Source organism: Marinoscillum sp. HNIBRBA16962 (genome assembly GCF_057801515.1).
The window spans coordinates 2502195-2617537 of record NZ_CM173603.1 but is presented as its reverse complement, the minus strand read 5'-3'; the positions used below and the strand labels follow the sequence as shown (position 1 = coordinate 2617537).

Annotated in this window: 93 protein-coding genes (1 of these 93 only partly in view); 51 read left to right on the top strand and 42 right to left on the bottom strand. The window is 43.7% G+C overall.

What is annotated here, in order from left to right; genetic code table 11:
* Positions 1-28: 28 nt before the first annotated feature.
* The 4 genes from AC3E9V_RS11120 to holA form a co-directional block, all read right to left on the bottom strand.
* Positions 29-1141 carry an SPOR domain-containing protein gene (locus AC3E9V_RS11120; protein ID WP_488753268.1) on the bottom strand — a complete coding sequence of 371 codons (1113 nt, stop codon included), beginning with the start codon at positions 1139-1141 and terminating at the stop codon, positions 29-31.
* An 86-nt stretch (positions 1142-1227) separates the two neighbouring features.
* The gene (locus AC3E9V_RS11115) at positions 1228-2901 is read right to left on the bottom strand and encodes a hypothetical protein (RefSeq protein ID WP_488753267.1); all 1674 of its coding nucleotides are present in this window, start codon (positions 2899-2901) and stop codon (positions 1228-1230) included.
* Positions 2898-5921 (bottom strand): tetratricopeptide repeat protein, encoded by a 3024-nt coding sequence (locus tag AC3E9V_RS11110; protein ID WP_488753266.1) that lies wholly within the window; start codon positions 5919-5921, stop codon positions 2898-2900. The genes AC3E9V_RS11115 and AC3E9V_RS11110 overlap by 4 nt, the downstream gene beginning before the upstream one ends.
* A 50-nt stretch (positions 5922-5971) precedes the next feature.
* Positions 5972-6991: a DNA polymerase III subunit delta gene (holA, locus tag AC3E9V_RS11105; protein ID WP_488753265.1), complete on the bottom strand. Its 1020-nt coding sequence runs from the start codon at positions 6989-6991 to the stop codon at positions 5972-5974.
* A gap of 223 nt (positions 6992-7214) precedes the next feature.
* On the opposite strand from holA, the gene AC3E9V_RS11100 reads away from it, so the two are divergent.
* Complete coding sequence (locus AC3E9V_RS11100; RefSeq protein WP_488753264.1) at positions 7215-7661, top strand: hypothetical protein; 447 nt, start codon at positions 7215-7217, stop codon at positions 7659-7661.
* Between the two features lie 248 nt (positions 7662-7909).
* Here AC3E9V_RS11100 and AC3E9V_RS11095 read toward each other — a convergent pair whose 3' ends face one another.
* The 3 genes from AC3E9V_RS11095 to AC3E9V_RS11085 form a co-directional block, all read right to left on the bottom strand.
* Positions 7910-9253 carry a sensor histidine kinase gene (locus AC3E9V_RS11095; RefSeq protein WP_488753263.1) on the bottom strand — a complete coding sequence of 448 codons (1344 nt, stop codon included), beginning with the start codon at positions 9251-9253 and terminating at the stop codon, positions 7910-7912.
* A 94-nt stretch (positions 9254-9347) separates the two neighbouring features.
* Positions 9348-10037: a DUF6989 domain-containing protein gene (locus AC3E9V_RS11090; RefSeq protein ID WP_488753262.1), complete on the bottom strand. Its 690-nt coding sequence runs from the start codon at positions 10035-10037 to the stop codon at positions 9348-9350.
* A gap of 4 nt (positions 10038-10041) precedes the next feature.
* Entirely contained in the window at positions 10042-11346 is a 1305-nt protein-coding gene (locus AC3E9V_RS11085; RefSeq protein WP_488753261.1) for an oxygenase MpaB family protein, read from the bottom strand.
* Between the two features lie 208 nt (positions 11347-11554).
* Between AC3E9V_RS11085 and AC3E9V_RS11080 the strand changes: the two genes are divergently transcribed.
* The 4 genes from AC3E9V_RS11080 (at position 11555) to AC3E9V_RS11065 (ending at position 16328) form a co-directional block, all read left to right on the top strand.
* Positions 11555-12379, top strand: coding sequence for a transglutaminase family protein (locus tag AC3E9V_RS11080; protein ID WP_488753260.1), 825 nt, complete (start codon positions 11555-11557; stop codon positions 12377-12379).
* A gap of 94 nt (positions 12380-12473) precedes the next feature.
* On the top strand, positions 12474-14330 hold the full coding sequence (locus tag AC3E9V_RS11075; protein WP_488753259.1) for a 2-oxoacid:acceptor oxidoreductase subunit alpha: 1857 nt from the start codon (positions 12474-12476) through the stop codon (positions 14328-14330).
* On the top strand, positions 14327-15364 hold the full coding sequence (locus tag AC3E9V_RS11070; protein ID WP_488753258.1) for a 2-oxoacid:ferredoxin oxidoreductase subunit beta: 1038 nt from the start codon (positions 14327-14329) through the stop codon (positions 15362-15364). The genes AC3E9V_RS11075 and AC3E9V_RS11070 overlap by 4 nt, the downstream gene beginning before the upstream one ends.
* Before the next feature lie 58 nt (positions 15365-15422).
* Entirely contained in the window at positions 15423-16328 is a 906-nt protein-coding gene (locus AC3E9V_RS11065; protein WP_488753257.1) for an oxidoreductase, read from the top strand.
* Here AC3E9V_RS11065 and AC3E9V_RS11060 read toward each other — a convergent pair whose 3' ends face one another.
* Together AC3E9V_RS11060 and AC3E9V_RS11055 are read right to left on the bottom strand one after the other, a co-directional pair.
* Positions 16329-17231, bottom strand: coding sequence for a hypothetical protein (locus AC3E9V_RS11060; protein WP_488753256.1), 903 nt, complete (start codon positions 17229-17231; stop codon positions 16329-16331).
* Between the two features lie 24 nt (positions 17232-17255).
* Complete coding sequence (locus tag AC3E9V_RS11055; RefSeq protein ID WP_488753255.1) at positions 17256-19178, bottom strand: CBS domain-containing protein; 1923 nt, start codon at positions 19176-19178, stop codon at positions 17256-17258.
* Between the two features lie 201 nt (positions 19179-19379).
* Between AC3E9V_RS11055 and tyrS the strand changes: the two genes are divergently transcribed.
* Positions 19380-20660 carry a tyrosine--tRNA ligase gene (gene tyrS / locus AC3E9V_RS11050; RefSeq protein ID WP_488753254.1) on the top strand — a complete coding sequence of 427 codons (1281 nt, stop codon included), beginning with the start codon at positions 19380-19382 and terminating at the stop codon, positions 20658-20660.
* 25 nt (positions 20661-20685) lie between these two features.
* On the opposite strand, the gene AC3E9V_RS11045 is transcribed toward tyrS, so the two are convergent.
* Both AC3E9V_RS11045 and AC3E9V_RS11040 read right to left on the bottom strand, forming a co-directional pair.
* The gene (locus AC3E9V_RS11045) at positions 20686-21033 is read right to left on the bottom strand and encodes an iron chaperone (protein ID WP_488753253.1); all 348 of its coding nucleotides are present in this window, start codon (positions 21031-21033) and stop codon (positions 20686-20688) included.
* 18 nt (positions 21034-21051) lie between these two features.
* Complete coding sequence (locus tag AC3E9V_RS11040) at positions 21052-21441, bottom strand: nuclear transport factor 2 family protein (RefSeq protein WP_488753252.1); 390 nt, start codon at positions 21439-21441, stop codon at positions 21052-21054.
* A 245-nt stretch (positions 21442-21686) separates the two neighbouring features.
* Between AC3E9V_RS11040 and AC3E9V_RS11035 the strand changes: the two genes are divergently transcribed.
* Positions 21687-22067, top strand: coding sequence for a DoxX family protein (locus tag AC3E9V_RS11035; protein ID WP_488753251.1), 381 nt, complete (start codon positions 21687-21689; stop codon positions 22065-22067).
* 4 nt (positions 22068-22071) lie between these two features.
* Here AC3E9V_RS11035 and AC3E9V_RS11030 read toward each other — a convergent pair whose 3' ends face one another.
* Entirely contained in the window at positions 22072-22602 is a 531-nt protein-coding gene (locus AC3E9V_RS11030) for a hypothetical protein (protein WP_488753250.1), read from the bottom strand.
* Positions 22603-22812: 210 nt separating this feature from the next.
* On the opposite strand from AC3E9V_RS11030, the gene AC3E9V_RS11025 reads away from it, so the two are divergent.
* Positions 22813-23163, top strand: coding sequence for a hypothetical protein (locus tag AC3E9V_RS11025; protein WP_488753249.1), 351 nt, complete (start codon positions 22813-22815; stop codon positions 23161-23163).
* Here AC3E9V_RS11025 and AC3E9V_RS11020 read toward each other — a convergent pair.
* Positions 23070-23984 (bottom strand): pirin family protein, encoded by a 915-nt coding sequence (locus AC3E9V_RS11020; protein WP_488753248.1) that lies wholly within the window; start codon positions 23982-23984, stop codon positions 23070-23072. The genes AC3E9V_RS11025 and AC3E9V_RS11020 overlap by 94 nt on opposite strands.
* A 346-nt stretch (positions 23985-24330) precedes the next feature.
* Between AC3E9V_RS11020 and AC3E9V_RS11015 the strand changes: the two genes are divergently transcribed.
* A complete protein-coding gene (locus AC3E9V_RS11015; RefSeq protein WP_488753247.1) occupies positions 24331-26109 on the top strand; it encodes a hypothetical protein in 1779 nt (592 codons plus the stop codon).
* Positions 26110-26125: 16 nt separating this feature from the next.
* Here the strand turns inward: AC3E9V_RS11015 and AC3E9V_RS11010 are convergent, their stop codons facing one another.
* Positions 26126-26980: a hypothetical protein gene (locus AC3E9V_RS11010; RefSeq protein ID WP_488753246.1), complete on the bottom strand. Its 855-nt coding sequence runs from the start codon at positions 26978-26980 to the stop codon at positions 26126-26128.
* Positions 26981-26987: 7 nt separating this feature from the next.
* Entirely contained in the window at positions 26988-27920 is a 933-nt protein-coding gene (locus AC3E9V_RS11005; protein ID WP_488753245.1) for an Ig-like domain-containing protein, read from the bottom strand.
* 380 nt (positions 27921-28300) lie between these two features.
* Between AC3E9V_RS11005 and AC3E9V_RS11000 the strand changes: the two genes are divergently transcribed.
* Both AC3E9V_RS11000 and AC3E9V_RS10995 read left to right on the top strand, forming a co-directional pair.
* On the top strand, positions 28301-29017 hold the full coding sequence (locus tag AC3E9V_RS11000) for a response regulator transcription factor (RefSeq protein ID WP_488753244.1): 717 nt from the start codon (positions 28301-28303) through the stop codon (positions 29015-29017).
* Positions 29018-29207: 190 nt separating this feature from the next.
* A complete protein-coding gene (locus tag AC3E9V_RS10995; RefSeq protein WP_488753243.1) occupies positions 29208-30704 on the top strand; it encodes a sensor histidine kinase in 1497 nt (498 codons plus the stop codon).
* Here the strand turns inward: AC3E9V_RS10995 and AC3E9V_RS10990 are convergent, their stop codons facing one another.
* Entirely contained in the window at positions 30705-31112 is a 408-nt protein-coding gene (locus AC3E9V_RS10990; protein ID WP_488753242.1) for an OmpA family protein, read from the bottom strand.
* A 149-nt stretch (positions 31113-31261) separates the two neighbouring features.
* On the opposite strand from AC3E9V_RS10990, the gene AC3E9V_RS10985 reads away from it, so the two are divergent.
* Positions 31262-33550, top strand: coding sequence for a TonB-dependent receptor (locus tag AC3E9V_RS10985; RefSeq protein WP_488753241.1), 2289 nt, complete (start codon positions 31262-31264; stop codon positions 33548-33550).
* Between the two features lie 180 nt (positions 33551-33730).
* On the opposite strand, the gene AC3E9V_RS10980 is transcribed toward AC3E9V_RS10985, so the two are convergent.
* Complete coding sequence (locus AC3E9V_RS10980) at positions 33731-35140, bottom strand: TlpA family protein disulfide reductase (protein ID WP_488753240.1); 1410 nt, start codon at positions 35138-35140, stop codon at positions 33731-33733.
* A 140-nt stretch (positions 35141-35280) separates the two neighbouring features.
* On the opposite strand from AC3E9V_RS10980, the gene AC3E9V_RS10975 reads away from it, so the two are divergent.
* The 4 genes from AC3E9V_RS10975 to AC3E9V_RS10960 all read left to right on the top strand — a co-directional run bounded on the left by AC3E9V_RS10975 (position 35281) and on the right by AC3E9V_RS10960 (position 39990).
* On the top strand, positions 35281-35922 hold the full coding sequence (locus AC3E9V_RS10975) for an SDR family oxidoreductase (RefSeq protein WP_488753239.1): 642 nt from the start codon (positions 35281-35283) through the stop codon (positions 35920-35922).
* Positions 35923-36156: 234 nt separating this feature from the next.
* Positions 36157-39333: a WD40/YVTN/BNR-like repeat-containing protein gene (locus AC3E9V_RS10970; protein WP_488753238.1), complete on the top strand. Its 3177-nt coding sequence runs from the start codon at positions 36157-36159 to the stop codon at positions 39331-39333.
* A 66-nt stretch (positions 39334-39399) separates the two neighbouring features.
* Entirely contained in the window at positions 39400-39609 is a 210-nt protein-coding gene (locus tag AC3E9V_RS10965; RefSeq protein ID WP_488753237.1) for a DUF2191 domain-containing protein, read from the top strand.
* Between the two features lie 3 nt (positions 39610-39612).
* A complete protein-coding gene (locus AC3E9V_RS10960; protein WP_488753236.1) occupies positions 39613-39990 on the top strand; it encodes a PIN domain-containing protein in 378 nt (125 codons plus the stop codon).
* Between the two features lie 20 nt (positions 39991-40010).
* On the opposite strand, the gene AC3E9V_RS10955 is transcribed toward AC3E9V_RS10960, so the two are convergent.
* Positions 40011-42776: a phosphoenolpyruvate carboxylase gene (locus AC3E9V_RS10955; RefSeq protein WP_488753235.1), complete on the bottom strand. Its 2766-nt coding sequence runs from the start codon at positions 42774-42776 to the stop codon at positions 40011-40013.
* A 276-nt stretch (positions 42777-43052) separates the two neighbouring features.
* Here AC3E9V_RS10955 and AC3E9V_RS10950 point away from each other — a divergent pair, with 276 nt between their 5' ends.
* Together AC3E9V_RS10950 and AC3E9V_RS10945 are read left to right on the top strand one after the other, a co-directional pair.
* Positions 43053-43877, top strand: coding sequence for a prohibitin family protein (locus AC3E9V_RS10950; protein WP_488753234.1), 825 nt, complete (start codon positions 43053-43055; stop codon positions 43875-43877).
* Between the two features lie 95 nt (positions 43878-43972).
* A complete protein-coding gene (locus AC3E9V_RS10945) occupies positions 43973-45259 on the top strand; it encodes a citrate synthase (protein WP_488753233.1) in 1287 nt (428 codons plus the stop codon).
* 155 nt (positions 45260-45414) lie between these two features.
* On the opposite strand, the gene AC3E9V_RS10940 is transcribed toward AC3E9V_RS10945, so the two are convergent.
* Positions 45415-45948 (bottom strand): hypothetical protein, encoded by a 534-nt coding sequence (locus AC3E9V_RS10940; RefSeq protein ID WP_488753232.1) that lies wholly within the window; start codon positions 45946-45948, stop codon positions 45415-45417.
* A gap of 241 nt (positions 45949-46189) precedes the next feature.
* Between AC3E9V_RS10940 and smc the strand changes: the two genes are divergently transcribed.
* The 3 genes from smc (at position 46190) to AC3E9V_RS10925 (ending at position 52735) form a co-directional block, all read left to right on the top strand.
* Positions 46190-49714, top strand: coding sequence for a chromosome segregation protein SMC (gene smc / locus AC3E9V_RS10935; protein ID WP_488753231.1), 3525 nt, complete (start codon positions 46190-46192; stop codon positions 49712-49714).
* Between the two features lie 55 nt (positions 49715-49769).
* Positions 49770-50252 (top strand): hypothetical protein, encoded by a 483-nt coding sequence (locus AC3E9V_RS10930; protein ID WP_488753230.1) that lies wholly within the window; start codon positions 49770-49772, stop codon positions 50250-50252.
* A gap of 71 nt (positions 50253-50323) precedes the next feature.
* Positions 50324-52735: a TonB-dependent receptor gene (locus AC3E9V_RS10925; RefSeq protein ID WP_488753229.1), complete on the top strand. Its 2412-nt coding sequence runs from the start codon at positions 50324-50326 to the stop codon at positions 52733-52735.
* 38 nt (positions 52736-52773) lie between these two features.
* On the opposite strand, the gene AC3E9V_RS10920 is transcribed toward AC3E9V_RS10925, so the two are convergent.
* From AC3E9V_RS10920 to AC3E9V_RS10875, 10 genes are all read right to left on the bottom strand, one after another.
* Positions 52774-54648 carry a DUF4139 domain-containing protein gene (locus AC3E9V_RS10920; protein ID WP_488753228.1) on the bottom strand — a complete coding sequence of 625 codons (1875 nt, stop codon included), beginning with the start codon at positions 54646-54648 and terminating at the stop codon, positions 52774-52776.
* A gap of 70 nt (positions 54649-54718) precedes the next feature.
* Positions 54719-55462 (bottom strand): LytR/AlgR family response regulator transcription factor, encoded by a 744-nt coding sequence (locus tag AC3E9V_RS10915; protein WP_488753227.1) that lies wholly within the window; start codon positions 55460-55462, stop codon positions 54719-54721.
* 32 nt (positions 55463-55494) lie between these two features.
* The gene (locus tag AC3E9V_RS10910) at positions 55495-55992 is read right to left on the bottom strand and encodes an ankyrin repeat domain-containing protein (protein ID WP_488753226.1); all 498 of its coding nucleotides are present in this window, start codon (positions 55990-55992) and stop codon (positions 55495-55497) included.
* Positions 55993-56175: 183 nt separating this feature from the next.
* Positions 56176-56964 (bottom strand): sterol desaturase family protein, encoded by a 789-nt coding sequence (locus AC3E9V_RS10905; RefSeq protein ID WP_488753225.1) that lies wholly within the window; start codon positions 56962-56964, stop codon positions 56176-56178.
* Between the two features lie 135 nt (positions 56965-57099).
* A complete protein-coding gene (locus AC3E9V_RS10900) occupies positions 57100-58071 on the bottom strand; it encodes a fatty acid desaturase family protein (RefSeq protein ID WP_488753224.1) in 972 nt (323 codons plus the stop codon).
* A gap of 281 nt (positions 58072-58352) precedes the next feature.
* Positions 58353-59093: a LytR/AlgR family response regulator transcription factor gene (locus tag AC3E9V_RS10895; RefSeq protein ID WP_488753223.1), complete on the bottom strand. Its 741-nt coding sequence runs from the start codon at positions 59091-59093 to the stop codon at positions 58353-58355.
* Positions 59090-60100 (bottom strand): sensor histidine kinase, encoded by a 1011-nt coding sequence (locus tag AC3E9V_RS10890; RefSeq protein WP_488753222.1) that lies wholly within the window; start codon positions 60098-60100, stop codon positions 59090-59092. The genes AC3E9V_RS10895 and AC3E9V_RS10890 overlap by 4 nt, the downstream gene beginning before the upstream one ends.
* A gap of 10 nt (positions 60101-60110) precedes the next feature.
* Positions 60111-60746 (bottom strand): hypothetical protein, encoded by a 636-nt coding sequence (locus AC3E9V_RS10885; protein ID WP_488753221.1) that lies wholly within the window; start codon positions 60744-60746, stop codon positions 60111-60113.
* A gap of 6 nt (positions 60747-60752) precedes the next feature.
* Entirely contained in the window at positions 60753-61172 is a 420-nt protein-coding gene (locus AC3E9V_RS10880; RefSeq protein ID WP_488753220.1) for a DUF2141 domain-containing protein, read from the bottom strand.
* Between the two features lie 23 nt (positions 61173-61195).
* A complete protein-coding gene (locus AC3E9V_RS10875) occupies positions 61196-63343 on the bottom strand; it encodes a TonB-dependent receptor (protein WP_488753219.1) in 2148 nt (715 codons plus the stop codon).
* 266 nt (positions 63344-63609) lie between these two features.
* Between AC3E9V_RS10875 and AC3E9V_RS10870 the strand changes: the two genes are divergently transcribed.
* The 3 genes from AC3E9V_RS10870 to AC3E9V_RS10860 all read left to right on the top strand — a co-directional run bounded on the left by AC3E9V_RS10870 (position 63610) and on the right by AC3E9V_RS10860 (position 68569).
* Positions 63610-65418, top strand: a complete 1809-nt coding sequence (locus AC3E9V_RS10870; RefSeq protein WP_488753218.1) for an acyl-CoA dehydrogenase FadE — start codon at positions 63610-63612, stop codon at positions 65416-65418.
* A gap of 195 nt (positions 65419-65613) precedes the next feature.
* Positions 65614-67053, top strand: a complete 1440-nt coding sequence (locus AC3E9V_RS10865) for a TonB-dependent receptor (protein ID WP_488753217.1) — start codon at positions 65614-65616, stop codon at positions 67051-67053.
* Positions 67054-67180: 127 nt separating this feature from the next.
* A complete protein-coding gene (locus AC3E9V_RS10860) occupies positions 67181-68569 on the top strand; it encodes a sodium-dependent transporter (protein WP_488753216.1) in 1389 nt (462 codons plus the stop codon).
* A 2-nt stretch (positions 68570-68571) separates the two neighbouring features.
* Here AC3E9V_RS10860 and AC3E9V_RS10855 read toward each other — a convergent pair whose 3' ends face one another.
* Positions 68572-69432 (bottom strand): hypothetical protein, encoded by an 861-nt coding sequence (locus AC3E9V_RS10855; protein ID WP_488753215.1) that lies wholly within the window; start codon positions 69430-69432, stop codon positions 68572-68574.
* A gap of 78 nt (positions 69433-69510) precedes the next feature.
* Between AC3E9V_RS10855 and AC3E9V_RS10850 the strand changes: the two genes are divergently transcribed.
* From AC3E9V_RS10850 to AC3E9V_RS10835, 4 genes are all read left to right on the top strand, one after another.
* On the top strand, positions 69511-70422 hold the full coding sequence (locus AC3E9V_RS10850) for a hypothetical protein (protein ID WP_488753214.1): 912 nt from the start codon (positions 69511-69513) through the stop codon (positions 70420-70422).
* A 121-nt stretch (positions 70423-70543) separates the two neighbouring features.
* A complete protein-coding gene (locus tag AC3E9V_RS10845) occupies positions 70544-70744 on the top strand; it encodes a hypothetical protein (protein ID WP_488753213.1) in 201 nt (66 codons plus the stop codon).
* Between the two features lie 126 nt (positions 70745-70870).
* Complete coding sequence (locus tag AC3E9V_RS10840) at positions 70871-71428, top strand: DUF4136 domain-containing protein (protein WP_488753212.1); 558 nt, start codon at positions 70871-70873, stop codon at positions 71426-71428.
* 3 nt (positions 71429-71431) lie between these two features.
* The gene (locus AC3E9V_RS10835; protein WP_488753211.1) at positions 71432-72859 is read left to right on the top strand and encodes a Na+/H+ antiporter NhaC family protein; all 1428 of its coding nucleotides are present in this window, start codon (positions 71432-71434) and stop codon (positions 72857-72859) included.
* On the opposite strand, the gene lysA is transcribed toward AC3E9V_RS10835, so the two are convergent.
* Genes lysA through AC3E9V_RS10815 form a run of 4 tightly spaced genes read right to left on the bottom strand, consistent with a single transcriptional unit; the run spans position 72848 to position 76321 of the window.
* On the bottom strand, positions 72848-74005 hold the full coding sequence (gene lysA / locus AC3E9V_RS10830) for a diaminopimelate decarboxylase (RefSeq protein ID WP_488753210.1): 1158 nt from the start codon (positions 74003-74005) through the stop codon (positions 72848-72850). The genes AC3E9V_RS10835 and lysA overlap by 12 nt on opposite strands.
* 15 nt (positions 74006-74020) lie before the next feature.
* Positions 74021-74608, bottom strand: coding sequence for a tetratricopeptide repeat protein (locus AC3E9V_RS10825; protein ID WP_488753209.1), 588 nt, complete (start codon positions 74606-74608; stop codon positions 74021-74023).
* A 34-nt stretch (positions 74609-74642) separates the two neighbouring features.
* A complete protein-coding gene (locus AC3E9V_RS10820) occupies positions 74643-75449 on the bottom strand; it encodes a DUF3108 domain-containing protein (protein ID WP_488753208.1) in 807 nt (268 codons plus the stop codon).
* Between the two features lie 59 nt (positions 75450-75508).
* Entirely contained in the window at positions 75509-76321 is an 813-nt protein-coding gene (locus AC3E9V_RS10815; protein ID WP_488753207.1) for a 2,3,4,5-tetrahydropyridine-2,6-dicarboxylate N-succinyltransferase, read from the bottom strand.
* Between the two features lie 331 nt (positions 76322-76652).
* Between AC3E9V_RS10815 and AC3E9V_RS10810 the strand changes: the two genes are divergently transcribed.
* The 5 genes from AC3E9V_RS10810 to AC3E9V_RS10790 all read left to right on the top strand — a co-directional run bounded on the left by AC3E9V_RS10810 (position 76653) and on the right by AC3E9V_RS10790 (position 81278).
* A complete protein-coding gene (locus AC3E9V_RS10810; protein WP_488753206.1) occupies positions 76653-77315 on the top strand; it encodes a metal-dependent transcriptional regulator in 663 nt (220 codons plus the stop codon).
* Positions 77312-78223 (top strand): metal ABC transporter solute-binding protein, Zn/Mn family, encoded by a 912-nt coding sequence (locus AC3E9V_RS10805; RefSeq protein WP_488753205.1) that lies wholly within the window; start codon positions 77312-77314, stop codon positions 78221-78223. The genes AC3E9V_RS10810 and AC3E9V_RS10805 overlap by 4 nt, the downstream gene beginning before the upstream one ends.
* Positions 78224-78229: 6 nt before the next feature.
* Positions 78230-79024, top strand: coding sequence for a metal ABC transporter ATP-binding protein (locus AC3E9V_RS10800; protein ID WP_488753204.1), 795 nt, complete (start codon positions 78230-78232; stop codon positions 79022-79024).
* Entirely contained in the window at positions 79024-80313 is a 1290-nt protein-coding gene (locus AC3E9V_RS10795) for a metal ABC transporter permease (protein ID WP_488753203.1), read from the top strand. Before AC3E9V_RS10800 ends, AC3E9V_RS10795 begins: the two co-directional genes overlap by 1 nt.
* Positions 80314-80393: 80 nt before the next feature.
* Complete coding sequence (locus tag AC3E9V_RS10790) at positions 80394-81278, top strand: metal ABC transporter permease (protein ID WP_488753202.1); 885 nt, start codon at positions 80394-80396, stop codon at positions 81276-81278.
* Here the strand turns inward: AC3E9V_RS10790 and AC3E9V_RS10785 are convergent.
* A complete protein-coding gene (locus tag AC3E9V_RS10785; protein ID WP_488753201.1) occupies positions 81270-92321 on the bottom strand; it encodes an Ig-like domain-containing protein in 11052 nt (3683 codons plus the stop codon). The two genes, AC3E9V_RS10790 and AC3E9V_RS10785, sit on opposite strands and share 9 nt — an antisense overlap.
* A gap of 197 nt (positions 92322-92518) precedes the next feature.
* Entirely contained in the window at positions 92519-92968 is a 450-nt protein-coding gene (locus tag AC3E9V_RS10780) for an outer membrane insertion C- signal (protein WP_488753200.1), read from the bottom strand.
* 128 nt (positions 92969-93096) lie between these two features.
* Between AC3E9V_RS10780 and mnmE the strand changes: the two genes are divergently transcribed.
* The 12 genes from mnmE to AC3E9V_RS10720 all read left to right on the top strand — a co-directional run bounded on the left by mnmE (position 93097) and on the right by AC3E9V_RS10720 (position 102384).
* Entirely contained in the window at positions 93097-94455 is a 1359-nt protein-coding gene (gene mnmE / locus AC3E9V_RS10775) for a tRNA uridine-5-carboxymethylaminomethyl(34) synthesis GTPase MnmE (protein ID WP_488753199.1), read from the top strand.
* Between the two features lie 220 nt (positions 94456-94675).
* Positions 94676-95038: a helix-turn-helix domain-containing protein gene (locus tag AC3E9V_RS10770; protein WP_488753198.1), complete on the top strand. Its 363-nt coding sequence runs from the start codon at positions 94676-94678 to the stop codon at positions 95036-95038.
* Between the two features lie 7 nt (positions 95039-95045).
* Positions 95046-96155, top strand: a complete 1110-nt coding sequence (locus AC3E9V_RS10765) for a tyrosine-type recombinase/integrase (RefSeq protein WP_488753197.1) — start codon at positions 95046-95048, stop codon at positions 96153-96155.
* A gap of 43 nt (positions 96156-96198) precedes the next feature.
* Positions 96199-96495 carry a type II toxin-antitoxin system HigB family toxin gene (locus tag AC3E9V_RS10760; RefSeq protein WP_488753196.1) on the top strand — a complete coding sequence of 99 codons (297 nt, stop codon included), beginning with the start codon at positions 96199-96201 and terminating at the stop codon, positions 96493-96495.
* 13 nt (positions 96496-96508) lie between these two features.
* Positions 96509-96862, top strand: a complete 354-nt coding sequence (locus tag AC3E9V_RS10755) for a helix-turn-helix domain-containing protein (protein WP_488753195.1) — start codon at positions 96509-96511, stop codon at positions 96860-96862.
* Between the two features lie 31 nt (positions 96863-96893).
* The gene (locus AC3E9V_RS10750; protein WP_488753194.1) at positions 96894-97526 is read left to right on the top strand and encodes a hypothetical protein; all 633 of its coding nucleotides are present in this window, start codon (positions 96894-96896) and stop codon (positions 97524-97526) included.
* A 295-nt stretch (positions 97527-97821) separates the two neighbouring features.
* Positions 97822-98106, top strand: coding sequence for a helix-turn-helix domain-containing protein (locus AC3E9V_RS10745; protein WP_488753193.1), 285 nt, complete (start codon positions 97822-97824; stop codon positions 98104-98106).
* 233 nt (positions 98107-98339) lie between these two features.
* A complete protein-coding gene (locus AC3E9V_RS10740) occupies positions 98340-98681 on the top strand; it encodes a hypothetical protein (RefSeq protein ID WP_488753192.1) in 342 nt (113 codons plus the stop codon).
* Positions 98678-99895, top strand: a complete 1218-nt coding sequence (locus AC3E9V_RS10735; RefSeq protein ID WP_488753191.1) for a VapE domain-containing protein — start codon at positions 98678-98680, stop codon at positions 99893-99895. Before AC3E9V_RS10740 ends, AC3E9V_RS10735 begins: the two co-directional genes overlap by 4 nt.
* Before the next feature lie 211 nt (positions 99896-100106).
* A complete protein-coding gene (locus tag AC3E9V_RS10730; protein ID WP_488753190.1) occupies positions 100107-100325 on the top strand; it encodes a hypothetical protein in 219 nt (72 codons plus the stop codon).
* Between the two features lie 278 nt (positions 100326-100603).
* Positions 100604-101551 (top strand): helix-turn-helix domain-containing protein, encoded by a 948-nt coding sequence (locus AC3E9V_RS10725; protein WP_488753189.1) that lies wholly within the window; start codon positions 100604-100606, stop codon positions 101549-101551.
* Positions 101548-102384 carry a hypothetical protein gene (locus AC3E9V_RS10720; protein WP_488753188.1) on the top strand — a complete coding sequence of 279 codons (837 nt, stop codon included), beginning with the start codon at positions 101548-101550 and terminating at the stop codon, positions 102382-102384. Before AC3E9V_RS10725 ends, AC3E9V_RS10720 begins: the two co-directional genes overlap by 4 nt.
* Positions 102385-102492: 108 nt before the next feature.
* On the opposite strand, the gene AC3E9V_RS10715 is transcribed toward AC3E9V_RS10720, so the two are convergent.
* Both AC3E9V_RS10715 and AC3E9V_RS10710 read right to left on the bottom strand, forming a co-directional pair.
* Entirely contained in the window at positions 102493-102723 is a 231-nt protein-coding gene (locus AC3E9V_RS10715) for a hypothetical protein (protein WP_488753187.1), read from the bottom strand.
* Between the two features lie 6 nt (positions 102724-102729).
* A complete protein-coding gene (locus tag AC3E9V_RS10710; protein WP_488753186.1) occupies positions 102730-103218 on the bottom strand; it encodes a hypothetical protein in 489 nt (162 codons plus the stop codon).
* A 332-nt stretch (positions 103219-103550) separates the two neighbouring features.
* Between AC3E9V_RS10710 and AC3E9V_RS10705 the strand changes: the two genes are divergently transcribed.
* Complete coding sequence (locus AC3E9V_RS10705; RefSeq protein ID WP_488753185.1) at positions 103551-103784, top strand: ribbon-helix-helix domain-containing protein; 234 nt, start codon at positions 103551-103553, stop codon at positions 103782-103784.
* Between the two features lies 1 nt (position 103785).
* Positions 103786-104184, top strand: a complete 399-nt coding sequence (locus AC3E9V_RS10700) for a PIN domain-containing protein (protein WP_488753184.1) — start codon at positions 103786-103788, stop codon at positions 104182-104184.
* A 99-nt stretch (positions 104185-104283) separates the two neighbouring features.
* On the opposite strand, the gene AC3E9V_RS10695 is transcribed toward AC3E9V_RS10700, so the two are convergent.
* The 4 genes from AC3E9V_RS10695 to AC3E9V_RS10680 form a co-directional block, all read right to left on the bottom strand.
* Entirely contained in the window at positions 104284-105753 is a 1470-nt protein-coding gene (locus AC3E9V_RS10695; RefSeq protein ID WP_488753183.1) for a hypothetical protein, read from the bottom strand.
* Between the two features lie 85 nt (positions 105754-105838).
* Positions 105839-107143, bottom strand: a complete 1305-nt coding sequence (locus tag AC3E9V_RS10690) for a hypothetical protein (RefSeq protein ID WP_488753182.1) — start codon at positions 107141-107143, stop codon at positions 105839-105841.
* 314 nt (positions 107144-107457) lie between these two features.
* The gene (locus AC3E9V_RS10685; protein WP_488753181.1) at positions 107458-108324 is read right to left on the bottom strand and encodes an SDR family oxidoreductase; all 867 of its coding nucleotides are present in this window, start codon (positions 108322-108324) and stop codon (positions 107458-107460) included.
* A 149-nt stretch (positions 108325-108473) separates the two neighbouring features.
* Positions 108474-109151: a DsbA family oxidoreductase gene (locus AC3E9V_RS10680; protein ID WP_488753180.1), complete on the bottom strand. Its 678-nt coding sequence runs from the start codon at positions 109149-109151 to the stop codon at positions 108474-108476.
* Positions 109152-109469: 318 nt separating this feature from the next.
* Here AC3E9V_RS10680 and AC3E9V_RS10675 point away from each other — a divergent pair, with 318 nt between their 5' ends.
* From AC3E9V_RS10675 to AC3E9V_RS10660, 4 genes are all read left to right on the top strand, one after another.
* The gene (locus tag AC3E9V_RS10675; RefSeq protein ID WP_488753179.1) at positions 109470-109829 is read left to right on the top strand and encodes a winged helix-turn-helix transcriptional regulator; all 360 of its coding nucleotides are present in this window, start codon (positions 109470-109472) and stop codon (positions 109827-109829) included.
* 288 nt (positions 109830-110117) lie between these two features.
* Positions 110118-111560 carry an alpha-L-fucosidase gene (locus tag AC3E9V_RS10670; RefSeq protein ID WP_488753178.1) on the top strand — a complete coding sequence of 481 codons (1443 nt, stop codon included), beginning with the start codon at positions 110118-110120 and terminating at the stop codon, positions 111558-111560.
* Between the two features lie 372 nt (positions 111561-111932).
* Entirely contained in the window at positions 111933-112139 is a 207-nt protein-coding gene (locus tag AC3E9V_RS10665) for a DNA alkylation repair protein (protein WP_488753177.1), read from the top strand.
* Between the two features lie 347 nt (positions 112140-112486).
* Positions 112487-115343: the 5' portion of a discoidin domain-containing protein gene (locus AC3E9V_RS10660; protein WP_488753176.1), read on the top strand. 659 nt of this gene lie beyond the right edge of the window; 2857 of the gene's 3516 nt are visible here — the first part of the coding sequence; it begins with the start codon at positions 112487-112489; the stop codon falls past the right edge of the window.

Here is a 115343-nt window from a genome sequence, read left to right as displayed (position 1 = left end):
ATACGATAGATTGCAATTCTAAGTTAGTTTAATATCTAAGTGGCCATATCTCCTGACCATACTCAGCTTTATAGCTCTCTACACTGGCTTCAGCATCCCTGAAGGAGTTAAATTCAGCAATCGCCACCCTGTAGAACCGATAATCCTTAAATGGAGGTATGATCATCGGGCTCTTGCCACTGGCAGCCAGTTTACTTGCATGATCCTTGGCCATGTCATCATCAAAGAAACTAGCTACCACGATGTAAGATTTGCCTGTACGCTGCTCCAAAACAGTAATTTGCCCCGGAGTAGTACTATTTGGCTGAGGTTTCTTAGCCACAGGCTTTTGTGTAGGCTTAGGTTCTTCTTTCTTAACAGGCTCCTTCTCCTCGGGAGTAGTATCAGTAGTCTCTGCCGGTGGTGTAGTTTCCTCTTTCTTAGGCGGCTGTTTCTCTTCATTCTGTGCCACTTGTTTTTCTGGCTCATCACCACCCCCACCAATGTCTCCGGACACTAGCCAGAAAACTATTGCTATCACAGCAAAGAGTAAAGTTCCAATGACAACTACCCTGGCAAATTTGCCTTTAGATCCCGAATCACCGGTATCATAAGTAGGTGCATATCCAGCACCAAATCCACCTGTTTGCTGTGTCTTTGGAGCTTCGGAAGCTGCCGGAGCAGTGGTTTCTTCTTCAGGGCTATCAGAGCTAAAGACAGAATCGCTGGATTCTCCTGCATCCTCTTCAGCTGCTGCAGCCGGTGCTGGAGTATCCTCAAACTCATCGTAGGACTCTTCCTCATAAAAAAGGTCATCCTCGTCACCAAAGTCATCTCCGGACTGCAACTCTTCATCCAGCTCCTTTTCCAGCTCTTTTTCCCAATCTTCGGTCTCCGCATCATCTACATCCTCCACATCTCCGATATCGAGATCCTCGCCAAGATCTTCCTCTCCCACAGGCTCTTCTACAGACTCCTCTGATTCACTTTCTTCAGATTCATCCGAATCATCTGAGTCCTCTAGCTCAGCCTCATCGTCAAAATCATCATCATCCTCATCAAGCTCCTCATAATCGAGATCTGGCAGACCGAAATCTTCATCATCATCAAACTGGTCTTTTTTATCCTCTTCCGGATCTTCGTCTTTGTTCTTTTTAGCCATTAGATTAGATTTAGTTAAAGCCAAGATAGCAAAAACTTCATTATTCCAAAACAATGAGTTTTTAATTTACTTGGCGAATATCTTATTTAAAATCGATATATAAAACCCCCTTTAGCCATGAATCCACGAACAGGATAATTAAGATACCGTTCGTAATTCCGTGACAGCAGGTTATCAAACTCCAAAAAGCTCCCGATATGATCGGTGAAAGCATACTGGCCTCCGATCCCAAGATCAGCTATGGGGTCCAGCTTCACTACGTCATCTACCAGAGGGGCTGGCGCTTTGATTCCCGCTAAAACAAATATACTGATATCCATTGTAAATTTATCCCCAAACTTCTGACTACCAGTTAGATCCATATCAAAGGAAGGCAAATACCAGGCCTCCTCCAGCTCTCCGGGATTATAAGCCGTATAGGCTGCCATCAAGCTGAGTGAGGTGCTTTTAGCTGCGATATACTGACCTTCCACACCAATGGAAAATTCATTGAAATTGCCAGCATCATAACGGACAGCAAACCTGGAGGAATCCTGCTCCGAATGCACAAATACAGCTTTATTTTTAGTCAACTTATAACGGATATAAGGCCTGAACAGCAATTTTTCTGAAAAGCCCAGCTCCAGCCCTCCTTTAAAATGTACCGGGATCTCCAGGTTCAGGAAAACAAGACTATCCTCAAGGTAGCGATTTTGGATCCTCAGGTTATTAAGTGTTACGGGTTCCAGGTCTCCTCTAAACTCCGCAAACAGACCAAACCCACTACTTAACTGATAACTTGCTGCTGCATCCAGGTACAAGTAGTTCCCTGATACTGAATCAGGACTGCTGTTGGCTTTGAAAAAACGAAGACCTCCTCTGAAGTTGAAGTCTTCGCCTTTAAAATCCATGTAAGGATTGGCCTTAAAAATGCCTCTGCTTTGATCCGGACCAGTGTACTCCAGCGAAGTAAATGCTGAATTTACGCCTATCACAAAATCCTCGTCAAAAGCAAATGAAACATCTCCCATGATCCTAAACAAATGCTCCTGATTAAAAGGATCTTCATCCTGAAATTTCATAGTTGTCAATTGGTATTCCGGGCTAAGCTTTATTCTCCACTCATCGGAAGGTGTAAAGCTGACAGGCACACCTGCTCTCAAAACACTTGCCCCGACTTTACGATCCTGATAATCAAAATCAACATCCGTAATGCTTTCAGGGTCATAACCATATGGGAAATATCCCTCTCGCTGGTAATACACATCCGGGTTCACCTCCAGGTCATATCCCTGCCAGTTTCCGTTCAGCAAAACCTCGGTAAAGCCAAATGCACTTTCTTTATCCCTTATGGGCCCTTTCCCGAAAGATTCATGGTTCACCCAAAGCCCGGCCTGACTGTCATCACTTTTGTACCCCAGGTACCCCTGAAGCAACGGTGAGTTATAGTTGCCGTATCCCGCTTTTATAAAATTATCATAACCCTCAGCACTGCTTCTCCCCTTTGCTGCAAAGCTTTCAAACCTAAACCCCGGTACATATTGCTGAAAGCGATAAGTTGGTTGAGTAATTTGGTATTCCAGCTCCTGAGTCTCGGTAGTAATGGATCTCACATTGGTTCTCTTGTAGATTCGGTTAGCTTTAGGAAGTGTAAGCTCCTTATCTTTCTCAATGATGATCTGGGCATCTTCTATTTCTCCACCCGGAGGACTATCCTGAGCAATTACGCTATTCCAGCAGCCTATTACAAAGAATAATATGAATAGTACGTCTCTTCTCATTTGATAGAATCTTCTTTAACAGAATCCTGAACCAAAATTTTCTCCTCTGCAGCTTTCACTTTGGCGAGCTTAGCCCTGGCCGATTTTACAAATTCCTCATTGCTGGCATTCTCTATAATTGAGTTGAGGGTGGCCTCTGCCTGGAGGAGCTCATCCATAGCAAAATAATTATCCGAAATGAGCAAAAAGGACTGGCCGATCCAGTAGGAGTATGATCCGTAATTTTTATTCAGATCAAACAGAGTCTCAAGAGAACGCTTATAATTTCCCTGCTCATGATAGACCTTACCCATCAGGTACTTTGCTTCAGCGCCCTGCTCATTTTTTGACTCATTCACTACCTTCACAAACTCATCCAAAGCTGCGGAATAGTTCTTTTGTTTTAGAAAAACCTTTCCTTTGGTGATCCAGACCATAGTTTGCGCTACAGCTGGCTTCCAGTCATTCTGCAAGATCTGATCAGCATAATACAAGGTGCTGTCTGACATGTTTTTAATATCATACGCCTTCATTAATCCTTCCTGAGCCAGGTATATGTCTTTTGGTGTGGTACCCAACCGCTCGAGCCTCCTGTAGTTTGCTATGGCCTGATCTTCTCTGCCCATATTCATCAGTGCTTTTCCTCGCTTATCCAGTGCCCGGCTCAGATAGGCAGTGTTATCAAATGTTGTTATCTGCTGAAAATACTCAGCAGCCTGTGACCAGTCCTGGTTTCGGTAATAGGAATCCGCCAGGAAGTAATAAGCATCTTCCTTAAACCCACTGGACGGATATTTTTCAATAAAGCTCTTTAGTGAGGATATGGCCTCCGCATAGCGCTGATTATAGTATTTACCCTTAGCCGATTCAAAAGCTACCACTTCCAGGCTGCCATCATCCGGATTGGCCTGCTGATACTTTTCCATGTACTGATCAAATCCGGCTACATTCTCTCCTTTTTTTACCACCTCCTGTAACCCCAGTAAGGCAGCATTGGCGGCCGGGTGATTGATATTGTTATCTAAAATGTACTCATAATCCCTTTTAGCCCTATCAAATTGGCCAAGGTTGAAAAAGCACAGGGCGCGTCTGGAGCGGGCATAAGGGGCGATATTGCTATTCGGATATTCACTGATCAGTTGGTTAAGGTAGCTGGCAGCATCCTCAAAATTCCCTTCCTCTACAAAGGTCTGGGCCAGCTGAAACAATGCATTATCCGCATAGGCCGAGCTTCCCTGATTGAGCACATTTCTGAAAGCAATTCTTGATTGTGTATTATCCCCCCTCAGGTTGTAGGCGAGTCCCAACTGGTAAAAGATATAATCCCGCTGGTAACCTGTCTGTGATTTTACTTCGTCATACAATTCGATTGCTCTGCGATAATCCTTTTGGACGTATTTACAATCAGCCAGACGAAGTTTGCCATCCAGGTAATAGTCGCTGGCCTTACTGACACGGTCTATGAACCGGTTAAAATAATCTTCCGCTCGTTTATAGTTCTTTTGATTGTAATACAAATAGCCCAGTCCGTAATCGGCATACAGCGCCCAGGTAGACGCACCGTAGCGTTTCACACGTTCATAAGCAGAGGTAGCCCCTGAAACGTTGCCCAGCTGTGAATAGCATTCTCCCAGCAAATAATAAGCCTCACCTGCCACCTCTTCGTCAACCGGAAATGAAACAGATTTCTCAAAAGTTCTGGCAGCTTCCCGGAAACGAGCATCATTAAACTGCAACTGCCCTTTCTGAAAGGTAACCTTCTGATAAGCCTTTTTCAGCAGAGTGGATTTATTACTGATGGTTTCCAGGTGCTCTATAGCCTGGTCGTAGTTGGAGGTGTTAAGGTAAGCCTGTGCCAACAACTCGTTAGCTTCTCTTTTCCAAAGACTATTGGGGTTTCCCTTGACAAAACTGTTGAGATCTGTAATTGCGTCTGCATACTGCTGGCGGTCAAAATTGATCTTACCAACTAAAAAAGCGGCTTCCTCACCCATTTTTCGATCCTCCCCACTTTGTATAACCTGCCTGAAAGCACTGTAGGCATAGTTAAGGTTATTCGTTCTCAGATACAGCTGACCAAGATAGAAACTGCTCGCCTGTCCCAGATTTCCTTTTTCAAGTCCGGCCAGCTTAAAATAATCAATGGCCTTTTGGTTATCGCCATTCTTGAAGTAAGCAAAAGCTAACTTAAAGTAAACCTGCGCCTCTGCCTTGTTCCCGGAAAAGTCAACATGACGCTGAAGGTTTCTGGCCGCCTGGGAATACTTTTCCTGATCAAAATAAGCTTCACCGACTAACCTGCTCAGCGTCTTGTTTGCCTCGTTTACCGAATTAGTCATCCGCTCATCAGCATACTTATAAAGACGATTGTAATTGCGCTGCTGATAATAGCTGCTGGCAATCAACCCTACTATTTGATTTGAGTACGGAGAGGAAGGCTGATCAATTGGCTCCAGTACTGTAAGTGTAGTCGAATAATTTTTTTGTTGATAATAAAGTTGTCCCAGGTAGTACGATGCATCTTCATAAAAATCGCCCCGATAATCCACTGTCCGTTCAAAAGCCTGCTGAGCTCCCCGCTGATCTTCCGTTATCAGATAGATATATCCTTTTTTAAAGTACCATTCTTCCTGCTCCGCAATGGACAGCTGATTCTCAGTGACTTTTGTAAAATACTTCAAAGCTTCGTCAAACTCCTTTTGATCAAAAAAATGGTTTCCGAGCACAAAATAACCTGTGAGTGCCAGGGGGTGATTTTTTTCGGTCTTGATGAAGTATTCAAGCTGCTCTATTCCGGTTTTGTTTCCGGACTTTAGCTGACTGTAAGCCAGGTAATACGAGGCCTCTGATTGATGAGAAGAAAAGCCTGCGTCAAGGTATTGATCAAACAGTCCGGCAGCTGAAGCGTAATGCCGATCATTATACAGGTTTAAGGCTTTTGTATAAAGCCGCTCTTCTCCATCCTGGCTGACCGGCTGCTGTGCAACTGCTATTTTGATTATTAGAAAAAAAGAAATACCTGATAGAATATACTTAGGCATAGATGGAATTGCTTTTGTAAGCCTTGAACGTAAAAATGCCGGAAAATGTATCAATGCATTAGTTTAAAAATCAATTCTCGCAATATATCTCCCTCCTTCATTGGTGAATACCCAATACCTTTTGATTGCAGGTCTGCCTGATGGATAAACTGAAGATTTCGTATAGCAATGTGAAGCGGATAATTGCGGGCCGCCTGCATATATTCCGTAGCGAAGAAAGGATTTACACCTATTGCCCTTGCTACAGCGTTTTTATCATTAGCTCCCTGATGATGGATCAGAAGGATCTTAGAGTAGTACGCATAAAGGTTGGCAATAATAAGGATCAGAGGATTTGCCGAAGGGTTTGATGCAAAGTAATTCACGATTTTATGAGCTTTAGTCTCATCCTTTAGTGCAAGCGCTTTCTGTAGCTCAAAGGCATTGTAGTCTTTGCTGATGCCCACGTACTTCTGGACAGCCAGATCATCTATCGGCTGTCCCTCTGCCAGGCTTATCTTCAGCTTATCTATTTCATTAGCGAGGCGCTGGAGATTGTTTCCGATATTTTCCGAAAGGATCATGATTGCCTTATCAGTAATATTGGCTTCTTTGGCCCTGGCATAGGACCGGATCCAGTCCGGGATCTGATTGTCATAGATCCTTTTTGAAACAAGAAAAATCGAATTTTTTTCCAGGACTTTGGAGATTTTGGTCCTTCCATCCAGTGTCTTGTATTTGTATGCAAAAACCAGAATGGTGGTTGGCAATGGGTTTTCAAGATAAGATGCCAGTAAATTTTGCGCATCTTCCTTTTTCCAGTCCCTGATCTCCTGTGCTTCTTTCACGATGACCACCTGTCGCTCACCCATCATCGGGTACTTGCGAGCCACATTCAGAACATCTGTGAATGCGATTTCCTTTCCATAAAGAACATATTGATTGAAACTTTTCTGGGTATCATCTAATGCATTATGCTCTATATGCTGGGTGATGTTATCAATAAAAAAAGGTTCGTCTCCCTGGAGAAAATAGACAGGAGCATAAACACCCTTTTGTAAATCTTTAATAATCTCTGAGTACTCAGCCATGGGGTAAAGTTAATAAACCCAGTGATTGTAACCAGAGGTAATAATTCAACTTACAGCATGCTTTACCGGACAACATCAACAAAACAAAGGAACACCTTTTCCCTCCACCACTACTACTTGATCGATTCTGCAATAAGTATCATCAATTTTTCGTTTAACAGCGTTAATCTTACATACAAAGTAAACTAAACCACGAGGTTTACTTTTACCATTTTTTATCCTTATGAAAAATTTACGTATTCTTTTTCTCTTTGCCATGTTGCTGATGTCTCCACAATTGATGGCACAATACGATAAAGCACCTTTCCGAAAAAACCTGATCCTGGTCACCGCAGGGCCGTTCTCTTACGGAGGATTCTACGAAAGAAGGGTAATATCAACTGGAAAGGGAGGCTTTTATGCAAGGACAGGTGTTGGTAATGTTAGCTTCCCGGATTATTATGGCAATCTTTACCAGTTAATGGGTGGCTATCTTTTCGGTACAGGTGCCCATCACCTTGAAGTGGATTTAGGTGCTGGCCTTTTTGTGGCTAATGACCGGGATTTCAGGGAAGCTTCCGGAGTAGGTCATCTGGGCTACAGGTATCAGAAGCCAAAAGGACTGATGATGTTCAGAGCAGGGTCTGGTTTTCCTGAAGCATATTACATAGGCCTGGGCGTGGCATTTTGACTTGATTATTACCTTGTTGTGAAACCCCCACTACCTGGTATTTAAGATGATAATAATTTTTTACATTCTCCCTACTTTGTCAAGTTATGACGAATGATCATTGTAGGGTATGGGTTTGATACAAATATTCCCCCTTTTCTTTTCAAAGGGGGCTGATGAGGGTTATATGAAATTCATCAAACCCATACACCTTTTGCTGCTTAATTATAACTTGACAAAGTAGAATTCTCTTCAATCTGATAAAAACTTCAGGAAAGCCGGGCATCCATCAAAGGAAGCTCCACCACAAATACAGCGCCCAGCCCCTCTTTGCCTTCATACCAGATCTTACCCCCAACCAAATCTACGTAGCGTTTCACCAGTGATAAGCCCAACCCGGTAGAGCTCTCTTCCGCTGTGGGTCTGGCGCTCAGTTTTGAAAACTTTTGGAAGAGCCTGTTTTTTTCCTCCTCTTTGACCCCGGGGCCCTCGTCCTTCACTCTTACCTGCACACTTTTCTGATCATCTGCTACGACCACATCCACTGTCTTACCCTTATCGGAAAATTTAATGGCATTAGACAAGAGATTTTCAAAGATCTGCGTGAGGTAAACTTTTTCCGAATGGATGATGTGTTTTTCCGCATGATTCTTAAAGTTTATCATGATCTGCTTCTTTCGGGCCATTTCTTTCATAGACCTGACCAGTTCGGAAAGGATAAACACCAGATCAACTTCTTCAAAATTGACCTTAAGGCCCTTCTGCTCTGCCGTATCCATTTCCAAAACCCTTTTGATCAGGTGCAGAGCATTACTTGCCGCCTGCTTCACCATGTCAATAAATTCTTCACGCTGATCCACATACTCTTTGTTCGTCATAAGCCCGGCAAACCCTTCAATGCTGGCCAGTGGATTTCGCAAATCATGCGCCATGATCCGGATGATGTATTCCTTTTCTTCGATCAGCTGCTCCAGGGAAGTAGACTGATTGGTGATAGTCGTTTTTTGGCTTTCCAAAATCTCATTCTTGCGCTCCAGTTCGTTAAGCGCTCTGGTTTGCACTGATTCAAATACAAAACCGATAAATAAGATGATCAGTAATAATCCGGGTAATACGCTTATATACCAGAGAGTTCTCATCTCAGCATTGTACTCTACGGGAAGATCGACCCCATTGTAGGCCAAAGATCCAAACCAGACCATAAAACCAAAGGAAATAATTCCCCAAATACCTGCTGAAAGTTTGTTAACTACCAAAAGAGCCAAAACAGGGATGGCCACAATCCATGGGTAAATGGCGGACCAGACCCCTCCGGAAAAATAGGTTAGGACAATGATGGCAAAAGCTCCGAAGAAGACGTAAATATTCCCAAGCCAGGAGATCGGCAACTTCGTGCGCGCCAGAAACGGGAGCAGCAGAAAACCCACCACATTCAGGATCATCAGATACACCCCCTTCTCATATCCAAAGAAAAGGCTTAACCAAATATAGGAATTAGAAAAAAGGCTGGTCAGCAGACATCCGCGAACAAACAAACGTGCTCTTCTTAGTTGCTTTGGCTTATCGAAATACTCCTGGTGTATGAAGAAATCAACTATTGCATCAACCTTCATTTCATGACGTTTTAAACCTGGTATCAACTTTTCCGGCTATGTTTAGTGAAAATATTTACACTTTAACATAACGGCAACCTTCTGACTTACCCTCCTAACCCGAGATCATTTCTACAAAATTGTAGGCCAAAACTGCACTTAAAAATATCCAAACTCCCTCAATCGCTCCCAAAGTTATTGTTTTTGCTACCTTCTGATGTTCCGAATAATTGATCAACACAGGTAATGATAGTGAAATAAGTGCTTCACAAAAAATGACATAAATCGGCGCATTAAACACCATAGGCACATTCATGTTGTACCACCACCAGCCTGCATCCTTAGCCAGATGCTCATATACAGGGATGTACATTCCCCCTGCGATGCAAAGGACTACTGAAGCTACAATCAATCGATACTTGCTCGTCAAAAGTACTCCGATGAAACTAAGTTGTAGTAGTACATTTGACCAGGCAAATGGCATGTATGCAGGAGAGCTCCAGATCATGGCTTCCCCACCGGGATAAACAAGGCTGTCGATCGTGTCCACCAAATAGTGATCAGCAAAAAGCTCCAGAATCCCGGCAATGGTACCGAAAATCAAAAGCCTGAGCACCAGGGGATTCTTTGTGAAATAGACATAAACCCAATAGAATACATACAAAGCATAAGTTATCAGGCTGGCTGATATTGGTCCGGCCTCCAAAAGTGAACTTCCAAAGGACCAGGCAAGTAATAAGCCTGCAGATAATAAAATAACAATAGTTGACTGGCGGTTCAGTCCAGGAATAGCATTTGTTTCCATAAAACTAAGCGGTTGGTTTGGTTATGATTTCCTTCTTTTTCTGCAAAGACAACCGGGTACCCAGCAGGGATGGGCTGGAAAGGAAATCTTCCCATTCATCCGTCAGACCCCAATCGTTTTGAAGCGATGGTGGCAGGAAAAAATGCACACCTTTACCTCCATTGAAATGATAGATGATACCACGAAGTAGCCGCCGATTAAACAGTTGGGTGATCTTTTGAATGAATTTATGCTCCTCCAGATTCCCCAACTCTCCTGTCACATACCTGGTAATTGCCAACACAATCCTGTCTTTATGATCAGGGGTCACTTTCAGCCCAATGCATGCAGAAAGATCCTTTCCTGACCTTTTAGAGAAATCCTTAAGAAAAAAGTCAATCAGATAACCAGGTATATAATCAAAGGCGTTTCCGGGGATGATGTAATTAATGAATTTGATACAGGAGTTGGTAAGGGCTTTGCCGGCCTCTGACGAATCTGCCTGATGCGCCAATATCCTTGAAGCCAGTCCCATTCCTTCATCATAGGTTTCTGGCAGCAACTCCGGCTGAATACCCATAAGGTGGCCTACTACCTTCCAGCAATGAGAGTAAGCTTCTATTTCACTTTCAGAAAGGTTAATATTGAGGTGTTTCAAGCCTGTCAAAATAACCGGCGAAAAGGACATTAATGTGCCTGCCAGGTCTTCCTGGTTGATTGGTTTACCAAAACGGTCAACATCCCAGGTCTGGTCTTTAAACTTCCCATTCAACAGATAATAACGAATACAGGCATGAATAAGCCTTACCTTCTGAATGGTAATAATCCCACTTCCATTTGGACTTAATCCTCCCGATGACATCACATTTACGATCATCTGGGCAGTCTCCATGAGACGCCTTGCAAGCGGATCTACATTCCCTTCATGCACCATGAGCCTTCCCGTATCATACAGGACCCAGGCTCCTTTGGCACAGGTATAGCACATAGGGAGTGAGCTGACATTCAGCAGCATAAAGATCTCCGGGCCAAAATCGGTAAATATCCGCTCCGCCTTTCGAATTTTTTGATCATCAGCCCAATCAGGAAGTTGGCCACTGGTCACAAAGTATTGATCAAGAACTTCAGAAAGATCTGGTCCGAGCTCAGCAAACTGACCTTTTTCAAAGCTGCTTGTTTTGACCAGTTTCATAAAAACCTGATTTATATCTTTCTCCTTTCCTGAAGAAAGAATGGCAGCCACTGTATCATCCGCCAGTGGATCTGTTATAAGTCTGAAATTCTCAAGACCGGATTCGTCCAGCTTAGATAGGTCAAAAAGGTTAGGCATTGGTTGATTAGTCTATCCAAAAGGTGAATATAAGCCGTCTTATTTATCCAAAACAAATCCTGATGGAGAAAATAACCTGTCCGCCAATTATGAAAAGTCCGTTTTTCTCCGGTTGATTCAAAAGCTAGCGGTATACATAAAGCAGCATTATTTGATGCGAATTTGCATTTAAGGTGTTAATTTGTAAAGAAATGAGCAACATCCTATAATGCAGCTCGAGATTCATCATCATACATCGTATAAATACACTGATGAGGTTGTTGCAGAACCGCATCACCTTTACTTCTACCCTTCATCCCGAAACTATTTCAGGCTTTTAGATTATGCAATCACATTGCACCCTGAGCCGTCAGGTATGTCCCAGCGGATTGATGCGGAAAACAATGCCTATTACCAGTGCTGGTTTAACGACAAGATCCGCCACCTGACGATTGACGTATCTATGCAACTGGAAACCTTCAATATCAACCCATTTAGCTTTCTCCAGGAAGAGAACCCTAAAATAGATCACCGTAAAGCACTGGAACTTTACCTGGAACCTGTTTCTATCCGAACAGAGATTGACGAGTGGGTGCGGGAAATCAAAAAACCATCGGGCTCAAATCTTATTACTTTTCTTACCTTTCTGAACAAGGAAATTCATGCAGACTGGAAGCATAACGAACGTTACACAGACCATGTCCTTACCCCGGATGTCTGCTTTTCACAAAAGGAAGGCTCCTGCAGAGACCTGGCCTGGATGCTCATTCAAATGCTCAGAAACCTGGGAGTTGCCGCCAGGTTTGTTAGCGGCTATGCCTTTAACCCCAGGCTGAAAGAAGCTCACCAGTTGCATGCCTGGGTGGAAGCCTGGATTCCGGGAGGCGGCTGGGTAGGGCTCGACCCCAGCGCCGGTCGGTTAGCGACCGATCATTACATTCCCCTGGCCACCAGCTACAAACCCGAAAACACCTTTCCTGTCCAGGGTAATTATCGTGGTGATGCTGCATCCGAACTAACCTTTGAAGTGACCATCAAAAAGCTTACAGACTAAATCCCTGATGCATCTCAAGGTTTTTTGAAACATAGATCATAGGTAAAAGTGGATAAAACTGGGTAAATTCAATACCTGAACAATATCCAAAACTATGAAACCCAAAATAGATGATTCGAAGAGTGAGGTAGTCATTCACTTCGCGGGAGATTCAGGTGACGGCATCCAGCTTACCGGGGGCCAATTCACAGAAACAGTGGAGCTATTTGGGAATGACATAACTACTTTCCCTAACTACCCGGCTGAAATAAGAGCGCCTATGGGTACCCTGTCCGGTGTATCCGGATTTCAGCTGAAGCTGGGTTCCATAGAAGTATATACCCCGGGAGATCAGTATGATGTATTGGTGGTGATGAATGCTGCTGCACTCAAAGTAAGCCTTCCTAACCTCAAAAAAGGTGGAATTATCATTGCCAATACAAGCGGTTTTGACTCCAAAAACCTGAAGCTGGCTAAATACGCCAATGAAGAAAACCCCTTGAAGGACGGGTCACTTGATGGATACGAGGTGCATGCCATGGACATCACAAAGCTCACACAAGAAGCGCTTAAAGACAGCGGACTCTCAATAAAAGAAATCGATCGATGTAAAAATATGTTTGTCCTGGGCTTTATCTATTGGATGTTCAGTCAAAAACCTACCAATACCGCTCGGTTTATTCGTAAAAAGTTTGAGAAGAAGCCTGAACTCATCGATGCTAACATAAAAGCACTCAAAACAGGCTATCATTTCGGTGATACCAGTGAGACATTTACCACACGCTTTAAGGTAAAATCCGCTAAACTGGCACCCGGAAGGTACCGAAACATCAACGGCAACCAGGCCACCTCTTTGGGGCTGATCGCAGCTACCCATAAAAGTAAACTGGATCTCTTCTATGGAAGCTATCCCATCACTCCTGCTTCGGATATTTTACATGAGTTATCTAGCCATAAACACATGGGTGTGAGAACGTTTCAGGCCGAGGATGAGATTGCGGCTATTTGTGCAGCCATCGGAGCTTCATTTGGAGGTTCATTGGGTGCTACAGCCTCCTCAGGACCAGGCATCGCGCTCAAAGGCGAGGCTTTAGGGCTGGCCACCATTCTGGAGATCCCTCTTGTATGTATCAATGTGCAACGTGGAGGGCCTTCTACCGGCCTCCCCACCAAAACAGAACAAGCTGACCTGTTTCAGGCTATGTATGGAAGAAACGGAGAAGCACCGGTGGTAATAGTAGCAGCCTCATCCCCTAAGGATTGTTTTAAAATGGCATATGAGGCCTGCCGGATTGCTGTAGAGCATATGACACCAGTTCTTTTGCTTAGCGACGGATACATTGCCAATGGCGCTGAGCCATGGCGTTTTCCAAAGGCCTCAGAGCTGAAACCGATCAAAAAAGTTGAAATTCAGGAGCACAACAAAGATGAAAGCGGGCAGTTCCTTCCCTATCATCGAAATGCTGACCTGGTCAGAGCCTGGGTACCTCCCGGCACGAAAGGGTTTGAACACCGAATAGGTGGGTTGGAAAAAGAAGTGGAAACGGGGAATGTCTCTTATGACCCGGAAAACCATCAGCTTATGACCAATATACGTGCTGAAAAGATCAGCAGAATAGCTGACCACCTGCCTGAACAAACATTCGAACGGGGAGACGAAAATTCAGAAGTTTTGGTCCTGGGTTGGGGGTCGACTTACGGATCCATTGAAACTGCTGTTCGTGAACTCCAGGAAGACGGAAAGGATGTGGCTCATATTCATTTGAAACACATTTACCCCTATCCGAAAAATTTAGGTTCCCTGCTCAGGCATTTCAAAACCATCGTTGTTCCGGAACTCAACAATGGGCAGCTCGCGAAATTTATTCAGCAAGAGTTTCTGATTGAAGTACAGTCTTTTTCCAAGGTAAAGGGATTACCCTTCCATGTCAGTGAGATTAAAAATGAAGTACTAAAAACATTGGTCCCATGAATAAGCAGATACAATCCAACGGCAATGGTTCGCTGACGGCAAAAGACTTTGCCACTGACCAGGAAGTAAGGTGGTGTCCCGGGTGTGGTGATTACTCCATACTGAAACAGGTCCAGACAATACTACCCACATTGGGTGTGCCACGCGAAAATATAGTATTTGTTTCCGGGATCGGCTGTTCGTCCCGGTACCCTTACTACATGAATACTTACGGTGTACACGGCATTCATGGTCGCGCCACTGCCATAGGGAGTGGGCTAAAGGCTGCACGCCCGGATCTGGATATATGGATTATTACCGGTGATGGAGATGCACTTTCAATAGGAGGAAACCACCTGATTCACATATTACGGAGAAATTTCAATGTCAATATTCTATTATTCAACAATGAAATTTATGGACTGACGAAGGGCCAGTACTCCCCCACATCACCTAAAGGAAAGATCTCAAAATCAACACCTTATGGATCATTGGATCATCCATTCAACCCACTGGCCCTGGCCCTGGGGGCGGAAGGGACATTTGTAGCCAGATCCATAGATCGCAACCCTCAGCACCTGCGGGAGGTCATAGCAGCTGGGCACGGCCATAAGGGTTCCAGCTTCATTGAGATCTACCAAAACTGTAACGTATTCAATGATGGAGCTTTTGGAAAATTTACGGATAAAAACCTGAAAGATGATCATACATTATACCTGGAAACAGGGAAGCCACTGGTATTTGGTGCTGAGCGGCAGTATGGTATTCGTCTGGATGGTTTTAAGCCACAAGTTGTAAAGCTTGGTGAAGAATACAACCCCGAGGATTGTTGGATACATGACCCCGCCGATAAGGTTAAAGCATCCATTCTTACCAACTTCTTTGACTATTCGGAAAAACAGGGAGAGCTTCCAAGGCCATTTGGGGTCTTTTACCAGACAGAACGTTATACCTACGAAAACTTAATGGATGAACAAATAAATAATGCTAAATCTCAAAAAAAAGCAGATCTCGACACATTGCTAAGCGGCGATAATTTCTGGGAAGTCAAATAAGTGACCCGAAACATCACCAAACCAAAAACAATACTGATAGCGGAAGGATTACTTCTTTATGACATCATACGTAGATCAGATCGGATCGCAAAAAGGCCGGACAGCAATAGTCACTGGCGCTAACGTAGGACTTGGATTTGAGACTGCCAAAGCACTGGCTTCAAAGGATATGCATGTTGTGTTGGCCTGCCGAAATCAAACCAAAGCAGAAAAAGCCATAGACCGTATCAGTAAAGTTTACACAACGGCCAGTCTGGAGTTTATGGAACTGGACTTAAGCAAGCAGCAGTCCGTAAAACAATTTTCCACCACATTCCTCAGGAAACATAAACATCTTAACCTGCTGATCAACAATGCGGGGATCTTCCTTCCTCCTTATACCCTGACCGAAGATGGATTTGAAAGTCAGCTGGCAGTCAACTATTTGGGCCATTTCACTTTAACAGGTGTGCTCATGGAAATACTGCAAAAGACCAAAGGATCCCGAGTGGTTTCCCTCAGCAGTCTGGCCCATGACTGGGGAGATATCTACTTTGATGATCTGAACTTTAAAAAGGGCTATGACCGACGAAAGGGCTACTCACAAAGCAAGCTTGCCTGCCTGATGTTTGCCTATGAACTTCAGCGAAAGCTGGATGATCAGGGGTTTCAGGTCCGGTCATTAGCTGCTCACCCCGGAGTTTCCATCACCAACCTGGGCCGGCATCTTCCCTCCATTGCCAATGCTCTTGGAAAACTGGTCCAACCCCTTATTTTTCAGCCTCCGAATAAAGCTGCCGAGCCGATTCTTATGGCTGCTCTGGATCCTGATGCCAAAGGGGGCGAATACTACGGACCCAAAGGTTTTAGACAGTTCAGAGGCAAACCCGGAAAAGTCGGATCCAATCGTAATTCCAGAGATCCGGAAAAAGCAAAGAAACTGTGGAAGGTTTCCGAAGAGTTGACAGGGACTGTCTATTTCTGATCAGGTACTTTCTTTTACCACAAAAAAACCATCCTCTCCACTAGGCTGATACAGTGGCATAAAGATCATCCCATCCATTGGCGCGAGGACTTCCCCCTGGTTGTCCAGTGCCAGCAGCTGTCCTTCATGGATTGGCTGAAAGTTATGAAAGCCCGGGAGCATACGAAATCCGTCCCCCTTTTCTATCGTATGTCTGTAAACGATCTCCACCTTTCGGGGAAAAGCAGAAGCAACGCTTTCGAGGTTTCGGTAATAATGGTCCTCTGTTTCATGATCGTGGTGTGAAATACACCCTGCACTGTCCAGAATTTCCCATAACCCGGAGGTATGTAGCCTGTACGCTTCCTGTGAACCTATTACTCCTCCCTCAAAAGCAAATGAGACATAACCTCGCTCATGGTAATAAGACAACAAGGTCCCACTCAGATATTTGTGCAACCCGATCACAACTGGCAAATGAAGCGCTTTGACTACCGGATGATCTCCCTCATCATCAGGTACTACCACAAAATTTCCCTTATCAGATGAAGTAGCATGAAGGTCCGCCAAAACCTTTAATGGGAAATCACCGTCACTCTCTCGTTCGATTATTTCATAAAGTTCCTTGACCTCCTCATTTTCAGCTCCTTGCTGGTAGGTATCATCCAGAATGGATTGGATCATAGGCGTTGTCCAGCATCGGTTCAGATCATAATCCAGAAAGCGTACATTGTTTTCGATGGCCTTCAGGTTGCCTGCCAACCCCACCAGCTTGCCCTTGAAAGGTATGTTATGATTGATAATAGATGAGTGTACATTCCGAAACGCATGGATCCCGATTTGCTCATTGCCGTGAATGCCGGCAATGCAAATAACCAGAGGACCGGGAGAATCACCAGACAGGACACCAAGAATTCGCTCCATTTTTAGTAAAAATAGGTATTAGCCTTATGAATCACCAGTTTTCAGGCTTTTCAGCAAGCTTGCAGCAATATTCAGGAAGTTGCCTTCGGTGATAATCCCCACCAATCGCTGATTTTTCACTACAGGAAGGCAATCTGTCCTTTGCTCTTTCATGAGTTTTAAGGCCTCCTGGATAGTAGCCTCGGGATGTATGGTAGGCGGATCTTTGTCCATCAGGTCTTTGACAAGTATACTTTCTCCCGTATTTACATGGGTTTTTCCACTGTAGTGCTTTAGCAGGATCCGGTAATTCAGTACACCCTTCAGACGTCCTTTATCATCCTCTATCGGTACATGCTTGATCTGCCTCCAATTGATAATATCCGCTACCAGCTCCGGTATATCATCCTGCTGAGCGGTAAAAATATCAGTCGTCATAAATTCTTCAACGAGCATCGAGTATGGATGCCAGTTGGTAATATCATCCAGGGTTGCCAGCTTCCATTCATGAATAGGTTTTCCCTCCTTTTGATTTTGGATCATGCTCGAAGTAATGGCAACCAGGATCTCTTCTCTCGTGGTCTCCTTTACCAGATTCGTGTAGGAATTGACTACCCACTGAGCGCCCGTTTGTCGTTTGTCATTACGCTTTTCGATCACTTCCAGGTACTTATCGATATCTCGTGGATCCACTTTGTTTTTCTCCAACCCCCTTCGGGCTATTGGTAACAACTCTCTCCTGATCAGCTTCTGCACATCTACCTTTTTACCATTCACCCAGGTAAAGTCCGTATTGAGTCCGTCGCGGGCTGCAGATATAAAATTATCCTTTGCGTGATCAAACTCCATTACCCTGGTGATGTCCGGGTACTCTTCATCAAACGCATTCATGAGGCCAAACCAAAAGGCTGCGTTGGCTACCTCATCAATAATGGAAGGACCGGAGGGTAACACGCGGTTCTCAATCCTCAGATGAGGTTTTCCATTTGGGCTAATGCCGTAGCAGGGGCGATTCCAGCGATAAACGGTACTGTTATGAATGGTCAGGGCCCGGAGCCCTGGGGTAAGGCCATCGTCAAGCATTTGCATGACATCCTGCTCACAGTCTGCCATGAGCATAACCCTGAACCGGACGATGTCTTCTTTATACATATCCACTATAGAGTTTTTCAGCCAGCCTTGCCCGAAGGTAACCCGCGGACTTCTGTCTCTGATATGTTCTCCGGGGATCCGCGTATCAACAGACTGCTGAAACAAAGCCACACGGGTTTCACTCCATAGTCGCTTCCCGAAAAGTATAGGTGAGTTGCAGCTGATGGCCAGCACGGGAGCTGCCAAAGCCTGAGCAATATTGTATTTCCTGACAAAATCTTCAGGTCTGACCTGCAGGTGAACCTGAAAAGAGGTGTTGCAGGATTCCAGCATGGCTGAATCAAGACGAATGTTCAACTCATCCAATCCTGTGATCCTGAGCTCATAAGCTTTACCGCGCATTTTACTGATAGCTTTCAGTAAAGCATGGTAACGCTCCAGTGGAGTCAGGTTTTCTATTTCCAGATCAAACCTTCGGATGGTTGGGAGGATGCCGGTCAACACAAAATTGAGTTTTTCCGAATCTCCCACAGCCCTCAACTCAGCCATTAGTGTGTTAAGGTTACCTTCCATCTGACTCAGGCAGTCCCCGGTAAACATCAATGGTTTTAAATTCGCTTCTATATTAAATAACGCCAGCTCTGTTGTAAAAGCATCATTTTTTAGCTCCTTTAGCAGGTCGAGAGATTTAGGAGCCGGTTTGTAATGTTGATCGACAATGCAGATCTCCTGCTCAGCACCAATATGCAGGGGGTTGTCGTTAAACCAACCTTCTTCCAACATGCGCTCCAGGGCATGGATATCTTTCAGCAAATGACGAGTAAAAGTATTGAGCTGCTTCTGGCTGGAAATAACTTTGACGTTTTGCTCTCCCATAGCAGATGATCCGTTAGTCTTCAAAAATAGACAACAAATCAGCCTGATGAAAGAATAAAAATCAGAATAAGAGTTGATTAATGAGGTACTATCGTTCCCTCATGACAAGAAAAGGCTCAACCAAGCAATAATACCCAAATCACTAAGTAAAATTCAAAAGCCCTCCTATTTTTGCGACAGTATTTAAAAAACGATTCCTTGATGAAAGATTTTGTAGCAGAACTGCAGTGGAGAGGCATGGTCCATGACATGATGCCTGGCACGGAAGATCAACTCAAAAAAGAGATGACCTCCGCTTATATCGGGTTTGACCCTACAGCCGATTCTCTCCACATTGGTAATCTGGTGCAGATCATGACATTGATGCATTTTCAACGTTGCGGCCACCGTCCTATAGCATTGGTAGGAGGCGCTACCGGTATGGTAGGCGATCCTTCCGGTAAATCTGCCGAGCGAAACCTGCTGGATGAAGAAACACTCAATCACAACCTCAACTGCGTCAAAAAGCAGCTGGAGAATTTTCTTGTTTTTGAAGGAGAAAATGCTGCTGAAGTAGTGAATAACTACGATTGGTTTAAAGAATTTGGTTTTTTGGAGTTTATTCGTGATGTGGGTAAACACATTTCCGTCAACTATATGATGGCCAAAGATTCCGTGAAGACCCGATTGGAAACAGGCCTGTCATTTACCGAGTTTTCTTACCAACTTGTTCAGGGGTATGATTTTTACTGGCTATGGAAAAATAAGAATGTGAAACTGCAGCTTGGTGGGTCTGATCAGTGGGGAAACATCGTGACCGGTACTGAGCTGATCAGAAGAAAAGCCCAGGGCGAAGCATTTGCCATGACCACTCCCCTCATCACCAAAGCAGATGGCTCCAAGTTTGGCAAATCTGAAGGAGGTAACATCTGGCTGGACCCGGAAAAGACCTCCCCTTACAAGTTTTACCAGTATTGGTTCAATGCTTCTGATGAAGATGTAGAGAAATACATCAAGATCTTCAGTACCTGGGAGAAAGAAGAGATCGAAAGCCTGATCACGGAACACCGGGAAGCTCCCCACCAACGAACGCTGCAAAAAGCGCTTGCCGAGGAAGTTACCGTACGCGTGCATTCACAGGAAGAGTTGGATACAGCTATCAGGGCATCGGAGATCCTTTTCGGAAAATCTGCTACGGAAGAATTAGGGTCCATCAAAGAAAAAACTTTACTACAAGTCTTTGAAGGTGTGCCTCAGGCAGAGATCAGCAAATCTCAGTTTGAAGGTGCGGCCAACGTAACCGACCTTTTGAGTGAACTGACTGGTGGAATGGTGTTTCCCTCCAAAGGGGAAGCTCGGCGAATGATCAAGCAAGGAGGCGTCAGCATTAACAAACAAAAGCTTAGCTCTGCTGAAGATGCAGTGGACTTTAAGCTCCTGCAAGGCAAATACCTGCTGGCGCAAAAAGGGAAAAAGAATTACTATCTGATCAAGGTGGTTTAATGATATTTTGAAAAACTCACCTGTTTCACCTTTCTACAACCTCCTCCAACCTCAACTTCGCCATATCAGTGATCAGCTTTACAGGCAAAGGTTTGTTGTAAGGGAATTGAACGGCGCCTTTTGAAAATTTGTAATCACTAAGCGCACTCTCAAATTTATCAATAGGTGAAGGTGTGGGATAAAATCCCAGATGATGACGACTTGCCGCATAGTACACCAGCACTTTCTCCTGCTTAAAAGCAGGCATATTATAGCTGATCACCTCTTCGGCTTCCGGGAGTGCTTCCCGGAGTATTTTTCGTATCTCCTCCAGGTGAGCCAGAGCTTCCTCAGGAGCTTGTTTGAAATATTCATCTACAGTTTTAAATTTCATGTCTTAGAAGTTTAATCGTTAACTAAATTCAGCACGAAGTACATAAGAATCCATCCGCTTAATGATGTTCTTTCCGGCGCTCACAAATTCGTACACATCACAAAAGGCATATCGCTTCCCTTCCATGATGACTTCTCCATTTACCGTAGCTTCTTTACCGTGCGTTATGATCCGGTGAATGATCAAACCCTCGGGCCTGTAACAGGCCATTTCAGCCACGACTTTATCAAAAGACGTCTTTCCAATGATCCGCTTATCTCCATAGATATTCCACTCAATATCATCTGCTACCGATCCGGTGATAAACTCCACATCGCATTTTGCAAAAGCAATATTGAAATCCCTCAAAAAGGCTTTTCTGGGAGCATTACCACAATCCTCAGGGATGGTTAGTTTCACTTCATTCATTTTATAAGTTACATTTTAGGTTGTAAAATTACTGCTGCGGTTTCCTTCCGTATCTCTAAAAGCGACATACAATCCTGTGCCGAATTATTTTAACTTTCCTGATCAAAGGTCAGGTAAAACCATAAAATATTTATTGTGCATTTGCGTCTAAAATGGGGGCGGTTTACGACAAGTTGAGTTTTGATTGTCAGGAAATTGCTTTTAGAATTAAATTGCATCTAAAAAAACCACTCAGGAATCAGACTATGAAAATTGTAAAATGGATCGTACAGGGGCTACTGGCCCTGTCATTTTTATTTGGGGCGAGTTTTAGGCTATTTACCCCTTATGAACAGCTACTTGCCATAGAGGGCTTGGAATGGATCAATGACTTCACACCACTACAGATCAAGGTCATCGCAGCCTTAGAGATACTCGGAGCTATTGGGTTGATCGCTCCGATGTTTGTTCGCAGGTTTGGTTTTTTCGTACCCCTGGCCGCCATAGGCCTGGCACTTACCATGATAGGCGCGGCTATTACCCACATACTCAGAGGTGAACCCATCATTGTGAATGCAGTACTTTTCCTAATCGCCTGTTTAGTGGCTTACTGGAGAAGGGATATGCTTAAAGAAAAAGCTTTTTAAAGCCTTAATATCTTCTTTCAAGGTCAAAATATGTATGAAAGGCCGCTTCATGTGAACCACCCTCAATAGGTAACATAATCGTAAAATAATACCTGATTAAAAGCTCTTCCAGATTTAGAGCCAATACATCATAGGACCCATCCTGGAGGGATAATTTCATAAGCTCCGGATCATAGTTATAGAACTCAACCCAACTTGTATCTGCATTGGATACATACAGACTATCTTCAGTAGAAAACCTCCAAATTAGCCCGGAATGATCTGAAACCCCCGGCTTAATCTGACCCATTTTCTCCTCTGCTTCTGTCTCGGAGAACCCTAATTCCTCAACATAGAAAGTCATAGGATCTATATCATCAATGGTATAAAGCTCAATCCGGGAATCAACAAATTCCCACTCTCCAACGATCGTTATTTCATTTAAATCTTCAGAGGTATCATCACACGAAATGAGCATGATGCTCAACCCAAACATTGAGAACACTAACCTGCCTGCAGAAGCCACTTTCGGCAAAGGCAGGCCAGGTATGATCAAGCTTGGGCGGCAAACCGCTTGGCTCAGCAACCTTTGAACTAATGAAATGAATAAAAGTAGGATAGCAATAGACAGTTGACAGATTGAATTTTGTGATCTCATATTTAGAACGGTAATTTTTTCTCAACCTACTAAAATCTTGCATTAAGCACAATTAATTGAATAGTGTGTCTCTCCAACATCATTATCTTTGGGTCCGAATTTTAATCTATGCTGGGATTATTTAAGAAAAAGAACAAAGAAAAAGAAATACCCGCCATTCTGGACCTGGATGGTCATCCCATTGAAGTTGGAGCCCGGGTGAAATGCCTGCGCTATGACCTTGGAGAATGTATCGTGGAGCTGGAGGGAAGGGAATACTTCTACGTGTCAGTAAAAAATGGCCAACGTGTCAGCTATACCAAAATGTTTGATGCAGCTACCAGGAATCAGAAGGTGGAAGTGATCAAAGATACTAAGCTGCGCAATTATGAAAGTGCACCAGGTTCCGGAGTACTAGCCGACCTGGACCGATTCTCCGGCAATGGCACAAACTCATCAGCATCTGAAGGAGGTAGCTGAATACGCCCTGCCTTCCAGTCAGCTTTGGCCTGCTCAATGCGTTCTTTGGTGGAAGAAACAAAATTCCACCAGATATGGCGTTCACCCAGTGCCTCTCCTCCCAGAAGCATCAATGTGGATGGCTCCCTGGCAACAATCACCGGGTCTACTCCTTTGGTAAACACCATCAATTGCCCGACACTGTAACCCTTCCCCTTTATCTCCACACTTCCTTTCGCCACATATACTCCCCGTTCTTCATAACCCTGGGGCAGACCAAACCGTCCGCCCTTTTCTAAGACCACATGCAGATAAAAAAGTGGAGAATGGGTTTTTACCTCATTTTTGAGATTAAAGGCATTACCAGCGATCAGGCGCATCCATACACCTTTGTCCGTAAAGATGGGAAGTTGATCAGGCTGATAGTTTTCAAAAGAGGGATCCGATTCCTCATCTTCTTTTGGCAAAGCTACCCAGGTCTGTATCATCTCCAGCTCACCACCAGCCAGTACTTCCGGGTCTTCAAACCGCTCAGAATGCGCGATACCCTTGCCTGCAGTCATCCAATTAACCTCTCCGGGTTTAATGACCTGCTCTACTCCAAGGCTATCCCGGTGAGTCACCTGTCCGCCGAAAAGGTAGCTTACCGTCGACAAGCCGATGTGCGGATGAGGAAGCACATCCATGTTGGAAATTTCATTGGGATTGACCTTTACCGGACCCGCATGATCCATGAATATGAATGGTCCGACCATTCGTTTGAGTCGAAACGGCAGAATACGCTTCACGGCCATCCCTGGCGCAATGGAAGCATTCCTGGCTTCTATTAGGTGATCTATCATTAGCATTAATTAGTGAAGTGTTCACAAATAACTTGGGTAGACTTGTTTTGTTAAAGGATTTTTCAAGCTATTCATTACTGCCTTTCCAGTGTCAGCTTATTTGAAAGTGGGACTTACGCTGCCAGCGTTTCCAAACTACAAAACCTTCTATTTAACGCAATTAAAAAAAACAGATCAGGGGGTAGTGTAGATCCCATTTCATGCGTTACACCTATGCGTCACTCAATGTGACGGAGGGACTAGTATGCTGATTTCCCAGATATTTTCTTTTTAAATAGGCAGATATTCCCATTAATTTGCATTATTTAGAGGTGCCCTAAACTTTAGTTTGAATTATTTTACAGCTATGAAGACATCCAAGTTATTGATATTTTTAGGCCTGGCTTTTTTCTATCTTTCCACTCCTCTCCTTGCCCAGGAGACGGAAGAAGACCCATACGCAGACTATTCCTACCTGTGGGAGGACTCTAAAGCCAAGAAAAAAGAAGCCAAGCGCAAAGCAAAAGAAGAGCGTAAGCGCCAGAAACAACTGGAGAAAATGCGGAGAAAAGGCCTTTTGCCAGATACCACAGTCACACAAGATAGTTTGGATGTGCCTTCAGATAGTCTGCAAGAAGAAAAGCAGATGGAGATCCGATACAATGTGCCCTCGGATACCCTTCGCATGCCATCAGATAGTACCGTAACTCCTACAGATACTTTGGATCAGGAGGAAGAGGAATACTCTTATCCTGGAGAGGAGCTCGTAGATGAAGGACAAACCGAAGAAGGACAGACCAAAGAAAAGAAAGAGAAAAAAGACATTTCAGGTCCACCTGTTGAGGATTTCCGCTCAGGAATGAGCTCGGGAGGTGGTGGAAGCACCGTGAACGGAGGCTTCACTTTCACGCAGATAGAAGACCGGTATTATGTAGGCATGACCATCAACCCTGAGCTCAACCTGGGCAAAGTGGGTGTGGGTCTCAATATTCCGATCCTGTACGGACTGGAAGAAAAATCCATACGTACCGAGATGTTTGAAGACGGTGTGGGTATCGCCCGGCTGATCACCTACCTGCGTGTAGGTGTACAAAAAGCGGATCCGGTTTATGTCAAAGTGGGCCAGTTAAACAATACCATGATCGGTTTCGGCGGTCTGGTAAATAACTATACTAACACCACCAGCTTCGAAAAACGAAAAGTGGGTCTTCATTATGACTTCAATCTAAAAGGTCTGGTGGGTATAGATGGACTTTACAGTGATTTCAACTTCACTTCCATGAATCTACTGGCCGTTCGACCGTACGTACGACCAATGGCGTGGACTTCCATCCCGATCGTTCGAACATTCGAGGTTGGTACTACTTTCATTCGAGACAGAGACCAAACAAAACTCACCAGGAGTGATAGTGCTTCCACCTATGAGCTCACTAAAGATGGTATTGGAGCCTTTGGTGTGGATGCAGGATTAACTTTGCTGCGTGTTCCATTCATTCAGGTCGACCTCTTTGCAACTTATAGTAAGCTGAAAGTGCAATCTGACGCTCTCGATCAGTTGGCTAACTTTTTCACAGCTCCTGCCCTGGAGGATGGCTTTCAGGACGGTACAGGTTTCAGTGTAGGGATGAACTTCAGGTTCCACTTCATTGCTGACCTGCTTTCTACTGATGTACGCATCGAGCGCCTCAACTATTCCGAGCATTATTTGCCGCAGTTCTTTGATGCTACCTATGAGATCAATAAAGACGAGCGAATTTTTTCACTACTTTATGCTGAAGAAATGAGCGGGATCTACGGAAGTCTTACCGGTCACATCCTTAAGAAGGTACAATTGGGAGGCAGTCTCATGATCCCGGATAATATTTCAGCAGAATCCCCGGCCACCGTACGTGTCCACGCCGATCTGGAGCGGCTTGCAGACAAGATTTCATTACACGGTAGCTACATCAAAGGAAACCTGGATGACCTTGGAGATGCATTTACCTTCGACAGGCGATCACTGGCAAAGCTGCGGTTTATCTATCACATGAATAAATTCCTGGCCGCAGGGGTGGACTATTATTATTATTGGGAACAAAATGATGAAGGGGAGTTTAAAGCCACCAAATATGTACAGCCATATTTTGGGTTGAGTATTGCATTTTGAAAAAATAGATAAATAATCAAAGCTCCATAAATACCCCTATTCCTAAATTGGGTGAGGCGAGATTCTTCCTTCCGGAGAAAGCAAAACCGGCGGAAGCAGTAACTCCCCAATTCTCCTTTATCGAATAAGCGATCTCAGGGGTAAAACTGAAGTACTCCGTATTATTCGCAAACCCAGTATTGGACTGGTTGGCATTATCCGGACTATTGTTAAAAGAATTCCTGCTATGGAGTTTTATGTTCGCATAAAACCGATCGAGGGTATAGCCCACTTCCAGACCATAATGATACTCTTCAGAAAAGCCATTTGTGCGATTGTTAAATGCCACAAGTGCACTTACATAAACAGGAACAGGATGAAAAGAACGACTAGCCTCCACTTTGATCATCTGATTAAACTCTCCGTCACCCGTCTGCAGGATTCGTTCTGAACTGACCTCTGAATATCCAAATGGTAATCCAAACATCAGACTTACTGCCATTACCACAGGCTTATCCTGGAAGAAGCCATATTTAAGACCAATGTCCGTATCCCCAAATGAGTTGACCTCATCTCCTTCCGAAACTACCATCCCGGAAGGATTCTCCAGCTGATTCAAAGTAGCACGCACAAAAAAAGGTACATAGGCCACAGCGGTCAGCCGATCTGTGATACCATATTCTCCATAAAGACTGGTGGTGTAAAGACTGATCTTCTGTGGCAGATCCACCACATCTCCGGTCGGGCCGAAATAGGCATTTGCCCTGATCACATTTTGTGAAAGCTTAAAATACCCTTTTCCTTTTTGGTAGGTCCATCCTCCTCCGCCAAAAACATTTTGGGTAACTACCAGGAAAGCAAGGGACAGCAGTAATAATTTAATTTTTTCCATTTTTTGGTCAAGGCATAAGTTCAGCATATCCAAAGGTAATACTGGCAGGTTTACACAAGATAATCACGTAATCGTAAGTATTGATCGTCACACCAGAATCAACTGCGGATACATTAAACTCTTTTGCGCCATTGGTAGTGATCTCTTCCAGCTCCAGTCCATTGGCTCTTGTCTCTCCACCATCTATGCTGTTACTCAAATAAATGAAAGTCCCCAGGGCAAAACTTGTCTTGAAGTCGCTGCTAAAAGTGAGAATAAGGTCACCACTTTGATCATACATCAGGGTGGCAGTTCCTTCCGCTGTATACCCGTTCTCAACAAAGGTCCCGGATCGGGCCTGGTCCCCTACAGTGAGCATAAGGGGCTTACTTGTCACCTCATCCACTGTAGCAGTGATCTCAGCACTCCCGTCCATATGAGCAGTTACCAGACCTTCTGTGTCTACAGAAATGACCCCCGAAGCGGAAGATTCCCATGTAATTTCAGACATGATCTCAACAACTCCTCCATCCAGATTTTTAGCTTCAATGTTGAGCTGTATCTCTTCACCTACGTCCAAATTCGTCTTGGGTGTAGAGATTTCCACACTGGCAATCTCATTCGGATCGGTGACCACCTGAATATCATGTGATGGACTGGTTGTGCCTTCATAAGATGCTGTAATACTAGCTGCGCCTTTAGATATACCCGTCACCAGCCCGTTTCCATCCACGGTAGCATGCTCACTGTCACTAGCCCACTCAAAATCCACTTCTTTTTCAACACCATTATCCAGATAATGAGCAGTGAGTTGCAATGTACTTCCCACCATTACAGCAGGCGCCGCATCATCTATTTCGATCATCGGTCCCGCATCATCATCGTCCTTAGTAACATCTGATTCTACACAGGAAGCAAGAAATAAAAAACTCAATATGGCTACACCTAGCAAGTATCTCATAATCAACTAATTTACATAATGTACACTTAATCACCTCAGGTATTGTCAGCAAACGGTCATTTTACTGAAAAATCCCTAATCAAAAAAAACCCACCCCATTAGTAAGGCAGGCTTTCAGAATTAACAGATATTCATTTATCAGAAAAACACACCATTGATCTCAATTACACAAACCAAGCATAAAAAGATTATGCAGACATCACGGAGAGTTAAACTTTTTATCACAGGATGCTGCTTTAAGATACCTCTCAAACAGCCTGAAAAGTTGCCTTCATCAGGTAACCGCTGCGACTTTGGTACCAGATTCTCATGGCAAAAGATAGGGGTTCAGGATCCTTTGTGACTTTTTTGTGATAATTAGTCATTTAATTGCAAGCACTATGGATAAGCGTAAGGTTGTCATCATTGAAGACGATCAGGAGATCTGTAATCTTTTGGAAATCCACCTGAAGGACCTTTCATGCGAGGTAGTATCTTATCAGGACGGCCAGCAAGGCTTTGAGTCAATCTCCTCCGAACATGCGGATCTTATCATCCTGGATATCATGCTGCCATCTTTGGATGGGATTGAGATCTGCCAAAAACTCAGGGGCCGAAATATCAATACTCCAGTACTGATGCTTACGGCCAAATCTGAGGAAATAGACAGGGTTCTGGGGCTGGAAGTAGGAGCCGATGACTACATGGTAAAGCCATTCAGTGTGCGGGAGTTTATTGCGCGGGTTAAGGCCATTTTTCGAAGAACCAGGATGATCCGTGAGTCACTTCTCGAAGGCAATGCCAAAACGCTGGCCTTTGATGATCTGTTTATTGACATTGACAAGCGGAAAGTGTTGATATGCGGTCAAAAAATAGACCTTTCGCCAAAAGAGTTTGAGTTGCTGGTGTTGATGGCCTCAAACCCCGGAAAAAGCTACAATCGAGCCAGACTACTCAGCCTGATCTGGGGCTATGACTTTGAAGGTTATGAACATACGGTAAACTCACATATCAATAGGTTAAGAGCCAAAATAGAACCTGACATGGCTAACCCCAAATACATTCTGACAACCTGGGGTGTGGGCTATAAGTTTAACGAAGACCTTGCACAACCCTAACATGAAATGACCATGTTGCCGGGGACTAGCCGTCCGCACACGTAGCCTCAACCCAATTATCTTAATAGGCGGTAGGCAATTAGCAATAGGCAAGTAAAGGCTATAGACAAAATGATGAAAGATTTAAAAATGATGAAGTCAAATCATCAAAAAGCCAAAGGCTAAGAGCTAAAAGCCAAATTACATACACATGAAGAAGTCAAAAACCATCTCGCAACGCCTGACCTACAAAATCATCGGAACCTTCCTGATGCTGATCCTTGCCGTTGGGTTGAGTTACACCTTTATCACGTTGTATTTTACTGACAAGTATTTTGAAGAAACCTCACAAAAACTAAACTCCCGGATCGCTAATCACCTGATCGAGGAGAAGTTTAAAAACGCCTCCCCTTTTATGGAGGATGGATCAGTAAATAAACAACTGTTCGGAGACATCATGCATGATATGATGGCCATAAACCACAGCATAGAGGTGTACTTGCTTAGTGAAACAGGTGAGGTAGATTATTCTGTAGTACTGGATCATGATAAAGCTGGCCAGGACCCGCGAAAAGTGGACTTGGAGCCAATTCAGGAGTTTATTGCCTGTAGTGGCAATCGGTATATCTTAGGTGATGACCCGAGAGAACCGGGATCGAAGAAGATCTTCTCTGCAGCTCCCTTTGAAGTGGATGGCAGAAAAGGTTATATCTACATTGTCCTGGCAGGTCAGGAGTTTGAGCAGGTACAGGAAAGCCTGCTGGCAAGCTACTACATGAAGCTGGGGCTGGGAGCTTCGATCATTACCATCCTGTTTGCAGCTATTATAGGTTCCCTGGCTATCTGGTATATAACCAAAAACCTGAGGCGGGTGATCTTTGCTGTAACGCGATTTAAAGAAGGTGATATGAACTCGCGGGTGGAGAACGCTGAAAATATGGATCTTTCTGTACTCGCTACCACCTACAATGAAATGGCTGACACCATAGTAGGAAATATTGAAAAGCTTAAATCCCTGGAATCACTGCGACGTGAGCTCATCGCCAATGTATCTCATGACCTGCGAACGCCACTTTCGATCATGCAGGGGTATGTAGAAACCCTCCAGATAAAAAAGGGAAGTCTTAGTGAAGTGGAGAGTGAAAAATATCTGGAGATCATCCAGCGGAGTATCGAGAAGCTTTCCCACCTGATCAATCAGCTCTTTGAGTTTTCCAAGCTGGAAGCACGGCAGATAGAGCCGCAAAAAGAGCCTTTTCAACTAGCGGAACTTGCCAGGGATATTTACTCCAAGTATGAAATTCTGGCTGAAAGGAAAAATATTGATCTGAAGCTAAATGTGGACGAAGGCCTGCCGCTGGTCTTTGCAGACATAAGCCTTGTAGAGCGGGTATTGCAAAATTTGATGGACAATGCCCTGAAATTCACCCCTGAAAACGGAGCGGTTTCCATAGTGATCCATGCCGATAAGCAGCAGGTAGAAGTAGCCATAAAAGACAACGGTCCTGGAATATCGGAATACGATCAGAAATTCATTTTTGAGCGATTTAAACAAGCTAAAACCAACAATAAAGACAGCTCGGGAGCAGGACTTGGATTAGCAATAGTGAAAAAGATCATGGAAATACACGAGTCCACCATCAAAGTCATGAGCAAACCCAATGAAGGCACTACCTTCCAGTTTTATCTGCCAGCCTATCAGGGCTGATCACATCACTACCGGCCAGAAGATCACATCTACTCTCCGATTTCTGAGACGCCCCATATGTGTACTATTGTCGTATACGGGGTTGTGCAACCCAAAATCTTTGACCTCCATAGCCTCCCTTGAAAACCCCTTTCTTTCTAAAAGCGTGGAAACCATCTCACTGCGCATCCGAGAAAGCCAGTCATTGTAAGCTTCCCCTCCTATGCTGTCAGTATGACTGTGAATAGTGACTGTATAGCTAAGTGCATTGGGGATGGAATCAATAAAGTGATAAAGCTCATGAACCTGGTAAGGATCTACATAATAACTGCCTCCTCCGAAGTAGATGCTTTTCATCAACCGATCAGCGTCCTGAGCAGACACAATACCCGAAACACAAAAAAACAATGTAGGTAAAAGGCTTCTCATAGTTTCTAAAACGCCAAAAAGGAAGTTTAGTTATTTTTAGATTAGTCTAAACTTTAAATTAGATTTGTATATTAAAAATGATATGCACTATCTTTGTCAATACTTAGATAAATCAACCATCAACTATTAGACAAATCAATCAATTGTTTATGCTTAGGAATACTTTTACGGTTTTGGGATGTATATGGTCTCTGACGATAAGCGCGCAAACAGGATTTAAGGGCAACATTACTTATGAAGATGAAGGAATACCCGGAGCGACTATTCAGGTCAAAGAGCTGGAAGAAGGAACCGTTACCGATCCAAATGGATATTTTGAAATACTCGATATACCACCAGGGCATTATACACTTGAGATCCGGTCTATGGGATATAAGCAAAAGAGACTAAAGCAGTCTGTAGATGCCGGCAAAGTGAAAGACATTAGCACACGAATGGAACAGAACGAGCTCGGTCTGGATGAAGTTGTCGTTACCGGCACAATGAACCCTACCATGGTGACCGCCTCTCCTGTGAAAGTAGAAGTAGTGACCTCTAAACACCTGAATACTTATATTCCGTCAGCTTCCTCTTCAATTATAGAAGGCATCAAGCTTATAAATGGTGTACAGGAAGTCGTGGCTTGTGGTGTTTGTTTTACCAATAGTATCAGCATCAACGGACTACCCGGACCTTACACCTCCGTGCTTATGGATGGCAGTCCTATCTATGGCAACCTGGCAGCCGTTTACGGTCTAAACGGCATTCCAAACATGATCATTGACCGGTTTGAAGTGATCAAAGGGCCAAACTCTACACTCTACGGCTCTGAAGCCATGGCTGGAGTTATAAACATCATCACCAAAGACCCTGAGGACCAGTCAAAATTCTCAATAGATGTTATGGGAACGACTCATCTGGAAACCTTTGGAAATATAGGAGTCACTACCAATACCAAAAACTTTAATGGCTTCACCGGACTTAACTATGCTATCATTTCTGATTTTGATGATGAAAATAATGACGGGTTTGGTGACCTGATCAACCTGGACAGGTATTCGCTTTTTAGTAAGTGGGCCATGAAACGGCCAAATAATAAAAAGTTTACGATTACGGGCAAACTATACTACGAGGACCGTAGAAACGGAGTGGAAGAATACCTGAAAAACCGTAATTACAAAGAAATCAGGGGAAATGACTCGATTTACGGAGAAAGCATATACACCTATCGCGGTGAGCTCTTTGGTACTTACGAACTGCAAACAAGTGAAGACCTAAAGATCGATTATTCATTTAGTCATCATTTTCAGGATAGCTACTATGGAGCAGACTACTATGAAGCTCAGCAGGAGATCGGGTTTATGAATTTTATATGGAAGAAAAACCTGGGCAAGCATCAGTTGGTGACCGGCCTGACAAACAGGATACAACTGTATGATGACAACACCACGGCCACCGAGGATTCAGTAGCCGGCAGAGGTCTGGTCAATAAACCGGATAATCAATGGATACCGGGGATCTTTGTTCAGGATGAATATGAGGTTTCCAATAACCTCACCCTTTTAGGCGGCCTTCGTCTGGATCATTATAAATCGCACGGGTACATCTTCTCTCCTCGCCTGTCTACTAAGTACAAGCCCGGAGAATGGACCACTGTAAGACTCAACTTTGGAACGGGCTTTAAGATTGTCAACCTTTTCACCGAAGACCACGCATTTGTCACAGGTCAGCGTGATGTGGTGATAGAGGAAGCACTCAAACCGGAACGATCACTAAATGGATCATTTAACCTAAACCATGTATTTACATTGGGATCAAGCCAGGGAATGATCGATCTGGACGCCTACTACTCCTATTTTACCAATAAGATCATCCCGGACTATGACACGCCCGGTCAGATCATCTATGCCAATGCTTCAGGCAGTGCTATTTCAAAAGGAATCGGTCTGAACTGGACGCAGGACTTTCTTTTTCCGCTATCCGTCACAGCAGGTGTTAATCTGCAATCAGTGAAAGAAATTGAAATGGATGCTTCGGGGAGAGAAGTAGAAGATGCTGTAGAATTTGCACCAACATGGAGCGGCATCCTCAACACTAATTATCAGTGGAAAAAAGCTGGAATAACCCTGGCATATACATTTAGGATCACCGGGCCTATGGCCTTGCCGGAGGTTTACGACCTGGATCAAAACGGTGACCTGAAACAACAGTCTCGTCCGGAACAATCCAACCCGTTTGCCCTTCAAAATATCCAGGTGTCTAAACAATTTAGCAAAACCTTCTCTGTGTATGGAGGCGTCCAAAATCTGGCAAACTACATTCAGGAAGAATCCCCTCTCATTGGTTTCAATGATCCCAATGCACCCACCGGATTCGGTCAGTACTTTGATACATCTTATGCCTACTCTCCCATTCACGGTAGGGAGTTTTATCTGGGTGTGCAGTGGAGCTTGAAATGACGTCTTTCAAAAAAGACTGAATATCAACTACTTATAATTATGTCATTAGTTGCTTTGTGGCCTTGAATTACCAGGGCTTAGCCTTTAAAGTGATCCTTCTATTCTTCACCTATAAGAGAAACTAACTTTGACTTTAGTGGAAAAAGCCAACCTGCCTTTTGCGCAGGTTGGGCTAAAGTACTATACGTTCTCATTCAAAAGATCCTCAATCTGATCCCCAATATCTCCGGAAGGTCGAGCTGCATTCGGATCAATGATATTTCCATTACGGTCGATGAGTATAAACCGGGGGATTCCGGTTATCATGTAATCCTCCACAATGGAAGAACCCCAGGCATCCGGTGCAAAAAGGTGAACACCACCCAGCTCTTTGTCTGCGACCATCTTTTTCCAGGGTTCAGGAGAGTTATCTATGCTAACAGCAATAAAAGTCACGTCCTCTCCTTCAAAACGTTCCTGTAATTTCTCCATAGACGGATGCTCTCTGATGCATGGTCCGCACCATGTAGCCCATACGTCAACGTACACAAGCTTCCCTTTAAAATCAGCAAGGGTTATGGTATCGCCATCAATACTGGCGTAACGGAATCCCGGAGCAGAATTCCCGGGAGAAAGCTTTTCCCACTTCGTAGCTTTCTCATCCATTTTAACCAGTTGATCAGGTTTCGGATTCAGCTCATCTTTCCAGTAAGAGAGCATTACACTTCTTATGCTGTCTTCCAGGTAAGTAAAGCTTTGATAGACCATATCATAGAGTATATCTCTTTGTACGGGTTTAGCTGATGCAATTTCTTTAAGGGCTCCTAGCTGCAAAGCATAGTATATACCTGGGGTCTTCTTTTCCTCTTCTGATAAAACTTGATATTTTTCTGAGGTAGCTTGTTGCACCAAACTCCTTATATAAGAAAGAAAATACCTGTTATCCAAAAGGGTTGTATCATTCACATCAATGGATTCTTTAAATGAATAGTAATCTTCCGAAACTTCAAATGAGTCTAATCCGGCATAATGTTGATGGGCTGAAGGATAACTCAGTTTAACATTCGAATCATAAAGCATCATATTGATTTTAGAATTCTCGATAAAAGCTTCATCCTCTATCTTAAAAGAATCCATAATCCCAACCTTAACGGTGTATATTGAATCCAATGTATTGAGAAATTCCTCTTCTCCCAGCATCATCATGTCTCTATAGTTAGGCAATGAGTCATTCAACAAAACCAAAGCAGCTTTATAGTTATTGATCTCAGCGGCATCACCCTCAAATGTCAGCGTTTCATCAAATGCCTCTGTATCCAGAGTAAAGGAAAGATTATCACCTGGCCGCAGATAGATTCTTCCATACTCACCACCATGACTAAATGTGATTTCTGTGGCTTTTTCTATATCAAAAGTAGCAGTAAAATTCCCCGCTGAGTCGAGGGTATCCTCTACCGTTTGTTCCTCATCGTAACTAAAAGTGATCATTTCTCCTTTCGGATTTAGTACCTGTCCGGTGACAGTTGTGACAGCCTTTTGATCTTCATCCGGGGTACAGGCAAAGAACAAAAGCATTAGGAGTCCTAAAATTGATTTTTGAGTGTTTTTCATGAGCAAAATTTTATTTACAGATACCGGAAGATAATAGAATATTCTCTTAAATGAAATTTTAAAACCCAATTACCTATTGAATCCTAAATAGAAAAAACGATCCGTTGGCTATTTAGTATTATAGATAAACATAAAAATCAATGAAAGTACTAGTCATCGGCGCAAACGGAAAGATCGGGAAAAAAGTCACCTATAAATTAAAGAAAAGTAAACACGAGCCAATAGCTATGGTTCGAAAAAAAGACCAGATAGCCGAGTTTCAAAATAAAGGAATAAAAACGGTAGAAGCGGATTTAGAAAAGGATTTTGAACATGTCTTTAATGGAGTAAACGGAGTGATCTTCACTGCTGGATCAGGTGCGCATACCGGAAAAGATAAAACACACCTTGTAGACAGGATCGGCGCAAAAAAAGCAATAGACCTGGCTGTAAAACACAAGGTGGATCATTTTGTAATGGTAAGTGCTTTTGGTTCTGATCTTTCTCCTGATCAGTGGCCGGAATCTATGAAACACTACTACGAGGCAAAAGCAGATGCAGATAAGCACCTGATGCAGACCAACCTGGATTTTACAATCCTGAAACCCGGAAGACCAACGAATGAACCCGGCACAAATAATGTGCAGCTTGCCGATGAAACACAAGACCGGGGTGGTACAATCCCCCGAGCGGATGTAGCTACCGTAGTTGAAAAGATCCTGGACAGACCAAATACATTCAGAAGATCACTGGAATTACTCAGTGGAAGTACCCCAATTAAAGATGCAGTCGCCCAGGTATGAACATTACGACAAAACTCTCTTAAAAGACCAACCAGGGCGATGGACTGTGCACATCCGAGCCCCTGTAGGAGTTGTCTCCAACAGGCTGATGAGTTTAGCTTGATAGCATTGCATTCCCACCAAACCGGTGGGGTTTTTTATTGCATTTTTATAAAGCTTATTGACCAGTCAAGTAAAACTCAAACAATACTGCGGGTATTTTATTTTAGGTTTATGTAAATAACCTAACTGAATATGAAACGATACCTGATTGCACTAATCACTGTCATCCCATGCATGCTTTTTGCCCAAAAGATGGACATGGATCTTTTAAAAGGCATGAAACCCCGCAGTATTGGCCCAGCTGGCATGGCCGGACGCGTTACGACCATTGATGTGGTCAACTCCGAGCCTGACATCATCTATGTGGGGACCGCTTCCGGAGGAATCTGGAAATCCGAAAACGGAGGTATCTCGTGGGAAACGATCTTTGATGAGCAAACTACAGCATCCATTGGGGCCATAGCCATTCAGCAGTCCAACCCTTCTGTGATTTGGGTGGGAACCGGCGAGGGCAACCCCAGAAACTCTCTTAACGGAGGAGATGGTATTTATCGTAGCCTTGATGCCGGAAAGACCTGGAAGAAAATGGGACTGGAGAAAACCAGGCACATCCATAAAGTCATTGTTCATCCCAGTGATCCTAACACCGTATATGTAGCAGCTATTGGTTCCCCCTGGGGCATCCATCCCGAACGAGGTGTATACCGGACCACAGACGGGGGTAAAACCTGGAAGAAAATTTTATACAATAACGAAAAGACCGGTGCGGCAGACCTGGTCATGGATCCTACAAACCCAAATAAGCTAATAGCAGCTATGTGGGAGCATTATCGACAGCCTTGGTTTTTTACCTCAGGAGGTGAAGGCTCCGGATTGTACATCACCCACGATGGCGGTGATACCTGGGAAAAGCGCACTGAAGATGATGGCTTACCCAAAGGAGAGCTTGGTCGTATCGGACTGGCTATCGCACCCGGTGATCCGGATATTGTTTATGCCCTGATAGAATCCAGGAAAAATGCGCTCTATAAATCTACTGATGGAGGCTTTAAGTGGGAGATGATTAATGACAAGTCTGAAATAGGCAACCGTCCATTTTATTATAGTGACATTTTCGTAGATCCTGCGAATGAAAACAGGGTCTACTCAGTGTTTACTTATGTAAATGTAAGTAATGATGGGGGCAGGTCATTTGAAGAGCTGATGCCGGCTTACGGTACCACCAGAGGAGTGCACCCTGACCATCACGCCTGGTGGATACACCCAAATGACCCTGATTATATCATTGAAGGTAATGATGGCGGATTGAACATTTCAAGAGACCGAGGCAAAACCTGGCGCTTCGTACAAAACATTCCTGTTGCCCAGTTCTATCACATAGCAGTAGACAATGAGCTACCCTACAATGTTTATGGAGGTATGCAGGACAATGGCTCCTGGGCTGGCCCGGCTTACGTATGGAAGTCTCAGGGCATTCGAAATAGCTATTGGCAGGAAATTTCGTTTGGTGACGGATTTGATGTGGTTCCGGACCCGGACAATAGTCGTTACGGGTATTCCATGTCACAGGAAGGGTTTGTTGCCCGCTATGATCGGGTAACAGGCTACAACGAGTATGTTCGTCCTACAGCACCAGAGCTGGATACCAAACTTCGTTTCAACTGGAATTCAGCCATAGCTCAGGATCCATTTGATAACAATACCATTTACTTTGGAAGCCAGTTTGTGCATAAGAGTACCGATAAAGGACAAACCTGGACCATCATTTCACCCGACCTGACCACCAATGATAAAGAAAAGCAAAAGCAGGATGAAAGTGGCGGACTTACTATGGATGCTACCGGGGCAGAAAACTACTGTACCATTCTGACAATCACTCCCAGCCTTTTGGAAAAAAATGTGATCTGGGCCACTACAGATGACGGGAACATCCAGCTGACTATGGATGGAGGAAAAACCTGGAGCAATGTGGCCAAAAACATCAAAGATCTTCCTGAAAATACCTGGATACCACAGTTGAGGGTATCAAACAAAAACAAAGGTGAAGTACTGGTGATCATAAACAACTACCGCAATTTCGATTACACTCCATACGCTTACAGAACCAGAAACTATGGTAAATCCTGGGAACGCATCGTAGATCAAAATGATGTGGTAAGCTATACCCTGTCCATTATCCAGGATCCGGTAGAACCAAAACTCATGTTTCTGGGCACAGATGATGGCCTTTATCTATCTATAGACGAGGCTTCGACCTGGACAAAATGGACAAATGATTTTCCCACGGTAAATGTAATGGACCTGGCTATTCATTCCAGAGAACACGACCTGATCATCGGTACGTTTGGAAGGGCTGCCTGGGTACTGGACGATATCAAACCCCTCCGGACTATGGCTTCCCAGGGAAAAAACGTGTTGGATAAAACTTTACAGGTTTTTGACCCTCCTACCGCCTACCTGGCCGCTAATCAGCAACCTACCGGATCACGTTTTGGAGCAGATGCTATGTTTAATGGTGAAAACCGAAGTGATAATGCGAGAGTCACTTACGTAATTAATAAGCCGGAAAAGGAAGAAGAAAAGGAAAGTGACGAAGAAGATAAAGATGAGGAAGAAGAAAGCAAGATCTCCTTTGACTCCCTGAAATTGGAGGTTTACAATCAAAAAGGTCAGCTGATAAGAACACTCACGGAAAAAGCTCCTGACGAAAATGGTATCAATAAAATGGAATGGCGACTGGACGAACGAGGTGTCAACAATCTCACCAGGAGAGAATTGGATCCAAAGAGAGAACCGGGCGGAGTAACCGTTCTCCCTGGTACTTACAAACTCAAACTGATTTTTGGAGACCAGGTAAGTGAAACGTCTATTGATGTAAAAGCAGACCCACGACTATCACTTACGGAAAGAGACATGCAAGCCAAATATGATAGCTTAAAAGCACTGGAATCTGATAAGGAGTTTGCACTTTTTCGGGTAGAAAACATCAAAAAAAGCCTTGGGACTATTGATGAGCTGATCAAACGAATGAAAGATAAAAATGAAAATGGTTTTAAGGAAGAGATAAAATTATCCAAAGCTACCAAAGACACATTAAACAGCCTTTTGGATATCTACCTGGGAAAAGAAGATGATCGCCAGGGTATCACGGCTGATCAGCCCAGCACAGTCGAAAGCTACTATGGCAATGCTGAGTTCTATTTGTCCAATGCCCTTCATGCCCCTACCCGCACAGAGGTCGCTTTGATGAATAAATTCCGCTCAGCAATGAAGGAAGCAAATGAAAAAGTAGATGCTTATTTTGAAGTAGAATGGCCTGCTTACAGAGAAAAAATGGAGGCATTAGACCTTAGCCCATTTAAAAATTAAACTTTTACTTTGGAGTTATCGCATACATTGTCATATTTTATACGATAATGCATACGATAACTAACCATGAAAGTCACAGCAATTATTTCAGACGACCTGATCGAAGAGATCAAAAAGGAAACAGGAGGCCGAAATATTACGGACAGCCTTACCATTGCCCTAAAAGAGTACCTCCGAAATAAAAAACTGAATTACGTCCTGGAAGAAACAGACAGGGAACCTTTTGTCTTTGAAGACGGCTTTCACTTCATACAGTATCCGCAAAACCAATCGTGACCGATGATTTTAGTGGATACCTCAGTATGGATCTCTTTTCTGAAAAGAGATGATGAGGATTTAGTGGATATGCTAAAACCCTACCTGAAAAGAAACGAGATTTTTACTGTCAGTGCGGTCTTCGGTGAGCTTCTTCAGGGTGTTAAAAATAAACGGGAGCTCGATGTTTTAGAAATACTCTGGGAAAGTTTACCTAAACTCCCCGAGCAGGATTTATTTCTGAAAGCAGGCAAACTCTATCAAAAACATAAATTTTATGCTCACGGCATAGGATTGATTGATTGCTATATTTTAGCAGCAGCCATTGGAAATAACCTGGCACTCTGGACCCTGGATAAAAAATTAGGGGATGCAGCAGATAAATTAGTCACATCCCCTTAATTTTTTAAGGTCAAATCATATTATCCGGTATTTCTCATAGCAGATGCAATACCATTGATGGTCAGCATAAGCTCCGTCTGGGTTTCTTCTGCCTTCGTATCTTTTTTGCCTTTTTCTTCTCTCCACTGACGCAGTAGTTTTACCTGGCGTTTGTGTAGATGCACCATGAGAGAAGCCCGCAACTTATTGGAATAATAGTGATTTTTACGTCGCTTCTCTATGCCTTCTTCCAGAAGATCCATCAGCATTTCCCGGGTTAGCTCTAATTCATTGAGGAACATACCCAAAAACTTCTCTTTCACCTTTTCATCCTGAACCAGAGAAGCATACTCCGTCATGATCTCCTCATCAGTAGCAGCAAGGCTGGTATCCACATTTGTAAGTACATAGCGAATAAATGGATCAAACTTTACAGCCTTCTTAAACTCTGCATAAGATTTTGAATCCTCTTTTCGCAGGTTATCCAGCGCAGAGCCAATACCATACCAACTGGTCATGTTGTAACGTGACTGGCTCCAGGAAAATACCCATGGAATGGCACGCAGATCATCCAAAGTGTTGGCCCCGGTTCGTTTAGCAGGTCTCGATCCAATCTTACTTGATTCGATCGCATCAATCGGGGTAGCCTCCCGGAAATAAGGTATAAACCCTTCCTCATGCATAAGTTTTTCATAAAAAGACTTACTTTCGGTTGCAAGCCTTTCCAGTATGTTTGCCAGAGGGTGGGCTTTACGCTCTGTAAATTGACTCAAAATAGATTTGGCAGCCGTAGATGCTGTCAGCAATTCTATATTATACTCAGCATTGACTTTATTCGCATATTTCTGCGCGATAGTTTCTCCTTGCTCAGTCAGTCTGAGATCTCCACCTATACTCGAGTGCGGAAGAGAGTTGATGAAATAATGCGTAGGGCCGGCACCGCGACTTATAGATCCCCCTTTACCATGGAAAAATCTGATTTTCACATCAAAAGAGTTTCCAGTCTCATACAACCTGGACTGAGCTTTGTAGAGATGCCATTGACTGGCCATAATTCCTCCATCCTTGTTACTATCGCTGTATCCCACCATGATCTGCTGTATTGGCTTAGGCGTACCTTCCAGTTCCTGAATGTACTTTAAACTTCTTTCAGTAAAAGGATGAGACAAAAACCCACGCATAATCTCCGGGCCATTCTCCAGGTCTTCAATGGTTTCCAAAAGGGGCACAACCGGCAATTGAGAAACCAGCCCCTCATCAGTCTGAATTGTTAATCCCGCTTCCCGGGCCAGCAGGTAAACAACCAACAGGTCGGATACTGAACGGGTCATGCTTACGATCAGCGATCCGATAGACCCAGTTCCATATTTGCTCACATGAGCCTCCAACACTCTGTAACAGTTAACCACTGCTTCTGCATTAGGACCCAGCTTAATTTTTTGATGAGTAAAAGGCCTGTTAGACTTGAGCTCATTGTTGATAAACTCAAGGCGTTTTTCTTCGCTCCATTCAGGGAAATTAGTATCCTCAAAACCGGCTGCTTCCAAAAGCTGCTGAATAGCCTTATCGTGGAAGGCACTGTTTTGCCTCACATCCAAACGCGCAAGGTGAAAGCCGAAAGTTTCAACGGTTCGGATAGCTATATGGATATCATCATAGGCAATCGTCTTTGACCCGTAGGAAAGCATCGTTTTTTGTAAAAGTTTCAGGTCTTCCAATAGCTCCTTAGACTGAAGGTAACATCCCGGGTCCTCCATGATCTCTGTGGCATGGCCTCTCTTGGTATCTACGGGCAGCTTCGTGATCATCAGGTTTACAAACTGGCGAAAAGCCTCTCCTCTGTTTCTGGAAAATGCTTCATCTCCACGTCCCCCGAGCTCCTCCTTCATTTCAAGCAGACGATCTTTAAAAGACTTATCCAGCTCCTCAATGTCGGCTGTAAAGCTCAAGTGCCTCACCAGGTCAGTAAGTCGGCGTCTCACTACCACAATAGAATTGAGCCTTAGTGTCTTCAGGGTCTCTTCTGTCACCTTATCTGTCACTAGCGGATGACCATCCCGGTCGCCACCTACCCAGTCACCAAACGAAAGTTTGGGCCATGCCCCCAACTCATAAAGTGTCTGAGGATCAAAGCCCTGATCCTCCCATGCCTGGACCATCCTACGATCATGAACCGGCACCACCTCCGGAAAAACATTGATGAGGTAATGCATGATATTCCGAAGCTCTGACGGCACATCGGGCTTTTCAACAAAGATCTCCCCTGTTTTCCATAACCTGAAAAGCGCCTGCTTTATATTATGTCTGATATTGGACAGCTCTTTCCTGGTATACATCTGATTCTCACGCATGACAAGGAGCAGGTATAGCTCTCTGTGGTGCTCCAGAACAGTAGCCCGCTTGGCTTCAGTCGGATGGGCTGTCAGAACAGGCTCCACGCGAATGTCCTTTAGACGGATAGCAATATCACGCTCATCTATTTTCTGCTCTTTAAGTTTCTTAAAATTATTCGCCCATAAGCCATTTACAGAGGCAAGATCCTCGTCTTCCAAAGCACGGCGATTCTGTACAGCCCCGTTAACTTCTACCATGTTCACCAGTTGAAATACCAAAGAATACAGCTGAATGTGCTTTTCTGTCAGCTCCCGGTAAGCCAGATCAGGCAGTTCGTTGATCCATGGGATCTGTTCAGCCATTTCTTCTTCCCCATTTTGAATCAGAATCTCTTTCAGTGCCTCAAGCAAATATTCCAGATCTTCATAGGGCTTTCCTAACGTGTCTTTGAGCAGCTTTAGAGTTGATTTCATGCGTCTAGTTTGCGTTTTTAGTTTAGTCGATCAAAAGGATTCAAAAAACAACTTTTTGGGTAAATCAGCCAGGTAAATTCAGGGGTATTTTTGGTTTTATTTACCTATTCTGATTTAATTGCAATTTACAATATATAAAGCTGCAAATTAATAGATTGTTTTCACTAAACGATAAAAATTATTGAATATTTAACAATAAACCGAATGAACTTCGGAATTTGACTTAAATATGGATCTGGTTGTTAACTTTGTGTTCACCAAAACCCAAACAACAAAATGGATAATCGAAAATATTTACCAATAATCATTATCACAGCTGTGATTGTAATCGTCTTTCTGGCATTATCAAGCAGCATCATTTACCGAGTAAGCTCTGGTGAACGAGCGGTCATTTTCAACTCTATAACCGGGGTTTTAGACAAAGACAACATTGTAGGACCTGGCTTTCATTTGAAGGTACCATGGAGTGATGCATACATCTATGATGTCACTGAAAACCAAATTGAGGAAACCATGGATGTCCTGGATAAGAATGGCCTGAACATCAATGTAGATATTACCGTAAGGTTCCACCCTATGTACGACAGTATCGGAGAGATCTACCAAACTTTCAGAATGGATTATATACGAAGACTTGTAATCCCTGAAGTAAGATCTACCGTCCGTCAGGTCATGGGTCGATATACCGCTGAAGAGATATACTCTACGAAACGTCCGGAAGTAGAAGGTGCTATAAAAACGGAAACGGACGACATCCTTGGAGCACCTGGAAACAATATTGAAATGCGAGCCCTGCTGATCAGGTCTATTAAGCTGCCGGAGCAGATCAGGCTGGCTATTGAAAACAAGTTAGAGCAAGAGCAGGAAGCCCTGGCTTATCGGTTCCGTCTGGACAAAGAAAAAAGTGAAGCTGAGCGAAAGCGGATCGCTGCAGAAGGTGAAGCCCAGGCCAACAAAATTATAAACAGCAGCTTAACGGATGAGCTCCTGAAAATGAGGGGGATTGAGGCAACACAGGAACTTGCTAATTCTCCAAATACAAAAACTATAGTAATTGGTAGTGGAAAAGACGGTTTACCGCTAATTTTGGGTGGAAACTAAAAAAACCAAAATCCACAACACCGGTTAGTAAATAGATCACAAGAATTTTAAACCATTTTTTTATATCAATATCCACAAAATAAAAACTCAAACAGATGTCGAATTCAGCTGAAATAAAAGTAGATGGTAAATCATATGAATTACCGCTCATCGAAGGTACAGAAAAAGAAAAAGCGATAGATATTGGTAAACTCAGAAGCGAATCAGGCCTGATCACCCTGGATTTTGGCTTTAAAAATACTGGGTCTACCAAAAGCGCAATTACTTTTTTAGATGGGGAAAAAGGCATCTTAAGGTATCGTGGATATCCTATTGAACAATTGGCAGACCAGTCTTCATTTTTAGAGGTTTCATACCTGCTAATCTATGGAGAACTTCCTTCTGCTTCCGATCTTGCTTCTTTTCAGGATGAGGTCACACACCATACACTTATCCATGAGGATTTTCATAAAATCCTTGAAGGCTTTCCATCCGCTGCTCACCCAATGGGCGTACTTTCCTCTTTGGTAACGGCGATGACTGCCTTTTATCCGAAAAGTCTGGATCCAAACCGATCCTGGGAAGAGGTACGACTAAGCATTATCCGGATCCTTGCTAAAATGCCAACACTGGCAGCCTTTGCTTATAAAAATAAGATCGGACACCCGCTTGTTTACCCAAGCAACAAGCTGGACTACTGCACTAACTTCCTGCATATGATGTTTGGGCTGCCTAGTCAGGAATATGAGGTAAACCAGACGGTATCCAATGCGCTGGATAAGCTACTTATACTTCATGCCGATCATGAGCAAAACTGTTCTGCATCTACCGTACGGATCGTGGGATCATCACAGGCGAGTCTTTACGCATCCATCAGTGCCGGGATCAATGCACTTTGGGGACCGCTTCACGGAGGTGCCAACCAGGCTGTAATCGAGATGCTGGAAGGCATCAAAGCGGATGGTGGTGACACTAAAAAGTGGATGGAAAAAGCCAAGGATAAAAACGATCCGTTCCGTCTGATGGGCTTTGGGCACAGAGTCTATAAAAACTTTGACCCAAGGGCTAAGATCATTAAGAAGGCAGCTGATGAGGTACTGGCCGAGCTTGGCGTAAAAGACCCTGTTTTGGATATAGCAAAAGGTCTGGAAGAAGTTGCACTAAGTGATGAATACTTTGTGGAAAGAAAGCTCTATCCAAACGTAGATTTCTATTCCGGTATAATCTACCGTGCGCTGGATATACCTACAGAGATGTTTACTGTAATGTTTGCTCTCGGACGACTGCCTGGCTGGATAGCGCAGTGGAAAGAAATGCGTGAAAACAAAGAACCAATTGGTCGTCCCCGTCAGGTTTACGTAGGGAGAAATGAACGAGATTATGTGGCTTTAAATAAGCGCTAAAATGAAATCATTCTCAATAAAAAAGAGGCCGTCTCAAAAGCATTTTGAACGGCCTCTAGTTTTTTGTAGAAGAGAATTTTCTCAGGTAGGTACCCGAATACGTTTACCCTTTTGAGACACCCTCTTTTTTATTTATCACAAATTAATAATTTCCTCTAATACTTTCGGTTTAGGATCTCACTGAGCACTATCGCCTTCCTGGCATCCTCAGGGTTGCTGAGAGCGCTCCTGATTTCAGCAGCAAAAGAAGCTTCTCTCTCTTCCGCTTTTCGCTTGAGCTTAGACGTAAAATGATCATCTCTTTCAAATTCAATCTTAGCTCCCTCTGCCCTGGCAATGGATTCTTCATAAACCCGCCTGCTCTCTTCATCAGAAAAACGTCGTGTTTTACCTTCTTCTATGGGTTCCGCCTGCTCCATTTCATCGAACTCTTCCACAGTCTGATATTCTACCTCCTGCTCTTTCTTCTCCTCAAATTGATGGTCACGCTCATGGCTCAATGCTTTCTTGCCCTCTGTAAACTCCTTCAGTAGCTCGTCAAAGGATACAGGTTTTCGCTGTGGTCGCTCCTGATCGGGCGAAGAAGCAGGCCTGTTTTTAGGCTTTTGAGGGTCTTTCTTTTTTAATCCTCTGGATATCAAATAAATAGCCGCAAAAAGTAGGTATAACCAAAATTGAATGTCGTCCATATAACATGTAAAATAATAAAATTACCTCCAATTCCGCAATCTGACAGAATTTGGTTTTCGGCTATCGAAAAGAAATTTTTGCTCCATCAGAGGTTAAAACCAGTAACGAAATAATCAGAGGAGACCAAAAATCCTAACCGATTGATTTTTTCATCAACTAAGCCCTAAAATAACTATTGCTTAATAAGGGATTAGTTCTAAATTTGTTAGCTTCATTCAAGCTTAAAGTCAGGCTCACTTCATGCAGTTAACACGTCTAGAAATTAAGGGGTTTAAGAGTTTTGCTGATAAAGTTACCATAAATTTCGACGAGGGAATTACGGGTATCGTAGGCCCCAATGGTTGCGGCAAATCCAACGTTGTGGATTCTATTCGATGGGTGCTAGGTGAGCAGAAAAGCCGGGTGCTTCGGTCCGATAAGATGGAAAATGTCATCTTTAATGGAACCCGCACCAGAAAACCCACGCAGCTTGCTGAAGTCTCGCTGACTTTTAACAATACCAAGAACCTCATCCCCACGGAGTATTCTCAGGTGACTATTACTCGCCGGTATTTCAGGTCCGGAGATAGCGAATACCTGCTAAACGGCGTCCCCTGCCGCCTGAAGGATATTACCAACCTTTTTCTGGATACAGGGATCGCTTCAAATACTTACGCCATCATAGAACTGAAAATGGTGGATGATCTCCTTAATGACAAGGACAATTCGCGAAGGAGCTTATTCGAGGAGGCCGCTGGTATCTCCAAGTTTAAAATTCGAAAGAAAGAAACCCTACGTAAGCTTAATGATACAGATGCAGACCTGGACCGTGTTGAGGATCTTTTGTTTGAAATAGACAAAAACCTGAAGTCACTGGAGCGTCAGGCCAAGCAGGCAAAAAAATACTACGAGATCAAAGAGGAGTACAAGCAGTACAGCATTGCACTCGCCAAAAAGTCGATCGAAAATCAGCAGGAAACGTACGAAAATATCAACAAAGAGATCACGCAGCAAACCGATAAGAAAAATGCGCTGAATGCTCAGCTCTCTGAGAAAGAAGCTAGCATCGAAAAGACCAAAACAGATCTGATCTCAAAGGAAAAGCTCCTTTCTTCCAGGCAAAAGACACTAAATGAGCATGTAGCCAGGATCCGAAACTATGAAAGTGAGAAAAAAATCAAAAGTGAACGCCAGCGTTTCCTTCAGGACCGTATCGAAAAGCTACAGGAGCAAATAACTCAGGATAAGCAAAGCAACGAAAGGGCGGCTTTTTCGCTGAAAAGCCTGGATAAAGAGCGAGACAGTGCGCAGGAGATGCTTTCTGAAATGAGCAAACGACTGGAGAAGCTTCAGGAAGAATACGACAACCAAAAAGCCAAGAATCAGCAGTCACAGGAAGTGCTGGACGAATACAACCGACAATACAGCGCAAAACGAGAAGAAGCCTACCAGGTCAATAAAGAGCTGGAGATCAAGGAAGTGCAGATCAAATCCCTTCAGAATGAATTGCACAAGTCTCGTGAAGATTCTACGCAGCAGAGCGAAACGCTAAAGGACTTTGAAGCAAAGCTGGAAGAAACAGCCCGGGAACGGGAACAAAAACAGGAAGCTTTTCAAAAGCTGAAATCAAAAGAGGCCGACCTGAAAGAAAAGATTGAAACCTATCAGAATCGCATAGACATCATTCGCGAAGAGCTCACCCACATCAACCGTCAGCTGGACTCAAAGCAAAATGAGTATAACCTTACCAAATCACTGGTAGACAGTCTGGAGGGTTTTCCTGAAGCGATCAAGTTTTTGAAAAAGAGTGATCAGTGGAAAAACGCTCCACTCCTTTCAGATGTAATCGCCTGTCCGGAAGAATACCGCATCGCCATTGAAAACTTCCTGGAGCCTTACATGAACTACTATGTAGTCAACACTCAGGAGGACGCCCTGAAAGCAGTAAACCTGCTAAGCGACGCCTCAAGAGGCCGGGCTCACTTCTTCATCCTGGAGAAGCTGGAGGACTATAAGCCCAAGTCAACCCATATCTTCGAAAATGCCACGCCGGCTACTGAGGTAGTAGAGTACGATGACAAGTACAAAAAGCTAATTGCTCATTTGCTGGATAATGCCTATATCTATGAGCATGAGCTTCCTGCTGAAAAAAGTGAAGAGGTCGTTTTTATAGATAAGAGCGGAAAGATCACTCATCGCAGGTTCAATATCTCCGGGGGTTCTGTCGGCTTGTTTGAGGGTAAGCGAATCGGTCGGGCAAAAAACCTGGAAAAGCTTGCCCAAAAGATCAAGGAGCTGACCAAAAAGCAGGAAAAGGCTACCGCAAACCTGCATGAAAACCAGAGCGAGATCGAGAAGCTGAAAGCCGCTGCTCAACCTTCCGAGCTGGAAGAGCTACAGGCTGAGATCAATCACATCAATGAGACTTACGTTTCGGTTCAGACAAAACAGGAACAGTTTAGCAACCTGCTAAACTCCAACGAAACCAAGCGTGAAGATATTGAAGAGCGCATAGAGCAGTTGACTAAAGAGCTGGAAGAGCTCCGGCCGCAAAACAATGAAGCTGCCAGCCTCCTCAGTGAGCTTGAGATGCAGGTAACCAATCAGCGCGAGGAAATGAATGAGCTCAACGAGCTTCTTTCTAAGAAATCCACTGCATTCAATGAAGAAAATGTGCTCTATCATCGTCAGCAAAACAAGCTGAATAGCATAAAGCAGGAAATCAGCTATAAGCAGGAGGCTCAGGAAAGCAGTGCAGAGCGAATAGAAAAGAACAATGAAGAGCTTCATAAAACCAGCAAGGATCTAAGTGAGCTGGTGAAAAAGTCAGAAGAAAGCGATGAAGACCTCATTGCCATGTACGATGAGAAAGACTCTATAGAATCCGGAGTAAATGAAGCTGAGAAAGAATACTATCAGGTTCGCGGAAAAATAGATGAAGATGAGAAGGCCCTCCGGGAAATACAGCGGATGCGAGAAGCTGCAGATCAGATACTCATGGAGTGGCAAAACAAGCTCAATGAAACAAAGATGCAGCTCAACAGCATCAAAGACCGACTCACTGTAGAGTTTAACCTGGACCTGAACCAGGTGGAGATCTTTGACAATGCCGAACTCCTGGAAAAAACTCAGGAAGAGCTGCGAGAGAAGGTAGACAAGTTCAAAAACAGGCTCGATAACATGGGACCTATCAACCCCATGGCTATGGAAGCCTACGAGGAGATCAAAGAGCGGCACGACTTTATTTCCGGACAAAAAGAAGACCTTCTTCAGGCAAAGGAATCACTTTTAACGACCATTAGCGAAATAGATGAAGTAGCACGGGAAACCTTTCTGGATGCCTTTAATAAAATCCGGGAAAATTTTATAAAAGTATTTCGAACGTTATTTACCGAAGAAGATGACTGTGAGCTTAAGCTTACCGACCCTGACAGCCCACTGGATTCTTCCATTGAGATCATGGCCAAGCCAAAAGGTAAGCGACCGCTGACCATCAACCAGCTGTCCGGAGGAGAAAAAACCTTAACTGCCACTTCCCTCCTGTTTGCTATTTACCTGCTGAAGCCGGCACCTTTTTGTATCTTCGATGAAGTAGATGCACCTCTGGATGATGCTAATATTGATAAGTTCAATCAGATCATCCGGGAGTTTTCCAAAGACTCACAGTTTATCATTGTGACACATAATAAGCGCACTATGGCCAGTACAGATGTGATCTACGGAATTACGATGATCGAACAGGGCGTTTCGCGAGTGGTGCCCGTCGATCTGCGAGAGCTTGCATAACGCAATCAGGTGAATTTTGAAACGACTAGCCAGCATATTTTTATTATTTTCACTGATGCTACCTCTCCTAGGTACTTATACCTGGTTTAGTCTGGAGAGGTATCTGGTCAGAAAGCAAATTAAAAAACAAATAATTGCCGGCATAGATAAATCTGATCTGATTTTCTTAATGTTTTCTAAAGAGGAATCTGAAAACCTTTCCTGGGAGCATGAGGGAGAGTTTGAATTTCATGGCCAGATGTACGATGTGGTCTACCGGGAACAGGTGCAAGACTCCATGTATTACTGGTGCTGGTGGGATCACGAAGAAACCCGGTTAAACCGTGAGCTTTCTGAGCTGGTCAACAAAGCCATGAATACTGACTCTCAATCCAGGAAAAAACAACAGGTTCAGCTCTTCCTGAGTTTATTATTTCATGAAAAACCTGGTCTTTACCTCGTTAACGATTTAACCGTCACAGATAAAATTTCTGCACACTACTTCAATACTTATCAAATGATGAGCAACCCACCCCCTGTGCCTCCTCCCCGGTGTTGATTAAACAATATTTTCTCTAAACAGCCAGGCTGCGACCTGCTAATACGTTTAATCTCTAAACCAATAAGAGAATGAAAAGATCTTTCATCTTTTGGTTGGTTGCCTGTACGGCCCAATTGGGGATGACCCAGATACTGACTATCCGGGAAATAGATACAGGCCAACCATTAGAACTTGCTGCTGTTGCCAGTAGTAAACCCCGTGCATTTGTAATGACCAATTCGCACGGGCAGGCAAACATTGATAACTTCAGAGGCTCTGAAAAAATTGAAGTCAGACTGGTTGGATACAAGACAGTCACTACTTCATACCGGAAGCTGGAATCCAACCGTTTCCTTTTGGAAATGGTCCCTTCTGAGATATCCCTGGACCAGGTAGTGGTGTCTGCTACACGCTGGAGCCAGACCCAGGATGATGTTCCGACAAGGATCACCACGATCAAACCCAGGGACATTGCCTTGCAAAACCCTCAAACAGCCGCTGACCTTCTGGGCGCCTCGGGTGAGGTGTTTATCCAAAAAAGTCAGCAGGGCGGTGGTAGCCCAATGATCCGTGGCTTCTCCACTAACCGGTTGCTCTACACCATTGATGGAGTTCGCATGAACACAGCAATTTTCCGAAGCGGAAACCTGCAAAACGTAATATCACTGGATCCTTTTACCATGGAAAATGCCGAAGTGTTGTTTGGCCCAGGATCCATCATTTATGGCAGTGATGCCATCGGAGGTGTGATGTCTTTCCAAACGCTTACACCCCGGTTTTCCCTGAAGGATAAGCCCTTGATCAGTGGAAAGGCTCACACAAGATATGCTTCCGCAAACCAGGAAAAAACGGGTCATTTTGACATCAACATTGGCTGGGAAAAATGGGCCGTGGTTACAAGTGTTTCTTATAATGATTTTGGTGACTTACGCATGGGTGAAAATGGTCCTGATGAGTATTTAAGAGACTTCTATGTACAGCGTCAGGATACTACGGATGTAGTGGTGCGGAATAATGAACCAGAAATCCAAAAACCAACAGGTTATTCACAAATTAATCTGATGCAGAAGGTCCGGTTTAAACCTAATGAAAACTGGGATTTAAACTATGGTTTCCACTATTCTGCTACAACCAGTTATCCAAGATATGACAGACTGATACGAACCAGGGATGGAATACCCCATAGTGGTAAATGGGACTATGGTCCCCAGGTTTGGCTGATGAATACCCTAAACATCACGCACAATCAAAATAATGGGATCTATGACCATGCCACATTGCGTCTGGCCCTGCAGGCCTTTGAAGAAAGTAGGATCAGCAGGGGTTTTAATGACCCCATTCAGTCCGTCAATGCAGAGCAGGTTGATGCATACTCTGTAAACGCTGATTTTCAAAAGATCTTCGGCGGCAAAGCCAAACTGTTCTATGGATTGGATATGATATGGAATGATGTTACCTCCACCGGAGAATTAACCAATATTGAAACAGGCAGCACCACTACCGGACCGTCCAGATACCCTTCAGCTACGTGGTCCTCTTATGCGGCCTATGCTACCTACCAGTATGACCTTACAACCAAACTGGTCGCACAAGCGGGTGCTCGTTACAGTGTATTTTCTCTGGCTGCGGATTTCGCCAACAACCTCCCCTTTTATCCTCTTCCTGAATCAAAAGCATCTATCAATGCAGGCGCTTTGACCGGAAGCCTTGGAATGATCTACCACCCCCGGCCGAGCTGGTCTATCAGCGCAAACCTTTCCACTGGGTTTAGAGCGCCAAACGTAGATGATATTGGTAAAGTCTTTGACTCTGAGCCAGGTTCAGTAGTGGTCCCAAACACTACACTGGATGCTGAATACGCTTACAATGCCGAAATTGGGTTAGCCAAAGTGTTTGGCGAGTCTGTAAAGCTGGACCTGACCGGATACTATACCCTGCTCAACGATGCTATGGTACGAAGAGACTTTACGCTGGATGGGCAGGATAGCATTGTTTATGAAGGGGAATTAAGTCAGGTGCAGGCCATTCAGAATGCCGCTGTATCAAAAGTATACGGCTTACAGGCCGGTTTGGAGGTCCAGCTCCCCGGAGGATTTGGGCTTTCTTCCCAATACAATTTCCAAAAAGGCGAAGAAGAACTTGACGATGGAACAACCAGCCCCTCAAGGCATGCAGCTCCTGCATTTGGAGTTACGAGACTCTCCTACCATTCGGGAGGATTGGACATGCAAATTTATATGGCCTACAGTAGTGAAAGAGCATTTTCTGATATGCCGGAGGAAGAAAAAGGGAAGCCCTACTTATATGCTACTGATAATAATGGCAACCCCTATTCGCCTGGGTGGTATACACTAAACTTTAAATCCATGTATCAGCTAAGTGAAGTATTTTCTATCAGCATGGGAGTGGAAAACCTGACTGATCAACGGTACAGGCCCTATAGCTCCGGACTGGTAGCTCCTGGCAGAAACTTTATTTTTGCTTTAAGAGGTAAATTCTAGGGTATGAGGGTCGGGCCGAGTGGCCCGACCTGTACTCCCTATTCCAGGGTCACTTTTTCTTTTCTGGGATATTTTACTTCATAAGCCAGCTCCAGCTCTGTTTGATCCTGGGGATTAAGATCAAGCTCCCAGGTTACTTCTCCGGTACGATCTTCCAGTTTACCACCTGTGAGTTTTGTCGGCTCAACGGATATATCGCTAATCACCGGTACGGGAATCTGATCAAACAACGTGAGCTTTACAGGTTGGGATTTTTTATTTCTGACCAAAATCTTAAAACCCCTCGTCTCCAGTTTATTAGCACCCAGGACTCGTCGCCTGGAATACTCATCTATTTTCTTTCTGCCGATCACAATGTTCTTATCCCTTCCGAGCGATATATTCAGTGTATCACTCAATGCTTTTGCGTCCAAAACAGACCGGCCTACATATGCATCTTCAAAGTACAGATTGGCCTCACCTTCCAGCAAATTATACTGATCCCAATTAACTAAACGAGCAATTAAGAATGCATCTTTGTCCAACTTTGGAACAGCGAAATATTCATATACTGCAGGTATATCAAAACTGGTTAGGTTCACAGTCAGTTTCTCACCATTCGATTTAATAGAGTACGGTTTATCCACTTCAAACTCAACCGTAGTTTGATTTTCCACTACAGTGGTCGTAATGGGTTTGGCTTCTTTTGCCAATGAGCTGGTACCTCTGATTCTCATGTTTGAAGGCCTCTCTGAGCCATAGCCTACTACAACCACCTCAGATAGTTGAGTAACATCCTCATTGAGACTGATGTCAATATTTGAAGAAGTAACAGGAACCTGCTGAGCCTCATATCCTATAAAGGAAACCAATAACTCAGAGTCACCATTAGGCAATGTCAATGAGTAATTCCCATTGATATCCGTAACGGTACCTATGGTAGATCCTTTTATCATCACATTCGCTCCTGGTACTGGTTCGCCATTTTCTGCAACGACCCGGCCGCTAACACTACGTACGGTACCTGAAGCCATACCATATAATGCCCGGTTAAACACGGTATTCCTGGCGAAGTTTAGATGCCAGGTCCTAAGCTGGGGCGCAACACCACTTTGGTTCGGATCACCATTGGAAAAGCTGAGCTTCACATTTTTCCAGTCCACTCCTGTATTTTGATACACATCAGCCTTGTAGGTAAGCTCAAGTGGCTGGTCCACACTTTCCACACGAATATCATACTGGGGATACCACCCAGCATTAGATACCAGGTATGTAACGGTAAAAATACCTGTAGCCCGTTCATCTGACTCTACTCTGACCTCCACCTCTCCTGTAGGCAGATCATCTTTTACTAATACATCTGCTACATGCTGTTCAATCCTCTTTTTCCTTTCCTCGAGCTCTTTGATCCTTAGCCGGATTTTCAGCTCCTCGCTTTTGATTGAAGTTAGCTGCTGCTCGTAAAAAGACACTGCTTCTCTCAGCTGAGCTACCGAAACACCATTACGCTCTCCTCCCAGGCTTTTATTTTCATTGAGCAGGCTGTGCTTTTCTGAAAGCACCGCCAGACGAGACTGCTCTTTAGAAACATCCTGATCAATCTCCTCAATTAAAGTCCGGAGACTGTCGATCTTTCTATCTTTTTGAAGTTTATCCAGGTAATTGAGGCGATGATTGACAGAAAGGAGCGTAAAGGCTCCATCGGCTTTTACCTGCACACTCTTTCCATCGATGTGTGGTGAAAGACCCTTTATCAGAAGTCGTGATTTTCCCGGTGCAATGGATAGCTTACCAGTTCGCATCACCTGGGCTCCCTGCAGGAAAACAGTCACTCCCGTAATGTTGGTTTCCAGCGTTTTTTCCTGGAAATTTTGTGCGTAGGCAGAATGGGCATACACTAAACACACCCATAATATCAGGCTGAAATATCTCATAGTTTTATTGTTTTTACTTATGAGATGGTACCTGCTTTATAATTCCATAAAAAAAATTAAAAAAACTTCATTACCACTGTAATGGGGTGTAAGACCTCCCCACCTTTACTTTTTGCCCGGAGTTTAAGACGACATATTCGTCTCGTTTGTGACGTTCCTTTCTTACAATGGAGTTTCTGTTGACCATGTATTTGCGGTGTATCCGGATAAAATCAGGCTTGAGCTCATTGGACATCTGTTCTAAAGATGCTCGTTTCAGAAGCGACTGTCCATTGATATGAATACGTAAGTAATGGTCATCTGCCGCTATCCAGTGAATATCACTGGCATTGACTATCACCTCTTTACGACCAAGGGTTGCCCGAACCTTTTTTCCCTTACTGGCTTTCTGAAAATAGTAGCGATACACCCCCGTGCCCAGCACCACCAGAACATGAAAAAAAGCTTCTCGCCCAAAATAGCTTCGGGCATACTGAGAAGAAATCAGGTGGTCATAGTACCCTAACAGGTAGATCACCACTCCGGATACCAGGTAATACCCTAGCATAATCACGGAAGAAAGGCCAATTAAAAATATGAAATACTGTTTTGGAGATTTCCGGAGCCTTTTACCGCACCACTGATAAATGAATGGAATGAATCCGGCGAACAGCAGCACGGAAACCAGGAGATACAACACTGAATTCCATATGTTATATCCTTCATGAATGCCATACCGAATGAAATTCTGAATAAGGGCCACAGAAAACACACACAAAAGCAATAGCAGTGTAACAGAGAAATACTTTCTGGGTGTGGAATAGGCTATTCTCATTCCTGTAAGGTAATAAATTCAGGTTTTAAGGTTTAATCAAATACCCCCTCAAACTTGTTTTCTATCAACCCCTTCTCCAGTAAAAATGCTTCTAACACACTATCCTCTCCTTTCCGGGCATGGTGTAACAGTGTAAATCCGTGAGGTCCGGGGGCATTGATGAGTCCAGGGTGATCATTTACTACCTTCACAATAAAATCTGTGTAACCCAGAAAAGCGTAGTTGAACATATCCAGGCGGGCACCCTTAGCGACCAGCAGATCAGCAATGTCTCGATTTCCTACATGTGAGGCTCCTCCTACGCCCGTCTCAAAATCACCTTTGCGTAGCTGATTGGTACAGTTGATGATAAGCGGTTTTTGTTCAAGGATCTTAACCGTTAAGTCAAAGTCGCCATGGGCAGCTAACACAAATTCACTTATCTCCTCTCTGGTAAAAATACTTTGGTCGGCTGATGATAAAAGATGCGGCGAAGCTATCATAAGCCCTGCACCTACCAGTCCTTTCCTTAAAAATGATTTTCGTTTCATATGACTTTTTTACCCTTGAAGAACGGGGCAATAATCTACCAGGTAAACTGAAACGATCGATTTTTCGTGAAATGGCCTTTGGATGACGTAAACGGGGCTAGCCCCCATCCCCGGAGACGGGCTAAATTAATTCGGGGAGACTTTACAGCCACCCCGAATGCCACGCTGGTATAGTCCCCAACTTTACTGCCAGGCGTTTACTTTTTCTTTTGCGGACTCAGACACATCTTTAAATAAGAGCATTTCCGAAACCTTCGCTGATCCTCCATCATAAAAGCCCGTCGCTCCCTGGTAATCCTTTGGGTTTTTGAACGTTCCGAAGAGGTAGTCATAAATGGGAAAATCCGAATAATTATACTTATGAACGCCCCTCGAATGATGAACGGAATGCTGCTCCGGTCGCTGAATGAAATACCCTACCCATGATGGAGTCTTAATATTGGCATGCTGAAAAATGCTTAGAAAATTGAGCACAAGAATTACAATGGTAATCGCCTGTGGAGATAATCCCATAACCAGGGCAAAACAAAGACTGCCCAGTAAAGTAAAACCGATCATATCCATCGGGCTGAAATAGAAAGTGCTTGGTATGTCTATGCGTTCAGAACTATGATGCATCTGATGGAATACCCTCCACAAAGTATCGGAATGATGCATACTACGGTGCCACACATAGAGTAAAAGCTGATAAAACAGCAACCCGATAAGTATTTGCACACCTGTATTTAAAGAGGATAAGTCTACAAGCTGGTAACTTGCCAGATATCCATCTGTAAATATTGGCAAATACGAGCTGAGGTAAAAAAACACCACAAAGGCTATAATACCCCGTAAAGTTGCGTACCTGATCGCAGGAAGATGCCTGTTTCGTGGGAAGAATGTTTCCCAAAGATACAGCCCTATATACATCATGATGACTGCTAATGACACAGGGTCAATCAATAGCTCCAAAGGAGACGGTAAATTTTCCATAGTAAATAAAAAGTTTTTAGTTAACCAGCAGCGAAGTTAGGCTGGTGATTATTGACTTTTTTATTTACCTGGTAGACGAAAGGTGTACGACTTTACTTTACCGGGTGATCATATGGTAAGCAAAAGGGAGCTAAATCAGGCTGGAATGGCTTCTACAGTCTTTACTCGCCCCAAATAATAAAGCATCCTGCCATGATACAGCATGGCTGACCGAAAAGAGGGATAAGACTTGTAAGGAATGTTAAACTCTGTGGCTGTTTTCTTTACGATCTCAGAGATTTTACGATAATGCACATGACACACATTCGGAAACAAGTGATGCTCTACCTGGTAATTTAACCCTCCCACAAACCAGGATAAGAGTCGATTGTTCTGAGCAAAATTACTGGTAGTGAGCAGCTGATGTACGGTCCAGTTACTTTCTATATTGCCTTCTTCACTAGGCATGGGAAATTCATTTTCCTCCAGTACGTGTGCGGGCTGAAATACCACCGCAAGAATAAATCCTGCTACATAATGCATGACGAAAAACCCAATAAACACCTCCCAGAAAGCAAGGGGTGTAACCACTGTGGGAAGTACTAAAATATAGCTGAAATACACCAGCTTGGTAACAATCAGGACTACCCACGCCTTGTTGACCTGCATCTGCTTTTTCAGCATACCATCTTTGGTGTAGTTAGCCAGTTGTATAATATCTTTCACTACAATCCAGTAGAAAGTCATTAAACCATACACAAACCATGCGTAAATGAACTGGTACTTGTGATGTCCCTTTAATTCTGAGTGAGGAGAAAGCCTGATGAGTCCGCCTTTGGGTGAAATATCTTCATCATGTCCATGGATATTGGTGTAGGTATGATGCTTCACATTATGCTGGATCTTCCAGTTAATCACATTTCCCCCGATCACATTGAGAGAATAGCCAACTAATGAGTTGGTCAGTTTCTTCCTGGAATAAGCGCCATGATTTGCGTCATGCATCACCGAAAGTCCTATGCCGGATTTTCCTAATCCCATAACAACCATAAAAAGGCAGTAGACTCCCAAAGATCCTACTGGTAAAGAAACAGCTACTACAAAAGGAACGATGTATAAGAGCATCATGAAAACGGTTTTAAAAACCATTTCTCCATTTGCGTACCTTCCGGATTTTTTTGTTTTGAAATATTCGTTGATCCGTTTATTCAGAAGCTTTGAAAAATCAGAATTTAGCTGATTATTGAATTTAATGGGGGTAAACGCTGGATTGCCTAAGGACATGTAGTTGAATTAAATGAACTGTAAATGTACATATTATTTACTAAAAGAATGGAAATACATACGCATCACAGGGGTTAACCAGTTGCTACGTTGAGCATAAAAAAATAGAAATAGCATTGCTATAATCAACGGTCCAGCCATGCTTTAAAATCCGCTACCCGCTCTCTGGCAACTATAATCTGTTCTTCATCGTAATGGTTCAGCCGCACCTCCAGCCTGGAGTTTGTGAACGCTATCATATCGGTGATATAGCTGATATTCACCAGAAACTTTCTGCTTATCCTGAAAAATTGTCCGGGATCAATAAGCTCCTCAACCTTATCCAGTGAATAGTCAATAAGGTATTTTTTGCCCACCCCATCAAGGAGATACGTCGCTTTATCCCGGCTATAGATAAGCTGTATGTTTTTGGTCTCAACGGTCCTCAGGTGTTCGCCGACCTTTACTACAAACCGCTCTTTTCCTTGGGGTTGAAGCGACCTCATCAGCGCTTCAACTTCCAGCTCATTGGAAGTGTTCTGCTTTTCAAACTTTTCTATGGCTCCCATAAGCTCTTCCGTATCAATTGGTTTCAGCAGGTAATCGATACTGTTGGATTTAAATGCCTTTATAGCATATTCATCATATGCCGTAGTAAAAATAATGGGCGTTTCCAGTTTTACCTGATCTAATATGTCAAATGAAAGCCCATCAGCCAGCTGAATGTCCATAAACAGAAGATCCACTTTTATAGCAGGAAGAGATACAACCGCTGACTCCACAGAGTCCATGGTCAAAATGCATTTATAGTCCGGGCGGATCTCGGCCACCAGTTCCTTGAGGCGGTTTGAAGCAAGTTTTTCGTCTTCCAGTATAATGTATCTCATTTTTTCAGATGTAGTATGGGAAGTTTTACGGTAAAGGTCTTTTGGTCATTCATGATCTTCACCTCTTTATCAGTAAGGTGATTGTAACGGGCCAGCAAATTACTTAAGCCGATACCCGTAGAGTCCTTCGTTCGCTTCTCCTGAATATTATTGGTAATGATCACCTCATTTTCGGTGACAGTGAGCTCAACTTTGAGCGGCCTGGCCTCTGACACAATGTTGTGTTTGATAGCATTTTCAATGAGTAGCTGAATCGCCAGTGGCGGAACATATCCTTGGCTCCCCGAATGATTGGTTACCAATCCAAAATTTTCACCAAACCGGATTTTTTGCAGGTAAACATAGCTATTTACAAATTCCAGTTCCTCGGCAAGCGAAACGAGCTCTTCATCCTTTTTTTCCAATACATAGCGGTAGACATCAGACATTTTGCGGATAAATGCCACTGCTTTTTTCTGATCATCATAGACCAGACTGCTCAGCACATTGAGAGAGTTAAAAAGAAAGTGCGGATTAACCTGGTTCTTTAACGACTCATACCTGGACTTAAGGCTTTCGCTTTTCAGTTTTTCTTCTCGAAGCAAAGCTTTTTTCCAGTTCAGGTAAAAGGCTCTACCGTGGAAAAACATGGTGATGATCAGGGTGATCAAAATAGCCACTGTAAAATCACCCGGCTCTATACGACTCAAGGTCACCCATGGATCCTTATCTGCAAAAAACCAATTGAGGCTGACCATGACAGTGGCAAAAGCCAGGACTGTGTATGTCATCATGGCTACCATACCCACTGTCACCCGTAGAATTGGCCTTTCCACCCAGCTTATTTTTAAATCTATGAGATCCACTATATAGCCGTTACCTTTACTCAAAGAAAGCCAGACAAGTATGGAGGCAGTTATGTTGTACGGATTAACTGGGTAGAGCACCACATTAAAAAGCACCCCCACCATGCTAATGATCAATATCTCAATGAACTCTCTCCTTACAGTCCTGGCAATTTTTTTCACTGGCTATAAATTACTGATTACAATTTTTTAGAGAAGCCTGTGCTGTCCCTTTACCCCAGGTCGGATAAATGGTGTCCTCATCCTGCTGCGTCTCAAAGATATCATAAGCCTTTTGAAGATAACCACATGCTTCTTCAAATCCGCTACCAAAGAATTGAGCCGTTCCGTAATGCATCTGACCAAGAAAAAGCATCGCTCTGGGATTCTCCGGATCCATATCCAGCGCCTGATTAAACAAACCGAAGATCTTAGGTGAGAGTGTCTGACCTCTGGTGGCCGGATCCACAGTAAGCCTCAGCATCTGCACAAAGCCTTCCAGGGCTATCAACTCAGCATGCTTATTGATTTTTTTGGCTTTGCTGATCAGCTCCAGGGCATTGTTCAGACGTTGTTCTTTTTGGTCAGCAATCGAGTCATTACTTGCCTGGAAGGCCAGGCATTGAGCCTGATAATAAATTGGTAGCCATTCACCTTTTTCCTTATTGCCTATTCGTTCGAAATAATTGGCAGCTTCCTGAAACCCTGCCTCTCCTTCAGCATCCCTGACCATTTGCTTACCTTTTAAGATAGCCCGATCAAAAGCAGCATTTTGTGCGAAAAGACCAAAAACACTGCAGCAAAGTATAGTTACGATAAGTTTACGCATGATCTTTTAGTTTAAATGGATAGTATGAATCGTTTCATCTGCGCTTATCGCAAAAACAGCATCTTCAAACTTAGCCGGACCAAACATCCCTTTGGCGTTGTTAGAAAAGGCGTAAGGTTCTGTGGGAATTCCGATCGCGTTGGTATCCAGATCTCCGTCATTGTCTAAATCCTGGTAAATGGAGATCGCATAATCTCCCGCTGGAATGGAATCAAACACCAGGACAACTTCTTCCTTACTGTAAATGACTGTATCAGCTTCCGCAAAAGACTTTTTCAGCCATAGATCAGCTGCATTGAATAAGCCAGCTCTAACTTTTCCCTCATCCTGATCAAAGTTTTTGATCACCAGTTTTAAGCTTGAGACCTCCTGACCAAAAGCCATCAGAGAAAAGCATAGTAATGTGATTGATAACAGGTTTTTCATAATAATTATGGTTTAAATGGAAATTAAAGATTTTCAAGCTGCTTGTTAAAGGCGCCTATCGTGATAAAGCACCCCAGGAAGACAAATCGCTTTGCCGGAAGCCGAACTGCTTCTGATATGTATTGCCCGGACTCATTAGGTGACTGACTGTATTTATACCCAAATACCTGATCAAGCCCCAGCAGGTTAGTAGCTGAGAAATAGATGATCACATTAGCTGTAGGTAGGTAAGCAGCATTAAAGCTTAGATCATGGTATCCTTTGGTGCGGCTTTCATTGAATCCATCCAGGTTTGGGTTTTCATAAGGTCTGCCTGAGGTAAATGAATAAGTGGCTCCCATCTGGGTTTTAATATCTGAAAACCATCTTTTTACCACCAGGGAGAAGTTATGAGCGCTGCTGAAGCCGGGAGCTGATTTTTCCGGATAATCCCTGAATAGCCGCTCACTTTTCATCCAGGAATATGACACCCAGTAGTCCAGGTTTTTAATTCCTCCCCGATCCCTCCAAAACACATCCAGACCGTAAGCATATCCATGACCTTCATTATCAAATGTCGACTGGTCATAAAGATCCTGATAGGTCACCAGCTGGTCATAATCCTTGTAGTAAGTCTCAATACGAAACACCTTTCCGCTCTTTATTCGCTGATAGTTTAGAATGTAATGAGTGGCCCGTTCCTGCTCCAACTGATCATTTACCCTGAGGTAATCAGCCTCAGGCTTTTGATAAAAAAGACCAGACGCAAAAGAGAGCTGCTCAAAATCACTGAGCTTATGAGCCATAGAAAAACGAGGGGAAATTTTTGTCTCTCCCAGTAAGCCAACATGCGAAAGCCTCGCTCCCGCCCTAAACATCCACTCCTCTGTGATGTATTGATCGAGCTCAGAATATACCGCTGCAGTCGCAGTGTGATAGTCCAGCATAAATTGATCAATGGTGTCAGAAATAGATACATTATATTTCTCGTAAAAAACCTCCGCGCCACTATTCAGAACAGACTTTTTACTGATTTCATGAACATATTTTGTTTTAAAATGATGATTGAAAGTAGGCTCAGCCACCTGGGTAGCATTGATCTCCATGTCGTTTCTGTTCCAGTTGCCGGAGACTCCCACATATGCATAATCTGTTTCCCCGACAGGCATTTCCAGATTCGCTGTTCCAAACACATTACCATTATCCATGGAAATGGCATCATAGCCCCGGGGATGAAGTATGGTTTCCTGCTCCAGGGCAAATTCTGAAAAGTTACCCATAGCAAGTGTCTTGAGCTTAGCTCCACCCTCGAATCGCTTTTTGTAGGTTAATATTCCATCCCAGGCAGTACTACCATTGATCCAGTTTACCCGCTGATCTACCAATCCGGTATAGGGGTTTAAATTGAGATAACCCAACCTGGCGTAAAAGGACTCATCTTCGGTACCTCTGGTAATGGAAGCATCCAGACCTACGGACATCAGTGAAATGTCTATCTGGTTGAGTGGTTCGGGATCAAGGGTATTCAGGATCAGTGCAGAGGATAGCGCCTGACCATATTCTGCAGAATAGCCGCCGGTACTGAAAAAAGTACCTTTAAAAAGAAAAGGTGAAAACCGGCTTCTCGTGGGGATGTTTCCAGTAGAAGCACCATAATAATTGGCTGCTTCTGCCCCATCAATGTATATCTTCGTTTCCCCGGCAGTCCCACCCCGGACAAAAAGACGTCCGGATTCTCCCACAGTCTGTGTCCCTGGCAGCGTATTCAAAGCTCCGGTAATATCTGCAGTTGCACCCGCAGTAGTAGCAATGTCCAGACTTTGTAGTACCACTACCTTCTTCTTATCGCTGGCCTCAAATGATCCCGCAGAGATCGAAACAGCATCCATGCTGTTAAAGGCTTCCTTCAGTTCCACAGCAAAGGTTAGATCACCTGTAATTGTAATGTCCTTTTTTATGGTTTCAAAGCCCACAAACGAAATAACCAGCTGATGATCCCCCGTTTCATAGGTATCAAAGCTGAAACGACCGTCCACATCCGTTGTGGCTCCATCATAAGTGTCCTGCAGATATACATTGGCACCAACCAGGGATTCACCGGCTTCACTAGTCACTTTCCCCGACAATACATGTTGTGCTGATGCAGTCAGACTCAAAAAGAGGTAGAGGTAGCATTGAAAGAATCGGATCACTTGTCTTTGACTTTTAATGACAAGCCAAAACTGATCAGGTATCTCTGCATTATAAAATCAGTTAAACTCAGCTGTCAGGCTTTTATGATGAATTGTAGAATAGCTCTGACGAATGGAAATCACCTCTTTTTTCATCCTCAGAAACCTGTTTAAGCCCTTACTCGTTAATTAATTTCAATTTATTATGCATGCATAACATTTTTTTATATATTTGAGATAGTATGCATGCATAACAAAATTATAGAAGTAAACCATATTAATTCATCATGGAAGCAGTTGCACAAAAATCAGCGATAAAAGGCGGTGAGTACATCGTCAGAGAAACCGAAGCAGACGAAATTTTTATTCCGGAAGAATTTTCCGAAGAGCAAAAGATGATGGCAGCAGCCACTCAGGATTTTATTGATAAAGAGATTTTTCCCAATATCGAGCGGATAGACGGTATGGAAGAAGGATTAATGCCTTCCATTATGGAAAAAGCCGGCGAGCTGGGATTGCTGGGTGTAGCTGTACCGGAGGAGTACGGGGGGCTGGGTATGAGCTTCAACACCAGCATGCTGATGGCAGATATTATTGCTTCATCAGGATCTTTCTCCACAGCTTATGGCGCCCATACCGGCATAGGTACGCTTCCTATCCTATACTACGGTACTGAAGAACAAAAAAAGAAATACTTACCCAGGCTGGCATCTGGTGAATGGAAAGCATGTTACTGCCTCACTGAGCCGGACGCTGGTTCTGATGCCAACTCGGGGAAAACCAAAGCAACATTAACCCAGGACGGCAAACACTACCTGATCAATGGACAAAAGATGTGGATCTCCAATGCGGGATTCGCTGACCTGTTCATTGTGTTTGCCAAAATAGAAGATGATAAAAACCTTACGGCATTTATTGTAGAAAAGGATTTTGGCGGAATCACCATGAATGATGAGGAGAGAAAGCTCGGGATCAAAGGTTCGTCTACCCGCCAGGTCTTTTTCAATGACTGCAAAGTCCCTGTAGAAAACATGCTTTCTGAGCGTGAAAACGGTTTTAAAATAGCAGTAAATGTGCTGAATGTAGGCCGGATCAAGCTAGGCTGCGGAGTGATCAATGGCTGCAAGTCCATCGCTACCCAATCCACCAACTACGCCAATGAACGCAAACAATTTGGTGTATCTATCTCCAGCTTTGGCGCCATCCAAACCAAGCTGGCGAACATGGCCGCCAAAACCTATGCCACCGAGTCAGCCTCCTACCGTGCCGGACAAAACATAGAAGACCGGATTGATTCCCTGGCGGCTGAAGGTATGGACCCAAGCCAGGCCAAGCTAAAAGCCCTGGAGCAATTCGCGATAGAATGTGCCATCATCAAAATTCATGGGTCTGAGTCCCTGGATTACTGTGTAGATGAAGGAGTACAGATCTATGGAGGTATGGGCTTCTCAGAAGAGGCACCCATGGCCAGAGCCTATAGAGATGCCCGTATTACCCGTATTTATGAAGGCACCAACGAGATCAACCGTATGCTGCTGGTAGGGATGATGCTCAAAAAAGCCATGAAAGGGGAAGTCGATCTTCTCGGGCCTGCCATGGCAGTATCTAAAGAACTGACTTCCGTTCCTTCTTTTGAAACGCCGGATTTGAGCTTACCGATGGCTGAAGAAAAGGATGTGCTGAAAAAGCTGAAGAAAGCAGCCCTGATGGTGGCGGGAAAAGCAGCTGAAACATTCGGTCCCAAACTCAATGATGAGCAGGAGATCCTGATGCACATTGCAGACATGCTCATCGAGATCTATGCAGCGGAATCAGCTATTCTCCGGACCGAAAAACTGATCAGACGATATGGCGAAGAGGGAAGCAAGCTATACGTAGACATGGCCAGACTTTATCTGCATGATGCTGTGCAGAAGATTAAAAATGAAGGAGATGAAGCTGTTGCCTGCTTTACTGAAGGAGATGAGCTCAAAGTAATGCTCATGGGTATGAAGCGGTTTACCAAAATGAATCCGGTAAACACCAAAACCCTGAGGAGAGCCATTGCCGGCAAGATGGTTACTGATAACAAATTTCCTTATACACTTTACAGTTAAATGTTGTTTCACCGCAGAGACAATCTGAAAACCCCGGTTCCCTTAGGATCGGGGTTTTTTATCATTTTTAATAGTCCCTGACGATTGTCAGGAATTTGGCAACACAATTTCTTTTTTTGATGTTAAGGGAATAAATCGTTTTAATTGATCACCTTATCTGATAATTTTAACCATCGAAAGGTCAAAAATTTCCTTATGGAAACGTTTAAAAAGCTCACCACAAAAGAAAAATCCCTCTCCCTGAATTTGGATGACAGAATTTACGGTACGATAGCTGAAATCGGAGGTGGACAGGAGGTTGCAGAGTGGTTTTTTAAAGCCGGAGCTGCATCCGGCACGATAGCTAAAACCATGTCTGCCTATGACATGACATTCAGTGATGCTATTTATGGCAAAAGTGAGCGATATGTCTGCGAAGAAAAACTCATGAGCATGCTCAACCGGGAGTACTCCCTCCTCTCCCAGCGACTCACACACCGGGCCAAACGATCACACTTCTTTGCTTTTGCTAACACCGTAGAGATCATCAACTTCAACAGAACCAACGAAGGTCATGGCTGGATCGGCCTGCGATTTCAGAAACACCCCAACTCCGACCCAAATGACTGTGTGATCCATGTCCTTTTGAAAGACAATGATCCCCTATGGCAGCAGCAGGTTCTGGGGATGGTAGGTGTCAACCTGATCCATGCTTGCTTTAATAAGACTGAGCCGGAAGACATTGTAAATTCACTCATCGATAACATTCACCACAGTCGCGTAGAGATTGACATGTTTCGTATCACCGGACCGGACTTTCATCATGTAGACAACCGGCTGATGAGCCTCAAGCTGGTAAAAAACGGATTAACTCATGCTGCCATGTTTGACCCGAAAGGAAATGTATTGCAACCATCAGCTGCACTTTACAAGAAAAACATCTTCGTGCTCAGAGGACGCTTTCGCCCGGTCACCCATGTCAATGTGGATATGATGATTGCCGGCATGAGGACCTATCGTAAAGAGGAAGATGTGAATATAAAAAATATTGTGCCGCTGGTAGAACTCACCCTTAATGACCTGACACTTGAAGGTGAAGTAGACGAAACAGACTTCCTGGATCGGGTGGACCTGCTTTGCTCTCTCGGGCAAAATGTGGTGATTTCTAACTACCAGGAACACTATAAGCTGACCTCCTACCTGGCCAAGTTTACCAAGCAAAAGAAGCTGGGTGTAGTCCTCGGCTATTACAACCTGAAAAGCATCTTTGACGAGAAATATTACGAAAACCTTAATGGTGGAATCCTCGAATCCTTCAGCAGGCTTTTTGGCAGCAATGTAAAGCTTTATGTGTACCCCACTTTTAAGCCGGGGACTCAGGAGTTAAGGACTTTGGATACCTTCCAGCCGGCTCCTCACCTCAAAAATCTGTTTCAGTACCTCCTGGACAATGACAAGATTGAAGACATCAAAAATGCCAAGACAGAGCACCTGCATATTATCTCAGACGAAGTGTTGGAGATGATCCAGCGAGGAGAAGTGGGGTGGGAAAAATTTGTCCCCAACAAAGTAGCAGACTCAATCAAAGAGAATCACCTTTTCAGCTACCCCTATGAAGTGCCCATTGATGAGGAAGATCTTGATATTCCCTCTTAAGAACAGTGCATATAAAATCAAATAGGTGAGAATAAGCAGGTACTTTGCATCTTTTGCTATATTTGACGTTTTTAACCCAAATAATCTCACGAGGGAATAAATAAACAACGTCTTTTAATCAAAAAACATGAGTAACAGAGGTTCTTTCTCAAGTAAAGCCGGCTTTATTTTAGCAGCTGCAGGATCAGCAGTAGGATTAGGAAATATCTGGAAATTCCCTTTCGAGGTAGCCGGCGGAGGTGGCGCTGCCTTTGTTATCATGTATCTCATTTTCTGTTTTATTCTTTGCTTTCCGGTCATGGTGACGGAAATAGCAATTGGCCGTAAGACGCAGAAAAATCCCGTTGGCGCTTATGAATCCCTCGGATTTCCTAAATGGAAGTTTCTGGGGAAAATGGGCATTCTAGCCGGAGTATTGATCCTTTCGTTTTACAACGTGGTGGCCGGCTGGGCATTTGGCTACTTTATCCAGATGGCCATTGGTAATTTTGAGATTGGAGCTCAGTTTAGTGAATACACCCAGAACATAGGGCGGGTAGGTTCCTATGGAGTGGTTTTTATGCTGGCTACGGCTTATGTGGTATCCAAGGGCATTTCCGGAGGTATCGAAAGAGCCTCCAAAATCCTTATGCCGACCCTGGTTGGAATGATGGTGCTTCTGGTGATCTATTCATTAACATTGCCCAATGCCTTCAAAGGCGTCTCGTTTTACCTTGTTCCGGAATTTTCTGAGATTACTCTCGATGTAGTCTATAATGCCCTTGGTCAGGCTTTCTTCTCTTTGTCATTGGGAATGGGAGCACTTATTACGTACGGTAGTTATGTGTCCAAGCAGGACAACATTGTCAGCTCAGCTGCCATGATCACCATTGCGGATGCAGGAATTGCCTTTCTTGCCGGCCTGATGATGTTCCCGTTTGTAGCGTACCTTACTAATGGTCAAATGGATGTTGCCGGAGGTCCGGGTCTGATCTTCGCCACGCTTCCCGGCGTATTTGAATCTTTCGGTCCTGTACTGGGGCGTGTCGTTGGAGCGTTCTTTTTCCTTTTGCTCTCTTTTGCTGCATTGACCTCCACTATTTCCCTACTTGAAGTTCCGGTAACTTATGCCGTAGACGAGCTTAAAGTTAAACGAAGCTATGCGGTTTGGTTTGTAGCAATGTTTATTTTCCTTTTAGGAGTACCGTCGCTCGTTTCCAATGGTGATTCCACGTTCCTTACCAACTTTATCACGTACCTGGGAGATGAAACGCCTACTACCTTTATGTCCTTTGTGGAGCATATTGGTAGTGACACACTCTTACCATTAGGCGGATTGCTGATTTCAATTTTTGCTGCATATGTTTGGAAAAAGGGCAACCTCAACGCTGAAATTGAAGAAGGAAACCCTGGGTTTAAGGGCTCCCTGGTAGAGAAATATATTGATTTTGCGATCAGTTACCTGTGTCCGGTAGTTCTTGGTATCATCTTTTTACTCACAGTTCTTAACCGGTTCTTTGGTATCTCGGTACTGTAAAATTATTTCCTGGTAAATAAAGTCGGATCCTTACCATCAAAGTAGATAACATAATCTCCTTTTGGCAGGCCGGAAACATCAACCTGACTGCCTTTTCCGTTCATAACCAGCTCGCCTCCTGCATCATAAATATCATATGAGGCCGGACGAGAGAGGTTCAAAAAAGTACTGGTGGCTTTAGGTGTAAAGGTTACAGGGTCCGGATAAAAGTGCAGGTCCAACTCATATGAGTACAGGTAATTTCCATTCGGGAAAATATATTTTATCCGGTACTTATTGGCTCCCTCTTCAAAATCCGGATAATACACGTACTCAGCCCCTTCAAACTTCCCCTTAGACTCTACAGTGTCCTCTTCCAGCCAGAGCCCTCCCTGATACTTTTCTACTAAATATGAGCCGCCTCCTTTGTCTCCCACAGTTCTCCACACTAAAGAGGTATCACTCAGTACCAGTTCCCGAAAAGAAAATGTGCTATGAAAGAAGATTGCATCCGGGTTGATCACTATTGGGTTACAGCTGTCTTTTTGTATGATTTTGATCGAAACAGGAGTGTACATGTCTATCCCTTCAAAATCAAGCTTGATGGCGCTCAATTGACTCCTACCTCCCATTTTCCTTCCATTGACATAGACAGACTGAATGCAGAAAGCCTTACTGACAGGATCAAAAGGATTCTGAATAAAGAGGGTCTTCCCCTGATAAACACCTGTTATGTGTGTTTCAATGGACGGCTGTCCACTTAATAAGGGCAGCAAGATCAGCAATGTAGCAAAAAAGCCCGGCACAGTTTTATAACACAAATTCCCAACAATGAAGTTAAGAAAAATACCCATACTCCGGCTGATATTAGGGTTAAATTTCACCGATGTTATGTTTGGTAATTATTGGATTTTATCGAATAATATTTTAACTTATTAGAGCGTCAACCCAACAATTAACCCATGAAACTACTGAACCCCAAAAACCTGCTAGTTCTGGTATTAATTTTCGCTTTCTGGAAATGCGAACAAAGTCAAGAAGAGGATCTCAAAAGCCTTGAAGGATCATGGAATCTGACAGAATATATCCCCGGCTCCAATAATGCCACTCAATGGACCACTTACGGAGATTCTATCCTATACCAGAAGCACCTGTCCCCGGATCATTTTGTCTGGTTTAAGTACGATACCAAAAGCAGCCAACTACTTGGCATGGGAGGTGGTACTTATGTTATAAAAGACGGCAAATACATTGAAAACATCCAGTTTTTCTATCCACCAGGCAGTAGTGAACTGGGGCAATCTATCCCATTTCATTTTGATCTAAAAGGCAGAACTTGGTATCATAAGGGGTATTCCAAAGTAATGGAAGTCAACATGGAAACCGGGAAACTTGAGGTTATAGATTCAAACAAAATAGAAGAAAAGTGGGTCAAAACAACCTCACCATCCAACGAAAACAAAGCGCTTGTGGGAACATGGGACCTTATCTCTTACCGAGATAGTCTGGATGCAAAATACACCCATTACCCTGACTTTATTGGGTACATGAAGCTACTCACACCAACACATTTTACGTGGATCTACTATGACATAGATGGTGATGAGATCTATGCTGCGGGGTCTGGTGAATACACATACGATGACGACATTTATAAAGAAACCATAAAGATGATCTACCCGGATAACACCGGCCAGGTGGGCGAAACAATCAAGTTCAATGCAAAAATTGATAACAACACCTGGAAACACCTTGGATATCTCCCCATAGTATCAATAGACACCAATACGGGGGATATTGTGAGAGATTCCTCTTTGATTGATGAGCGATGGGAGTTGCATGATGACCATATATATGATGAAATTATATTTTAATAAGAAAAAATTTAAATATTTCCATTAATAAATGGTTACCTAATCCCATATTTCAGTATTTAATAATAGTAAAGAATATTTTGGTTCCACCGTCGAGCAATCGGCAGCCTTTTTAAATTGTATGGAGTTTATTTGGTATAACCCCGATTTGGACATCTACCAAAGAGGTACGATGCGTGAATATGATCTACTGCTTTCTATCAGCGCCAACAGAGATCGATTTGACATTCTCTATGAGTTTTCTGAAACCTCCGAAAAAATCATTGATAAGATCCTGTATTCACTCAATGCTGTCAGAGAGTCAGAGCTTGCGCTAAACTAGTGTTTAAGTTACAGAATTAAACTACATTTAAAATGTGTCGCAAATAGTTAGATGTCACCTTGTTGTTTCTATTGATTATTTGTGCCATTAGGCACTAGTTTAAGAGTTTGATCGTACTTTTACCATATGATCAGATTCATTTCAGTAGTCATTTTTGCTTTATTATATAGTGGGTGTTCACCCCGAATCATCCAGTTTGTTAATGATGATGCCCGGTTTGGTATATATCAGACTTTTTTGGTAGTAAACTATAAGTCTGATACAGAAGGGCTCTCTCCTCAGGGGGTAGAAATTATGGGTACTATCCGCAACCTGATAGGAGGTCAGATGGAAAGGCGAGACTACACAGTGGACCCCAATGATCCTGATTTACTTGTCCGGTTTGAGCTGATCTCCAACCAAAGAACTGAAACAGATGTGGTAAGAGACCCTTTTGCTTACAGGGGTTATTATTACCCAAATCAATATTTCAGAACCCGGACCTACCTGGAGTCTGCACTTCTGATAGAAATCACCGATCAGAAAACACGAAAACTGGTATGGCAAGCCAGTGTAGACTTAAATAAGTATACGCGTAAAGATGACGACAAGGAAATATTACAAAAAGCAGTAAATCAACTTTTCAACACTTACCTTTACCGCGCTGGTTCCGGTAACCCGGACGAAACACTGATTGTTGAATAGCACATGACTTCAGACAACTTCGGAATCTTATCCATCATCCCTCCTCTTGTTGCCATTTTATTAGCCATCCGAACCAAACAGGTCATTGTTTCATTACTGCTGGGACTGCTGATCGGTTATATTATCATTACAGGTGGAAACATCTTTTCCGGCACCCTTAATATGCTGGACGCTCTGGTAGATGTATTTAAAAGCGCCAGCAATACACGAACCATTCTTTTTACGCTGCTGATCGGCTCTCTTATACAACTCATAAAATACTCCGGTGGAATACAGGGGTTTGTGGAGCATATCAGAAAGCTTGTCGTGAAAAGTAAAAATCCACGGTCAAAGCTACAGGTAGCTGCGGGGTTGACTGGCTTTCTCATTTTTATCGAATCCAACATCTCAATCCTGACTGTTGGTACTGTTTTCCAATCCCTTTTTGAACGTTTTAAAATACCTAAAGAAAAACTGGCTTACCTTGCTGACTCCAGCTCAGCACCCTCCTGTATTCTATTTCCGCTAAACGCCTGGGGAGCCTACATCATTGGGTTACTGGCCGCCTATGAAGGCGTATCACCATTCAGGACGCTGCTATACTCTATTCCATTCAACTTCTACCCCATCCTAACCCTTATCCTTGTATTTTACCTAGCTGTTTCAAACAAGAGTTTCGGACCTATGAGAACCTTCGAGCTGGAAGCCGCAGAGGAGGAAGATAATGATGTAGAAACAGAAAGTAAATCCGGGCATCGTGCCAGATATATGTTAATCCCATTAATGATCATGATTGGGTCCATGCCCTTGTTTCTGGTCTACACCGGATGGAGTTCAGAAGTAGCTGGCACATTTACTCACAAGCTTTGGACAGCTATTGGTAATGCATCAGGATCTGCAGCGGTCCTTTATGCAGTGAGTCTGGCTGTTGTTTTTTCCGGCATCTATTTCGGTATTAAAAAGCTCGTGTCCCTTAAGTCATTTATAGAACAATCGATGGAGGGTATGAAAGACATGCTGACAATGGCGACACTGATGATGCTGGCTTTTGCTATAGGTAACTTATGTAACGAGCTGGGTACGGGGGTTTATGTAGCCTCTGTGACCGAGGCCTGGCTCTCTCCCGCGCTGGTTCCCGCCATTGTCTTTTTGACCAGCTGTTTTATAGCGTTTAGCACGGGTACCTCCTGGGGAACCTTCGCCATTATGATATCCATAGCTGTACCGCTGGCTCAGGCCACGGACTTAAACCTCTACCTGGTGGTGGCAGCGGTACTGGGAGGTGGAGTTTTCGGAGATCATTGCTCGCCCATTTCAGACACCACACTCATCGCTTCCATGGCATCCGGCACTGATCATATCGATCATGTACGAACACAGCTTCCTTATGCGCTGGTCACAGGCGGACTGGCATTGATCGGTTACCTGATTATGGGTTTTTTAATGACTTAAGTCATCTGAATAGTAAGGCGCCGCCAGATCTCTTGCGTTATAGCTGTTTTTCATCGTTTCGCCATAAGCTCCGGCAGACCTGATCGCAAAGATATCTCCCCGCTCCGTTTTGGGAAGCACAATGTCCTTACCAAAAGAATCAGAAGACTCGCAAACCGGCCCCACGACATCATATGTGCTGGCCGCTTCCTGATCTATTTTAGAAATGTTTATCAGCTTATGTTGAGCTTGATAAAGTGCCGGCCGCATTAGATCCGTCATCCCGGCATCCAAAATCACAAATTTTTTAGAGCCACTTTCCTTGGTATAAAGTACCCTGCCTATCAGGCTTCCGCATTGACCTACTACTGCTCTTCCCAATTCAAAGTGCACTTCCTGACCAGGCAAAAGCTCCAGATTTTCATGAAACGTATCAAAATACTGCTTAAAGTCCGGAACAGGATTTCCTACGGGGTCTTCGTAATCAATTCCCAAACCACCACCTACATTGAGGTGCGGAAGCTCCACCCCTTTATCTAAAAGTTGCTGCTGAAGCCGATTGACTCTTTTGCAGAGGTTTTTGAACTTGGTCAGATCCATGATCTGTGAACCTATGTGATAATGAAGCCCGATGAAATGTATGTTTTCAAGGGACTTTATCCATTCAATGGACTCCAGGAGGTCCTCACCTGATACGCCAAACTTGTTTTCTTTAGCGCCTGTAGTGATATAATGATGGGTACCGGCATCAATTGCGGGATTGATGCGCATAGAAACATTTGGAGTCTTCCCTTTCTTTTTAGCGATCTCATGTATGACTTCCAGCTCCTGAAGAGACTCTACATTGAAGGAAAAAATGTTTTGATCGATTGCGTACTCGATCTCACGATCCATTTTCCCAACACCTGCCAATACAATGTGCTCCGGCTTAAAGCCATTCTCAATGCCTATCTTAATTTCATTTCCACTGACACAATCTACACCCATTCCTGCATCTCTGATAAAATCCAGAATACGGGGATTGTTATTAGCTTTTAGCGCATAGTGTATGTGGTAGCCATATTTGTTAGCTGACCGGATCTCATCGAGTGTTTTTCTCAACAGGCCCAGATCATAAAAGTAAAATGGCGTATCTATCTTGGAAAAGAAGGGAAGCAGTTGGTCCAATTTTCTAAACAGGTTTTACTTGCAGTATTTCTTTTGAATGGCCTTTGATTCAGGCACTTCAAGGTTTACAGCTTTTTGAATATCCGCACAAGCTGACCGGGTTTGTTTCTTAAAGATCTTTAAAGCTCCCCGATATAGATAAGCTTCTCCGTAATCGCGATCTATGTTTATCGCGAGCGAGTAAGATTCTAAAGCACTCTCCAGGTATCCCAGCTGATGCTTGGCTCTGGCTACCCAAAAGTGTCCCCGGGCAGAGTTTTCATTGATCTCAAGTGCTCTATCAGCAAAGACTACTGCTTTATTGTAGGCTTCTCTCTGATAATAAACCTTAGACAAGCTTAATAAGGCACTTACATTTTTCTCATCTAGCTCAATAATCTTCAGAAAATCCTGTTCAGCTTTATCAAACTGTCTTAGCTCCTCATAAGATCTACCTCGATTGTAGAGGGAGCTAATGTTTGAAGGGTCTGTTTCCAGTACATCATTGTAGGCTTCTATCGCCTCTTTATACTTTTTATCATTAAAGAGCCGATCTCCCCTGGGAACTTCACTTCCGCCGCAGCTACAAATTAATAAAGGAAGTAAAAATAGAATGTACCGCATATTATTTTGTTGAGCTCGCAAATATAGGCCATGACTACTGATAATCCGGACCGTACTTTAGATTTCTGTATGAAATCAAATCACAATAAGCACGCCCAAAGAACATTTCAGCCTCAATACGTAAAGGCAGATGGTTGGAATCAGCAGAAACCCATGCCACAATACCTTTTTCTTCAGGGAAAAGATCACTCGGTGGAATCAGCAGATACAATTTATACGCCCAGATATTCCCCACCTTCGATTCAAACATCTCCTGCTTATCCAGCAACAATTTGAAATGATAAAGCTCATCCTCATAAAAGGTATCTATGGTAATAGTATCCCCAATTTGGTAATTGGAAAAATCGATATTCCGCAAATACAGGTAAGCGCTCATAAGATCCTTTACACCCTCCGGAGTATCATAAACCTTCGGAGGCTTGGTGTGGTTTTCTTTTCTTGGATCGTACCTCAGTACCTCCACCTTACCTTTAGCATGATCAAAGTAGGTTCGCTCTACCCGAATATGTCTTCCTTCCTGAATGTCCCTGTATGCATGCAGTGGCTTTAATTCATTCCGCGTCACATAGGCGCCCCAGGAGTCGTTGACATTGGTAAAAACACCCACCAGGCCCGCTGTAGACCCTTTGATGTCCACCTTATAGCAAGGCTCATTTTCATACTCATGAAACCGTCCGTCAATGTTAACTTCAGCTTTGCCTACCGTAAACCAGCCATAGCTAAGCTTAAAATCAAGCTGCTCACCACGCCTGAAGTTATGCGTTCGGTAAGTAGCCTTCTCTACCGGCTCCGGTTGAGAAAGCCCGGTAAACGAAGCTAGATAAAATAATATATACATCATATGCTTTTCCAATCCATCCCTCATCCTATCACAACATATGTGCCAATCCATTTATTGTCTTAAACGGAGACGCTGTTTTCACGGAGTGCTTCGTTAAGGGAAGTTTTTTTATCAGTACTTTCTTTTCGCTTTCCAATGATCAATGCACATGGCACCTGGTATACTCCCGCAGGAAACTCCTTCGGGATGGTTCCTGGGATCACCACGGATCGTTCCGGGATGTACCCTTTATATTCCTTTGGTTCGTCACCGGTTACATCAATGATCTTGGAGCTGGCTGTCAGCACCACATTGGCGCCAAGCACAGCCTCCCTGCCCACTCTGATTCCCTCTACCACAATACACCGGGAACCAATGAAGGCATTGTCTTCAATAATAACGGGAGCGGCCTGTACCGGTTCCAAAACTCCGCCGATTCCTACCCCACCACTCAGGTGAACATTCTTGCCAATCTGAGCACAGCTTCCTACCGTAGCCCAGGTATCTACCATGGTACCTTCATCCACATATGCTCCTATGTTTACATATGACGGCATCAATACGGTATTAGAACTAATATAAGCTCCATACCTCGCAATGGCATGAGGTACTACACGCACTCCAAGCTGGTCGTATCCTGACTTAAGCTTTATCTTGTCGTGAAACTGAAAAGGACCTACTTCGATAAGCTGCATCTTCATCAGTGGGAAATACAGAATCACTGCTTTTTTGATCCATTCATTTACTATCCATCCATCTTTGGTTGGTTCAGCAATACGTCGTTTGCCAATATCCAAATCATCAATGAGTGTTTTGATAGCAACAGATATTTCCTTTTCATTTATCAACGACCGGTCTTCCCAGGCCGACTCTATCAGGTTTTTTAATTCCATAAACTTGGTGTTAAACAATTGACCGGACAAAACTAATAGCTCTTATGAGAAATGAATTCCGCCGGCGGTTTTTTTTACAATTCTTGGTTGATTTTTCAAAAATGAAAACAAACAAATAAGGAAGTAATATCATAAAAAAGAAAGAAATATTTCCACTCAAACTTTTAGCCGTCAACAAAAGGCAGGTTTAATTCAGTGCTAAAATAAATCAATTTTTAATTAAAATAGATAGTATTAAAAATCTGATTAACAATTATTTATACATTATAAAAAATCTAACATTAAAAATATTTTTAGATATATCTAAACTATTTTTTAACTTTGAAAAGTTATGAAGCTTAGCCTCACAGAAGAAAATTATCTCAAATCCATCTATCATTTATCTGAAGGTGGAGAAATAGAAGTTTCTACCAATGCTATTGCTGAAGACATAGCAACAAAACCTGCTTCGGTCAGTGACATGATTCGAAAACTGGCTAAGAAAGGTGTGGTCGTTTATCAAAAATATCACGGGGTGCAAGTATCTAAACAAGGTAAAAAAATCGCCCTGGAAGTCATTCGAAAACACCGGCTTTGGGAGGTCTTTTTGGTAGAAAAGTTAGGCTTTAACTGGGATGAAGTACATGATGTAGCCGAGCAACTTGAGCACATCAAGTCCCCTCTCCTCATCAAGCGACTGGATAAGTTTTTGGGTTTTCCTACGATGGATCCTCACGGTGATCCCATCCCAAATGAGGATGGAGAAATCACCATAAGTCCACAACTCCCTTTGGCTGATTTTGAACTGGATGACGAAGGGATTGTGGTAAAGGTTCCGGATGGCGATCCCTCATTACTCAGGCACCTGGACCGGATCAAAATGCGGCTGGGCTCGCGTCTGAAAGTCAAGGACAGAGTGGCGTTTGATAATTCTGTTTTGGTGGAGGTCGACGGGGATAATGAAGTCTACATCTCAGGCGAAATTTCTAAAAATATAATGTTGGCGAAGAAATGAGAAAACTAATTTTCTTAATGGGAATTCTGGTATTATTATGGGGATGCCAGAACCGATCGGGACAAGGCTATAAGAAGATGCGTGTAGTTACCACCACGGGTATGCTCTATGATGCCGTGATCAACATCGGGGGTGATTCAATAAATGCCGAAGCGCTTATGGGCCCGGGCGTAGACCCGCATCTTTATAAAGCAACGCAGGGAGATCTGAGTAAGCTCAACCGGGCAGATGTCATCATTTACAATGGCCTCTTGCTCGAAGGTAAAATGGGTGAAATTCTGGAAAAACTGGGCCGACAAAAACCGGTCTATGCAGCTGCTAAATCCGTGCCTCGCGAAAAGATACTGACTTCCGTCCAGTATGAAAATGCTCCAGACCCACATATTTGGTTTGATGTGAGTCTTTGGAAAAGTGCTGTGACAGAAATCTCGAAAGCTTTACAACGGGAAGATTCGGCAAACGCATCATATTACCAGAAGAATACGGCCAGGTATCTGAAAACACTGGATACACTTCACCAGTATGCCATCAAGCGAATTCAGGAGATCCCTGAAAATCAACGCATCCTCGTAACGGCCCACGATGCTTTCCGGTACTTTGGTCAGGCATATGGCATTCGGGTAGTGGGTATTCAAGGAATCTCTACGGTTTCCGATTTCGGATTGAAGGATATTTCAGAAATCACAAACCTGATTATTGCCAATAAAGTGAAAGCCATTTTTGTTGAAACCTCCGTATCAGACCGGGCAGTGAAAGCAGTGGTTACAGGCTGCCGGGGAAAGGGACATGATCTGGTCATTGGAGGTAAACTGTATTCAGATGCCATGGGACCATTCGGAACCTTTGAAGGTACGTATGTAGGTATGGTGAAAAAGAATGTAGATACGATTGTAGAGGCTTTGAAATAATTCAAGATGGAAGCAATTAAGCAAGTAGATAACCCTGCTTTGGAAATACACGACCTTACGGTCAGCTATGATAAGAAGCCTGTTCTCTGGGGTATTGACCTCAGCATTCCCCGGGGGGCTATTACCGGGATAGTGGGACCGAATGGCGCTGGCAAATCCACACTCATTAAGTCCATTATGGGCCTGGTGCCTTTGAGCTCCGGTTATACAAAGATCTTTGATAAGGAACTGGACGAAGTTCGCGGACAGGTGAGCTACGTACCTCAGCGGGAGTCGGTAGATTGGGACTTTCCGGCATCAGTGCTGGACGTGGTTTTAATGGGCCGGTATGGAAAGCTGGGCTTACTGAGACGCCCAAGGAAAGCAGATGTAGAAGCCGCTCTTTTTGCACTAAGCCAAGTAGGCATGGAGAAATATAAAAACCGCCAGATATCTCAGCTTTCCGGCGGCCAGCAACAAAGAGTTTTCATCGCTCGTGCTCTGACACAGCAGGCGGATATCTATTTTATGGATGAACCATTTGCCGGTGTGGATGCAGCAACTGAGAAAGCCATTATCCAACTGCTCAAAAAGATTGCTCAGGAAGGTAAGACGGTGGTAGTCGTGCATCACGACCTGCAGTCGGTTTCTACTTATTTTGACTGGGTGATCATGCTGAACCTCCGTCTGGTAGCTTCAGGTCCCACAGATGAAGTTTTCAATCAGCAGTTGCTGGAAGAAACCTATGGTGGTAAGCTTACGCTTTTAACGGAAGTAGGTGAATTGATGAAAAAAGGTGAATATCCAACAAGAGAAACGTGATGGATACTTTGATCGAGTTTTTTTCATTTCAAAATCCCAATGTACGGTACGTCGTCCTGGGATCAATACTGCTATCCATAAGCTCAGCCATAGTAGGTTGCTTTACCTTTTTGAAAAAGAAAGCATTACTTGGTGACGTAATTTCTCATGCGGTACTTCCCGGCATCTGCCTGTCATTCATTGTCAGTGGTACCAAAGACCCTTTCCTGCTTATAATCGGAGCGTTTTTTACCGGCTGGTTATCCATTATAGTTATGGATTACATCATTATGCATTCCAAGATCAAGGAAGATACAGCTACAGGGTTAGCGTTGAGCGTATTTTTTGGGATTGGGATACTTCTGCTTACTGTCATTCAGCACTCGGGAAATTCTGCGCAGACCGGACTGGATTCCTTTCTCTTCGGTAAGGCTGCAGCTCTTATAGGAAAAGACCTACTGGCTTTTAGCCTGATTGCTGTGATCATTTTAGTCGTTGTATTCTTCTTTTACAAGGAGTTTAAGCTGGTGTCCTTTGATCCGGAATTTGCTAAAGCTATCGGTATACCTATCAAACGGATCGACCTGCTCCTCACCTCTATCACTGTAATGGCTGTTGTTACGGGTATACAGGCCGTAGGAGTGGTACTGATGGCTGCTATGCTGATTACCCCTGCTGCTGCTGCGAGGTTTTGGACCGACCGTCTTTCAGTGATGCTTCTTCTCTCCTCGATCTTTGGAGCCTTCTCGGGGATTGCCGGCGCTTTCATCTCCTATACTGCCCCTGCGATGCCCACAGGCCCCTGGATCGTTATGGTAATTTCGGTTATTGCTGTCTTTTCTTTTTTTGTTGCCCCGGGCAAGGGCATCCTGATCAGGCTGATCAAACAGCGAAAAATACAAAACCAGCTACTGGAAGAAAACCTGCTGAAAAGCTTTTATAAGCTGGGTGAGCTAAGTGAAGATTATAAATCCGCCAGAAGCGATGAAGAGATCAGGGAAATCAGACGCTTCTCCCCTGCTCAACTAAAAAAAGGTCTGACCAGGCTTTCGAATCAAGGCTTCATCCAACGGAAAAATGGAAACTGGTCACTTACTACAGAAGGCTTCCAAAAGGGAAAGCGCGTGGTCCGGCTACACAGGCTTTGGGAGCTGTATTTGACAAAGTATTTGAGGATTGCTCCGGATCATGTGCATGAGGATGCGGAAACCATTGAGCACGTGATCACCCCGGAGCTGGAAGAGCGGCTGGAAAGGCTGCTACAGTACCCGGAAGAAGATCCGCATGCTTCTCATATTCCGTATAATTGAGAATGGAGAATTAAGAATGGAGAATGAGGAATTGAAAGGAATTATCAATTATAAATTTTCAATTATCAATTAAGAAAGAAATGGATTCACTAATCATCATAACGACCGGATCGCTTGTTGCCATTTGCTGCAGCATACTGGGGTGCTTTCTCATTTTAAGAAAAATGGCGATGGTTAGCGATGCGATCTCTCATGCTGTACTTCCGGGGATTGTTCTTGCTTTTATGCTGGGTGGTGACCTGGATTCCGTATGGATGCTGGTGGGTGCCGGCCTTGTGGGTGTATTTACCACCTTCCTGATCGAGTTTTTTCACCGGGTAGGCAAACTCCAGACCGACGCCTCTATCGGTGTTACTTTTACCTGGTTATTTGCTATTGGGGTGATCATGGTAACTTATTATGCCGGAGATGCGCACATAGACCAGGACTGTGTATTGTACGGAGAGATTGCCTATGTCCCGATAGACCCCATCATCACCTCTGACGGAACAGTATTGGGCCCGAAAGCGTTAATTGTGCTGAGTGTCGTACTGGTATTGATCCTGTCCGTTATTATTCCTTTTTACAAAGAGTTGTTTCTCACCACTTTTGATCCTTCTTTCGCTGCAGCCATCGGCATTTCGGCTACTGTATGGCATTATGTGATCATGAGCCTGGTTTCCATTACCACTGTGGCCTCTTTTGAGTCCGTAGGGGCTATTTTAGTGGTAGCTTTCCTTATTGTGCCTCCCGCCACAGCTTACCTGATCACCACAAGGTTACATTATATGATCCTCTTGTCATGTTTATTTGGAATCTCCTCAGCAGCTCTCGGTTACCTTTTAGCTTATATTATAGATGGGTCCATAGCGGGCGCCATGGCCACTATAGCCGGCGCACAATTTGGAGTGGTGTTTTTTGTAGTACAATGGCAACAGAAAAAAACTGTTAAGAAGGCCGTTCTGATGAAAAGCTTATCAACGTAACACAACCTTCTTAATACTTGTCCCTTTTTGTGTATCTACGATGAGATAGTAGACCCCACTCTTAGAATTAAGGTCCATCTCCAGAATTTCAACCTCAAGACTTTCAAGTCTTTTGATGGTCTTCCCTGCAGCATTTAATACGCGAACGGATTGAATAGATGATTCACTGGATATAAAAATACGGCCATCGGTAGTTGGATTTGGATGTATCTTAATATCACCATTCGCCCCTAATCCAAGCACATTTTCTCCTTCGTCTACATCAAGAATTTCTATCGTAATAATTGCCAGGTCGGACAAACCAAAATCATGAGCTTCTACGATAAAGCTCAAAGTATGATTGGCTTCATAATCCAATGCCTCTTTATTTACGACGGTAAGCTCTCCACTAAGGGAATCAAGACCAAAGGTGTTTTGAGAATTACCAGAAACAATTGAATACTCCAAATCATGACCATCCTGATCTGAAGCCACTATTGTACCAACAACCGTACCTGTAGGTGAATTCTCTTCCAAAACAAATGTTTGGTCAGCAATAACCGGAGGATGATTTACTGACTCATCTATGTCTATCACATTTATAGTCACGGTGGCAGTATCACTAAGCTCTCCATCACTAACGGAGACCAGCAAATTGAATACCTCATTGACCTCAAAATCTATGGCAGCAGAGTCTTGAATGGTTATCGTTCCATCGTTCTGAATACCAAAGAATTCAAATCCATCATCTGAAATCCCAAATGTCAGACCATCCCCATCTTCATCGCTGGCTAATATCACTCCTATTACTGTACCGCTCGGACTATTTTCCGTTACTTCAAAGGTGTGATCTTCAATTACAGGTGCATGATTCATGGATTCATCTACATCAATAACGCCTATTGTAACGGTTGCAGTATCACTAAGCTCTCCATCAGAAACACCAATTATGAGTTCAAAATCCGAATTGAGCTCGTAATCAAATGCAGCAGAATCTAAGAGGGTTAGTACCCCGGAAGTTGAAAGTGAGAAAACATTGTCCTCATTACCTGATATCACTTCAAACAACAGATCATCTCCCTCCGGATCAGTTGCCGTGAGATTTCCAAGTAATGCACCCTGGGCGCTGTTTTCAGCCAATTCAAATGAGCTGGTCTGAATAGATGGGGCTTCATTAACGTCCAGCACATTGATTGTGATGGTAGCAGAATCAACGGAGATACCATCACTAACCACAACGGTAAAATAATGAGAGGTTGTTAATTCAAAATTGATGGAGGCTGAATCTGCAATTGTAAGTGCCCCTGCCCCTGACAGGCCAAATACTCCCCCTTCATTTCCTGATCCAAAAGTAAAGGTCAGTGGATCATTCTCCTGATCTGTAGCCGTTACTAAGCCAATCAAGTACCCATGCGGGCTGTTTTCAGAAATATCAAATGTCTGATTCTCTATTCCCGGGGCAACATTGTCAGACACTCCCGTTCCGGATAAAGAGACACTTACACTGGACTCATTAGGGTCATTGCTCAGAATTGTGATATTTCCTATCTGATCAGACACCTGATCCGGAATGAACCTAACCTGGAGGTAAGTGCTATCATTCATGGGGATTTCATCTTCAATGATAGAGGCCAGGAATACAGCATTGTCAGAAATCACGGAAGCAATGTATAGCGTGTCCGTTCCAAAATTGGCGATATTCAATTCCCTTAATAAGGTATCCCCCACCTGTACTTCTCCAAAACCGATATTGCCTGAAGCAAGGCTGATATCCGGAATACCCGAAATATCCATCGAAACAGGCACATTAACTTCGGGATTTAAAGGATCATTGGATTGTACGGTAATGGAGCCCTGATAATGACCTATCCCCAACCCTCCGGTTAAAAGCTGGATGCCTATATCAGTTGTCGATCCTGCACTGATTGTATCTGTGGTGGTTGTGGATGATAACCAATCCTCATTAGTCGTTATTGAGAAAATAAGATCATGGTTTCCGGTTTCATTACTAACAGTAATGGAGGAAGTTGTCATTTCCCCTGCGATCAAATCTTCGTATAATGATGCAGGCGATACTTGTAGCACCGGTGGTAATATTCCCACACCTGAAAGATCGATAGTCACCTCTGGCTCATCAACATCATTACTTTCCAGGATTATCGATCCGGAATAAGAAGTAGCTTCTGAAGGTTGGTAAGTTATCTCAATTTCACCTGTTCCTCCGGAAGGAATCTCTGTCAAAGAGGAAGAAATTGTAAAGTGCTCATTTGTTGAAGTTATTGAAATGAACTCCAATGGTATCGAGCCATTGTTAAGTACTTCTAAGGTCTGAGTCTGAGCGCCTCCGACGAAAACTTCTCCAAAATTAACCTCACTTACTTCTACCTCAATATCAGCTGCTGCAGTAACTTCTAATGAAACTGGTATAGAAATTTCAGAAAGGAAAGGATCATTACTGCTGACCGTTATCTGGCCGTGATAAGTTCCTCCATCCAGTTTTGCAGCATTGAAAAGGATAGGATAATCCTCTTCTGACCCGGCTGGTACACTTCCTGAAAGGGTGGTCGCATCCAACCAGTTCAAGCCGGGACCTGTTTCAAATCTCCCAAATCCAGTACCAGCTTCACCTTCAATAAAATGGATGCCCACATCAGCTCCGGAATAATAGACCAGCCCCCCATCATTAACCGAAAAGAACGGTATTATTGAGGTGATCCATTCTCCGGTTTCCATATTATATTCATACCAGTTGGTTCCACCATAGCTACCATAGCAGTAATACTTACCCGCAACCGGATCAATTGCTGCGCCCAGAACGGCACCTCCCGGCACTGATGCCAAAGTCTCCCAATAGTCCCCTGAGATAGAATACCTTGCAAACCCCGTATTGCCGTTACCTTGATGACCATACAAGTATCCGTCATAGTATTCTAACCCACCCCAGCTATCAAAGTATATTGAAGAGGTGGCTAAATATTCCATTCCACCTGTGTCCGGGTTGAGGCGAACTAGCGAAGAGGAAACAGCTAAGAAAATACTTTCTCCATCTGTTGCAATATTCCCTGTGCTGAAGGGTCCGCTAATCTGCGACCAACTATCTGATGAAATATCATATACCCCTATATAGGAATTACTTGTATAAGAGGTATAGATTTTTCCATTAAGGTACACTGCTCCTCCATTATTTCCGCTGTATATGGGGCAGTCAGTTAATTGCTCCCAGATACCACTACTTATAGAGTATCTGTAAAAATCGTAACCGTCATTTCTTTGCGCATAAATGGTCCCATTGGATTTATCAATTGCCAGACATGTAAGTGTAGCCGGACTGGATGGTAGCGTAGTAAAATCACCTAATGCTTCCATTACAGGACCCTGTACATTACTGGAAACAATCTGACCGGAATTATTCTCTCCCTGATAATTTTTGATATTCGTCACTGGGCTGCCGAAAAAAGCTCCACCGGAGTACAAGTTCATTTCCCACTCCAGAACACTTCCACCATCAAGATTCCCGATGGTCAATAGCTTTGTGCTTTCTTGTCCGGTATACAATGATTCAAACAAACTATCGGGAGAAACCTCCATAACCGGCGGATCAATAGCCGCAGCCTGGAGAATGACAGAAAGTGTATCCTCATCAGGATCATTACTAACTACAAATAGCTCCGTATCATCTATACCAGACGCTAATGGTGCATAATTGACCTGAAGAACCTGAGAATCCTCAGGCGCAATGGAAAAATCAAGAATATCCGGACTAAATGCCTCATTTTCACTAAAAATATCAGATACGTACAAAGTATCAGTACCATCATTTCTGATGGAAAAATTGAGCGCACTTTCAGTACCCACATACAAAGAGTCAAAATCCAGAATACTTGCGGAGGAAACAATGTCAGGAATGCCCGTAACATCTAAATGAACCGGCACAGTAAATTGGCTATTTGCAGGGTCATTGCTTTGTATAAGGAGGTCCTGCTTATACACACCTCCATACAGTCCTGTAGCGTCAAAACTCAAAGTAACATTGGCAGCATTCCCTGCCGAAACCACCCCCTCATAAGGATCAACACTAAGCCATGAAGCCCCTTCCCCAACCACATCCAGGAACGTATCCATTATTGTTAAAGTGGTAGCATTATCTATGTAATCACCGGAAGCTCCCGCATACAATAAGTAATAAAGCCGGTCTATTCCTCCCAGACTGTCAATCTGATGAAAATCGTTATCAGTATATGTATCAAACTGCTGAGAAACAGAGCCATTATCTTCCACTATAATTAAGTGGTTTACGGATGGATCTCCGGCATTATATACACGCTTAACAAACCCAATAAATGTTCTGCCTGACTTTGAAAGTGTCAAAACTGCTCCATCCACAGATCCTCCACCGTCTGCACCCAGGTTACCATTTATTGAAAAAGTATTCACTTCGGATACATCTGCAGCAAACACAAATAAGCCCTCATACTTTGAAGTAAAATAAGATTTATTATCCAGGTAAGCAGAAGTTGATAATGAAGATGCGGAATAAGCTATATATCCACCAAGTTCAGTACCAAGATAATTTCCTCCATCATACATATCACCTCCTCCATCACTGATACCCGTACCTGATTCACCTCCTGAGAAATTATACCGATTTGGCACTAGGTTACTTACCTGTACATACTCTTCGTTTAAATTATCAAGCACTTCGCTTAATCCAACCGTACTTCCTGTAAATGGCTGGGCCAGTACATTTTCCTTTCTGGAAAAGCTGAAAAGATCGCCACCAAGCTTTATGGCTGTTTTGTTAATATCGTCAGGCTGAACTTCCCCTCCTTCAAAGGTCTTCTGGTCCAGAAGGCTGGATTTAAGGCTGGCACTCTGAGCTATCGAAATGGAGTAATTGAGATCGCTACCCCCTGCACTATTGTCTATTGTAAGGTTTTGGGTTGAGATATCGCCGGAATAAAGCGCTTCCCAAACACTATCAGGAGAAACAGCTAGCACCGGAGGCTTTACTCCTTCTCCCAGGAGCTGAATAATTGTTGAATCATTTTCAAGCTCATTACTGACTAAAAGGAGTTCTGCTTCGTAGGCGCCTGCTACATCAGGACTGAAGGAAACTGTAAACTCATAAGCTTCGGTTGGAGAAAGGACAATTTCTGAAGAATCGATTGAGAAAGCTCCATTGGAAAATTCCAGAGCTAATTCAAGGTTATCCGTACCTTTATTTGAAACTGTAAAGGTCAGAGTGTCTGAGAAATCAAGATATACCTCACCAAATAACAGGCTGTCAACGTTTACTTCTTTAATTGGTGTCCCCGTGACCTCTAGTCCTACGGGGACTAAATGCAAAGAATTACCAGGATCATTACTGGAAACTTCTATTTGAGCCTGATATAACCCACCATAAAGACCTGAGGCATCAAAAAGCATTTCATAATCTTTGGACACTCCTGCGGGAACGGTATCAGACAAGACAGGCAGTTTAAGCCAGTCATTAGACAAAATCCCCATCGAATAAGCAATTAGCTTAGCAAGAATCATTTCTGAATTATAACCAGCCGTAGCCAGGTATTCCACAGTCATTCCTGTCGCAATTACTGTTCCGGCTCCATAAGAATACTCAACCATGGTAGGCACATTTGAAGATTGTGTTTCTACAATGATTTTTGCACCTGCTGGTAGTCCGGTCAGGTAGTTATGATTTGCATAGCTGCCTTGCAAATCGATCTCCAACCCATCCACTATAGGATGGTTCGGAAGCAATACAGTATTGTAATCTTCAGAATTTCCATGAACCATTTGGCTGTTACCGACTAGATTAGTTGTTTCCCCAAAATTTGCCAGCTGATATTGCAATACACCTCCAGATTCCACAAAGTCCTCCAGCCTTTCTTTATTCGAAGAAATAATACTATAGTAAGACGAACTCTGGGCTCCGGTGGTAATAATAAGGTCATAAGATCCCAGGTTCTCATCGGCGAGTTCAAACGAACTAATAGTCGTAGTAGGGATCCCAAAATTTGTGAGTATAAATTCTCCCATAACCAGTCCCCAGGCACTATTATCCTGAATAATCAAAATGTTGGGTGCCTCCGTAAAATTAGCGGAGGATTTTTGATTGGAAATGATTATTTCATCACCTTTTGCTGACGAAGTAAAGGTTCTTTCAGGTAAATATGCACTGCTGGTAAAAGTCTCATTTGGTAAGTAATCTATACCTAAAGCAAATATCAGTTCACTCCCGCCTGTCGTATTATCTATCGTTAGCACCTGCGTGCTGCTATCTCCGGTAAAAAGTGCCTCTCCAAGGCTATCAGGTGAAACAATCATCACCGGCGGATCGACTCCCATCCCCAACAATTGAACAGGAATGGTATCGTTATCGGCATCATTTGTTAAGATCAATAATTCTGCAACCTCCTCTTTGGCACTATCCGGGAGGAAATACACCTGAAACTCAAAAGATTCTTCAGGAAGGATCACTACTGTGGATGTATCAGCACTAAACAAGCTATCTGAAAAAGCCAAAGACACTTCCAGGTCATCCGTACCTTCGTTTTCAAGGGTAAAAGAAAGAGTATCTGCAAAGCCGACATAGGTATTACCAAAATCCAGTGTATCCTTTTCGAATGTTGCGACAGGAGCCCCGGTTACATCCATCACAACCGGAATAGAGACCTCAGGATTCAACGGGTCATTGTTTATGACTTTAATATTCGCTTTATAAAGCCCTCCATATAATCCTTTAGCATTAAACGATACATTGATATCCTGTGAGTCGCCCACAGCAATGGTATCAGCTTCTGTATCCAGCGACAACCAATCTGAACCTTCTCCGGAGTAGACAATCGCGTTGGCAATAAGCTTAGCGGCAGCATCATCATAATCATAATAATCGTAAGCGAGGTAAGCAATGAATCCTTTACCTAGTTCCTTGACTCCTGCCACAGTATAACTTTCATATGCCACTAAAGTGCTTGATTCCGGATCGGTCATGCTTACAGTATAAGTTGCACTTAGTCCAACAAAGGATGTTGGTACACCTTCAGTGATAAAATGAGTTGAATCTACAACTGATAATAATGCTCCATTTGCACTTTGCCCGGAACTCATTGTTAGTAATCCACCGGCATTCAATAATTCATAAGTAGCTCTTGAAGGGCTTGATCCACACATTACTATCGAACCCCCTCCATTTACAAAATCATAAAGCACATCGGCAAACGCTAGACCTAAAGTAGAGAAAGTAGAGCTACTACCCCCCTCCTGTTCCGGGATCAAAAACACATCGGCAGACGCAAGAAGACCTTCCAGCTCTGCAGGATCCGTAGTAGTGGTAGTAGAAACAGTAAAATCTGTAAAGTACTGCGAAATTGCGTTCAATGTATTCGGATATTCCCGCGAAAGATCTGCATAAGGAATCCAACTTAGAATCTCTTTTGTCCCTTCTAAGGAATTAATAGTTTCTATTGACAAAGGCCCAACTTTCCCATAGCCCTCATTATTCCCGTCATCTTCCATGGAATAAGAGATTAAATTTTTATTCTCTAAATACAACGCAGTTTCCTCCAGCTCAAAATCAAGTTCAGCCACCCAGTATAGGTTATCTCCGCCATCCGTATTTTCAATCGTAATTACCTGTACAGAGCTATCTCCGGTATATAACGCTTCACCTAAAGAGTCTGGCGATATAGCAATTACCGGAGGCTCCGCTCCACTACCAAACAGCTTAATAATAAGAGAATCTTTATCAAGGTCATTGGTCACCAAAAGCAGCTCAGAGGGGTAGCTTTTAGCTGAATCCGGCTCAAAATAGACATCCAGTGAATAAGTCATCTGAGGAGAAACTACAAAGTCCGCAGTGTCAATTGAGTAAACACTGTCTGCTAAGAAAGCTTCAACGGTCAAATCATCCGTCCCATCATTGGCAATCTGAATAACAAGGCTGCTTGTAGCTCCCAGATAAGTGTTTCCATAAGACAAAGTATCTTTATCTAATGCTACTGAAGGAGCTCCGGTAACCGTTAGACTTGAGGGAATAACAACCTGAGGATTATCCGGATCATTTGCCTCAACAGTCAAGTTAGCCTGATATTCTCCACCAAAAAGATTAGAGGCATTAAAATAAACTTCTACATCAACAGATTCACCTGCTGGAATTGTACCTTCATTTAAATTAGCAGATATCCACCTTGTGGAGGCAGCTTCATCTCCAGCCAGAGCCGACAGAGTACCTGTATCAAAAGAACTATTCAATGTCCAGTCATCGGGATCATATGCTTTCACGGAACCAGAGGAAGGGTCAGCGATGAACAGTAAGCCAAGCTGATTTGAATAAGCCACGCCATAAATAGAACCCAAAGAAGGTGATTCATTTACTACCTCGTGACTAACCCCATCCAACTCATAAATTTTAGAGAAATCTGCAACAAAAATAGACTTCCTTGAACCTCCAAAACTTATTCCTCCAGCAAATGGAAGATCTAAATCAATTATTTCAGTAACAGCTTCTCCACTAAAATCAATTACATAAATAACTCCTGCAGAGTAGTCAGTGGCATAAAGGTCATCACCAGAATGACCAAGGCCATCCACAGAAGATAAACCATCTATTATCGCAGAATCAAGGACAGTACCTGCTTCAGGATCCATTTTGAAGATGACAGAAGTTCCAAATGTGCTTATCTGATATAAGTATTCCCCGTCATAAGCTAATCCATCTGGTCCTCCCAAATAATCGGGAGACGAAAAAGAGTTAATAACAGCTCCATCTGATGGATCAAATTCCAAGATGACGCTATTGTCCATATCTGCACCAAATAATTTACCTCCTAATCCTTCTCCAAAAGACTCTTTATACCTGTATTCATGTGATTTCTCAATTAATTCCGGGTATTCAAAATGGGAGTCCTCTTTTAATGAGGCTTTAAAGGCCGAAATATCTATAGGCTCTGTTTCATCTACTAATTCAATAACAAGATCAAATTCGAGGTTTGATGCCCCTGTATTACTAATGGTCAATACCTGCATGGAGGAATCCCCTGTATACAACGATTCCGAAAGTGAAAGTGGAGTAACATCCATTACCGGAGGCTCCACTCCCTGCCCGTATAATGTCACCGTAACCGTATCTACATTGGTATAAAAAACCGCATGAGCTGAAGTATCCCCCAATGACGTGGGAGTGAATGTGAAATCAAGTTCAAAAGTCTCAAGTTCTCCGATAGAAAAAACCGTGTCAGAGGACACAAAAAGGTCATTATCCAACTGGATATCATAAATGTGCAAAAGACCAGTACCCTGATTAGAAATTTGCATTGATTCTACAGCCGGATAACCCAACGGCACCTCACCAAAAGACAGAGAATCCGCCAGGGAAAGGAAAGGCTCTGCTGTCGGAACTCCCACTGCGTTCCAGGCCTCCTCCACAGCCAGATGCTCAGTGCTTCCGGCACCAAACAAATCAACCGCTGACTGCTCTGCTCCAGCCCGGGCATCAACGTATTCAGAGGTAGAGGTTAAGTAAACCGTAAGGTTCCGGTATGCAATCTGTTGTGCCGCATCCAGGCCAATAGAGGCAACATTATAGCTATATCCATTATCATTTACTCCTGTTCCCCCTTCTACCAAAAGGTAAAACCAGAAATTCTGCACTCCACTGTTGTAGTGAACGCCACCATTATCTCCTGAGCCCGTATACCAGTAATCCCCCAGGTAAGTATCTGGCTGACCCTGAGAATTCGGGTCGTCCATAGAACGGATCATACTTACTCCATCCAGGTAAATCTGATCAGCCAGACTCCAACTTGCAGTTTCCGGGAAAGCTTCAAACTCAACCGATTGTCCAAAAATGTCACTAAAAGACTCATTCAGGGCTCCGGATTCATAAGAGTAAACCAAACCGGCACTGTGTTGCGTAACAGCATGTGTAATCTCATGACCTACAATATCAAGTGAAACTAAAGCAGTGGCTGTAACCCCATCACCATCACCATAGGTCATTCGCGAACCATCCCAAAAAGCATTAAAATAATTGGTGGAGTAATGCACATAAGAATTAATAGCCGCACCTCCCCCATCAAAGCTGTTCCGCCCAAAGTTGTCTAAAAAGTAGTCATAAGTAGCTGCTGCTCCAAAATGAGCGCTTACCCCGGCATCATGGCCTGTTTCATCAAAATGATTATCTGATTCATAAAAAAGCTCAGCTGCAGCATAATTGGTTCCATTGAATAAATCATAGGTATAGATGCCTTCTCCTCGAGAATCTTCAGCTAAATAATAGTTAGAACCATCGTAATCTACGGAGATATTAACTGTCCCGTCATACAATGATTCGCCTGTACCTGTAGTAGTAACTGAGTGGATCTTATTGTAAGCATTTACTACCTCACCTGTATGGGCATTGATTTCTACATTATATCTCCCTAAAGGCTTCTTTGCATAAACATCAAACTGATAGGCCAGTTCAAAAGATTGACCCGTATAATTTTCACTACTTATTACTAACCTCCCCGCCGGAAAAAACGTTGCTGAACTGTTTTTAGATTCTTTCCTTATGAATTGCTCATTCTGAGTATCCTCCCACATATATTCTTCCGCGCCAACTTCCTTTAAAGCAAACAGGAGAGCATCTTTTTCTGAAAGCTGAGGCTTGGTATCAAGGTCCAAGTTTTCAATAACCCTACCATTTGCTGAAATGATATCCCGCCCTGACTGGTGAAAAATGTACTGGGCTCCCAAAATTTCAAGTCCTTTGTACTGCTGAACATAACGAATATGCTCCTGCCCCTTTTTATCAATTATTTTTGATTTAAGCTTAAATCCGGATTCTTCAGGCAGATTTAAAAGTCGTTTTTTAAAAGCAACCGAAGTATCCGGGCTCGCACTTTTTTCAAAACGAATAAATCTCGGCGAAGACTTTTTATCTACTATAACCTCACTCGCCTGGGGAAACCTCTTTTTCAGACCCTGTTTAGACAGAAGGTTACGTTGACCGAAAACGGAAAAAGCTGATAATAGAACAAAAGATAGTACTAAGGATTGAGAGATGAACTTCTGGTATTTCACAAATTGGCGGTATACGTAAAAAATTGATTTAATTTTTAAAACTAAGTATCAGCCAATTAAAAATGAAGTGATTTTATGATTACTTACTCGGTGTTATGTCAATCCTACTGATTTACAGATAGTTACATACCACCTGATTAAGTCATATAAAAATGTCTGGCAAAGAACGCTACCAAACATACCCTACATTAACCCTATTACTTAAAAACATACCGGGCATTAAAGCCAAAAAAGCCAAAATAAAGGTCTGTAGTCTCTATAATAGTAAGCGTTGGTCTCCAGTCCACACTCAATGAAAAAGGAAAGTCCTCAAACCGATATTCTACACCTATTTCGGACATTGCTGAGAAAAAAAGCGGGTCATTGAGGTATATACTGGGTCCGGCTCCTACGTACCAGTTTAAATAGCCTTCATCAAGGTCTGTGGAGATAGGACGATAAAGAAAATCCCAGAGCACATCTACTCCTACTCCACCCCCACCAAAGGATACGTCACCATGAATTCTGTTAAACTCACCGGTAGAAAAAACGCCATCAATAGCTACATCCCCTCCGGTCACATCACCTACCCTAATACCAAGCTCCTGGGCATTGGTTGCAAAAACTACTCCTGCTAAAAGGAAGCAAAAAGTCAATAGTCTCCTCATTCTTTTATCTTTTGGTTAAATGACATTTAAAATACTTGCGAATATCACATAATGTTTCAAAAATGTAATACGATTCGGGTGTCATTTTTGAAGTTTTATCCCATCCAATTGTCGGTTAACTTTGCCGCATGAACATGGATACCATTGTGGCATTAGCAACCCCACCTGGAGTAGGTGCTATTGGCGTAATACGCGTTTCAGGTGCAGAAACCATAAGTATAGTTAACGGCGTTTTTAAGGGGAAAGACCTTACATCCGTAAAAAGTCACACCATACATCTGGGCACGATCCGGGATGGTGAAAAAATCATTGACGAAGTGCTGGTATCCATTTTTCGGGGTCCAAACTCCTATACCAAAGAAGATGTCATAGAGATCTCGTGCCATGGCAGTCCTTTCATCATCCAGCAGCTCATCAGGCTGTTACTTACCAGGGGCGCCCGCCTGGCCAAAGCCGGTGAATTTACACAACGCGCATTTCTGAACGGCCGGTTTGACCTGGCACAGGCTGAAGCGGTGGCCGATCTCATTGCTTCAGAAAATGAATCCATGCACAGGGCTGCCATGAACCAGATGCGTGGCGGCTTTTCACAGGAAATAGCCCGTCTGCGTGAAGAGCTGGTCCACTTTGCCAGTATGATCGAGCTGGAGCTGGACTTTTCCGAAGAGGATGTGGAGTTTGCCAGTCGGGAAGAGCTGGAAAAGCTTATTTATAACCTTAAGGAGATTATCAGCAAACTCACCGAAAGTTTCACACTGGGAAATGCCATCAAAAACGGGATACCCACTGTCATCGCCGGAAAGCCCAATGCCGGTAAGTCCACCCTGCTTAATGCATTACTCAATGAGGAAAAAGCGATCGTTTCGGATATTCCCGGGACCACTCGTGATGTGATTGAGGATGTGATCAATGTAGATGGCATTGCGTTTCGGTTTACTGATACGGCCGGTATCCGAATGACCGAAGATAAAGTAGAAGCTATCGGTGTGGAACGCACCCACGCCAAAATGAAGCAGGCTTCAGTGATCGTGTACCTCATCGATCTGACAAATGACACTGCAGAAGAGATTAGTAAGCAACTGGACTACCTAAAAGAGCTCCAGGTCCCCTATCTGCTGGTGGGTAATAAAATGGATGCAGCAAATGCTGAACTAAAACACCTCCTTGAAAAAGAAAAGGCACTTTTCATCTCAGCCAGCCAGAAGGAAAACCTCGAAGGGCTTAAGGGAAAGCTTAAAGAGGTGGTCTCACTCAAAGACTTCAAAACCGGTAACACCATGGTCACCAACCTCCGCCATTATGAGAGCCTGATCGAAACCAATAAGGCGCTGGACCTGGTATTAGAAGGCATTGACAACCAGGTGACCAACGACTTCCTGGCGATGGACATCCGCAACTCACTACACCACCTCGGTGAGATCACCGGAGAGATCACAACAGATGACCTGCTGGATAATATATTTTCGAAGTTTTGTATCGGCAAATAGATAAGGATCATTAATGATTGATAAATATTACCAAATATAACAATATTGGTCATTAAACAATAATAAGGCCAATTTTAATCTCACCTTGTTAATCTCTTTTCAGCCTTGCTAATCAAATAACTGTACCCTGTTTGTACCTCATTGATTATATTTGTACCTCGTTGTATCATAAGGGAGAGATTATGACACAATAGGACACATAAAGACACAATCCGACTCAATGAGTTCAAATATATACATTCAGCGAATTTGCGAGCAATGCGGAAATGAGTTTACCGCCAGAACCACCGTAACCAGGTACTGTGGAGATGCCTGTGCGAAGAAGGCTTACAAGATCCGGATGCGAAACAAAAAGGTCGCAGATAGCAATAAGGAAACGGCTCAAACTAAAGAGCAGCCGTTGAAGGATCTTCAGACACGCCAGTTTCTGAGCGTCCGAGAAACCTGCACTCTCCTGGGGATCAGCCAAAGGACCATTTATAGAATGATCGAGCGAAAAGAATTGAAACCAGGCAAAGCAGGCCGCCGAACAATCATTCCACGGTCCCAAATCGATCAGATTTTTAACCACCACCATTACTGAATAAGACATGGCCACACAAGTAAAACTACGAACCAAAACTATATCCAAGGACCGCTTAAGCTACTACCTGGACTTTTACCCTCCTATACCCCACCCCGAGACTGGTAAACCTACCCGAAGGGAGTTTCTGAACATTCATATCCTTGAAAAACCCAAAACCTACGAGGATAAAGAAACCAACCGGAACCTGAAGAGCCTGGCTGAAAGTATCCGTGCTAAAAGACAACTGGAGCTAACTGAAGGGGATTTTGGTTTTCTAATCAAAAGAGACAAGTCTGATCCTGACTTTATTCAATTCTTTGATCAGATGTGCGAGACCAAAAAACGCACCACCAGCCAGAGCAACTGGAGCAATTGGAAAAGTACTGGCAACCACCTCAAAAAAGTCTTCGGGAAAATTAAGCCGATGAGCCAGGTCACCGCGACCATGTGCCAGGAGTTCAAAGAACACCTCACTAATACCCTGGCGCAAAACTCCGCCCACTCCTATTTTCTCAAGTTTCGTGAGGCAATTAATGAGGCGAGATCCGAAGGACTGATGACACATGATCCGCTCCACAAAATCAAAATCATCCCAGCGGCAGAAACCAAACGGGAATTCCTGAGCCTGGAAGAGCTGCGACTAATGTCCAATGCAGACTGCCCGCTGGAATGGCTGAAACGAGCTGCATTGTTTACCTCCCTTACCGGATTAAGGTTTGTGGACGTACAAAAACTAAGATGGTCAGACATTGAGCACTCCACCGAGCTGGGCTATTATATCAGGTTCACCCAGCGCAAAACTAAGGGAACCGAAACCCTGCCCATCACCGACCAGGCCTTTTCTTATCTAGGTGAAAGGAAGAATCCGGATTCAAGAATATTTGAAAGCATCCCCGAAAAGATGGGAAGCTGGGAAAACATCCGACTAAAGCAGTGGGCTTTGAATGCCGGTATCACCAAAGAAATAACTTTCCATGTCTTCAGGCATACATTTGCCACCCTCCAATTGACCCTGGGAACAGATATATACACAGTCTCAAAAATGTTGGGCCACAAAAACCTGAAGACCACACAGATCTATGCCAAAGTAATCGACGAAAAGAAGCGCGAAGCGGCGAACAAAATTAAGATATGAAATAAATTACACATTGTGTAACTTTACAAAAGCAATTGAGTAAATGAGGATAGTAACATTCCGAAGGATAAAGGAATACACCGAAAAAGTACCGGAAACAAAAACAGCATTGGAAGAATGGTACCACAAAACCAGGAAAGCGCAATGGGAAAATTTCCGAGACATGAAGCAATCCTTTAATAGTGTGGACCATGCCGGCAACAACCGGTACGTGTTCAACATCAAAGGGAATAAATTCAGGCTGATCGCCATCGTAATATTTGCTTCTCAAAAGATCTACATTCGGTTTATCGGTACGCATTCGGAATATGACGATATCGACGATTACTCAACCATCTAAACGAAAACAGATTATGATCACAGAAAAGGAATATGAAAAGCACCTGGCCCGGATCGAGGAACTACTTAATGTCGTGGGCAATGATACAGCTCCGGAAGATCCTGCGTTCATCGAACTGGATGAACTGTCTGACCTGGTAGCTGAGTATGAGGAAGCACACCTACCGGTACCTACTCCAGGGTTGATCGATATGGTCCGCTTGCGGATGTCTGAAATGGGTCTGAATCAAAAAGAACTGGCTGAACTCCTAGGAACTTCCGCCAGCAGGGTAAGCGAGTACTTGAAGGGCAAAAGGGATATTACCCTGGATATGGCTAAAAGAATACACAAAAAGCTGAATGTCGATGCAGACATTATCTTGCAATGAACTCATTTAGTGCATTCATCCACATTCGAAAATGGCCAAAAAAAGCAAGAGCACACCCGATACATCAACCGATGAAAGGCAAAGGTCTCTGAGGACGCTTGCAGAGATAATGTATAATCATTATACCCAAACTACAGACAAAGGATTAAATAAGGAACCTCCATCCAAGTCTGATCCAAAGCATAGCACTCTGAAAGACGAAGTTGAGGAACAAAAAAAGCATATCATATCCAGAGGCCCCTACAGTGACTATGATATCAATTCCAAGCTTCTCACTTGGTTAGTAGCAGAAAAAAGCCCTTTTAAAGAGAAGTCTCCCGATGAAAAGGACTTCTTACTGGAGTTGTACGAAGAGTTCAAAAAAAGAAATCGTATATATAAACAAGGATCAGAACCGCATCCGCTGGCCGCGGGGTACTTCATACAAAAAGAGGGAGCGGAGATCCGGGATCGGCATATCAAGAGAGCAGGATCAATTGAAGGCTACACAGATGAAAAATGCGCGGAAGTACTGGGATATATTTCAGCATACTTTGAACTTGTTGATGATTTAAGGGGAGTCAGAGAAAATACCCTCAATGGTATCAAAGTAGATACCCCAGATGCATCCCGACTCTCTCAAAACCAATTTGCAATTTTCATAAACCTTCTTATCGAGAATTGATGAATTTACCAAAGGCCAAAAGACCAAACAACTGGAGTCCTACGTCCAAACCTATTCTCCTAAAAAAGAGCGATCGATCGATAAACTGTCCAACTTAGTCAATACCCTGACAAATAATCCTATTAATTGGAAAAAAAGTGATACAGAAGCTGTTATAAAACTCATCCAATCAAACCCAAGTCTTAAGGACAGTATTAGCAATACTGAATATCTGCTACAAAAAGCTAAATAAACTACCCCGTAGGCTACCCCGTAGGTAATGCAAGAGTGCTTTTTGTAGCTCATAATTGCCCCTATGGAAGCAATCATAACTACTACCTTATCGCCGGCTGAACTTGAAAGTATAGTCTACCAGGCCGTCCGAGCGGCTACGCAGCACTTGGAACATATCCCACAGCCGGCTCCTGATGTTCGGCCAATGACCGTTGATCAGATATGCGAACTGACTGACCTTGCCAGGCCTACTATCTACCGACTGGTACAACAACAAGATATTCCCTACTTCCGACGAGCTAAGCGAATTTATTTCGATAGAGAAAAGGTATTGGAATGGATGGGTAAAAAACAAAAAAGGAGCTAAGTCCCCACTTAGTCTCCTTTTTAAAATTCTTCTTAAATGACACACGAATATACAAAAGCGTACGCGTTCTGGCAAAGCCAGAGCCTACAAATTAGCCAATCTACAGCGTTTTTAATCGAAAAGTACCCGCCGCGTACGCGTCCCGCATGGGTTTGTGCACGCATCCGGAAACTCCAACGGTACCGCGAGGCCTGCCGGGGTCAACTCTACCGACTCCAACCTAATCACCAAGCATGGCCACTGGAGGGGCTGGCAGCATGATATCCACCTACCATACGGCCCTGGAGCAGGCCCACAAACAATGGCAGGTCAGCTCCATCCTCCTCAACAGCCAGATCAATGATCTGGAAGACCTTAAACAGAAGATCAAGACGCCTTGGATGCAACAAAGGATAAACGAGCACATTGACTTCATAATTGACCTCCATAATAGTATTGATGACTATGTTAACCAGTCAGGGCATCTAATCCGGCTTCAGCAATTTAACGCTAATGTCCTCAATGAAAGCATCCAAGCCTATGCCTCCAAAGATGTGGAGCTATTCACAACTATGATCCAAAAACTCAGACCATGAAAATTACTAAGCGACCAGCTCCGGCCACCAAAGAGCCCAATGATCGCGATCTCAGCGAGATGAAACCAGTGGAGAAAATCAAAGTGCTATTCTCAGAACACCTGGCCGACCTCAAACGAAACGTCATCACTGGAGAATGGGAGATCAAGGGCAATCCTCTTACCGAAGAAGATATGAATAGCCACCTTTTAGATTTCCAGGGCAAAGCCACCGGAATAACGGAGGCTTTATTTTTCAGATTCCTCAAATCCAATAATATCAATTCATACAACCCCATCCTCAAGTTTTTTGAGACTCACAAAAAAATCAAGAAACCCGGACTGATCAAGGCCCTTGCGGCCACAATTGGGACTGACACTGGCATGACTGACAGCCAGTTTTCGCCAAACTTCACTGAACACTTCCTGACTAAATGGATGGTGGGGACAGTGGCCCAGGCACATGACCGGGGCGTGAACCCCTTGATGCTGATCCTAGCAGGTGCCAAGCAAAATACGGGGAAAACTCACTGGTTCAGAGAGTTGCTTCCTAAAGAGCTACGTGAGTACTTCGCGGAACCAAAGGGAATGAGTGACCTCAAAGATGCAGATCTGGGGATGCTTCTTACTGAGAATTTCCTGGTGCTGGATGATGAAATGGCCGGGAGAACCTGGAAAGATTATCAGAGAATGAAGAGCATGCTTTCGATGGCCAGTTTCACTATGCGGAGGCCATACGACAAGCGCCAACGTAAGTACCCGCGCCTGGCCAGTCTTTGCGCGACCAATAACAACCTGGATCTACTAGGAGATCCTACAGGCAACCGACGGATGATCCCGATAAATGTACTGTCAATAGATCATTCTGCATATAACGCCATCGACAAAGTGGGTCTATGGATGGAGGCCTATCACTTGATGGAATCCGGTTTTGATCACAACCTGAAGCAGGATGACATCAAGCTGCTAAATGATTGCACTAAAGACTTTGAAGTGGTTGACGAGACGATCGAGCTGATCGATGAGTACTTTCTAAGTCCTGACGAGAGCAGCTTAGGGAGAATGACTGCCACTCAAGTTGCCCAGGTACTCATGCGCTATTCCCCCTTTAAAAATTTGCATCCAAACCGCATCGGGGAACGATTGCGAAAAATGGGCTACCAGCAACGCAGGGACAATTCTACTGGTTCGCGGACGTGGATAATCGAACCAAAATCAGACTATCGACAACAATGATCTTACTTTTCATAATATATACTGTCAGTACTGTCAGTAGTAATACATATAGTAAGGTAACTCACTGTAAATCAGTATCAAAAGTTACTGACACCACCACTGACATCACACTGACACCAGAAATTATGCTGTCAGTAGAACTTACTGACACCACTGACACCACTGACACCACTTTTCAGAAAAAACTAAAAGTTTCTAAGAAACCTAAAGGATGCCTGAGAAGATAGACCATACTGCAAATAATACTGATCCGTATGCACTACGTACATGGAGCAAGTCTGCCGTTGCGGAGTCTCTTGGTATCTGCACAAAAACCCTAAAAAAAAGGCTCAAATACCTGGGAATAAATCATCCTAATAAGACACTGACCATCCGGGAAGTTCGTACTCTGTTTGATGATTATGGATGGCCATCCGATCCTCCAAAATAAAAAGACTTCGAAACCTACGGAGGACAAATCACATCCGCTAAATGGGTCTCGAAGCCTTTAAAAACAAAATTAAGCTTCAAGGGCTACGGAGGACGAATCACATCCGCTAACAGGCCCTGAAACCTTTGAAACAAAGTTACCAAAAAAGCCGAAAAGAACCCAAAACAGAATTATTCGGAATAATTGAGGAAAAAACTCCCTGATACGGAAGGAACCGGAAAGTCTCAATCTCAAATGTGACAAATTAGCTTTTGAACGAACAAAATCTCATTTAAGACATGAAAAAGCAATTCAAAGAGGTAATCAAACTCCACAATCAGGGACTTACACCTGATGAGATAACAGAGCGTACTGGCTTAAGCCGTGCAACTGTGTACCGATGGATCTCACAGCACCAGCAAAGCCTGGCGCTAGCTGGCCTGGATGAACCAGGAGAGGATGACGATCAGGATTATTTGGGTGATGATACTGAAGAGGACATTGAAGAAGATTTAGAGGGACCGTCTCTAAACGGTTTCGGAAAATTGGTGAATACACTGGAGCGTGAAGCCGAAATCAAAACCAAAAGACTCCAGCGGGATGCTCTCAAAAGTTTTCACAGGATACTGGAGGGTCTGGAAGAGCATATAGCCGGCAGTACCTGGTCTAAGGATGATCTCAAAAAGGTACTGTCCGAAATCGATAGTGTGCTTGAATTAGTAGACGAGGCCTGCGGGTTTGAAGAGAAAGAATATAAGGATCTGAGCATTCATATCATAGCAAGCCTTATCAAAGACCTTTTCAAAAACTATCTTTACAATTTTACCGATGGGTTCAGGATACAATGGAACCAGCCGAACCTGGAAATACTTAAGGCAGGCTTGCAGATCGATGATTTTGATGACACTGACTTTGATGAGCAGGATTACAATCGCCAAAAGGCCTGGCTTGTTTTCAATGATTTTATTGATCAGATCCTTAAGCTGCAGGGAGTACTTAGTGTCTCCGAGGTAGACCAATGGGTTTCTGAACTGAAGCGGACCCGGGAAGTACTCGACGAGGATCTTCCGGAGGATCTGAATGGTGAATTCGACGAGGAGCTGCAGTTGCTGGACAAACTGCAAGAGTTCTTTAGAGAGCACAGAATCCGGACAGATGAAGCCATCTTTGGTAAGCGCTTTTCCTTGCCTGATGATCTCACCAAAATGATCAATAAGATTCAAAATCAAAATGAGGAAGAGGAATGAGACATCTATCTACCTATCCTATAACTTATCTCAATGGTCCTCCTATGATCAAACCAGGTATAATGCAAGGTATTCAAAACTATAAACTAAATACCAAACCAGGCTGGGTACAGCTGCGTCACAATATCCTTCAGGGTATTGAGCCGGTACCAAGTGGGGAAACTGTTGCTGAATTCTTAAAAAAGCTGGATCTACTGATCCTAAACTGGGACAATCCGGAAGTTCGCGAACACGTGATTGAAATCCTGATCTTCACGGATGAAAATTCCCGGTTGAGCGGGTTGGAAGGTGGGTTTTTCAAGAAGGTTTTTAAAGGTGTGAAAAAAGTGGCAAAAACTGCCTCCAAAATCGGAAAGTCACCTCTGGTAAAGACCCTGGTTAAAGGGGCGGTGCAGTTTTTGCCGCTTCCTGAAGTCGCCAAAGATCTGATCAGCAGGGGACAAAAAATTAAAAAATTTGCTAAGAACACAAAACCTTTTCAAAACCTGGTAACCCAAGTCCTTTCAAAGGGACAGTCGACGAGTTCTATTAAACCAACTGCACCAGTACAAAGCCATGTACAGAATGTGTTGCCAGCCCAAAATACTTCAGCCTTGCCATCTGAGGTTAAAGAGGCCTTCATTCGTAGAGAATTTCAGAAACCTAAACCATTCGTACGAGAGGAACTTACTGAAGATACCTATGTTCCGGATCCTCAACCACCAAAGAAAGAAAATACAACTGCGTACACAATTGCAGGCGTAGCGATGGGTGTCATTGGAATAGGTCTCATTGCGATTACAGCGTCTAACCAAAAAGATAAGCCGACTGGTACGCCAAGTGTACAAACTTGATACGCAAGAACGGTACATCATACGTACGGTTTTGCGAACTCTGGTTGTTTTTCGTTTATTGTTTTGAAAACTCCCCTTCCGGAAGTTCCGGAGAGGGGAGTTAATTTTTCAGTACCTGTCTCGTTGTTCCAAGAGTATTTGATTCATTTTGTGGGAGTCTTCAAGAAGTTTATCGGCACTATCTAACCTTCTTTCTAAAAATCCAATGAATTTCTTTTGCTCTTTTACGAGTTCCAGAACATCCAAGTCTCCTTCAATGATTCTATAAACAGTGAGCGCTTCTTCCATGGAAGGAAATGCAATAGTAGCAGATCCGTCCTGATTGATTTTTATGTTCATGTGATCTTATTTTTTTGTTGCGAGCAATTCTGCGGTGTAATTATATGCATCATACTCGTTATTGTCATAATCAACAAAAAAATTTATTTCCAGCTGTTTTCGACCTGAATCATAAAATCCGTCATACCTGACGCCATCAAGCTCAAAAGTCTTTATCCCACTGACTGTTAACTGATCACCTCCATCATCAGTTTGTTTTAAGTTGGATATATTAAATGCATACCCATTACCAGCTGGCTTTAAGAGAGAACTGGTAATTACGGTTTCATCGTTTGTCCCAGCATCGAGAATTATTCTGATCCTGGATCCGGTTTCCTCTACTTTCAGTGTTCCATTCTCAGTTTCGGTCATGTTCTGATCCTCCACAAGAGTGAACATAGCAGTATACGAGTAATTTCCCAGACTTTCAGCCTGATAATTAGGTGTCTCTTCCTTCTCTGAGCAGGAAGTCATCCATAGGATTGCCAATAAAGGCAGATACAATTGTTTTCTCATAATTTTTGCTTGTTTTGATCCTCATTTGTACCTCAAAAAAGCAAAAACAGCTTTAAATCATTATTAAAGCCAATTTTCACTTATTGTATCGGGAAGTAACCCCACAAACAACCCTTGTGATCTCTTACACTGATCAGGAGCACATCGATCCGGTCCAGGCGCTCATTCAATTCTTGAAAAGGGTTTCCATCACAAACATTTTGAGCCTCAGTCTACAATATTTCGAAGTGGATAATTGTGGGTTCTTAGTTTTGGGATTGAAATTGCAGAAGATGATAAGAAGAACTAAACTTTCTTATATTCGTAATATATTATAATATAACATATTCGGTATGAATATATCCGTTTACTTACCAGATACGCTTAAGAGTCGTTTCGATTCTTATGTTAAGAAAAAAGGAATGACTACTAATGGTGCCATTCGAAAAGCTGTTGAATTGCTGTTGAAGACTGAGTCTAACAAAAAATGGGGAGATTGGATCAACCAACTGGAACCAGACCCTGACTTTCCTGACATTGAAGATCTTAGAATGGATTTGAAACCACCTAAGGAAGATCTCTTTTAGCATGATCTACTTGTTAGACACTTGTGTCATCATTGATCTTATTAAAGGAGACGCAAATACTATTCAAGCAATGAAGTCCAAATCTCCTGATCAGGTAGCTATATCGACAATTACAGAATTTGAGTTGAGGTATGGTATGGAACAGGCTTCAAAATTGAAGAGTAAATCCAAAAGCATATTTGAAGCTATGCTATCGGAAATCAATATGCTGAATTTTGAATCAAAAGAAGCTTCAAAAGCTGCAGAAATCAGAAATCACCTGAGAGTTCTGGGAACACCCATTGGTCCTTATGATTTTCTAATTGCCGCCACCGCATTAGCCAATGATTTGATATTAGTGACATCAAATGAAAAGGAATTTACAAGGATACAGGAACTGAAAACAGAGAACTGGAGGTAGCGTTCTTAATCAGCCTAAATCAAGCAAAACAAAGAAAAATAGTTAAAAAAAGGCTGCCCTTTTGGACAACCTTATTAAAAGCCTGATTAATGAAAAGTGCTAATTGGAAGTGGCGCGAATGAACCGCTCTATTTTTCCTGGCTGGCCGGGAGGAAGTTCCTCCAGGAGGTCCGGCTTCACGATCGGTTTTCCAACTGTGTCCATCAGGAAGGAGAAGTCCCCGCCCAGGGTCGTCTGTGCCACGCCGTGACACCCCTGACATCCACCCATACTGAAGCGCATCTTCTTGCTACTGCTCAGCGTGTTGTTTTTGTGATTGTGGGGGGTGCCAATTCCGCTTCCGTGAAAGTCATTCAGCGTCGTGTCAGACTCAATCACGTAGTTGGCCAGGAAGAAACTAAAAGATGTAGAATCGTTCGTCGGCTGTCCCTGAACTCCCACCAGCTGATAATTGAGCCAGATGGAGTTGGGATTTTGTTCGCTTATTTGTGTATGTACTTCCTGTGTAGATTGTTTCACAATGGCTGGAATCTCCCTGTATCGGTTATAGTTGGAATAGAGGGGACCGGTCTCCCTGCCTCCCGAGAGCAGCCGGTAGCCCATGTTGCTCTTCGTCACGTTCTTATGCTCCCACGTAGCAAAGACAAACTCCTGGTTGTTTTGTGTCTTGTGGATGATATGTATCCCGATGAGGGCAAATTCCTTGTTGGAATAGGTAATCACACCGGAATCGTCCCTGTCATAAAAGATTGCATCCCTCGTAAAATAAAGAGAAGCTGTATCCTCAGGAACCAGTAACCTCCAGGCGGTCTTTACTTCAATGGAGCCCACCGTTTGAGTGTTGTTGTTTCCACAGGGCAGACAAAGCACACCTTCTGAGGGAGGGCAGTCGCATGAACCTGATGCACCTTCATAATAAGTATTGTAAGCCTTGATATTGTTGAAGGTGTTGGTGGTAGCTGCCAGGAGTTTCTCTTTCGCGTTGTAATTATTGTAAATGTATTCGTATTCATCACGGTTCACTTTTGCCTGGTACAGCACCATGAGTTCCTGATCATACTGGTTGGTGCGAGCATACAGGTCGCATGAGCCTATCTCATTGTTTTCGTCCAGGTTGTGAAACAGGGTGAAGCTGGCTGGTTGTCCACCGGGAAGCGTTTCGGGAACCAGCTTTGCCCCGAAGCTGTAATGTGGCGGATTGTCAAATACCTCCATGCTGTCAGAATACGGCCGTAGCTCGGATCTGTGAGCATAGGTTTCCCAGACCAAAAGATCGGAGTATGGAGCACTGGATGAACTCCAGTTCCAGCTTGTATCCGGATTATCTCTCAGTCCCGTAGTATTATAAGAGGATTTCCAATTCAATGCGATGAACTCCTCCCACGCAAATTTGATCAGGTCAATGCTATCTGCATTGGGTGGCACGTCATAAGGGGGAGTTGGGCTAAAATCAATCGAAAATTGCAAATCTTCTGCTTCAGAAAGTGTTTCACTTCCAACATTTTGAGTACATGTGCTTAGTAGTATCATAAACAGGATACTTACGATAGCGAGTTTAATATTCAACATAGTAGTTAGGTGTAGTTATTAATTAGCTCGTGTAGGGATGGACCATAAAAAATCCGTCTTTGTATTATTGGAAAAACGAAATGAATCAGCCGGGTCGATAAATCCATTTGGAGTATAAAAACTCCGTGGATATGCGGCCATCCGGTGACAACTCATACAATTGGTAAAGACTCCATACCACTGTACTGAATCTCCAAGTACAGTTGGTGTTTTTACCACTTAGGTTGGTTTCCAGGTACGGATTGTAGCTGATCAATGGTTCACCACCTTGCTCAGTTCCCGGAGGGGCCACCATGTAGTAAGCAGTTCTCATATTGTAGTTGGACCAGGGAGAATTGATGGTCGAAGGTCTGTCAGCTCCGAAGACCGGGTTTTGGTTATCCGGCGACCACCAGAACGTCTGCCAGGTCCAGTTTGGTATCTCTTTTCCAGTCACGTGCATGGCTACTAACAATGCATAGTTGCCGGGCCGGACCATGATAAGGATGTCTTCTTCGCCTGTTTGATTCTTCTTACCCACATCGTCACCCGATTTTGCGGCAAATTCACTGAAATTGATCGAATCCTCAGCGGTCAGCTGTATGGCGTAAAAATCATCAATGGACACAACCGGCCATTCCTGTCCTTTGATTGAGTAGTTTGAACCAACAGGTAATTTTCCACTCGGATCAATCACCACAAACTGCTTCCATGTGTGTGGCTCAGGGTTCGTAAGATCACTGGTTGACTGAGGCGATACCCCGGCCCAGTAAGGGATTGCAACAATTGAATCTTTACTGATGAATTGAAAAACAGGCTTTAAGACAATGGACAATTGATCTACCGTATCAATTGAGGTTTGAATTTGTCTGTTTACGACTGTTGTTCCAGTGCTATTAAATGAATTATTGATACTATCCAATACTGCTTTTTTATTAAATCCTTTCTCCCGGATGACATCTGCCACGCTTTTAGTGAACCTGTTAAATGAAGTTGGACGCTCAAAGGGATTTTCGGGGATGTCCGTCAAAACTGAAGTATGAACGAACTGAGTGGGGAATTCAAAGTCCCGGCTTATGGACCGATCGGTAATGGTATCCTCAAAAAGCTCGTATCCCGAATACCAGGTTTCCCATACCGGTAGTCCCACATCTGTAGGAGTGGTGATGGATTCCCACATATCCCAGGCATGGGCACGGATCTTCTCATTGTCCAGGTCGTTGATCCACCCATTGATCTCTTCCATGGTAGAAGGGTAAGACCTGACCGGGGGAGGATCCGCATAAAAAAGTTCGTTGACTTCCAAGACAAGGTCCTTCCTGGTTTTGTTTTTTGGTTCCGTAGGTGTGTTGCTTTCACAAGCGATGGCAAAAACGAGAGTTGTCGTCGCAAGCAGGTGTATTGATTTCATATGTAAATGGTTAGGTGTAATGGTAAGTTATATGAATATTCTTATTTATACAAAACGGAACTGTTTATATTTAATAAATAGTGTAGGCCGATCGCTCTCCCACCTGATCTTCAAAGGAGGCTTGGGCCAGTTTACTTTTTCTCTGGGAGAAAAAAGGAGAGTTTACTTTTTTAGTAAACCATGTTATCTAATTTCCCTGGCAATACTAATTTTCAGATGTTTTCTATAAAAAAAGCCCCTTTCGGGGCTCGTCAGATTATTTATTCAGAGATCGGATTGGTCTTCCCTGCAAGTCAGCAAAGGATACTTCATTCTTATTCCTGTTTATACACTTCCTTCAGAAAGTCGGAAAGCGACTGTGGCTTCCTGTCAAGTATCTGCTCCAGGGTATTGCCCGGCAGATCAAAATCATTGTTTTTCATCCCTGCAGCAAATAATACAGACATCTGCACTATACCTTCCGGCAAACCAAATTGCCTCAGTGTGGCTTCAAATTCTTTCGGATCGGGACTGGTATAAGGTATCTCTTTACCGGTAATCGCAGAGAGTTCGCGGGCAATGTCAGCAAACGATACCGATTCGGGACCTGTGAGGTTATAGGTCTTATTCTCATGTCCCTCCCCGCTTAAAAGAGTGGCCGTGGCTTCAGCCAGATCTGACCGGGTGGCAAAGGCTACCTTACCTTCTCCGGCAGGGAAGTAAACACCGGTTTCCAATACCTTTTCCCCTAAAAACATCGGGATTACGTCGTAATACAAGGTGTTTTGAAGGAACGTGTAGGTGAGTCCTGTTTCCCTGATGTAATCTTCGGTCCGGAAATGATCTTCCAGCAAAGGCTTTAAAGCTGAAGCGTTAATATCTTTCATCGTTACACCGGTATAGAATATATGTTTCACTCCTGCTTTCTTAGCTGCATCAACGACATTTTTATGCTGTCCCAACCGGTCATTAAAGTCGGATGACGAAACCAACAACAATTTGTCAACACCCTGAAAAGCAGCTTCCAATGAAGCCGGATCGTGATAATCCCCTACACGGATGTCCACGCCTTTGGCTTTCAGATCGGCCGCTTTACTTTGGTCACGTACCAAACCTGCTATTTGATCGGCAGGTGCTTTCTTCAATAGGTTTTCAATTACCAACCTTCCTAAATGCCCGGAGGCTCCTGTTACTAAAATCATTTGTTTCTGTTTTTATGGTTCAAAATCTATTTTAATGTGTTTAGCGGTTAGCGAACCTTCAAGCGTCCTCAAGGTCCTTGTAGCGTTTAAAGAATGACGCTCCATTTTGACGCTTGCAGGTCTTTCGCTCCGCTACAGACGCTTCAAGGTCACTCCGGCAGATGTTCCTTTTTCCAATTCTCAAAAGTGGTTTGTAACATGCTGGCGAAATCAGCTACCGGCATGGCACCACTAAATGAAGCCTTCCTTCCGATCACATAGGAAGGCACTCCCCTAAGCCCGAGATTTTGCGCCTCCCGGATATCAGCCCTTACTTCCGTGGCATATTGGTCGCTTGCGAATACTTCGCTGACAGTTTTCTCCTCCAGGCCTACTTCTACAGCTATCTTTATGAGTGTAGCATGGTCCTCCACGTTTTCGCCATTGGTGAAATGAGCCTGAAAGAGCCTTTCTTCCAGCTGATCAGCTAACCCGACTGTTTTGGAGTACTGGATCAGGCGGTGGGCATCAAACGTATTGGCCCAGACCCGTACATCCATGTTATAAGTAAGCCCTGAATTTTTCGCCATGGCGGTAACCCGCTCGTTCATCATTTTTGCCTGATCCACCGTGGTGCGAAGGTGTTCGGCCAATGCCTCGTCATTGTCCATACCTGGCTTATATCGAGCATCAGGCATCAACTGGAAGCTTCGCCAGACTACTTCTACTTTGTCTTTATGAGGGAATTGCGACAAGGCCGTTTCAAAATTGCGCTTGCCGATATAGCAGAACGGACAGGCAATATCTGACCATATCTCTACTTCCATTTTTTCTTGTGCTACTGCCATATTATCAGCGTTTTGGTTTTGACTGTTTTGGGAGGAAGCCATTAAGCTGTACCCCACCCATAACAGTGCTAGTGTTACCTTTTTACCGGTTTGTATGATATTATACCTTTTCAAAGTCAATCGTCCTTTTAACCTTTTCGGATTTTCCGGAAAAACCACTTGACAAAAGTACGGGACAGATGGTTTCCAGGATACACTTGTTACCTTTTGGTAACCAGTTACTAATTGGTAACTACGGCCAATTCTTTTATCTTTGCAGGCTGTTAAATTGTAACATTGATTACTAAATTTCAATGCGTACCAAAACGCACAAAGACGATGGAGAAAAAGCAAACAGAAGAATTATCGGGCCATTGTAAGGTGTTGATCCAGGGAATAAGGGATACCCAGGACCTGTTAAGTGGCAAATGGAAAACAGGGATCATTGGCGCGCTGTATTACCGCGGCAAGATGCGGTTTATGGAGTTGCGAAGGGAACTGGAGGGTATTGCCCCCAAGATGCTGTCGCAGGAGCTAAAGGATCTGGAAATGAACCACCTCGTGACACGCACGGTCTACAATACCATGCCTTTGACCGTGGAGTATGAATTGACTGAACACGGAAAAAGCCTTAACGCTGTTATTGAGGCCATGGGCAGCTGGGGTGTTAAGTACAGGAAGCAGATAGTGGAGATGTAGTCATTTGTTGGCAATCCTATTAGATTGATCAATGATAGAAATTAGCTGTAGGGATCGTTCTGATTTTGCTGCAAGAACTAAAAAAATTCTGGAAAATCAACCTTAAAGATCACCCGAACCGGCCATCCTATAATCAATGCTTTATATAACTTCCATCCCATAAGATTAGATATTTATGAAATGAGCATGATGCTCAACTTAGATATTGATCGGACCGCCGAAGCGGCCATACCAACCAGGTATAATCAAAGAGTTGCAGCAAACCGCTAATTTCGAAACTTTGAACACATGAAAAAACGCCTGGCTATCTTAGTGCTTTCTATACCTGGCACTGTTTTTTTCCTCTTTGCACAAGAAGGTAATCTTCACAAAAGGTCCTCCGCCTATCAATGGCCGGAAGATCCAATGGTGCTGGAAAAACTGGATACCTGGCAGGACCTGAAATTTGGAATGATTATCCACTGGGGACTCTATGCCGTCCCCGGCACTATTGAATCATGGGAGCTGTGTTCAGAGCCCTGGCTCAATCGACCGGACAGCATGACCTATCATGAATACAAGCAATGGTATTGGGGACTCAATGGACAATTTAACCCGGTGAACTTTAACCCCGAACAGTGGGCTAAAGCGGCTAAAGATGCTGGCATGAAATACATGGTTTTCACAACCAAGTACCATGACGGTTTCAATATGTTTGATACCCGGCAAACCGATTATAAGATAACCAACGGGCCTTTTGCCTCCGACCCAAGAGCCAATGTTGCCAAATATGTATTCGAGGCATTCCGAAAAGAAGGCATGATGGTCGGCGCTTACTACTCCAAGCCCGACTGGCATTCTCAGTACTTCTGGTGGGACAAGTACGCCACCCCAAACAGAAATGTGAATTACGACACGCGTAAATTCCCGGAACGATGGAGCAGGTTTAAGCAGTTTGCGGCAGCTCAGATCCATGAATTGGCCACAGAATACGGACCAATCGATATTCTTTGGCTGGATGGCGGATGGGTACGGCCCAGGGAAACGGTGAACGACGAAGTAAGAAGCTGGGGAGCTCCGATACCCGATTACGATATGAGTATCGATATTCCAGCTATTGCAGAAAAAGCTAGAAAGCATCAACCGGGGATGCTGATCGTAGACCGGACCGTGCATGGAAAGTTTGAAAACTACCAGACACCTGAACGATCTATTATTGAAAAGCAGCTTGCCCACCCCTGGGAAAGCTGTGTCCCCCTGGGTAATAACTGGGGGTATGTTCCAAATGACGAATTAAAATCCGCGACTGAAGTCATTCATCTTTTAGTGGAAACGGTTGCCAAAGGAGGCAATCTGCTTTTGGGTATTGGTCCCAAACCGGATGGCACACTTCGTCAGGCAGATATTGAGATATTGGAAGAGAACGGAAAATGGATGGAGGCAAACGGTAAAGCTATTTATAACACCCGGACCACGGAGCACTACCAGGACGACAACATCTACTTCACTGCAGGCGAGGACGGAAAACTTTACGCCCTGATCAATTTAACGGAGGGTGAAAAAATACCTTCCAGGATCACCTGGAAGGGCAATGTACCTAAGGACAAATCCACGATCAAACTGATAAGCACAAATCAGGCGGTGGAATGGCGTGTAAATGGAGTTGAAGTAACGGTAGATGTGCCCCGAAGCTTTATTTCTAAAACTAACACCTACCCTTCCCTGGTATTTGAATTCATCCCTGCTGAATGACCGTGGAGTATGAATTGACTGAGCGCGGAAAAGCCTGAACGCTGTTATTGAGGCCATGGGAAACCGGGTGTAAAAAATAGGAAGCAGATGGTGGAGATGTAGGATTCCAGGACAGTTATCACAAACGTTAACATTACTGCCACATGCTCCTTTCCCCATGGCAGCCGGTCATACTTTGGTACTATTTTTTATCCTCCACCCTCATTTTGGTACCAAAGTATGAACCCGATCATATCGGTAAATCATAGGTTTACACAAAAAACCAGGCGTATGAAACCAGTCTATGCCTGGAAAAGTGAAAAAGGAAAAACCTACAAAGCCATGACTCTTAAAGAAACTCTAACCAGGCTCAAATCGCTCAGCAATTAAAAAATGCTTGCTCATAACCGCAAAAATGGTGCTGGCGACAATCAATATGGTGTCAAACTGGGTGACATACGAACGGTCGCAAAAGGAATAAAGACCAACCATGAACTGGCCGTGGAGCTGTGGAATACCGGAAACATTGATGCTCAGCTGCTGGCTATCCTCGTCGCAATCTGGATCAATGAAATGGTCCGCAGGCCACGCTATTCGTAGAGTTTCTCTACGAATTTCAGTTTCCCGGAGCCCTAAAGACTCCACAATCATTCACTTGTCTCTGGAGCCTTCAAAAGCCTACAATGGTATCGTATGAATATTTAGCTTCAGTTTTTGATATTCAGCCTATCGCCGGAAGGAAACTGTTTTTCTGTGGGTGATGATGGACAGGCGCACAACTGATAGTGACATTCATCACAACATTGAAAAACCCCGGAGAAAAAGAATAACCAAAAAGGGCCGGATTCAAGTATCATTTCAGTGTCAACCCCCTTATTTAATAGACAGAGTAAGTAAGTTCTCTTGTTTTTGTTTTATTGATTGTGAGTCACATTTAGAGGGTTTTTATGAGAAAAGGATTTTTACTATTGAGTACATTGATGCTGGCTGTTTTGATCATTGCCGGCATTTTCAAATCAGTCAACAGGACTGAAACTACTGACCTCAAAGTGGAAAAGGAAGACAAGCGCGAAAACAAAGGACGTCCTGATCAGCCTGTATTGTCCGGCGAAGAAAAAGAACATTTTTTAGCATACCTATACCTAAAGAACAGACAGGAGCAGTCCGGACAATCCTCGGCCCGGACCTTGAGTGAGAGCACTTATGCAAATGGGAGGTTAACCGGAACCTGGTCGCCGAAGCTGTCGCAAAGCGGGTGGTTTGGCTACCGGGTAGACAACTCTGCCTACGACTCCCTGAGAGACGTCTTTTATGTAGTATCCTATGCCGGACACCTGTATAAGCTAGAATACCAGGACGAAGTGAAATGGACACTGCTAAACCACAAAATAGTATTAAATCCTCCCAGTAACTCTTCTCCAAATCCGGTATTTCTGGGTGTTTTGCTACCCGATGCTACCTTCAGGCTGCTTCGTAGCAATGACGAACTCAACCGCATGGAATACTCTGACGATGAGGGTATCACCTGGAATGCAAGTACGGGGGCCAGTGTCACGCAGAGCCCTTCCAACCAGGCATTTGTCATTTCGGACAATGGGGAGAAACGTATCGTTTTGCATACCTACCATGCCGGAAACCACCATCTCTACTTCTCTGATGACCATGGCGCTACCTACACAGAATCTTCCCACAGTATTCCGATCTCGACCTCCGATATGAGGATAGCAAAAACGTTCAATAAAAACGAGGCTTTTATGTGGGTATGGAGCAAATCAGCAAAGACCATCGACTCCTATAAGTACAATCCGGCCATTGATGATTTTGAGCTGACTACTGAATCTGCCTCCACACTGGAGGGCACCAACCTCTCAAGTGTGGCTGCCACCTACCACAACGGAACCTATCACTTTTACCTATCGACCATCAACTCCACGTATACGGTTTACTACTCCTCTGATGAAGGAGCCACCTGGACACAAAAGAATGCTGGCAGGGACAAGCCCTTCGAGGTAATTTGCCCCAATAAGCCCAACATACTTATCAGTGGCTTTGAGGATATGAAGATATCAACAAATTATGGAGCTAGCTGGACCGGCTATGGACATAAACTGGGATGGGACTTGCAGCACATGCGCACTTTTGAAAAGGCCGGGGGCGGGCATATCACGCTGGCCGGGCTTGATTTTGGCTGCTACATATCAGAGACACCCGAAGATAAAGACTCCTACAAGTGGTGTAACAATGGCGCCTGGTATGCCATGCACTACGATGCTGCCTCCAGCCAAAACTTCAACTCTATTTACATGGCCAACCAGGATCGGGGGAGTACTGCTTATTATGATTCCGGCACCAAGGTTAGTACTAAAGATATAGACGGCACAGATGTCCTCAGGGTAAGCTTTGCCAATCATGAGACGTCTGTATGGACCTGGTTTTACTATGGCCGCATTCGGCACAGGTATAATTTCCCTACCGGTAAAACCGCAACTGCAGTATATGACGGACTGGGCAACTGGTGGGCGGCTCCCATCATCGCCTCTCCTGATCCCTCAGAGGATGCGATCTATGCCGCCTATGGCAGTAATCTGCAAAAGTTTAGCTACAATGCATCTAACAACACCATTGCTAAAACCGCACATCCTTTTGATTTCAAAACGCAGTTTGGGGACGAGCTCGGTGGGTTTGGGTATTCTGAGCTGAACAGGGACCTGTGGTACGCTGCGCTCAATAATGGTGATTTTGTGTATTCAAAAGACGGAGGCCAGACCTGGACCAAATCATCCTACACCGGCCAAAAACCCAGGGCCAATGATCAGGCATACAACTTCGCCAAAAATCAGATTGTCATCAAAGCATCCAGGCTGGACACCAACAAAGTATACTATGCTGGTGTTGGCAACTCATTTCTGATCTCAGAGAATGGAGGCGAGAATTTTGTGCTCAAGAATAATGGTTTAAACATTTACCGCATGCGTGACTTTGCCCTTTCACCGGATGAGAGGTTCATATTTGCGGCGTGTGGGTATGGGGGTGCCTGGGTGTATTCCGTGGAAGACGATAGCTGGAGCCAAATGAGTGACGACCCGGTACCAAGTGTTGATTTTACAGATGTGGAGTTTATTGAAAGAAAGAACTGCGTCAGGTTCAGCACCTATGGAAGTGGAATTATAGAACTTACCCTCAACAATAGCTTCAGTATCCTGAAGGCACCGGATAGCCTCAGTGCAAAGGTAGTATCCATAGCAAATCATGTAGCACTAAGCTGGGCAGATGAGTCTACTAATGAGGATGGTTTTTACATCGAAAGAGCAGCCTCCGATGGGGATTTTGCTCAGATAGGCACCATCCTGTCCGACAGAACCAGCTATACCGATACCAGCGCGGCGTATGACAAGACATATTATTACAGGGTAAAAGCCTTTAAAAATGATTCCGTTTCTTATCAGTCTAACATCGCCATCGCATCAGTGCCTGCGGAAGGTCAGCTAAGTAAGTCTGGCTGGTCTGTAGTGTCATTCAGCAGCGAAGAGGTAGAAGGGGCATATACTCCGGCGAAATATGCTATTGATGATAAAAAAGACACTTACTGGCATACCCAGTGGGATGAGGCTCAGCCCTCCCACCCACACCACATTGCCATTGATCTGGGGCAGGAAGCGATGATTTCCGGTTTTCGCTATCTGCCCAGGCAGGATGGTAACTCCGCTGGTTCAATCGCAGAATATGAAATCTATATTTCCAGCGACCCGGAGAACTGGGGCGACATTGTGACTACAGGCCAGTTTGGTTCAGGCTCCGTATGGA

What these genes read in the sequence shown, in the direction of transcription:
- AC3E9V_RS10885 (WP_488753221.1), bottom strand. Translation starts at nt 60,746, where the DNA reads ATGCGTAAACTTATCGTAACTATACTTTGCTGCAGTGTTTTTGGTCTT.
- AC3E9V_RS10840 (WP_488753212.1), top strand. Translation starts at nt 70,871, where the DNA reads ATGATCAGATTCATTTCAGTAGTCATTTTTGCTTTATTATATAGTGGG.
- AC3E9V_RS10895 (WP_488753223.1), bottom strand. Translation starts at nt 59,093, where the DNA reads ATGAGATACATTATACTGGAAGACGAAAAACTTGCTTCAAACCGCCTC.
- AC3E9V_RS10700 (WP_488753184.1), top strand. Translation starts at nt 103,786, where the DNA reads ATGATCTACTTGTTAGACACTTGTGTCATCATTGATCTTATTAAAGGA.
- AC3E9V_RS10820 (WP_488753208.1), bottom strand. Translation starts at nt 75,449, where the DNA reads ATGATGTATATATTATTTTATCTAGCTTCGTTTACCGGGCTTTCTCAA.
- AC3E9V_RS10695 (WP_488753183.1), bottom strand. Translation starts at nt 105,753, where the DNA reads ATGTTGAATATTAAACTCGCTATCGTAAGTATCCTGTTTATGATACTA.
- AC3E9V_RS11045 (WP_488753253.1), bottom strand. Translation starts at nt 21,033, where the DNA reads ATGAAATTTAAAACTGTAGATGAATATTTCAAACAAGCTCCTGAGGAA.
- AC3E9V_RS10670 (WP_488753178.1), top strand. Translation starts at nt 110,118, where the DNA reads ATGAAAAAACGCCTGGCTATCTTAGTGCTTTCTATACCTGGCACTGTT.
- AC3E9V_RS11110 (WP_488753266.1), bottom strand. Translation starts at nt 5,921, where the DNA reads ATGCCTAAGTATATTCTATCAGGTATTTCTTTTTTTCTAATAATCAAA.
- AC3E9V_RS11010 (WP_488753246.1), bottom strand. Translation starts at nt 26,980, where the DNA reads ATGGAAAAAATTAAATTATTACTGCTGTCCCTTGCTTTCCTGGTAGTT.
- AC3E9V_RS11115 (WP_488753267.1), bottom strand. Translation starts at nt 2,901, where the DNA reads ATGAGAAGAGACGTACTATTCATATTATTCTTTGTAATAGGCTGCTGG.
- AC3E9V_RS11085 (WP_488753261.1), bottom strand. Translation starts at nt 11,346, where the DNA reads ATGCCTAACCTTTTTGACCTATCTAAGCTGGACGAATCCGGTCTTGAG.
- AC3E9V_RS10985 (WP_488753241.1), top strand. Translation starts at nt 31,262, where the DNA reads ATGCTTAGGAATACTTTTACGGTTTTGGGATGTATATGGTCTCTGACG.
- AC3E9V_RS10905 (WP_488753225.1), bottom strand. Translation starts at nt 56,964, where the DNA reads ATGGAAAATTTACCGTCTCCTTTGGAGCTATTGATTGACCCTGTGTCA.
- AC3E9V_RS10915 (WP_488753227.1), bottom strand. Translation starts at nt 55,462, where the DNA reads ATGAGAATAGCCTATTCCACACCCAGAAAGTATTTCTCTGTTACACTG.
- AC3E9V_RS10990 (WP_488753242.1), bottom strand. Translation starts at nt 31,112, where the DNA reads ATGAGAAGCCTTTTACCTACATTGTTTTTTTGTGTTTCGGGTATTGTG.
- AC3E9V_RS10735 (WP_488753191.1), top strand. Translation starts at nt 98,678, where the DNA reads ATGAAAATTACTAAGCGACCAGCTCCGGCCACCAAAGAGCCCAATGAT.
- AC3E9V_RS10770 (WP_488753198.1), top strand. Translation starts at nt 94,676, where the DNA reads ATGAGTTCAAATATATACATTCAGCGAATTTGCGAGCAATGCGGAAAT.
- AC3E9V_RS10995 (WP_488753243.1), top strand. Translation starts at nt 29,208, where the DNA reads ATGAAGAAGTCAAAAACCATCTCGCAACGCCTGACCTACAAAATCATC.
- AC3E9V_RS10720 (WP_488753188.1), top strand. Translation starts at nt 101,548, where the DNA reads ATGAGACATCTATCTACCTATCCTATAACTTATCTCAATGGTCCTCCT.
- AC3E9V_RS11025 (WP_488753249.1), top strand. Translation starts at nt 22,813, where the DNA reads ATGCTGGGATTATTTAAGAAAAAGAACAAAGAAAAAGAAATACCCGCC.
- AC3E9V_RS10710 (WP_488753186.1), bottom strand. Translation starts at nt 103,218, where the DNA reads ATGAGAAAACAATTGTATCTGCCTTTATTGGCAATCCTATGGATGACT.
- AC3E9V_RS10715 (WP_488753187.1), bottom strand. Translation starts at nt 102,723, where the DNA reads ATGAACATAAAAATCAATCAGGACGGATCTGCTACTATTGCATTTCCT.
- AC3E9V_RS10965 (WP_488753237.1), top strand. Translation starts at nt 39,400, where the DNA reads ATGAAAGTCACAGCAATTATTTCAGACGACCTGATCGAAGAGATCAAA.
- AC3E9V_RS10865 (WP_488753217.1), top strand. Translation starts at nt 65,614, where the DNA reads ATGGAAACGTTTAAAAAGCTCACCACAAAAGAAAAATCCCTCTCCCTG.
- AC3E9V_RS10765 (WP_488753197.1), top strand. Translation starts at nt 95,046, where the DNA reads ATGGCCACACAAGTAAAACTACGAACCAAAACTATATCCAAGGACCGC.
- AC3E9V_RS10685 (WP_488753181.1), bottom strand. Translation starts at nt 108,324, where the DNA reads ATGATTTTAGTAACAGGAGCCTCCGGGCATTTAGGAAGGTTGGTAATT.
- AC3E9V_RS10970 (WP_488753238.1), top strand. Translation starts at nt 36,157, where the DNA reads ATGAAACGATACCTGATTGCACTAATCACTGTCATCCCATGCATGCTT.
- AC3E9V_RS11005 (WP_488753245.1), bottom strand. Translation starts at nt 27,920, where the DNA reads ATGAGATACTTGCTAGGTGTAGCCATATTGAGTTTTTTATTTCTTGCT.
- AC3E9V_RS10730 (WP_488753190.1), top strand. Translation starts at nt 100,107, where the DNA reads ATGCCTGAGAAGATAGACCATACTGCAAATAATACTGATCCGTATGCA.
- AC3E9V_RS10850 (WP_488753214.1), top strand. Translation starts at nt 69,511, where the DNA reads ATGAAACTACTGAACCCCAAAAACCTGCTAGTTCTGGTATTAATTTTC.
- AC3E9V_RS11060 (WP_488753256.1), bottom strand. Translation starts at nt 17,231, where the DNA reads ATGGAGCGAATTCTTGGTGTCCTGTCTGGTGATTCTCCCGGTCCTCTG.
- AC3E9V_RS11055 (WP_488753255.1), bottom strand. Translation starts at nt 19,178, where the DNA reads ATGGGAGAGCAAAACGTCAAAGTTATTTCCAGCCAGAAGCAGCTCAAT.
- AC3E9V_RS10780 (WP_488753200.1), bottom strand. Translation starts at nt 92,968, where the DNA reads ATGAGGAGACTATTGACTTTTTGCTTCCTTTTAGCAGGAGTAGTTTTT.
- AC3E9V_RS10680 (WP_488753180.1), bottom strand. Translation starts at nt 109,151, where the DNA reads ATGGCAGTAGCACAAGAAAAAATGGAAGTAGAGATATGGTCAGATATT.
- AC3E9V_RS11070 (WP_488753258.1), top strand. Translation starts at nt 14,327, where the DNA reads ATGAATAAGCAGATACAATCCAACGGCAATGGTTCGCTGACGGCAAAA.
- AC3E9V_RS11120 (WP_488753268.1), bottom strand. Translation starts at nt 1,141, where the DNA reads ATGGCTAAAAAGAACAAAGACGAAGATCCGGAAGAGGATAAAAAAGAC.
- mnmE (WP_488753199.1), top strand. Translation starts at nt 93,097, where the DNA reads ATGAACATGGATACCATTGTGGCATTAGCAACCCCACCTGGAGTAGGT.
- AC3E9V_RS10955 (WP_488753235.1), bottom strand. Translation starts at nt 42,776, where the DNA reads ATGAAATCAACTCTAAAGCTGCTCAAAGACACGTTAGGAAAGCCCTAT.
- AC3E9V_RS10750 (WP_488753194.1), top strand. Translation starts at nt 96,894, where the DNA reads ATGGCCAAAAAAAGCAAGAGCACACCCGATACATCAACCGATGAAAGG.
- AC3E9V_RS10900 (WP_488753224.1), bottom strand. Translation starts at nt 58,071, where the DNA reads ATGATGCTCTTATACATCGTTCCTTTTGTAGTAGCTGTTTCTTTACCA.
- AC3E9V_RS10815 (WP_488753207.1), bottom strand. Translation starts at nt 76,321, where the DNA reads ATGGAATTAAAAAACCTGATAGAGTCGGCCTGGGAAGACCGGTCGTTG.
- AC3E9V_RS10690 (WP_488753182.1), bottom strand. Translation starts at nt 107,143, where the DNA reads ATGAAATCAATACACCTGCTTGCGACGACAACTCTCGTTTTTGCCATC.
- AC3E9V_RS10950 (WP_488753234.1), top strand. Translation starts at nt 43,053, where the DNA reads ATGGATAATCGAAAATATTTACCAATAATCATTATCACAGCTGTGATT.
- AC3E9V_RS10705 (WP_488753185.1), top strand. Translation starts at nt 103,551, where the DNA reads ATGAATATATCCGTTTACTTACCAGATACGCTTAAGAGTCGTTTCGAT.
- AC3E9V_RS10725 (WP_488753189.1), top strand. Translation starts at nt 100,604, where the DNA reads ATGAAAAAGCAATTCAAAGAGGTAATCAAACTCCACAATCAGGGACTT.
- AC3E9V_RS10825 (WP_488753209.1), bottom strand. Translation starts at nt 74,608, where the DNA reads ATGCGGTACATTCTATTTTTACTTCCTTTATTAATTTGTAGCTGCGGC.
- AC3E9V_RS11000 (WP_488753244.1), top strand. Translation starts at nt 28,301, where the DNA reads ATGGATAAGCGTAAGGTTGTCATCATTGAAGACGATCAGGAGATCTGT.
- AC3E9V_RS10940 (WP_488753232.1), bottom strand. Translation starts at nt 45,948, where the DNA reads ATGGACGACATTCAATTTTGGTTATACCTACTTTTTGCGGCTATTTAT.
- AC3E9V_RS10835 (WP_488753211.1), top strand. Translation starts at nt 71,432, where the DNA reads ATGACTTCAGACAACTTCGGAATCTTATCCATCATCCCTCCTCTTGTT.
- AC3E9V_RS11075 (WP_488753259.1), top strand. Translation starts at nt 12,474, where the DNA reads ATGAAACCCAAAATAGATGATTCGAAGAGTGAGGTAGTCATTCACTTC.
- AC3E9V_RS10810 (WP_488753206.1), top strand. Translation starts at nt 76,653, where the DNA reads ATGAAGCTTAGCCTCACAGAAGAAAATTATCTCAAATCCATCTATCAT.
- AC3E9V_RS10800 (WP_488753204.1), top strand. Translation starts at nt 78,230, where the DNA reads ATGGAAGCAATTAAGCAAGTAGATAACCCTGCTTTGGAAATACACGAC.
- AC3E9V_RS10860 (WP_488753216.1), top strand. Translation starts at nt 67,181, where the DNA reads ATGAGTAACAGAGGTTCTTTCTCAAGTAAAGCCGGCTTTATTTTAGCA.
- AC3E9V_RS10740 (WP_488753192.1), top strand. Translation starts at nt 98,340, where the DNA reads ATGGCCACTGGAGGGGCTGGCAGCATGATATCCACCTACCATACGGCC.
- AC3E9V_RS10960 (WP_488753236.1), top strand. Translation starts at nt 39,613, where the DNA reads ATGATTTTAGTGGATACCTCAGTATGGATCTCTTTTCTGAAAAGAGAT.
- AC3E9V_RS10870 (WP_488753218.1), top strand. Translation starts at nt 63,610, where the DNA reads ATGGAAGCAGTTGCACAAAAATCAGCGATAAAAGGCGGTGAGTACATC.
- AC3E9V_RS10980 (WP_488753240.1), bottom strand. Translation starts at nt 35,140, where the DNA reads ATGAAAAACACTCAAAAATCAATTTTAGGACTCCTAATGCTTTTGTTC.
- AC3E9V_RS10675 (WP_488753179.1), top strand. Translation starts at nt 109,470, where the DNA reads ATGGAGAAAAAGCAAACAGAAGAATTATCGGGCCATTGTAAGGTGTTG.
- AC3E9V_RS10805 (WP_488753205.1), top strand. Translation starts at nt 77,312, where the DNA reads ATGAGAAAACTAATTTTCTTAATGGGAATTCTGGTATTATTATGGGGA.
- AC3E9V_RS11040 (WP_488753252.1), bottom strand. Translation starts at nt 21,441, where the DNA reads ATGAATGAAGTGAAACTAACCATCCCTGAGGATTGTGGTAATGCTCCC.
- AC3E9V_RS10755 (WP_488753195.1), top strand. Translation starts at nt 96,509, where the DNA reads ATGATCACAGAAAAGGAATATGAAAAGCACCTGGCCCGGATCGAGGAA.
- AC3E9V_RS11080 (WP_488753260.1), top strand. Translation starts at nt 11,555, where the DNA reads ATGCAGCTCGAGATTCATCATCATACATCGTATAAATACACTGATGAG.
- tyrS (WP_488753254.1), top strand. Translation starts at nt 19,380, where the DNA reads ATGAAAGATTTTGTAGCAGAACTGCAGTGGAGAGGCATGGTCCATGAC.
- AC3E9V_RS10975 (WP_488753239.1), top strand. Translation starts at nt 35,281, where the DNA reads ATGAAAGTACTAGTCATCGGCGCAAACGGAAAGATCGGGAAAAAAGTC.
- AC3E9V_RS10925 (WP_488753229.1), top strand. Translation starts at nt 50,324, where the DNA reads ATGAAAAGATCTTTCATCTTTTGGTTGGTTGCCTGTACGGCCCAATTG.
- AC3E9V_RS10790 (WP_488753202.1), top strand. Translation starts at nt 80,394, where the DNA reads ATGGATTCACTAATCATCATAACGACCGGATCGCTTGTTGCCATTTGC.
- holA (WP_488753265.1), bottom strand. Translation starts at nt 6,991, where the DNA reads ATGGCTGAGTACTCAGAGATTATTAAAGATTTACAAAAGGGTGTTTAT.
- AC3E9V_RS10945 (WP_488753233.1), top strand. Translation starts at nt 43,973, where the DNA reads ATGTCGAATTCAGCTGAAATAAAAGTAGATGGTAAATCATATGAATTA.
- AC3E9V_RS11095 (WP_488753263.1), bottom strand. Translation starts at nt 9,253, where the DNA reads ATGAAGGTTGATGCAATAGTTGATTTCTTCATACACCAGGAGTATTTC.
- AC3E9V_RS10910 (WP_488753226.1), bottom strand. Translation starts at nt 55,992, where the DNA reads ATGAAACGAAAATCATTTTTAAGGAAAGGACTGGTAGGTGCAGGGCTT.
- AC3E9V_RS11065 (WP_488753257.1), top strand. Translation starts at nt 15,423, where the DNA reads ATGACATCATACGTAGATCAGATCGGATCGCAAAAAGGCCGGACAGCA.
- smc (WP_488753231.1), top strand. Translation starts at nt 46,190, where the DNA reads ATGCAGTTAACACGTCTAGAAATTAAGGGGTTTAAGAGTTTTGCTGAT.
- AC3E9V_RS11020 (WP_488753248.1), bottom strand. Translation starts at nt 23,984, where the DNA reads ATGATAGATCACCTAATAGAAGCCAGGAATGCTTCCATTGCGCCAGGG.
- AC3E9V_RS10760 (WP_488753196.1), top strand. Translation starts at nt 96,199, where the DNA reads ATGAGGATAGTAACATTCCGAAGGATAAAGGAATACACCGAAAAAGTA.
- AC3E9V_RS10845 (WP_488753213.1), top strand. Translation starts at nt 70,544, where the DNA reads ATGGAGTTTATTTGGTATAACCCCGATTTGGACATCTACCAAAGAGGT.
- AC3E9V_RS10920 (WP_488753228.1), bottom strand. Translation starts at nt 54,648, where the DNA reads ATGAGATATTTCAGCCTGATATTATGGGTGTGTTTAGTGTATGCCCAT.
- AC3E9V_RS10745 (WP_488753193.1), top strand. Translation starts at nt 97,822, where the DNA reads ATGGAAGCAATCATAACTACTACCTTATCGCCGGCTGAACTTGAAAGT.
- AC3E9V_RS11035 (WP_488753251.1), top strand. Translation starts at nt 21,687, where the DNA reads ATGAAAATTGTAAAATGGATCGTACAGGGGCTACTGGCCCTGTCATTT.
- AC3E9V_RS10795 (WP_488753203.1), top strand. Translation starts at nt 79,024, where the DNA reads ATGGATACTTTGATCGAGTTTTTTTCATTTCAAAATCCCAATGTACGG.
- AC3E9V_RS10880 (WP_488753220.1), bottom strand. Translation starts at nt 61,172, where the DNA reads ATGAAAAACCTGTTATCAATCACATTACTATGCTTTTCTCTGATGGCT.
- AC3E9V_RS10665 (WP_488753177.1), top strand. Translation starts at nt 111,933, where the DNA reads ATGCTTGCTCATAACCGCAAAAATGGTGCTGGCGACAATCAATATGGT.
- AC3E9V_RS11100 (WP_488753264.1), top strand. Translation starts at nt 7,215, where the DNA reads ATGAAAAATTTACGTATTCTTTTTCTCTTTGCCATGTTGCTGATGTCT.
- AC3E9V_RS10930 (WP_488753230.1), top strand. Translation starts at nt 49,770, where the DNA reads ATGCTACCTCTCCTAGGTACTTATACCTGGTTTAGTCTGGAGAGGTAT.
- AC3E9V_RS11015 (WP_488753247.1), top strand. Translation starts at nt 24,331, where the DNA reads ATGAAGACATCCAAGTTATTGATATTTTTAGGCCTGGCTTTTTTCTAT.
- AC3E9V_RS11090 (WP_488753262.1), bottom strand. Translation starts at nt 10,037, where the DNA reads ATGGAAACAAATGCTATTCCTGGACTGAACCGCCAGTCAACTATTGTT.